At 67.6% G+C, this 108861-nt stretch carries 121 protein-coding genes, 1 tRNA gene and 1 pseudogene (2 of these 123 running past the window's edge); 53 read left to right on the top strand and 70 right to left on the bottom strand.

What is annotated here, in order from left to right:
* Positions 1–754, bottom strand: partial view of a phosphoribosylformylglycinamidine cyclo-ligase gene (purM, locus tag DBV35_RS14800; RefSeq protein WP_108661090.1) — the 5' portion only. It extends 290 nt beyond the left edge of the window; 754 of the gene's 1044 nt are visible here — the first part of the coding sequence; the start codon lies at positions 752–754; its stop codon lies off the left edge, out of view.
* Between the two features lie 213 nt (positions 755–967).
* Between purM and DBV35_RS14795 the strand changes: the two genes are divergently transcribed.
* Genes DBV35_RS14795 through DBV35_RS14785 form a run of 3 tightly spaced genes read left to right on the top strand, consistent with a single transcriptional unit; the run spans position 968 to position 5406 of the window.
* Positions 968–1630 (top strand): P-loop NTPase family protein, encoded by a 663-nt coding sequence (locus DBV35_RS14795; RefSeq protein WP_108661089.1) that lies wholly within the window; start codon positions 968–970, stop codon positions 1628–1630.
* 30 nt (positions 1631–1660) lie between these two features.
* Positions 1661–3853, top strand: a complete 2193-nt coding sequence (locus DBV35_RS14790) for an RNA degradosome polyphosphate kinase (RefSeq protein ID WP_108661088.1) — start codon at positions 1661–1663, stop codon at positions 3851–3853.
* A 5-nt stretch (positions 3854–3858) separates the two neighbouring features.
* Positions 3859–5406 (top strand): Ppx/GppA family phosphatase, encoded by a 1548-nt coding sequence (locus tag DBV35_RS14785; protein ID WP_205648689.1) that lies wholly within the window; start codon positions 3859–3861, stop codon positions 5404–5406.
* Positions 5407–5478: 72 nt separating this feature from the next.
* Here the strand turns inward: DBV35_RS14785 and DBV35_RS14780 are convergent, their stop codons facing one another.
* Entirely contained in the window at positions 5479–6462 is a 984-nt protein-coding gene (locus DBV35_RS14780; RefSeq protein ID WP_170134944.1) for a LysR family transcriptional regulator, read from the bottom strand.
* Between the two features lie 115 nt (positions 6463–6577).
* On the opposite strand from DBV35_RS14780, the gene DBV35_RS14775 reads away from it, so the two are divergent.
* Complete coding sequence (locus tag DBV35_RS14775) at positions 6578–7441, top strand: sugar phosphate isomerase/epimerase family protein (RefSeq protein WP_170134943.1); 864 nt, start codon at positions 6578–6580, stop codon at positions 7439–7441.
* Here the strand turns inward: DBV35_RS14775 and DBV35_RS14770 are convergent.
* The 3 genes from DBV35_RS14770 to DBV35_RS30250 form a co-directional block, all read right to left on the bottom strand.
* Positions 7407–8678, bottom strand: a complete 1272-nt coding sequence (locus tag DBV35_RS14770; protein WP_108661085.1) for a TRAP transporter large permease — start codon at positions 8676–8678, stop codon at positions 7407–7409. The genes DBV35_RS14775 and DBV35_RS14770 overlap by 35 nt on opposite strands.
* 25 nt (positions 8679–8703) lie before the next feature.
* On the bottom strand, positions 8704–9216 hold the full coding sequence (locus tag DBV35_RS14765) for a TRAP transporter small permease (protein ID WP_157961766.1): 513 nt from the start codon (positions 9214–9216) through the stop codon (positions 8704–8706).
* A 165-nt stretch (positions 9217–9381) separates the two neighbouring features.
* Complete coding sequence (locus DBV35_RS30250; protein ID WP_157961765.1) at positions 9382–10347, bottom strand: TRAP transporter substrate-binding protein; 966 nt, start codon at positions 10345–10347, stop codon at positions 9382–9384.
* 289 nt (positions 10348–10636) lie between these two features.
* Between DBV35_RS30250 and DBV35_RS14755 the strand changes: the two genes are divergently transcribed.
* Together DBV35_RS14755 and DBV35_RS14750 are read left to right on the top strand one after the other, a co-directional pair.
* Entirely contained in the window at positions 10637–11419 is a 783-nt protein-coding gene (locus tag DBV35_RS14755) for a short-chain dehydrogenase/reductase (RefSeq protein WP_108661953.1), read from the top strand.
* Between the two features lie 68 nt (positions 11420–11487).
* The gene (locus DBV35_RS14750; RefSeq protein WP_108661082.1) at positions 11488–12369 is read left to right on the top strand and encodes an alpha/beta fold hydrolase; all 882 of its coding nucleotides are present in this window, start codon (positions 11488–11490) and stop codon (positions 12367–12369) included.
* A gap of 94 nt (positions 12370–12463) precedes the next feature.
* Here the strand turns inward: DBV35_RS14750 and DBV35_RS14745 are convergent, their stop codons facing one another.
* The 4 genes from DBV35_RS14745 to DBV35_RS14730 all read right to left on the bottom strand — a co-directional run bounded on the left by DBV35_RS14745 (position 12464) and on the right by DBV35_RS14730 (position 16240).
* Positions 12464–13768, bottom strand: coding sequence for a TRAP transporter large permease (locus DBV35_RS14745; protein WP_108661081.1), 1305 nt, complete (start codon positions 13766–13768; stop codon positions 12464–12466).
* Positions 13769–13783: 15 nt separating this feature from the next.
* The gene (locus DBV35_RS14740) at positions 13784–14323 is read right to left on the bottom strand and encodes a TRAP transporter small permease (protein ID WP_108661080.1); all 540 of its coding nucleotides are present in this window, start codon (positions 14321–14323) and stop codon (positions 13784–13786) included.
* Between the two features lie 93 nt (positions 14324–14416).
* Positions 14417–15385 (bottom strand): TRAP transporter substrate-binding protein, encoded by a 969-nt coding sequence (locus DBV35_RS14735; protein ID WP_108661952.1) that lies wholly within the window; start codon positions 15383–15385, stop codon positions 14417–14419.
* Between the two features lie 84 nt (positions 15386–15469).
* The gene (locus tag DBV35_RS14730; protein ID WP_108661079.1) at positions 15470–16240 is read right to left on the bottom strand and encodes an enoyl-CoA hydratase-related protein; all 771 of its coding nucleotides are present in this window, start codon (positions 16238–16240) and stop codon (positions 15470–15472) included.
* 223 nt (positions 16241–16463) lie between these two features.
* Between DBV35_RS14730 and DBV35_RS14725 the strand changes: the two genes are divergently transcribed.
* Positions 16464–17639, top strand: a complete 1176-nt coding sequence (locus DBV35_RS14725) for a CaiB/BaiF CoA transferase family protein (protein WP_108661078.1) — start codon at positions 16464–16466, stop codon at positions 17637–17639.
* A gap of 39 nt (positions 17640–17678) precedes the next feature.
* On the opposite strand, the gene DBV35_RS14720 is transcribed toward DBV35_RS14725, so the two are convergent.
* The 13 genes from DBV35_RS14720 to DBV35_RS14660 all read right to left on the bottom strand — a co-directional run bounded on the left by DBV35_RS14720 (position 17679) and on the right by DBV35_RS14660 (position 25068).
* Positions 17679–19019, bottom strand: coding sequence for an amidase (locus tag DBV35_RS14720; protein ID WP_157961764.1), 1341 nt, complete (start codon positions 19017–19019; stop codon positions 17679–17681).
* 82 nt (positions 19020–19101) lie between these two features.
* A tRNA-Leu gene (locus DBV35_RS14715) sits at positions 19102–19185 on the bottom strand.
* 43 nt (positions 19186–19228) lie between these two features.
* Positions 19229–20272: a site-specific integrase gene (locus DBV35_RS14710; RefSeq protein ID WP_157961763.1), complete on the bottom strand. Its 1044-nt coding sequence runs from the start codon at positions 20270–20272 to the stop codon at positions 19229–19231.
* Positions 20269–20529 (bottom strand): helix-turn-helix transcriptional regulator, encoded by a 261-nt coding sequence (locus tag DBV35_RS14705; RefSeq protein ID WP_108661075.1) that lies wholly within the window; start codon positions 20527–20529, stop codon positions 20269–20271. Before DBV35_RS14705 ends, DBV35_RS14710 begins: the two co-directional genes overlap by 4 nt.
* Positions 20530–20703: 174 nt before the next feature.
* Entirely contained in the window at positions 20704–21132 is a 429-nt protein-coding gene (locus DBV35_RS14695) for a thermonuclease family protein (RefSeq protein WP_108661073.1), read from the bottom strand.
* A gap of 183 nt (positions 21133–21315) precedes the next feature.
* Positions 21316–22014: a hypothetical protein gene (locus tag DBV35_RS14690; RefSeq protein WP_108661072.1), complete on the bottom strand. Its 699-nt coding sequence runs from the start codon at positions 22012–22014 to the stop codon at positions 21316–21318.
* A complete protein-coding gene (locus tag DBV35_RS30245) occupies positions 22011–22184 on the bottom strand; it encodes a hypothetical protein (RefSeq protein ID WP_157961762.1) in 174 nt (57 codons plus the stop codon). Before DBV35_RS30245 ends, DBV35_RS14690 begins: the two co-directional genes overlap by 4 nt.
* A 57-nt stretch (positions 22185–22241) precedes the next feature.
* Positions 22242–22439: a hypothetical protein gene (locus DBV35_RS14685; RefSeq protein WP_108661071.1), complete on the bottom strand. Its 198-nt coding sequence runs from the start codon at positions 22437–22439 to the stop codon at positions 22242–22244.
* 29 nt (positions 22440–22468) lie between these two features.
* The gene (locus tag DBV35_RS14680; protein WP_157961761.1) at positions 22469–22858 is read right to left on the bottom strand and encodes a hypothetical protein; all 390 of its coding nucleotides are present in this window, start codon (positions 22856–22858) and stop codon (positions 22469–22471) included.
* Positions 22824–23078 carry a hypothetical protein gene (locus DBV35_RS14675; RefSeq protein WP_108661069.1) on the bottom strand — a complete coding sequence of 85 codons (255 nt, stop codon included), beginning with the start codon at positions 23076–23078 and terminating at the stop codon, positions 22824–22826. Before DBV35_RS14675 ends, DBV35_RS14680 begins: the two co-directional genes overlap by 35 nt.
* Positions 23075–24046, bottom strand: coding sequence for a PD-(D/E)XK nuclease-like domain-containing protein (locus DBV35_RS14670; protein WP_157961760.1), 972 nt, complete (start codon positions 24044–24046; stop codon positions 23075–23077). Before DBV35_RS14670 ends, DBV35_RS14675 begins: the two co-directional genes overlap by 4 nt.
* 426 nt (positions 24047–24472) lie before the next feature.
* Complete coding sequence (locus DBV35_RS14665) at positions 24473–24847, bottom strand: hypothetical protein (RefSeq protein WP_108661067.1); 375 nt, start codon at positions 24845–24847, stop codon at positions 24473–24475.
* Positions 24847–25068 (bottom strand): hypothetical protein, encoded by a 222-nt coding sequence (locus DBV35_RS14660; RefSeq protein WP_108661066.1) that lies wholly within the window; start codon positions 25066–25068, stop codon positions 24847–24849. Before DBV35_RS14660 ends, DBV35_RS14665 begins: the two co-directional genes overlap by 1 nt.
* Before the next feature lie 158 nt (positions 25069–25226).
* On the opposite strand from DBV35_RS14660, the gene DBV35_RS30240 reads away from it, so the two are divergent.
* Positions 25227–25952, top strand: coding sequence for a hypothetical protein (locus DBV35_RS30240; protein ID WP_157961759.1), 726 nt, complete (start codon positions 25227–25229; stop codon positions 25950–25952).
* Between the two features lie 29 nt (positions 25953–25981).
* Here DBV35_RS30240 and DBV35_RS14655 read toward each other — a convergent pair whose 3' ends face one another.
* Positions 25982–26362 carry a hypothetical protein gene (locus tag DBV35_RS14655; RefSeq protein WP_108661065.1) on the bottom strand — a complete coding sequence of 127 codons (381 nt, stop codon included), beginning with the start codon at positions 26360–26362 and terminating at the stop codon, positions 25982–25984.
* 282 nt (positions 26363–26644) lie between these two features.
* Here DBV35_RS14655 and DBV35_RS14650 point away from each other — a divergent pair, with 282 nt between their 5' ends.
* On the top strand, positions 26645–27268 hold the full coding sequence (locus DBV35_RS14650; RefSeq protein WP_157961758.1) for a helix-turn-helix domain-containing protein: 624 nt from the start codon (positions 26645–26647) through the stop codon (positions 27266–27268).
* Here the strand turns inward: DBV35_RS14650 and DBV35_RS14645 are convergent.
* The 3 genes from DBV35_RS14645 to DBV35_RS14635 form a co-directional block, all read right to left on the bottom strand.
* On the bottom strand, positions 27246–27734 hold the full coding sequence (locus DBV35_RS14645; RefSeq protein ID WP_108661063.1) for a hypothetical protein: 489 nt from the start codon (positions 27732–27734) through the stop codon (positions 27246–27248). The two genes, DBV35_RS14650 and DBV35_RS14645, sit on opposite strands and share 23 nt — an antisense overlap.
* Positions 27735–27780: 46 nt before the next feature.
* On the bottom strand, positions 27781–28410 hold the full coding sequence (locus DBV35_RS14640; RefSeq protein WP_108661062.1) for a BRCT domain-containing protein: 630 nt from the start codon (positions 28408–28410) through the stop codon (positions 27781–27783).
* A gap of 70 nt (positions 28411–28480) precedes the next feature.
* Positions 28481–29179, bottom strand: a complete 699-nt coding sequence (locus DBV35_RS14635) for a LexA family transcriptional regulator (protein WP_108661951.1) — start codon at positions 29177–29179, stop codon at positions 28481–28483.
* A gap of 28 nt (positions 29180–29207) precedes the next feature.
* Here DBV35_RS14635 and DBV35_RS30235 point away from each other — a divergent pair, with 28 nt between their 5' ends.
* From DBV35_RS30235 to DBV35_RS14570, 14 genes are all read left to right on the top strand, one after another.
* Entirely contained in the window at positions 29208–29411 is a 204-nt protein-coding gene (locus DBV35_RS30235; protein ID WP_157961757.1) for a helix-turn-helix transcriptional regulator, read from the top strand.
* Positions 29408–29674 (top strand): hypothetical protein, encoded by a 267-nt coding sequence (locus DBV35_RS14625; protein WP_108661060.1) that lies wholly within the window; start codon positions 29408–29410, stop codon positions 29672–29674. Before DBV35_RS30235 ends, DBV35_RS14625 begins: the two co-directional genes overlap by 4 nt.
* A gap of 295 nt (positions 29675–29969) precedes the next feature.
* Positions 29970–30479, top strand: a complete 510-nt coding sequence (locus tag DBV35_RS14620) for a phage regulatory CII family protein (protein ID WP_108661059.1) — start codon at positions 29970–29972, stop codon at positions 30477–30479.
* A 50-nt stretch (positions 30480–30529) separates the two neighbouring features.
* Complete coding sequence (locus tag DBV35_RS14615; protein ID WP_108661058.1) at positions 30530–31003, top strand: hypothetical protein; 474 nt, start codon at positions 30530–30532, stop codon at positions 31001–31003.
* Between the two features lie 5 nt (positions 31004–31008).
* Entirely contained in the window at positions 31009–31551 is a 543-nt protein-coding gene (locus DBV35_RS14610) for a hypothetical protein (RefSeq protein WP_108661057.1), read from the top strand.
* A complete protein-coding gene (locus DBV35_RS14605; RefSeq protein ID WP_108661056.1) occupies positions 31548–31754 on the top strand; it encodes a hypothetical protein in 207 nt (68 codons plus the stop codon). The genes DBV35_RS14610 and DBV35_RS14605 overlap by 4 nt, the downstream gene beginning before the upstream one ends.
* Entirely contained in the window at positions 31751–31891 is a 141-nt protein-coding gene (locus DBV35_RS30230) for a hypothetical protein (RefSeq protein ID WP_157961756.1), read from the top strand. The genes DBV35_RS14605 and DBV35_RS30230 overlap by 4 nt, the downstream gene beginning before the upstream one ends.
* Positions 31888–32184, top strand: coding sequence for a hypothetical protein (locus DBV35_RS14600; protein ID WP_108661055.1), 297 nt, complete (start codon positions 31888–31890; stop codon positions 32182–32184). The genes DBV35_RS30230 and DBV35_RS14600 overlap by 4 nt, the downstream gene beginning before the upstream one ends.
* A complete protein-coding gene (locus DBV35_RS14595) occupies positions 32181–32465 on the top strand; it encodes a hypothetical protein (RefSeq protein WP_108661054.1) in 285 nt (94 codons plus the stop codon). The genes DBV35_RS14600 and DBV35_RS14595 overlap by 4 nt, the downstream gene beginning before the upstream one ends.
* A gap of 313 nt (positions 32466–32778) precedes the next feature.
* Positions 32779–32982 (top strand): hypothetical protein, encoded by a 204-nt coding sequence (locus DBV35_RS14590; protein ID WP_108661053.1) that lies wholly within the window; start codon positions 32779–32781, stop codon positions 32980–32982.
* Between the two features lie 189 nt (positions 32983–33171).
* On the top strand, positions 33172–33705 hold the full coding sequence (locus tag DBV35_RS14585; RefSeq protein ID WP_157961755.1) for a helix-turn-helix domain-containing protein: 534 nt from the start codon (positions 33172–33174) through the stop codon (positions 33703–33705).
* 21 nt (positions 33706–33726) lie between these two features.
* Entirely contained in the window at positions 33727–34200 is a 474-nt protein-coding gene (locus DBV35_RS14580; RefSeq protein WP_108661051.1) for a hypothetical protein, read from the top strand.
* Complete coding sequence (locus DBV35_RS14575) at positions 34197–35297, top strand: DUF7146 domain-containing protein (RefSeq protein ID WP_108661050.1); 1101 nt, start codon at positions 34197–34199, stop codon at positions 35295–35297. Before DBV35_RS14580 ends, DBV35_RS14575 begins: the two co-directional genes overlap by 4 nt.
* Complete coding sequence (locus DBV35_RS14570; RefSeq protein WP_108661049.1) at positions 35294–36688, top strand: replicative DNA helicase; 1395 nt, start codon at positions 35294–35296, stop codon at positions 36686–36688. The genes DBV35_RS14575 and DBV35_RS14570 overlap by 4 nt, the downstream gene beginning before the upstream one ends.
* A 1091-nt stretch (positions 36689–37779) precedes the next feature.
* Here DBV35_RS14570 and DBV35_RS14565 read toward each other — a convergent pair.
* Entirely contained in the window at positions 37780–39327 is a 1548-nt protein-coding gene (locus DBV35_RS14565; RefSeq protein WP_108661048.1) for a winged helix-turn-helix domain-containing tetratricopeptide repeat protein, read from the bottom strand.
* Between the two features lie 108 nt (positions 39328–39435).
* On the opposite strand from DBV35_RS14565, the gene DBV35_RS14560 reads away from it, so the two are divergent.
* From DBV35_RS14560 to DBV35_RS14540, 5 genes are all read left to right on the top strand, one after another.
* Positions 39436–39897 (top strand): cupin domain-containing protein, encoded by a 462-nt coding sequence (locus DBV35_RS14560; protein ID WP_108661047.1) that lies wholly within the window; start codon positions 39436–39438, stop codon positions 39895–39897.
* A 300-nt stretch (positions 39898–40197) separates the two neighbouring features.
* Positions 40198–40866: a hypothetical protein gene (locus tag DBV35_RS14555; RefSeq protein WP_157961754.1), complete on the top strand. Its 669-nt coding sequence runs from the start codon at positions 40198–40200 to the stop codon at positions 40864–40866.
* A 1014-nt stretch (positions 40867–41880) separates the two neighbouring features.
* The gene (locus DBV35_RS14550; RefSeq protein ID WP_108661045.1) at positions 41881–42501 is read left to right on the top strand and encodes a hypothetical protein; all 621 of its coding nucleotides are present in this window, start codon (positions 41881–41883) and stop codon (positions 42499–42501) included.
* Positions 42502–42716: 215 nt separating this feature from the next.
* Positions 42717–43205, top strand: coding sequence for a hypothetical protein (locus DBV35_RS31080; protein ID WP_245943959.1), 489 nt, complete (start codon positions 42717–42719; stop codon positions 43203–43205).
* On the top strand, positions 43147–44133 hold the full coding sequence (locus DBV35_RS14540; protein WP_245943987.1) for a phage terminase large subunit family protein: 987 nt from the start codon (positions 43147–43149) through the stop codon (positions 44131–44133). The genes DBV35_RS31080 and DBV35_RS14540 overlap by 59 nt, the downstream gene beginning before the upstream one ends.
* On the opposite strand, the gene DBV35_RS14535 is transcribed toward DBV35_RS14540, so the two are convergent.
* The 3 genes and pseudogenes from DBV35_RS14535 to DBV35_RS31385 form a co-directional block, all read right to left on the bottom strand.
* Positions 44115–45137: an IS110 family RNA-guided transposase gene (locus DBV35_RS14535; RefSeq protein WP_108661042.1), complete on the bottom strand. Its 1023-nt coding sequence runs from the start codon at positions 45135–45137 to the stop codon at positions 44115–44117. The two genes, DBV35_RS14540 and DBV35_RS14535, sit on opposite strands and share 19 nt — an antisense overlap.
* Positions 45138–45189: 52 nt before the next feature.
* Positions 45190–45417, bottom strand: a pseudogene (locus tag DBV35_RS31470) (IS3 family transposase); the annotation flags it as partial.
* A 70-nt stretch (positions 45418–45487) separates the two neighbouring features.
* On the bottom strand, positions 45488–45898 hold the full coding sequence (locus DBV35_RS31385; protein WP_108661040.1) for a transposase: 411 nt from the start codon (positions 45896–45898) through the stop codon (positions 45488–45490).
* A 26-nt stretch (positions 45899–45924) separates the two neighbouring features.
* Here DBV35_RS31385 and DBV35_RS14520 point away from each other — a divergent pair, with 26 nt between their 5' ends.
* The 4 genes from DBV35_RS14520 to DBV35_RS14505 all read left to right on the top strand — a co-directional run bounded on the left by DBV35_RS14520 (position 45925) and on the right by DBV35_RS14505 (position 47501).
* A complete protein-coding gene (locus DBV35_RS14520) occupies positions 45925–46281 on the top strand; it encodes a hypothetical protein (protein WP_108661039.1) in 357 nt (118 codons plus the stop codon).
* Positions 46278–46565, top strand: a complete 288-nt coding sequence (locus DBV35_RS14515; RefSeq protein ID WP_108661038.1) for a hypothetical protein — start codon at positions 46278–46280, stop codon at positions 46563–46565. The genes DBV35_RS14520 and DBV35_RS14515 overlap by 4 nt, the downstream gene beginning before the upstream one ends.
* A 144-nt stretch (positions 46566–46709) precedes the next feature.
* Positions 46710–47153: a hypothetical protein gene (locus DBV35_RS14510; protein WP_108661037.1), complete on the top strand. Its 444-nt coding sequence runs from the start codon at positions 46710–46712 to the stop codon at positions 47151–47153.
* Between the two features lie 99 nt (positions 47154–47252).
* A complete protein-coding gene (locus DBV35_RS14505; RefSeq protein WP_108661036.1) occupies positions 47253–47501 on the top strand; it encodes a hypothetical protein in 249 nt (82 codons plus the stop codon).
* 211 nt (positions 47502–47712) lie between these two features.
* Here the strand turns inward: DBV35_RS14505 and DBV35_RS30225 are convergent, their stop codons facing one another.
* The 4 genes from DBV35_RS30225 to DBV35_RS14490 all read right to left on the bottom strand — a co-directional run bounded on the left by DBV35_RS30225 (position 47713) and on the right by DBV35_RS14490 (position 51223).
* Positions 47713–48213, bottom strand: coding sequence for a hypothetical protein (locus DBV35_RS30225; RefSeq protein WP_157961752.1), 501 nt, complete (start codon positions 48211–48213; stop codon positions 47713–47715).
* 449 nt (positions 48214–48662) lie between these two features.
* Positions 48663–49310 carry an MAE_28990/MAE_18760 family HEPN-like nuclease gene (locus DBV35_RS14500; protein WP_108661035.1) on the bottom strand — a complete coding sequence of 216 codons (648 nt, stop codon included), beginning with the start codon at positions 49308–49310 and terminating at the stop codon, positions 48663–48665.
* Positions 49307–49852, bottom strand: a complete 546-nt coding sequence (locus tag DBV35_RS14495; protein ID WP_205648688.1) for a hypothetical protein — start codon at positions 49850–49852, stop codon at positions 49307–49309. Before DBV35_RS14495 ends, DBV35_RS14500 begins: the two co-directional genes overlap by 4 nt.
* Positions 49853–49942: 90 nt before the next feature.
* Positions 49943–51223: an NAD(P)/FAD-dependent oxidoreductase gene (locus tag DBV35_RS14490; RefSeq protein WP_108661950.1), complete on the bottom strand. Its 1281-nt coding sequence runs from the start codon at positions 51221–51223 to the stop codon at positions 49943–49945.
* 240 nt (positions 51224–51463) lie between these two features.
* Between DBV35_RS14490 and DBV35_RS14485 the strand changes: the two genes are divergently transcribed.
* Positions 51464–51910, top strand: a complete 447-nt coding sequence (locus DBV35_RS14485; protein ID WP_245943958.1) for a hypothetical protein — start codon at positions 51464–51466, stop codon at positions 51908–51910.
* Between the two features lie 75 nt (positions 51911–51985).
* Entirely contained in the window at positions 51986–52942 is a 957-nt protein-coding gene (locus DBV35_RS14480) for a LysR family transcriptional regulator (RefSeq protein ID WP_170134942.1), read from the top strand.
* On the opposite strand, the gene DBV35_RS14475 is transcribed toward DBV35_RS14480, so the two are convergent.
* The gene (locus DBV35_RS14475) at positions 52858–53613 is read right to left on the bottom strand and encodes a peroxiredoxin-like family protein (protein WP_108661032.1); all 756 of its coding nucleotides are present in this window, start codon (positions 53611–53613) and stop codon (positions 52858–52860) included. The genes DBV35_RS14480 and DBV35_RS14475 overlap by 85 nt on opposite strands.
* A 211-nt stretch (positions 53614–53824) precedes the next feature.
* Between DBV35_RS14475 and DBV35_RS14470 the strand changes: the two genes are divergently transcribed.
* A complete protein-coding gene (locus DBV35_RS14470) occupies positions 53825–54313 on the top strand; it encodes a cupin domain-containing protein (protein WP_205648686.1) in 489 nt (162 codons plus the stop codon).
* 53 nt (positions 54314–54366) lie between these two features.
* Positions 54367–55560 (top strand): MFS transporter, encoded by a 1194-nt coding sequence (locus DBV35_RS14465; protein WP_108661030.1) that lies wholly within the window; start codon positions 54367–54369, stop codon positions 55558–55560.
* 34 nt (positions 55561–55594) lie between these two features.
* Here DBV35_RS14465 and DBV35_RS14460 read toward each other — a convergent pair whose 3' ends face one another.
* Both DBV35_RS14460 and DBV35_RS14455 read right to left on the bottom strand, forming a co-directional pair.
* Positions 55595–56071 carry a Cif family virulence factor gene (locus DBV35_RS14460; RefSeq protein WP_108661029.1) on the bottom strand — a complete coding sequence of 159 codons (477 nt, stop codon included), beginning with the start codon at positions 56069–56071 and terminating at the stop codon, positions 55595–55597.
* Positions 56068–57258 carry a patatin-like phospholipase family protein gene (locus tag DBV35_RS14455; protein ID WP_108661028.1) on the bottom strand — a complete coding sequence of 397 codons (1191 nt, stop codon included), beginning with the start codon at positions 57256–57258 and terminating at the stop codon, positions 56068–56070. Before DBV35_RS14455 ends, DBV35_RS14460 begins: the two co-directional genes overlap by 4 nt.
* Before the next feature lie 222 nt (positions 57259–57480).
* Between DBV35_RS14455 and DBV35_RS14450 the strand changes: the two genes are divergently transcribed.
* Positions 57481–58257, top strand: a complete 777-nt coding sequence (locus tag DBV35_RS14450; RefSeq protein WP_108661027.1) for a 3-hydroxybutyrate dehydrogenase — start codon at positions 57481–57483, stop codon at positions 58255–58257.
* A 32-nt stretch (positions 58258–58289) separates the two neighbouring features.
* Here the strand turns inward: DBV35_RS14450 and DBV35_RS14445 are convergent, their stop codons facing one another.
* From DBV35_RS14445 to DBV35_RS14420, 6 genes are read right to left on the bottom strand one after another with little or no spacing between them, the layout of a single operon-like run.
* Complete coding sequence (locus tag DBV35_RS14445) at positions 58290–59336, bottom strand: threonine aldolase family protein (protein ID WP_108661026.1); 1047 nt, start codon at positions 59334–59336, stop codon at positions 58290–58292.
* A gap of 36 nt (positions 59337–59372) precedes the next feature.
* Positions 59373–61040, bottom strand: coding sequence for a hydantoinase B/oxoprolinase family protein (locus tag DBV35_RS14440; RefSeq protein ID WP_108661025.1), 1668 nt, complete (start codon positions 61038–61040; stop codon positions 59373–59375).
* Positions 61037–63166, bottom strand: coding sequence for a hydantoinase/oxoprolinase family protein (locus tag DBV35_RS14435; protein WP_108661024.1), 2130 nt, complete (start codon positions 63164–63166; stop codon positions 61037–61039). Before DBV35_RS14435 ends, DBV35_RS14440 begins: the two co-directional genes overlap by 4 nt.
* A gap of 43 nt (positions 63167–63209) precedes the next feature.
* Positions 63210–64511: a TRAP transporter large permease gene (locus DBV35_RS14430; protein ID WP_108661023.1), complete on the bottom strand. Its 1302-nt coding sequence runs from the start codon at positions 64509–64511 to the stop codon at positions 63210–63212.
* The gene (locus tag DBV35_RS14425; protein ID WP_157961751.1) at positions 64508–65002 is read right to left on the bottom strand and encodes a TRAP transporter small permease; all 495 of its coding nucleotides are present in this window, start codon (positions 65000–65002) and stop codon (positions 64508–64510) included. The genes DBV35_RS14430 and DBV35_RS14425 overlap by 4 nt, the downstream gene beginning before the upstream one ends.
* A 42-nt stretch (positions 65003–65044) precedes the next feature.
* Positions 65045–66037: a TRAP transporter substrate-binding protein gene (locus DBV35_RS14420; protein WP_157961750.1), complete on the bottom strand. Its 993-nt coding sequence runs from the start codon at positions 66035–66037 to the stop codon at positions 65045–65047.
* A gap of 200 nt (positions 66038–66237) precedes the next feature.
* Between DBV35_RS14420 and DBV35_RS14415 the strand changes: the two genes are divergently transcribed.
* The 10 genes from DBV35_RS14415 to DBV35_RS14370 all read left to right on the top strand — a co-directional run bounded on the left by DBV35_RS14415 (position 66238) and on the right by DBV35_RS14370 (position 76147).
* On the top strand, positions 66238–66951 hold the full coding sequence (locus DBV35_RS14415) for a GntR family transcriptional regulator (RefSeq protein ID WP_108661020.1): 714 nt from the start codon (positions 66238–66240) through the stop codon (positions 66949–66951).
* Between the two features lie 232 nt (positions 66952–67183).
* The gene (locus tag DBV35_RS14410; RefSeq protein ID WP_108661019.1) at positions 67184–67564 is read left to right on the top strand and encodes a cupin domain-containing protein; all 381 of its coding nucleotides are present in this window, start codon (positions 67184–67186) and stop codon (positions 67562–67564) included.
* 446 nt (positions 67565–68010) lie between these two features.
* Positions 68011–69105, top strand: a complete 1095-nt coding sequence (locus tag DBV35_RS14405; RefSeq protein WP_170134941.1) for a mandelate racemase/muconate lactonizing enzyme family protein — start codon at positions 68011–68013, stop codon at positions 69103–69105.
* A gap of 195 nt (positions 69106–69300) precedes the next feature.
* On the top strand, positions 69301–70284 hold the full coding sequence (locus tag DBV35_RS14400; protein WP_170134940.1) for a TRAP transporter substrate-binding protein: 984 nt from the start codon (positions 69301–69303) through the stop codon (positions 70282–70284).
* Positions 70266–70841: a TRAP transporter small permease gene (locus DBV35_RS14395; RefSeq protein ID WP_108661016.1), complete on the top strand. Its 576-nt coding sequence runs from the start codon at positions 70266–70268 to the stop codon at positions 70839–70841. The genes DBV35_RS14400 and DBV35_RS14395 overlap by 19 nt, the downstream gene beginning before the upstream one ends.
* 3 nt (positions 70842–70844) lie before the next feature.
* On the top strand, positions 70845–72125 hold the full coding sequence (locus DBV35_RS14390; protein ID WP_108661015.1) for a TRAP transporter large permease: 1281 nt from the start codon (positions 70845–70847) through the stop codon (positions 72123–72125).
* A 70-nt stretch (positions 72126–72195) separates the two neighbouring features.
* Entirely contained in the window at positions 72196–72786 is a 591-nt protein-coding gene (locus DBV35_RS14385) for a GAF domain-containing protein (RefSeq protein ID WP_108661014.1), read from the top strand.
* Positions 72787–72819: 33 nt separating this feature from the next.
* Complete coding sequence (locus tag DBV35_RS14380) at positions 72820–74037, top strand: ROK family transcriptional regulator (protein ID WP_108661013.1); 1218 nt, start codon at positions 72820–72822, stop codon at positions 74035–74037.
* Between the two features lie 27 nt (positions 74038–74064).
* Complete coding sequence (locus DBV35_RS14375; RefSeq protein WP_108661012.1) at positions 74065–74757, top strand: cyclase family protein; 693 nt, start codon at positions 74065–74067, stop codon at positions 74755–74757.
* A gap of 7 nt (positions 74758–74764) precedes the next feature.
* Positions 74765–76147 (top strand): amidase, encoded by a 1383-nt coding sequence (locus DBV35_RS14370; protein WP_108661011.1) that lies wholly within the window; start codon positions 74765–74767, stop codon positions 76145–76147.
* 88 nt (positions 76148–76235) lie between these two features.
* On the opposite strand, the gene DBV35_RS14365 is transcribed toward DBV35_RS14370, so the two are convergent.
* From DBV35_RS14365 to DBV35_RS14345, 5 genes are all read right to left on the bottom strand, one after another.
* Entirely contained in the window at positions 76236–77261 is a 1026-nt protein-coding gene (locus DBV35_RS14365) for an ABC transporter ATP-binding protein (protein WP_108661010.1), read from the bottom strand.
* Positions 77258–78070: an ABC transporter permease gene (locus tag DBV35_RS14360; protein WP_205648685.1), complete on the bottom strand. Its 813-nt coding sequence runs from the start codon at positions 78068–78070 to the stop codon at positions 77258–77260. Before DBV35_RS14360 ends, DBV35_RS14365 begins: the two co-directional genes overlap by 4 nt.
* Positions 78071–78097: 27 nt before the next feature.
* Complete coding sequence (locus DBV35_RS14355; RefSeq protein ID WP_205648684.1) at positions 78098–79165, bottom strand: extracellular solute-binding protein; 1068 nt, start codon at positions 79163–79165, stop codon at positions 78098–78100.
* Entirely contained in the window at positions 79165–79938 is a 774-nt protein-coding gene (locus DBV35_RS14350; protein ID WP_108661007.1) for an ABC transporter permease, read from the bottom strand. Before DBV35_RS14350 ends, DBV35_RS14355 begins: the two co-directional genes overlap by 1 nt.
* Positions 79939–80000: 62 nt before the next feature.
* Complete coding sequence (locus tag DBV35_RS14345; RefSeq protein WP_108661006.1) at positions 80001–80630, bottom strand: TIGR00725 family protein; 630 nt, start codon at positions 80628–80630, stop codon at positions 80001–80003.
* 30 nt (positions 80631–80660) lie between these two features.
* On the opposite strand from DBV35_RS14345, the gene DBV35_RS14340 reads away from it, so the two are divergent.
* On the top strand, positions 80661–81458 hold the full coding sequence (locus DBV35_RS14340) for a DeoR/GlpR family DNA-binding transcription regulator (protein WP_108661005.1): 798 nt from the start codon (positions 80661–80663) through the stop codon (positions 81456–81458).
* A gap of 18 nt (positions 81459–81476) precedes the next feature.
* Here DBV35_RS14340 and DBV35_RS14335 read toward each other — a convergent pair whose 3' ends face one another.
* The 8 genes from DBV35_RS14335 to DBV35_RS30220 all read right to left on the bottom strand — a co-directional run bounded on the left by DBV35_RS14335 (position 81477) and on the right by DBV35_RS30220 (position 91215).
* Positions 81477–81917 carry a PepSY domain-containing protein gene (locus DBV35_RS14335; RefSeq protein WP_108661004.1) on the bottom strand — a complete coding sequence of 147 codons (441 nt, stop codon included), beginning with the start codon at positions 81915–81917 and terminating at the stop codon, positions 81477–81479.
* Positions 81918–81962: 45 nt separating this feature from the next.
* Positions 81963–82877, bottom strand: a complete 915-nt coding sequence (locus DBV35_RS14330; RefSeq protein ID WP_108661003.1) for a hypothetical protein — start codon at positions 82875–82877, stop codon at positions 81963–81965.
* 333 nt (positions 82878–83210) lie between these two features.
* Positions 83211–83921 (bottom strand): response regulator, encoded by a 711-nt coding sequence (locus DBV35_RS14325; protein ID WP_108661002.1) that lies wholly within the window; start codon positions 83919–83921, stop codon positions 83211–83213.
* Complete coding sequence (locus tag DBV35_RS14320; protein ID WP_108661001.1) at positions 83914–86577, bottom strand: sensor histidine kinase; 2664 nt, start codon at positions 86575–86577, stop codon at positions 83914–83916. The genes DBV35_RS14325 and DBV35_RS14320 overlap by 8 nt, the downstream gene beginning before the upstream one ends.
* Positions 86570–87184 (bottom strand): potassium-transporting ATPase subunit KdpC, encoded by a 615-nt coding sequence (kdpC, locus tag DBV35_RS14315; protein ID WP_108661000.1) that lies wholly within the window; start codon positions 87182–87184, stop codon positions 86570–86572. Before kdpC ends, DBV35_RS14320 begins: the two co-directional genes overlap by 8 nt.
* Before the next feature lie 11 nt (positions 87185–87195).
* Positions 87196–89232, bottom strand: a complete 2037-nt coding sequence (gene kdpB / locus DBV35_RS14310) for a potassium-transporting ATPase subunit KdpB (RefSeq protein WP_108660999.1) — start codon at positions 89230–89232, stop codon at positions 87196–87198.
* Positions 89233–89243: 11 nt separating this feature from the next.
* Positions 89244–90953, bottom strand: coding sequence for a potassium-transporting ATPase subunit KdpA (gene kdpA, locus DBV35_RS14305; RefSeq protein WP_108660998.1), 1710 nt, complete (start codon positions 90951–90953; stop codon positions 89244–89246).
* 106 nt (positions 90954–91059) lie between these two features.
* The gene (locus DBV35_RS30220) at positions 91060–91215 is read right to left on the bottom strand and encodes a hypothetical protein (protein ID WP_157961748.1); all 156 of its coding nucleotides are present in this window, start codon (positions 91213–91215) and stop codon (positions 91060–91062) included.
* A 304-nt stretch (positions 91216–91519) separates the two neighbouring features.
* Between DBV35_RS30220 and DBV35_RS14295 the strand changes: the two genes are divergently transcribed.
* Positions 91520–93007, top strand: coding sequence for a TRIC cation channel family protein (locus DBV35_RS14295; RefSeq protein ID WP_157961747.1), 1488 nt, complete (start codon positions 91520–91522; stop codon positions 93005–93007).
* Between the two features lie 30 nt (positions 93008–93037).
* Here DBV35_RS14295 and DBV35_RS14290 read toward each other — a convergent pair whose 3' ends face one another.
* Both DBV35_RS14290 and DBV35_RS14285 read right to left on the bottom strand, forming a co-directional pair.
* Complete coding sequence (locus DBV35_RS14290; RefSeq protein WP_108660995.1) at positions 93038–93421, bottom strand: nuclear transport factor 2 family protein; 384 nt, start codon at positions 93419–93421, stop codon at positions 93038–93040.
* A gap of 23 nt (positions 93422–93444) precedes the next feature.
* Positions 93445–94119, bottom strand: coding sequence for a L,D-transpeptidase (locus DBV35_RS14285; protein WP_108660994.1), 675 nt, complete (start codon positions 94117–94119; stop codon positions 93445–93447).
* A 96-nt stretch (positions 94120–94215) separates the two neighbouring features.
* Here DBV35_RS14285 and DBV35_RS14280 point away from each other — a divergent pair, with 96 nt between their 5' ends.
* Positions 94216–95136, top strand: coding sequence for a LysR family transcriptional regulator (locus DBV35_RS14280; RefSeq protein WP_108660993.1), 921 nt, complete (start codon positions 94216–94218; stop codon positions 95134–95136).
* A gap of 58 nt (positions 95137–95194) precedes the next feature.
* Here DBV35_RS14280 and DBV35_RS14275 read toward each other — a convergent pair whose 3' ends face one another.
* The 4 genes from DBV35_RS14275 to DBV35_RS14260 all read right to left on the bottom strand — a co-directional run bounded on the left by DBV35_RS14275 (position 95195) and on the right by DBV35_RS14260 (position 98910).
* On the bottom strand, positions 95195–95974 hold the full coding sequence (locus DBV35_RS14275) for a carboxymuconolactone decarboxylase family protein (protein WP_108660992.1): 780 nt from the start codon (positions 95972–95974) through the stop codon (positions 95195–95197).
* 79 nt (positions 95975–96053) lie between these two features.
* Positions 96054–97040 carry an aldo/keto reductase gene (locus tag DBV35_RS14270; protein ID WP_108660991.1) on the bottom strand — a complete coding sequence of 329 codons (987 nt, stop codon included), beginning with the start codon at positions 97038–97040 and terminating at the stop codon, positions 96054–96056.
* Between the two features lie 49 nt (positions 97041–97089).
* Complete coding sequence (locus DBV35_RS14265; protein ID WP_211099985.1) at positions 97090–98505, bottom strand: MFS transporter; 1416 nt, start codon at positions 98503–98505, stop codon at positions 97090–97092.
* A 9-nt stretch (positions 98506–98514) separates the two neighbouring features.
* Entirely contained in the window at positions 98515–98910 is a 396-nt protein-coding gene (locus DBV35_RS14260) for a (R)-mandelonitrile lyase (RefSeq protein ID WP_108660990.1), read from the bottom strand.
* Positions 98911–99023: 113 nt separating this feature from the next.
* Between DBV35_RS14260 and DBV35_RS14255 the strand changes: the two genes are divergently transcribed.
* On the top strand, positions 99024–99920 hold the full coding sequence (locus DBV35_RS14255) for a LysR family transcriptional regulator (RefSeq protein WP_108660989.1): 897 nt from the start codon (positions 99024–99026) through the stop codon (positions 99918–99920).
* A 27-nt stretch (positions 99921–99947) separates the two neighbouring features.
* Here the strand turns inward: DBV35_RS14255 and DBV35_RS14250 are convergent, their stop codons facing one another.
* Positions 99948–100352, bottom strand: a complete 405-nt coding sequence (locus tag DBV35_RS14250) for a hypothetical protein (protein WP_205648683.1) — start codon at positions 100350–100352, stop codon at positions 99948–99950.
* 39 nt (positions 100353–100391) lie between these two features.
* On the bottom strand, positions 100392–101276 hold the full coding sequence (locus tag DBV35_RS14245) for an FAD:protein FMN transferase (protein ID WP_108660988.1): 885 nt from the start codon (positions 101274–101276) through the stop codon (positions 100392–100394).
* 306 nt (positions 101277–101582) lie between these two features.
* On the opposite strand from DBV35_RS14245, the gene DBV35_RS14240 reads away from it, so the two are divergent.
* A complete protein-coding gene (locus DBV35_RS14240) occupies positions 101583–101915 on the top strand; it encodes a low molecular weight protein tyrosine phosphatase family protein (protein ID WP_108660987.1) in 333 nt (110 codons plus the stop codon).
* A 7-nt stretch (positions 101916–101922) separates the two neighbouring features.
* On the opposite strand, the gene DBV35_RS14235 is transcribed toward DBV35_RS14240, so the two are convergent.
* The 6 genes from DBV35_RS14235 to DBV35_RS14210 all read right to left on the bottom strand — a co-directional run bounded on the left by DBV35_RS14235 (position 101923) and on the right by DBV35_RS14210 (position 108257).
* Positions 101923–102639, bottom strand: coding sequence for a GntR family transcriptional regulator (locus tag DBV35_RS14235; protein ID WP_157961746.1), 717 nt, complete (start codon positions 102637–102639; stop codon positions 101923–101925).
* Between the two features lie 97 nt (positions 102640–102736).
* Entirely contained in the window at positions 102737–104119 is a 1383-nt protein-coding gene (locus tag DBV35_RS14230; RefSeq protein WP_108660985.1) for a four-carbon acid sugar kinase family protein, read from the bottom strand.
* A complete protein-coding gene (locus tag DBV35_RS14225) occupies positions 104116–105360 on the bottom strand; it encodes a ribulose-bisphosphate carboxylase large subunit family protein (RefSeq protein ID WP_108660984.1) in 1245 nt (414 codons plus the stop codon). Before DBV35_RS14225 ends, DBV35_RS14230 begins: the two co-directional genes overlap by 4 nt.
* A gap of 18 nt (positions 105361–105378) precedes the next feature.
* Positions 105379–106665, bottom strand: a complete 1287-nt coding sequence (locus DBV35_RS14220) for a TRAP transporter large permease (protein WP_108660983.1) — start codon at positions 106663–106665, stop codon at positions 105379–105381.
* A gap of 29 nt (positions 106666–106694) precedes the next feature.
* The gene (locus DBV35_RS14215) at positions 106695–107201 is read right to left on the bottom strand and encodes a TRAP transporter small permease (protein WP_108660982.1); all 507 of its coding nucleotides are present in this window, start codon (positions 107199–107201) and stop codon (positions 106695–106697) included.
* Positions 107202–107276: 75 nt separating this feature from the next.
* On the bottom strand, positions 107277–108257 hold the full coding sequence (locus DBV35_RS14210) for a TRAP transporter substrate-binding protein (RefSeq protein ID WP_157961745.1): 981 nt from the start codon (positions 108255–108257) through the stop codon (positions 107277–107279).
* Positions 108258–108402: 145 nt separating this feature from the next.
* Between DBV35_RS14210 and DBV35_RS14205 the strand changes: the two genes are divergently transcribed.
* Positions 108403–108861, top strand: the 5' portion of a protein-coding gene (locus tag DBV35_RS14205; protein WP_205648682.1) for an SDR family NAD(P)-dependent oxidoreductase. The gene runs 336 nt beyond the window's last position; 459 of the gene's 795 nt are visible here — the first part of the coding sequence; the start codon lies at positions 108403–108405; its stop codon lies off the right edge, out of view.

Below are 108861 nucleotides of genomic sequence, written 5' to 3'. Positions count from 1 at the left end.
CGGTGATGTGGGCGATCCCCTTGATCGCCGTGCCATGGCGTGAGAGCGCGGCGAGCACGGGGCGCACATAGATGCGCGTCGGCGCGAGGAGCGCCTCGCCAAGCGTCATCCCGTTGAAGGGGCGGGCGAAGTCCCAGCCCCGCTCGCGCCCGATCTTGCGGATCAGCGAATAGCCGTTGGAGTGCGCGCCGGAGGAGGCGAGGCCGATGAGCACGTCCCCCGGCGCGATCGTCGGCCGGGGCAGCACCCCGTCGCGCTTCACCGCGCCGACGACGAAGCCCGCGAGGTCGTAGTCGCCGCCCTCATAGTGGCCGGGCATCTCGGCCGTCTCGCCGCCGATCAGGGCGCAGCCGGCCTGCCGGCACCCCTCCGCGATCCCGGCGACGACGGCGGCGGCGACCGGAACGTCGAGCTTGCCCGTCGCGTAGTAGTCGAGGAAGAGGAGCGGCTCGGCGCCCTGGGCGATGACGTCGTTCACGCACATCGCGACGAGGTCGATGCCGACGCCGCCATGGATGCCGAGATCGATCGCGAGGCGCAGCTTGGTGCCGACACCGTCGGTGGAGGCGACGAGGAGCGAATCGGAGTGCCCGGCCGCCGCGAGGTCGAAGAGGCCGCCGAAACCGCCGAGCGACGGGTTCGACCCGGCGCGGGCCGTCGTGGCGGCCAGCGGCTTGATGCGCTCGACGAGCGCCTCGCCGGCATCGACATCGACACCAGCGGCGGCGTACTGGGCGCGGGGGCTCTCGCTCATGGCGGTGCGACCTCGTGAATCATGGGGCTGACGGGGCGCAAGTGCCACGGTTCGCCGCCAATGGAAAGTGACGCTTATCAACAGCTCATGGGCAACAGCGTTGTTGAAAGCGGGTAGCGCGGCGCACGGGTGGGGTGCGCCTCGCCGCCCCACGCTAATTTATCGGTGTTCCGCCGGCCATCTGTGGGCGGACGCTTGGGTGATGGACCGGTGATGGAACAGCTTGCCCTCGACCTCGGACGCCCCTCCGCGCCGCCCGAAACGGTGATCGCGCGCTCGAACGAGGCCGCCTACGCGATGCTGGAGGACTGGCCGCGCTGGCCGCACCCGGTGGTGATGGTGCGCGGCCCCTCGGGCTCCGGCAAGACCCATCTCGCCCGCGTGTTCGTGGAGCGCACCGGCGGCATCCTCGTCCCCGGCGCGGACCTTGCCGACGAGGACGCGATCTCGCTCGCCGAGGGCCCTGTCGCGGTCGACGACATCGAGGCTGTGGACGAGCGATCCCTCTTCCACCTCGTGAACGCGGTGAAGGCGGCGGGGACGACGCTCCTCCTCACCGGCGGCACGCGCGCGACGCTGACGCTCGCCGACCTCGCCTCGCGCCTGCGCGCCGTGCCGGAGGTCGCGCTCGACGCGCCGGACGACTGGCTCCTGCGCCGCGTCCTTGTGGACGCTTTCCTGGAGCGGCAGCTACCGGCCGAGCCCGCGGTCGTCAACTTTCTCCTCACGCGGATGGAGCGTACGCTGCACGCCGCACGCGAGATCGTCGAGGACATGGATCGCAGGGGACTGGCCGAGGGGAAGGGGCCCACGCGGCCACTCGCCGCGCGAGTGTTGCGCCTGAGTGGTTCACCCTCCGGCGACATTGTGCCATAGCCCGGCCAGACGCCAACTGAGGGGGCAGTCATGTCTGCGGATTCGGCCACTGCGGAGACGCTCGAGGCGCCCGCCAACGCGTCGCCGCACCACGCGCTCGACGAGGCGTTGCGGGCGAGCCCGTCGCGCTTCATCAACCGCGAATTGTCGTGGCTCTCCTTCAACGAGCGCGTGCTCGAGGAGGCGGACAACCGCAACCACCCGGTGCTGGAGCGGCTGCGCTTCCTGTCGATCTCGGCGAACAATCTCGACGAGTTCCTGATGGTGCGCGTCGCCGGCATCATCGCGCAGGTGCGCGCCGGGGTCGACGCGGTCAGCGATGACGGCCTCAGCCCGTCCGAGCAGCTCGCCAAGATCAACGAGGCCGTCGCACGCCTCCAGATCCAGCAGCAGCGCCAGTTCCAGGAGCTGCGCGAGGACCTTGCGAATGCCGGGATCGAGATCGCGACGCTCGACAATCTGACCGAGCGGGAGAAGGAGGGTCTCGAGCAGACCTTCCTGTCGCTGGTCTTCCCCGTCCTCACCCCGCTTGCGATCGATCCGGCCCACCCGTTCCCCTTCATCCCCAATCTCGGCTTCTCGCTCGCCCTCACGCTGAAGGCGCCGGAGGGAGAGAAGCGCACCGCGCTCGTGCGCATCCCGGCCCAGATCGAGCGCTTCCTGCGCCTCGACAGCGAGGGCACGGCGCAGCGCTACATGACCCTCGGCAACGCGATCCGCCTCCACCTCCACCGCCTCTTCCCGGCGCACGAGATCCTCGCCACCGGCTCCTTCCGCGTCATCCGCGACAGCGACCTCGAAATCGAGGAAGAGGCCGAAGACCTCGTGCGCACCTTCGAGAGCGCGCTGAAGCGGCGCCGGCGTGGCAGCGTGATCCGGCTGGAGACCGAAGGGTCGATGCCGGACGAATTGCGCGCCTTCGTCGCCTCCGCGCTCGGCGTCGACGAGAGCGGCATGGTCGTCGTCGACGGGCTGCTGGCGCTGAAAGACCTCTCCCAGCTCGTCTCGCTCGACCGGCCGGACCTCAAATTCCAGCCCTACACGCCCCGCTTCCCCGAGCGCGTGCGCGACCAGGGCGGGGACTGCTTCGCCGCGATCCGCACCAAGGACATGGTGATCCACCACCCCTACGAATCGTTCGACGTGGTGGTCCAGTTCATCGCCCAGGCCGCGCGCGACCCCGATGTCGTCGCGATCAAGCAGACCCTCTACCGCACCTCCAATGACAGCCCGATCGTCGCCGCCCTCATCGCGGCGGCGGAGGCGGGCAAGTCCGTCACCGCGCTCATCGAGATCAAGGCGCGGTTCGACGAGGAGGCGAACATCCGCTGGGCGCGCGACCTCGAACGGGCGGGCGTCCAGGTCGTCTTCGGCTTTCTGGAGCTGAAGACCCACGCCAAGCTCTCCATGGTCGTGCGGCGCGAAGGCGGACGCCTCGCGAGCTACGTCCATATCGGGACGGGCAACTATCACCCGATCACGGCGAAGATTTACACCGACCTCTCCTTCTTCACCGCCGACCCGGTGATCGCGCAGGACGTTGCCCGCGTCTTCAACTTCGTGACGGGCTATGCCGAGCCGGCGGAGATCTCGCGCCTCGCCGTCTCGCCGATCACGCTGCGCAAGCGCATCCTCGACCATATCGCCGCCGAGATCAGCCACGCGAAGGCGGGCCGCGACGGCGCGATCTGGATGAAGATGAACTCCCTCGTCGATGCCCGCATCATCGACGCGCTCTACGACGCGTCTGCGGCCGGCGTGCAGGTCGACCTCGTGGTGCGCGGCATCTGCTGCCTGCGCCCCGGCGTCCCCGGCCTTTCGGAGAATATCCGCGTCAAGTCGATCATCGGCCGCTTCCTGGAGCACAGCCGGATCTTCTGTTTCGGCAACGGCTCGGCGCTGCCCTCGCGCGACGCGGTCGTCTATATCGGCTCGGCCGACCTGATGCCGCGCAATCTCGACCGGCGGGTGGAAACGCTCGTCCCGATCGACAACGATACGGTGCATGCGCAGATCCTCGACCAAATCATGGTCGCAAATCTGCGTGACAACGAGCAGAGCTGGATGCTGCTTCCCGATGGCGGGCACCAGCGGATCCACCGTGAGGAGGACGAAGAGCCCGTGAACGCGCACAATTATTTCATGACGAACCCGTCCTTGTCAGGCCGAGGGAAGGCGCTCGAACTGTCGTCCCCGAAAGCCTTCGCGTTGCATCCGCTTTGAGCATCGTGGGCGAACTCTCCCATGCCACCGGCATGCCGCGTGGCCGGCGCATGGGCAACGGCATCGTCGGTGTCGTCGATGTCGGCTCCAACTCGGTGCGCCTCGTGCTCTACGAGCACGCCTGCCGCGCGCCGACCGTCCTGTTCAACGAGAAGGTGCTCGCCGCGCTCGGCGAAGGGCTCGCCGAGACGGGCCGCATCTCCGACGAGGCGATGGGCCGGGCCCTCTCCGCGATCCGCCGCTTCATGGCGATCGCGCGGGCGGCTGACGTCGCGAACCTGACCATCGTCGCGACGGCGGCGGCGCGCGACGCCTCCAACGGGCCGGACTTCATCCGTGAGATCGAATCGATCGCCGGCATCCCCGTGCGCGTGCTCCAGGGACCGGAAGAGGCGACGATGGCCGCCAACGGCGTCCTGTGCGGCTTCTGGCGTGCGGACGGGCTCGTCGGCGACCTTGGCGGCGGCTCGCTGGAGCTGATCGATATCGGCGAGGCCTCGGTCGGGGCCGGGGAGAGCTTCCCCCTCGGCACGCTCCGCCTCAAGGGCGACGCCAAGGGCTCGCTCCCGCGTGGCATCGGCATCCTCGACGAGACACTCGGCGCTTCGGCCCAGCTTCCCCTCCTCGAAGGCCGCCCCTTCTACGCGGTCGGCGGCACCTGGCGTTCGCTGGTGCGCCTCCACATGGCCGAGACGGACTATCCGATCTCGATCATGCACCACTACACCGTGGACGCGCAGGAACTCTCCACCTTCTGCGCCAAGATCCTGCGCGAGGGGATCGACGACATGGCCCACAACGAGGTCGTGTCGAAGGGCCGGCGCGGGCTCCTGCCGTGGGGCGCGGCCGCGCTCCAGGCGATCATCACGCACGGCAAGCCGAGCGCCATCATCGCCTCCGCGCTCGGCGTGCGCGAGGGCCTCCTCTACTCGACGCTCGGCGAGGCGGAGAAGCGGCGCGACCCGCTGATTCTGGCGACCGAGGAGCTGGCGCTTCTCAGAAGCCGCTCGCCGCAGCATTCGGCCGAGCTCGTCGAATGGTCGGGCGCGGCCTTCGCTGCGCTCGGCATCAGCGAGAGCGAGGACGAGCAGCGCCTGCGCGTCGCGGCCTGTCTCCTCTCCGATATCGGCTGGCGCGCCCATCCGGACTATCGCGGCGACCAGGCGCTCGCGATCGTCTCCAACGCGGCGCTCTACGGGATCGACCATCCGGGCCGCGGCTTCCTCGCGCTGGTGCTCCACGACCGCTATGGGGGCCTTGCGAATCCGGCGAGCCAGCATGCGGCGGACGTGCTCTGCACCGCCGCGCTCCAGGAGCGGGCGGCGCTGCTCGCCGGCATCTTCCGCATCGCCTATGTGCTGGCGCCGGGCGTGCCGGGGATCCTGCCGCGCACGCGCCTCCTGAAAGAAGGGGACGATCTGGTCATCTCCCTCCCGGCCGATCTTGCCGAGATCGACGGGGAGCGCCCGCTGCGCCGCGTGCGTCAGCTCGCCAAGCTCGTCGGCGCGAGCGGCTCGATCCGCACGGAGCGCGCCCAGACCCTCGACGCGTAGGTTCCGAAAGGGCGGGTCGGCCGTTGGTCGCGCCCGTCCGCCTCGCATACCGGCGGCGAACGCCAGCGCGCCTCAGCGCTCGTCTTCGGCCTCGGCCTCCGCCTCGGCACCGGCCCCTGTCGGGACCGGCGTCGGCATCACCGGCTGCCAGTGGCCGGCATTGATGAGGCTGCGGACCTCCTCGCGCACGACCCGGCAGATCTGGCGCGTCGGCACCGAGTCGGGCCGGTGGCCGTAGGTCGACATCGTCACGATGCGCACGAGATCCGGGTCCACGATCCGCCAGAAGCGGAACTGGTCGCTCGCCCCCTCATTCAGCAGCGAGACGTGGGGGAGCACCGTGTAGCCCATCCCCTCGCGCACCGCGTGGAGGGTGGAGAAGAGCGCGTCCACCTCCAGTTCGATCCGGAAATTCCCCTTCATCCGCATCGCCACGCTGTCGAGATAGAGGCGCAGCCCGTGCGATCGGGTCGGCATGATGAGGGGCAGCGAGAAGAGCCGGTCGCACGGCACGGTGTCGTCGTCGAGATTGTCGGGGTTCGAGGCGGGGCCGATGAGGTAGAGCCATTCGCGCGCGAGCGGCTCCAGCACGAAGCGGTGCGTCATCGGGTCGTCATAGAAGATGCCGACATCGATCCGCCCGTTGAGCAGCCATTCCAGGATGTGGCCGGAGAAGCCCTCCATGATCTTCACCGAGACCATCGGAAAGCGCTCCTTGAGGCGCTGGACGAGGGGGAGGGTGAGGACGCGTCCGATGCTCGGCGGCACGCCGACGATCGCCGAGCCCGTCGGCTGGCCGCGCAGCGCCATCACCTCCGACGTCGCCGCAGAGACCGAGCCGAGAATATCCGTCGCATGGGCGAAGAGCAGCTCGCCGGCCGAGGTCAGGCTCACGCCGCGCCCGTTTCGGTAGAAGAGCGGCACCGTCAGCTCGTTCTCCAGCTGCTGCACCTGGCGCGACAGGGCCGGCTGCGCAATTCCGAGCGCGATCGCCGCGCGGGAGAAGCTTTTGCTCCGCGCGACTTCCACAAAATATTGCAGCTGGCGAATTTCCATCGGATCCCTTCGGGGCGCACACTGGAACCGGGCGAGCCGACCGTATAGCGCAATCGGTGCGGCAACGCTCGCCGCGCTGCAACCCTTCCCGAAACGAACCCGAGAGCCGCCGCCCGTGACGGACCTGCGATCGATCCTCGCCATCAGCCAATATGCATCGAGCCCGGAGATGTCGATGCTCGCCTTCATGGACCTCGCGGTCGAGGAAGGATACGGCGCCGTCGCGATCGTGGAGCGCGCGCTCGACGAGATGGACGCCGGCCGCCTCGCCGACGAGGTCGCGGCGCGCGGCCTCGCGGTGTCCTCGCTGAACAGCGCCGGCTATTTCCTCCAGGCGAGCGACGAGGCGGAGCGGCGGCAGGACGCGCGCAACCAGCGTCTCCTGGAGGCCGCACCCGTGCTCGGCGCGCCGCTCAATGTCATTCCGGGCGGGCCCGGTCCGGGCCAGATCACGATCGAGGCGGCGCGCGCGCGGATCGACGGCGCGCTCGACGATCTCGCCGCGCGGGCGGCCGCGCTCGGCGCGCGCCTCACGCTGGAACCGATCCATCCGTTCGACCTCGGCTACAAGGGCTGCGTGTGCCAGCTTTCGCATGCGCGAACGCTGTGCGAGCGCGTCCCCGGCCTCGCGATCACGCTCGACCTCTTCCACTCCTGGTGGGACGCGGATCTCGACCAGATCCTCGCCGTGGCGCCCGAGGCGCTCGCCGTCCTCCAGCTTTGCGACGTCTCCTGCCTGGAGGGGGTGCCCCCCGCGCGCCGTCCGCTCGGCGAGGGGATCGTCGATGTCGCGCGGGTCGTCCGCCTCGCGCACGAGGCGGGCTGGGCCGGATTTTACGAGGTGGAGCTTTTCCACCACCAGCTGGACGGCCGGCCGTTGCGCGATGTCCTCGTCGCGAGCCGGGAGGCCGTCGCGCGTTGCGTGGAGGCCGCGGCGGGCCCGGTCAGATCGGCGCCCACCGCACGAGCAGCAGGCTGACGTCGGAGACGTAGGTCACGATGATCAGCCCGATGAAGATCACGAGATAGAACGGCACCACGCCGACGAAGAGATCCTTCACCTGTCGCCGCGCGATCGCGGCGATGGCGAAGAGGTTGAGGCCGATCGGCGGCGTGATCACCGCGAGCTCCATGTTCACGATCATGATGATCGCGAAGTGGATCGGGTCGACGCCGAACACCGCGAGGAGCGGGAAGATGATCGGCAGCGTGATCAGGATGATGGAGATGATCTCCAGGAACATCCCGAGGACGATGAACACCGCGTTGATGAGGAGGAGGAAGGTCGTCCGGTCGAGGCCGAGCGAGGCGATCCAGTCCACCACGAGCTGGGGGATGCCCGACAGCGTCACCGCGTAGCCGAAGAGGGCAGCGGCCGACAGGATCATCAGGATCGCGGCGGTGGTGGCGCAGGCGCTGATCATCACCGCGAGGAGCTGGCTCAGCCCCATCCGCATGTAGGTCCGCGCCGTGATCGCGAGCGCGTACATGACCGCGAGCGCGCTCGATTCGCTCGGCGTGAAAATGCCGCCATAGATCGAGCCGAGAATCACGACCGGGAAGGAGAAGATCGCCCGCGCGTCCCACAGCGCCTTGCGCCGCGTCGCCCAGCTGTCCGGCTCACGGCTCTCGAGGCCGAGCCGATGGGCCTGGATGATCGAGAAGATGCACAGGAGGATCGCGATCATGATGCCCGGCAGGATGCCGGCCTGGAACAGCTTGCCGACCGATTCGCCCGTGACCGTGCCGTAGATGATGAGCGGCACGGAGGGCGGGATCAGGATGCCGAGCCCGCCCGCCGAGGCGATGAGGCCGAGCACGAAGCGCTCCGGATAGCCGCGTGCCAGCATCTGCGGGATGAGGACGATGCCGACCGCCGCCGCCGTCGCGATCGAGGAGCCGCTGACGGCCGAGAAGATCATCGTCGCGATGACGGCGACCACGGCGAGGCCGCCCCGCACATGGCCGATGAGGCTGTCGATCGCCGTCACGAGGCGCGCGACCGCACCGCCACGACTCAGGATCTCCGCCGACAGGATGAAGAACGGGATCGCCATGATCGGCGCCTTGTCGAGCCCGGCGAACCAGGTGGCGGGGCCGATCAGGAGCAGATTGCCGCTCAGATAGAGGTAGACGAGGGCGCCCGCCGACATCGCGAGCGCGATCGGGACGCCGAGGACGAACAGAGCGCCGGACGAGACGATCAGTGGACCCATGATGGTATTATCTTACTCGTTCCGGTCAGGGATGGTGGATGACGGCTTCGATGTCCGCCTCGTCGACCTCGATCCGGATCGGGCCGAAGACGATGACGAGCGCGTAGGCGATCACCCCGAGGATCATCCCGACGAGGATGCTCGCGTGGGGGATCCAGAGCGGCATCGCGAAGCCGGTCGGCATGATCTCGCCGAACAGCATGCTGTCGTCGACGAAGAGGTAGGCGGCATAGGCGAAGACGGCGCAGATCAGCATCGAGAGCACCGAGCCGACGGTCTGGAAGATCCGCTTCGCGCTCCCCTTCAGCGTGTAGTCGATGAGGTCGAAGCGCACGTGGAGTGCCTGCATCACCGCGACGGGGAAGCCGAGGAAGGTGCCGAGGATGACGAAATAGCGCGAGAGATATTCGGCGGTCGGGTCGGAGAAGGCGAGGAGATAGCGGCTCACCGTCATGCCGAACGTGAGCAGGACCGCCGTCATGAAGCACATCGCCATCGCGACGGCGATGATCCAGTAGAGGACGCGCATCGCCTTCATGAGCGGGCCTTCCATTCGATCGAGGGGCGCGGCCGCGTGCGGCCGGGATGACGGGTCATGGTCGGCTCCGATGAACGAACGGATCCGGCCCTGAGGCCGGATCCGCGACAATGGGGACGGGGAGGGGCCGTGCGGCGTCCTCCCGCGTGAGCGAAGAGGCAGGCCTCAGAGGCCGCGCACCTGCTCGATCATCGCCTGGATCTGCGGGTCCAGCGTACCGTAGAGCGGGGCGAGCGCATCACGGAATTCGGCGAGCGCCTCCGGCGTCAGCTCGATGACCTGCTGGCCGACCGCGCGCAGGTCGTCATCGACCTTGGCGAGGTCCTTCTGCACGTTCTCCTCGTTGAAGGCGCGCGACGCCGCGACGGCGTCCATCAGCTGCTGCTGACGGTCCTCGGGGAGCGCGTCGTACCAGCGCTTGTTGAAGAGGACGAGATAGCCGCCGAGGAAGAGGTCGAGCTTCGTGACCGCTTCCGTGACCTCATAATATTTCATCGTGAGGCCGTAGTTCGGCGCGGTGAAGGCGCCGTCCGCGACACCCTGCTGGAGCGCGAGATAAAGCTCGGTGCCGGGAATGGCGGTCGGCTGCGCGCCCATCGCCTCGACGGCCTTCTGCAGGATCTCGGAGGGCACGGTGCGGATCTTCTTGCCCTGGACGTCGGCGAGCGTGCGCAGCGGCTCCTTGCCCCACAGGCGGGTCGGGTTCTCGAACCAGTAGCCGGTCGGCATCAGGTTGCGCGATTCGAGACGCGCAGCGAGCGCCTTCGCCTCATCGGTCTCGAGGAACTTCCAGAGCTGCTCGTAGCTGTCGAACACCAGGGGTGCCTGGTAGATGTTCATCAGCGGCTCGACCGGCGCGATGTAGCTGAAATAGGGCGCCGACATCTCGATCTGGCCGCGCGCCGTCGCGGCGACCTCCTCGGACGGGCCGAGAAGCTGGGCCGAGGGATAGAGCTCGACCTTGAAATAGCCGTCCGATGTCTTCTCCAGCTCTTCCTTGAAGAACTCGATCGTGCGGCTCTTGATGTGCGCGGGCGGCGTCTCGTAGCTCACCCGGATGGTCTTTTCCTGGGCATCGGCCGCGCCAGCGAGCATCACGGAGCCGACGAGCAAGGCCAGAGCGGTTTTCACGGAGCGACCACGTCGCGGGATTGTCATCGTCATCAACGTCTCCTGGGGACGGCGTTTCTGTTTCAAAGCCGGACTCGGCACCCGTCGGGCACGCGAGTGCGTTGCCCGGCGGATTGCAGAGTTCGCGCCAGAATGACGATGGAATCCAGACCCTTGTCCCGTACCAGATATAGCGGCCCGGCATAGCCCGACAGTTGGCTCAGCTGCTACGAATCCGGGTCGCAACCATTGCATTTGCCCGATCGCGCCGCCGCCTCGCCGCGCGGCCCGGTGAGGAGGCGGAACACTCATGGACCTCGGACTGGCAGGAAAGAAGGCGCTCGTGACGGGCGCGTCGAAGGGCATCGGACGGGCGACCGCGCGCGTGCTCGCGGAGGAAGGATGCAACGTGGCCATCGTGTCGCGTTCGCCCGACGCGCTCGCCGAGGCGGCTGAGGCGGTCGGCGCCGGGCTGTCGGTCGAGGTGCGGGCGATCGCGGCGGATCTCTCCACCGAGGAGGAGCGCCAGCGCGTCGTCGCCGAGGTCGGCGATGTCGACATCCTCATCAACAATGCCGGCGCCATCCCCGGCGGCAACCTCCTGGAGTTCGACCACGCGCGCTGGAGCGCGGCGTGGGACCTCAAGGTGTTCGGTTACGTCTCGATGTGCCGCCAATATTATGAGCGCATGAAGGCGCAGGGCGGCGGCGTCATCGTCAACGTCATCGGCAACGCGGCCGAGGCGCTCGACTTCGACTATATCTGCGGCTCCACCGCGAATGCGGGCCTGTGCGCCTTCACGAAGGCGCTCGGCAGCTACTCCTTCCGCGACAATATCCGCGTCGTGGCGATCAATCCCGGCCCCGTCGAGACCGAGCGCCTCGTCACGCTGATGCGCAAAAAAGCGGCGGCGCGGACCGGCTCGGCGGAGAACTGGGAGAGCATCAAGGACCCGCTCCCGTTCAAGCGCGCCGCGACGTCGGAGGAGATCGGCTGGATGGCCGCGATGCTCGCCTCCGACAAGTCCGCCTACACGAGCGGCACTGTTGTCACCATCGACGGCGGGATCGCGAGCCAGAGCCGCACCTTCTGACGCCAACCATTTTCAGGGCGGCCTTCCCCGACGCCGCCCTCCGCGCAGACGAGGAGAACCGAACGACCATGCCTCACGTCACGACCGACGACGGCGTCAAGCTCTATTATGAGGAGGCCGGGAAGGGCCTTCCCATCGTCTTCGTCCACGAGTTCGCCGGCGACTGGCGCTCGTGGGAGCCGCAGATGCGCCACTTCGCGCGCTTCTATCGCTGCATCACCTTCTCCGCGCGCGGCTTCCTCCCGTCCGACGTCCCGCCCGATCCGTCGAGCTACTCGCAGGACCGCGCCCGCGACGATATCAGGTCGATCCTGGACGGGCTGGGCATCGAGAAAGCGCACATCGTCGGCCTGTCGATGGGCGGTTTTGCGACGCTCCATTTCGGCTTCACCTATCCGGAGCGCTGCCTGTCGCTGGTGATCGGCGGCTGCGGCTACGGCGCGGAGCCCGGCAAGCGCGAGCAGTTCGCGAAGGAGGCGAGCGCCGCCGCCGACGGGTTCGAGCAGCTCGGCATGGAGAAGGCGGGCGCGAGCTACGCGCTCGGCCCGACGCGCGTGCAGTTCCAGAACAACGACCCGCGCGGCTGGACCGAGTTCCGCGACCAGCTCATGGAGCATTCCGCGCTCGGCTCGGCGAACACGATGCGCGGCGTCCAGCGGATGCGCCCGTCCCTCTACGAGCTCGTGGAGAAGATGCGCACCATCACGGCGCCGACCCTCATCATCACCGGCGATGAGGACTGGCCCTGCATCGAGCCGTCCGTCCTGATGAAGCGCGAGATCCCGACCTCGGCCCTCTCGATCATCCCGAACGCCGGCCACACGATCAACATCGAGACCCCGGCCGAGTTCAACCGCCAGATCGAGATGTTCCTGCACCTCGTCGATGTCGGAAGCTGGCCGGCCCGCGACCCGCGCGCCGTCTCCGGGGACATTCTCGGCACGAAGTGACCCGGCCGCCGGCCCGCCCGGCGCCGACGCGAGACGACAAAAAAAGCCGCCCCTCGGGGCGGCTTTCTTCGTTTCCGGCGATGGAAGTGCGGGTCTATCCGCGCGTCATCATCGAAGGCAGGAAGGTCGCGATCTCGGGGACGGCGATGAGGAGCAGCGTCGCCACCACGAGGAGGATGAAGAACGGGAACGCCGCCTTCGCGACGAAGATGAGATCCCTGTCCGTCATCGATTGGAGGATGAAAAGGTTGATCCCGACCGGTGGCGTGATCTGCGACATCTCGATGACGATCACGAGATAGATGCCGAACCAGATGAGATCGATCCCCGCCGCCTGCACCATCGGCATGATCACCGAGGCGGTGAGCACCACGATCGAGATGCCGTCGAGGAAACAGCCCATCACGATGAAGAGGAAGGTGAGGGCGAGGAGCAGCTCGACCTTGCTGAGCTCGAACGAGCCGACCCAGCTCGCGAGCTGACGCGGGATGCCGGTGAAGCCCATCGCGACCGACAGGAACGCCGCGCCTGCGAGGATGAGCGTCACCATGCAGCTCGTGCGCGTCGCGCCGGCGACGCTGTCACGGAAGGATTCCCAGGTAAGCGAGCCCGACAGCAGCGAGAGGACGAGCGCGCCGAGCACGCCGACGGCCGCCGCCTCCGTCGCCGTCGCGATGCCGGCATAGATGGAGCCGATGACGCAGATGATGAGGCCGATGATGGGGATGAGCCCCGCCGTCGCCTTCACCCGGTCCCAGAAGGGGATGGTGGGCTCGGCCGGCGGGATCTTCTCCTTGTTGAAGCTCGCCCACACCGCGACATAGCCCATGAAGAGGAGGACGAGCATCAGCCCCGGCAGGACGCCCGCGATGAAGAGGCGCGAGATCGAGACGTCGGCCGCGACGCCATAGACGATCAGGATGATCGAGGGCGGGATGAGGAAGCCGAGCGTCGCCGAGCCCGCCAGTGTGCCGATGACGGCGCGCGGGTCGTAGTCGCGCTTCATGAGCTCGGGGATGGTGATCCGGCCGATGGTGGCCGTCGTCGCCGCGGACGAGCCGGAGACGGCCGCGAAGAGGCCGCAGCTCGCGATGTTCACGTGGAGGAGGCGGCCGGGGAGCGGCGCCAGCCACGGCGCGAGGCCGCGGAACATCTCGGAGGCGAGCTTGGAGCGGTAGAGGATCTCGCCCATCCAGATGAAGAGGGGCAGCGAGGTCAGCGCCCAGGACCAGGACTGGCCCCAGATGGTGGCGGCCATGATGCCGCCGGCGGGCGCGCCGGAGAAGAAGGTGATCCCGAGATAGCCGACGATCATCAGCGTCAGCGCGACCCAGACGCCGAGTGCGAGCAGCACCAGCATCATGACGATCAGGAAGACGGATACGAGCATGGGGTCCATTGGTGTCCGTCCGTTCTAGTGCAGGTCCGCGGCGGGATTGTCGCTGCCGCGGGGGTCGCTCTCGCCGCTGGTGAAGACCGGCTTCTGGCCGAGAATGGCGCGCACGAGGTCCTCGACGATGGCGACCGCGAAGAGGAGGACGCCGAGCGCCATGCCGAACTGCGGCAGCCAGAGCGGGATCGGGATCAGGCCGGAGGTCACCTCGTTGTCCACGAAATTGTCGAAGACCATCTTCAGCGTGTGCCAGGCGAAGACCGTCGCCATCGCGGATGCGATCGCGAGGGCGAGGATGAGGAGGCCCTGGCGGAGCCACCCTTTCGCGGCATGGACGAACAGCGTCACGCGGATATGGCTGCCGTTGCGGAAGGCGTAGGCGAGACCCAGGAAGGACGTCGCTGCGAGGCAGAAGCCCGCGAATTCGTCGGCGGAGGGGATGATCATGCCGAGAAGGCGGGCGATGATCTGCGCCGTCACCAGGCAAGCGATGGCGACTAGAAAGACGCCGGCGAGAACGCCGGCGATTTTGTAGAGTGTGTCGAGTGTGCGCGTCAGCATGCTGCGTCCGAAAGAGAACAAGGATCCCCCGCACCTTCAGGCGCGGGGGTCGGATGGCAAGTCGCGTGCACGACGCGGGCCAGCCTCGTCGCGCTAGTTCAGCGCGTCGAGAACCGTCTTGCCGTCGGCGCCGGCCGCCTCGGCCCACTCGGCCGCCATCTGCTCACCGATCGCCTGGAGGCCCGTCAGCAGCTCCTCGGTCGGCTCGACGACGGTCATGCCCTCGGCGAGCGTCTTCGTCGCGGACTCGCTCTCGGCCTGGCTCATCTCCCAACCGCGCGTCTCGGCCGTCTTCGCCGCCTCGAGAACGGCCGCCTGCTCTTCCTCGGAGAGCGAGGAGAAGGCGTCCTCGTTGACGATGATGATGTTCTTCGGGAGCCACGCGTTGATGTCGTAGAAATAGTCCGTGAAGTCCCAGGCCTTGGTGCGCACGCCGGTGGCGGCGGAGGTGACCATGCCGTCGACGATGCCGGTGGAGAAGGCCTGCGGGATTTCGACGGCCTCGACGGTCGTCGGCACCATGCCGAGAAGCTCGGCCATGCGCGAGGTGGTGGCGTTGTAGGTGCGGAAGCGGACGCCCTTCAGGTCGTCGGCGCTCGCGATCTCGTTCGAGAGATAGAAGCCCTGGCCCGGCCACGGCACGGCGAAGAGGAGGCGGATGCCGTCATCGGCGAGCGCCTTCTCGACGAACGGGCGCTGCGCGTCCCACATCTTCTTGGCGTCGTCATAGCCGGTGGTGACGAAGGGCAGGTTGTCGGCGCCGAAGATCGGGTTCTCGTTGTAGAGATTGCCCATCAGCACTTCGCCGAGCGGGACGAGCTGGTTCTCGACCGAACGCTTGATCTCCGGGTGCTTGAAGAGCGACTGGCCGGAGTGAACGGTGATCTCGACTCCGCCGTTCGTCGCGGCGGCGACGTCGTCAGCGAACTGGCGGATGTTCTTGGTGTGGAACTCGGCGTCCGGGTAGGGGGTCGCCATGTCCCAGCGGGTCTGCGCCGAGACGGGCGCCACCGCCATCGCGGAGACCACCAGCGCCGAGCCGATCACTGCCGTCAGTTTCATCATACTCTCGTCCCTTCTTGTCCTGCCTCGATCGCCGTCCGGCGAAGGGTCAGTTGCTTTCGATGGATGTCGTGCGGCCCGCAATCAGCGGCCGGTGAAGACCGGCTTGCGCTTCTCGACGAAGGCGCGCCGTCCTTCACGATAGTCTTCGCTCGTCATCGCGCGCTCGACCACCTTTTCGACGGCCGCGACGCGCTCGGCTGTCTCGCCCTCGGCGAGCGCCTCCAGCACGATCTTCGCCCCCGCGATGGAGAGCGGGGCGCAGCCGGCGAGCGCCTCGGCCTCCTCGATGGCGGCGGCGAGCGCGTCGGTCTCGCTGACACGGTTGACGAGGCCGATGCGTGCGGCCGTCTCGATGTCATAGGGCCGACCGGAGAACAGCATCTCCTTGGCGTGGACGTAGCCGACCGTGTGATAGAGCGCCCGCGTCTCCTCAACACCATACACGATGCTGAGCTTGGAGGCGGGGATAGCAAATCGCGCGGTCTTGTCGGCGACGCGGAAATCGCAGGAGACCGCGAGCCCGCACCCGCCGCCATAGGCCGGGCCCGAGACGGCGGCGTAGGTCGCCTTCGGGCAGCGCACGATCGCGAGCGTCGCCCGGTCCACCATCTCCGCATAGTGCAGGATGTCGGCGGGGGTGGAGCGGACCTTGTCGAATTCCTTGATGTTCGCGCCGGCGCAGAATGCGCCGCCCGCGCCGGTCAGGATCACCGCGCGCAGCGCGTCGTCCTCGGCGAGGGCTTCGAAGATCTCGGCGAGGCGGATCCACATGGCCAGCGTCATCGCGTTGCGCTCGGCCGGCCGGTTGATCGTCACGACCGCGGTGGCCGCAGACACGCGCTCGACGCGCAACGCATCCTCCGCGGCTGCGGATGCTGCCGTTGCGGGGAGCTCAAAGGCTTGTAAGGTCAATCGGTTACCGCAGAGTCCATTCAGGGCCAAACCTTATCCTATCCAACGCTTCGGTGAAACGACAACCGAATAGCTGCGATGCCGATAAGGTATGAAGTTCTGCGTTGGATCCGCCGCACGATCGCCCCCACTGAACGACCTGACCGATAACAGAGGAATCCCTATGGCCGCGCTGTCGCATATCCGAGTTCTCGACCTCACGAGAGTGCGCGCCGGTCCCGCCTGCTGCCGTATCCTCGCCGACCACGGCGCCGACATCATCAAGATCGAGGCGCCCGAGGGCGTCGACCCCAACGCGACCATCAACGGTGCGCGCGACGGGTACGATATGCAGAACCTCCACCGCTCGAAGCGCTCGCTGTCGCTGAACCTCAAGATGCCCGAGGCCCGCGCGATCTTCGAGGCGCTCGTGAAGACGGCCGACGTCGTGGTCGAGAATTACCGTCCGGACGTGAAATACCGCCTCGGCGTCGACTACGAGACGCTCGCCGCGATCAACCCGCGGATCATCCTCGCCTCGATCTCCGGATTCGGCCAGGACGGGCCGTACGAGAAGCGGCCGGGCTTCGACCAGATCGCGCAGGGGATGGGCGGCCTCATGGCCGTGACGGGGCTGCCGGGCCAGGGGCCGGTGCGCGCCGGCACCGCGATCGCGGACCTGTCGGCCGGCGTCTATGCCGCGACCGGCATCCTCATGGCGATCATCGAGCGGGGCGAGTCCGGCAAGGGCCAGTGGATCCACACCTCGCTCCTCGAGGCGATGATCTCGATGATGGACTTCCAGGCCGCGCGCTATCTCGTCGACGGCGTCGTGCCCGAGCAGGCCGGCAACGACCACCCGGTCTCCACCCCGACGGGCGTCGTCCCCACCAAGGACGGCTACCTCAATCTCGGCGTCGCCGGGGACGGCCAGTGGCGGCATCTGTGCGAGGAGATCGGCCGGCCCGAGCTCGGCACCGATCCCCGCTTCGCGACCGTCGACGCGCGGCTCGAGAACCGCCCGGCGGTGCGTGACCTCCTTGAGCCGATCTTCCGCGAGGACACGACGCAGAGCTGGCTCGTGCGCCTCGAGGCCGCTCACGTCCCGGCCGGTCCCATCTATCGGATGGACGAGGTCTTCGCGGACGCGCAGGTCGCCCATCTCGGGATCGCCGCGCCCGTCGACCACCCGACGCGCGGCCCCATCAAGCTCGTCGGCCTCCCGGTCCACCTGACGCGCACCCCGGCGAAGATCTCGCGCCCCGCCCCCGATCTCGGCGAGGACACCGACGCGATCCTCACCGAACTCGGCTACGCGGCCGAAAAGATCGCCGCACTGCGCGCCGCGAAGGTCGTCTGAGGCGAGGGCGCCCGACGCGGGCGCCTTCCCCGGTGCCGGTCAGGGCGCGCCGACGGCCGCGCCCAGCGCCCCGGCGAGTTCGATGAGCCGGTAGTCGCTCCACATCGGCCCGACGAGCTGGACGCTCGCCGGAAGCCCGCCATCCTCGGCCGGAACGGGGAGGGCGACGGCCGGCAGCCCCGCGACATTCGCGATCGCGGTGAGGTCGGCCTGGTTCACCGGCACCTCGCTCCCGTGAGGGAAGGCGCGCTGGGGCGTCGTCGGCATCAGGAGGGCGTCGACCTCGCCGAGCGCCCGCACGGCCGCGGCGGCGGTGACGCGCAGGCCATCATAGGCGCGGGCGAGGCGCGCCGCCTTCATCCGCTCCGCGTATCGCACCATCGCGACGAAATCGTCCCCGAAGCGGGCCGGTGTCGCGCCGATCGCGCCCTCCAGGAGCATCCAGGCCTCCGCCTCCAGCACGAGAAGCCCCTCGCGCCGCAGCTTCGACAGCGGCAATCCGCCGAGCGCCACGTCGCGGACCTCCGCCCCCATCGCCTCCAGCGCCGCAGTGGCGCGCGCGAGGCCGGCCGCGATGGCGGGCTCCAGCGCGACATCCGCCGGCGAAAGGAGGCCGATCACGGGCCGCGCCCCGCGCCCCTCGGGCGGCATGAGACGGGCGGCGGGCGGCACCCAGTCCCCGTCGGCGGCATCCGGCCCCTCGAGCGCGGCGAGCGTCGTCGCGAGGTCGCGGGCGCTCGCGGCGATCGGGCCGATCACGTCGAGCGTCGGCGACAGGTGGAGGACGCCGCTGCGCCCGATTCGCCCCCGGCTCGGCTTGATGCCGTAGAGGCCGCAATAGGCGGCGGGGATGCGCACCGAGCCCATCGTGTCGGACCCGAGCGCGATCGGCACGATGCCCGCCGCGACCGCCGCCGCCGACCCGCCGCTCGATCCGCCGGGCGTATATCCCGCCGCGAGCGGGTTCTGGCACTGGCCGTGATGGATGTTGTCGGTCGTCGCCCCGAGCGCGCCCTCATGGAGGTTCGTCTTGCCGACGATCACCGCCCCCGCCGCCTTGAGGCGCGCGACCACATGGGCGTCCGCCTCGTCCGGCACGAGACCGTCCCGTCCGTGGCCGCCGGTCGTGACGGTGCCGGCCATCGCGAGATTGTCCTTGATGGCGACCGGCACCCCGTCGAGGGGGCCGAGCGGCCGGCCCGCCGCGCGCCGGCGATCGGCCGCCTCGGCAGCGCGCCGCGCCCCGTCCGCGTCGACATGGATGAAGGCCTTGAGATCGCCGTCCCGCGCCGCGATCGCCGAAAGGGCGGCGTCTGCGAGCGTGGCGGCGGACGTCTCACCCCGCGCGAGAAGGCGTGCGAGTGTCGCGGCGTCGTTCATCCGATGGGTCTCCATGGGGGCGGACGGCGGTCTAGTCCCGCCGCGCGGGGCGCGGGCGGCGCGTCTCTGGCAGGGATGAAGCTGGTACGGGCGGCGGGACTCGAACCCGCACGGCTTGCGCCTCCGGATTTTAAGTCCGGTATGTCTACCATTCCATCACGCCCGCATCGTTGAAATCGTTGGGCTTTTGGGTCTCTGGGCGGGCGATGTTAGCCACTATCCGAGGGTGTTAGCCACTTCTTCGTTCTGACGATGTTCGGTAGCAGGGCGACGGAGGACTTCGCAAGCCGTCGCTGCTCGGCATTTCGAGTGTAGTGCTCCGCCATCAACGACGTCTTGTGGCCGCTCATCGCCATGAGCTGCTTGGTGCTCGCACCGGCTTCGGCGAGGACCGTCGAGCTCGTCGTCCTCAGCCCGTGAATGGTGCAGCCGGAGAGGCCCAACCTCGCCTGCGTGTGACGCCAACGCGAGGACAGGTCGGTTCGCTTCAGCGGCGAGCCATCGGCCTTCGCGAGGATCGTCCCATCCGTGCGCCGCATGGCCGCCAGCGTCTCGCGCACGACCGGATGCGCATCGATCTCCAGCGCGACCTTGGTCTTCCCCTGGAGAATGCGGAACCGCTCACCGTCGAATTCAAACCACGTCAGCTTGACGAGGTCGCCGGGCCTCTGGCCCGTGTAGAGACCAAGCACGAAAACCAGCCACTCGAAGTCATTGCAGCCGGTGACGAACGTCGCGATCTCGGCCGCGGTCCATGCCCTGTATCCAGCGCCTCCCTTGTTGATCTTCTCGATTCCGCTGCAGGGATTCTCCGAGACCATCCCGCGCTTCTTCGCCCAGCCGAAAACGGCAGAGAGGGCGGCAATCGCATAGTCGGCTCGGCGCGGGGTCTCGTCCAGCTTGTCTTGCACGTGACGGATGATCCGGGCGCTCGTGAAGCCGGCATAGCTCTTGTCGCCGACGAAGCCTGAGACGGTCGACAGGAGGCTGGAATAGTCCTGCTGCGTCCGCGGAGCGAGGCGCTTGAAGTGCGCGCTGTCCTTATAGGCGCGGGTCAGCCAGTTGAGGGACGTCTCCGCCGGAAACTTCGGCCCGGCCGCGCGCTTCGCTACCGTCTCGCAGAGCCTGCGATAGACCACCCCGAAATCGTCGTCCGCAGGGTCGGGGAGAGGCCAGCGTTTCCCGCGATAGCGAAAATATGTCCGCATCCGCCCGCGCACGTCGCGGTACTGGTGGACATATCGCAGCGTCACTCGCCCCATTCCTCCGCGTAGCTCCTCACATCCACCGACTGTTCACCCTCAGTCGACAGGGATGCCGCCCATGCGTGAAGGTCCGAGCGTCGATAGAGGCGCTTTCCTCCGATCTCGACGCGATCAGGGAACCGGTTCGTTTCCCGCAGAGTCCGGAGCGTGGTCACGCTCATCGAGACGTACGCGGCCGCGGCGCGCTCATCGAAGAGCGCCGGCGGATAGGCCGTCGAGGCCGTCAGCTCAGCGCGACTTGCCATCCTTCTCCCCCTCCCCAAGCGCGTCAGCGAGAACCTCCTGTGCCCTCGGGAACGACCCGTCGAACGAGGCCCATCCTCCAGGTCCGCACGCGCTCCATCTCCCGTCGGCCCACTGGTAAAGCGTGACTCTGCGGATCGTGGCCCCGTGACGGTCGCCGTTCAGCGTGATGTCGGTCATCGGCACCAGGGCTCCCTTCTCCCCGTCCAGACTCGCGCAATGCCGAGCGTCACGAGCGCGCGGTCAGCATCCTGTCCGTCTACGAGCACGTCGGCGATGAGCCGGTCGTAGCGGTCGCGGCCGTGCTCCACGATGCGGATCGTACTCGGGCTCGAGGCGAGGGCGGCAGTGAGTGCGGTGCGCGCGGTGAGGGCGAGTCGCTCCTCCTCAGCGCAGTGCGCTCGGAGCTCTGCCGTGTCGATGCCGGCGATGCGGATCTGCTCGGCGCGGCCGTCGGCCGGGCGCACGACGAGGGTGTCTCCGTCGACGACCCGCGCGAGCTTCACGAGCATCGGCTTTGCTGGCGGCCGAGGTGTCGCGCCATCCGCGAGGGCCGGGACGGCGAGGGCGGCTGAGAGGGCGAGGGCGAGGCAGGCTCTCTTCATCGCTCCACCGTCCTTCCATCAATCGTGCGCTTCCATCGTGAATCTCGTCCGCCAGCCATCGGCCGTTTGGCCTTGGTGATGCCGAGATCCTTCTTCCGCTTGCGCGCCACCAGCTTCTTCTCGGCGACGTCCTCAGCGTTTTTCCCCGGCAGGCACCAGGAGCATGTCACGCCGAGGTTACCCTCAGCGTTCTGCCCGCCATTGATGATCGCGACCAGGTGCTCCAGGAACCATTTGTCGCCGGCTCGGATTTTGCGATTGCAGCGGTGGCACCGGCCGTCCGAGCGCTCGAAAACACGCAGGCGGACGCGGGGCGGTGCCGCAGTGTCCGGGGTGGCGCCAATCCATTGCTTCACGTGGCGAGGGCTCACGCCGCCCTCCGCACTTCCTGGAGCTTTGGTGCCCGAACAGTTCGAGCACCGCGTCGAGCCCGGTGCGAGCTTCTCCGAGGAGCGCTTCGGTCGCCTCCGCCAGCGAGGGGAGGCGGTCCTCTAGACCCATGGCGGTCGCTGCGTCCTTGGCGGTGTCGATGAGGTGCTGGGGTGGCCTCAGCCAGCTTCCACGACCGCCGAGCGAATAGCGTGCCACGTCGATGCCATGGGCGTTGTGATCGAGGTCGTGAGCCAGCACATATCGGGCGCAGTCGTTCAGCGCCTTGAAGTGGGCGAGGGCGATCTTGACCGGTATGCCGGCTGTGCTCGACCGCGGATCGGCGCGGCTCTCGTTCTCGTATCGGATGATCGAATGCTGGCGGCCGAGCTCGCGCATGTCGAGCCCGTAGAGCTGAGCCTCGATGCTCCGGAGGAGCGGCTGATGACCTGCCTTCAGGTCGCACCGCTGGTCCACCGGGCCGGAGAGGTCTGCGAAGACGGCGAGCATCATTCGGAGCCTAGCTCCTTCGCCCGCGCGGCCTTTGCCTTACGCGCCTTCCCCATTACGCCCGCGCGGTTGATCTCGTCGGCCCAGTCGGTGCTGACCTTCTCGACCGCTGCTTCGGAATCGGCCTCAGCGAGGTCCGCCTCGAAGCTCTGGAGCACCTCGTCGGCGCTCATGGGCGCGAACGCCGCGGTGGCGGTGTCTGCGGGGTCGCCAGCCGCGGGCTCGGCATCTTATAGATCTTCGTCGGCAAGACGCGCGGTGGCGTCCTCGGCGGCTTTCCCGCCGATGGCCTGCATAGTCTCCTCCTGAGGTAGGGCGCCGGAATTAGCGTCTTGTTGAACCTCGGTGATCTCGCCGGTGTCGGCGTCGATCGATTCCTGGCGTTCGGCCGCTTGGCGCGCGCGGTCGCTGATCGACTCGTGCTGCACGACGGTCGCCTTCGCTTTGTACCGGTCGATCAGGGATGGCTGATCAGAGCGCGGGTCACGTCGCGTGGCCCGCCGGAGTCCTTCATGTCGTCGACGCAGTCGACGCCGAGCATCACCTCGGGCGTGTGGACCCGAGCCCAGGCCCGCGCCGTCCAGTATGCGAGCTGCCGCTTCGGATCGACCTTCCAAAGAGGGGAGTTCTTCGGCGTGATCGCGCCCATCGGCGGTGACTCGTAGGCGCAAACCTCCCCGTCCAGCAGGGTTCCGGTCACGACGCACCGGAGGTCATTGCCGTCTCCAGTCCACTCGTAGTCGAGGCGCTTACGGAGACCGGCGCGCGTGTTGATCAGCGCCATGATGAGCTGCGCCTCATAAGCGATGCGGTCATTGACGACGTAGGATTTGTTGGCTACGGTCAAGGCGCCAGCGGAGCGCCTGATCGACGATCGCGAGGCACACGCCCGGCTGGCCACGCAGATGCTGCGGTACAGCCTGCTGGCTCACCGACATCAGCTTCGCGTACTCCATGGCCTCCGCCATCGACTGGAGCGATACGCCGACATCGGTGACCGAGATCTCACCGGCTCGGTTCTTGTCGAGGCGATCCTCGACCGCATGAACGCGCGCGACCTGGTTCACAGGATGCCTCCTTCGATTTTCGGAAGTTCGCCGGCCTCCTCGCGCGCCTGCAGGCGGCGTTCGAGCCAGTCGGGATATTGGATGGTCCGTCCGTCTCCGGAGTAGCCTGGCCAATCGCCGGCGGCCCAGCAGCGAGCGAAGGTTGAGAGAGCACCGCAGCACTGCTGCGCGGCGCGATAGAGGGTCTGGTCTCGCACGGGGACCGTGGTCACTACGTGTGGTGGCTCCGACTCCACCGAGATGAGGACGGCGTCCTTGATCGATTCCCCGGTCAAGGCCTTCCAGCCCATGCAGGCAAAGGCGAGCTGCATGGCGTATCCGAGGCTGACGAGCTTGCGCTCGACCTCGTCGGGATTGGCGCCGACGGCTCCGTTGGGAACCTTCAGATCCGCGATCGTCGCGTCGAACATCGGCAGTGAGTCTGGGCGGGCCTTGAGAAATACCCGTAACGTCTCGCCGCCGCCGATCGGAACGTCGACCGGCCAGAACATCGAATGCTCGATCTGCCCGCGCAGGAAGTCACCGGCGACCGGATGGCGATCGAGCGCGAGGGCCATGCCCTCGATTCTCCGGAACGCCTCCGGGGTGAGGACGAGCTTCCCAGCCGCCTCCATCTCTGCGCGCCATTGCTTCGACGCGTCGGTGGTCCACTTCGTCCAGACATCCGGACTGACGCCGAAGCGCTCGTGGAAGCCTTCCTCGCCGAGCAGAAGGTGATGCGCGGCCGAGCCAAGAATCATCGCGGCCGACGGCCTGAACGGCTCCCGATCCGGATTGAGGTAGCTCCCTGCCCAGTAATGGGCTGGGCTCTTGGCCTCGATCATGCGCAGGCCAGACGACGAGATCGAGGGCCCGTCGCAGCAGTCGCTGTGATACGCCTCCAGGCTCATGTTGGCGTAAAGGCCGGGCTCCTCGATTGTCCCTCCGTCCCATCGGATGGCCCGAACGGAGGAGGCGAGGGCGCTCATCCGAAGTCCTCGACACGCTGTCGACCACATCCCCTCCGCACTCGAGGCCCGGGCCCCGCGCCTCGGAGAAGGCAGGGGAGGGCTCGGGGTGGTCGGCGATGAGCAGCTCTGCGAGGCGCTGGCCCACCGCTTCATGCGCGCGCTTCAGACGAGCCTCGCCACAACGACGATCCGTCAGCGGCGCGGCCATCTTCTCGGCAAGCTCGGAACGGCATCGCTCCAGCTCGTCCTTGGTGCCGATGCGGATGACGTGCCCGGGGACGATTTCATCGGCGCGAACCAACGCAGCACCATCATCCGACGCGTGGAACATACAGAACAGCGCGGGGCTCGAGGCGCAACGAATGACCCACTTGCCAGGGTCTTTGCCGGATCCGACGAGGTAGTACTCGCCCGCCCGCGGCATCCCCTCACTCGGCCGGCGCATCAGGCCACCTCGCGCACAGCACGGGGCTGCGCATCCGGGATAGAGCGAAGCTCCTCCACCTTCGCGCGGGTGGCAGCGCGGGCGTAGGCTTGGCGCTTCTGCGCCCTCGTCAGTTCTTCGGCGGCGAGTGCCTCCTCCGAAATCAGCTCGGCCACCGCCTGTCGGTACATGCGCCGGTCCGCGCAGCATTCCTCGAGGGTGCCTCGCGTCACGAACTGGTCCGGCCACGCCACGAACTGAATCCAGGGCCGGGCGGACTCGGCGACGATCACCTGCGGCTCGCGGTAGACCCCGACGATCGTCACGACCAGCCACTCGTCGGGGAAGCTGAGCCGGTCCTCAGCGTAGAGGGCGTGCGTTTGAATCTCACGCATCACGCCGCCCTCCGGCTCGAACCAAGCTCGGCGGCCTTTTTCCCGGCCTCGAAATTCCGGTAGGCGGCAATCCCCGAGCGGAAAGACTGGGCGAGGGCGAACGCGTTCGCGCGGCTCCCAGGCTTCTCGTCATAGCTCCAGGAGTGGAGCACTTCGCCGTCGGCGGTGACGACGAGCTCGCGCGCGTCGTCGTGTCCGGTGAGGAGGACGCGGGTCGACATCAAGCCGCCGTCGGTGAGTCAATTGGTAGGTTGCAACGAATAGTGGCTGGTGCTCGCAGAGCGTGCGAGGATAGGTGCCGGTCCGGTAGGACGGACCGGCCGACGCCAACCCCATGCTGCGCGGGAGCACAAAGATTGACGCCAAACGGAGAACGCGAATGGCTGAGAGCGAACAGCCGACCGGAAAGACCGAAGCCGAATCCGCCGGATCCGAGTCCATCGGAGCCAACACCTCCGGCATCGGATCCGTCGAACGACCCCCCATCCCGAACGATTTGGGACGACCGCCCATCTCCGGGCACGAGATGGGACGACAGCCAAATAATGCCGGTGGACCCTTTGCCTCCCCGGCCGTGACTCCGCTCGAAAACCTTCAGTTCCGGGCAATAATGAATGCGTCCTACCATCAGGACATGGAGCGCTTTTATGACCAGGTGCACCGTGTATTGATGTTCGTGGTTGTTCTCGCCGGATCTAGTGCTGTCGTCTCGATCTTGCCCACGACTTGGGCTGCGGGAATTGCCACTGTTGCGGGTCTCATCGACCTCGTTTTCGATCTCTTCGGGAAAGCCGCGCTGCATAAACAACTTCGATGGCGCGCTCTCAACATTTTTGCAGAAAGCTACGAACCCGCCGCCAACCACGAGATTCTCGGTGTCAAGTTGGCTCGGATGTATCCGGATGAGCCACCCGAGAATGGTCCAACTCTCAACCTCGCTTACAACCGTGCGAATCAAGCGCTTGGTTGGTCGGAAGGGGCACGCTTGTGGGTTCCGTGGTGGGCTAGGATATTTAGGCACGTTGTGCCTTGGATTCTCTATCGCCGTGAGACACTCGCCGAGCGGAAGAAAAGACTGGAGGGGAAGCAGCATCTCGCTGCCTGAGGCGACTGCGCTAGAGACAGCGGTCGACATCACGCCGCCTCCAGCTCAAGGCAGAGGATGCGGCCCTCAGGGTCATTCGCTCCGCGGCCCGTGCTGACGAAGCCGTTCTCCTCCATCAGCTCGGCGAGCAGCTTCGCGTCCTGCTGCGCACGGACCGCGATCCGGCGCCCGTGGCTCAGCCAGGCAGGGTCTTCCGACGACATCAGGTCGAAGGTGCGCTCGACGGTCGTCCCGTCCGGGAGAACGCGATGGCGCGGCGCCCAGACATGATGGACCTGGAGGCTCCAGTCGCCGCCGGAGCCCTCAACAAGCTCGCCCTGGACCTCGCATTCGAAGTCGGAAACGACCGTCCAGCCTGCCGAGTCGGTCAGCGGAGCGCAGTAGTAGGTGCGGATCTCGATGGCTCGCATGAGGTGCCTCCGGGTGGTGTGTGGAGACAATCCATGCACATGCACATGCACATGCACATGCTCATGCTCATGCGCATTCGCAATGTAATAGACAAAATGTGCAAACGCATAAATTTCTTGAACGGATTATGCGAATGAGCCTATGGTGCCGCCCGCTGCGCCCGGAATGTACGCGTTTCTGAGGTGGCGAATATGCGAACAGGTCAAAGAAAAACCCCCGCAGCCGGTGCAACGGCGACGGGGGCAGCAAAGGACGTCATAAGTAGGAATTTCCGCAAAAGAATGCGCCCGAAATCGCAAGGTTCCAGGCGCTCCGATGGCTGGAACCACCCGCGCACGGCTGATGCGAAAGCTGGCGCCGCGGCCCACGCGAAGAAGGTCCGGCGCACCCTGATCGGATTGGAAGATGGCAAAGGGCTGACGCCGGGGCAGAGGCGCGTCTGGGAGGCGCTCGTCGGTCTCTTCAGTCGCCATAAGGGCGAGATCCACCCATCGAACCGGATGATCGCGAAGCGGCTTGAGATGAGCGAGCGCTTCGTCTCGCGAGCGCGGGCGAAGCTCGTGAAGCTCGGCCTGATCGTCGTCGTCAGCCACGCAAAGGGTGGCCGGGGGATGGCTCCGGTGCTGCGATTGGGGCGCACCGCGATGGATGCGATCGGCCAGGCATTCCGCCGGCTTGTCCCTTCATTTGTCCGGCCGAAAACCTGGAACGAAAGTCCACCCGATAGAGGCGTAGCCTCTAACGCATCAGCGGAACGAGACTCCCTCTCGGTGGATCGGCCGGTCGAGGTGATGAAGCTTCCGGAGCTCCTGCATCAAGCCTTCTGGGCCGAGCTGCGCCGACATGCCTCGCGACAGGCATGCGAGCTGTTGGGCTGGCCTCTCACTTCGTCGAGCTTGCGATGAACCAGAGCCCGGCGAAGCTGGAGAACGAGGGGGTGTAGCGGACGCCACCGCGGGTGACGGCTGCCATCTCCTCCCCGTCCACGAGGACCCTTGAGACGGTGCTCATGATGATCTCCCCGCGGGCGGTGGGGGATAACTCCGGCGACACGAGAGCTATTAGCGCGCCGAAAGCGACCAGCGCGTCGAGGCCTTCGCCTGAGTCGGAGTCGAGGATCATGGTGACGTCGGCAGCATTCTTGCCGGGCAGCGATGAGGCCATGCCTTGAACGGCCGGAGCGCTGAAGCGGCAAACCTGTCTCTGCTCTTGCGCGCAGACCAGGGGTCGAAAACGAAGCGGCGCTCCAATCTTCGTAGCCGCGCCGGTTAGCTTCTTGGCCGCCTGATCCGGCTTGAAGGGGAATTCTGCGCGCGCGGGGATCGCCGCGAGCACGGCCGCGAAAACCGCGGCAATACCGATAAGACGCATTGTCGAAAGCCTTTTGTTGATGGGGCAGGGCAGATCGTCCGCGCGCCTAGGGGGTGGCCGCGTTCCCTGCCTCCAGAGCCTTGGTCCAATGGCTTTCGGAGATGATGGCGATCGGCACGCCCTGGGCCCGCCATCCACATGCCTTCTCGATCTTCCGGCCGTAGGTCGAATGAACCCACGCGTCCGAAACGTACATGCCGATAACGAGATAGTTGGTGGACTTCAGCAGGCTGCCGGCGTCTCCGCCGTGGAGCTTCGCCACGCTCTCACAAGCGCCCCGACTCCCGAATGCGAAGGTCCCGGTGAAGCAGAACCGCTGGCCGCTGAACCGGACGGCTGGCGCTGGAGCGCAGAGGGGCAGGGCGGTCGATTTCAGCTCTTCGCCCAACTCGCATGGGCCTCCGGTGAGCGCTCTCAGGGTCGCGAGTAGTTCGCCTCTCTCGTCTTCATCGAGGAGCCCGTCCGCAAGCATCTCACGGACGCGGGTGTAGAGGCTCGCGATGACGGGGTTGTCGCTGGCGCTGGTGTTGACGGCGAGCCAGGTCTCGAGGGTCTCCGCCTCTGCCTGATTGATGACGCCGTCGGCGGTGATGCCGCGGGCCAAGCCGATCAGCTCGTCGATCTGGCGCTTTTCAATTCGATCCGCGTGGACGCGGCGCAGTAATTCATGATCCATAGGAATGGCCTATCCATTTTTATAGAATTCTCGACTCGGCCTACTACGCGAACAACAATACAGGTGGAGATCACCGCCCGGCAGATCCGGATGGGATGATGAGGTAAACCTCGCTGATCCACTCAGGCGAGGCATCGTACATTGGGGGTGCGTTCCAGCTCTCGAGTGTGAAGACGCCCTTGCGCGAACCCTCGCGGATGACTTTGAGGTAGCATTTCCCATCGGGCAGGCCCACGATGGCCTCGGTTCCGATGACATCGTCGTCGATCGATTTCCGACGTTCTTGGCGGGTCAGTATGACGTCGCCGTCCCGGTAGCGCGGAAACATCGAATTCCCTCGCACAGTGAACGCGATAACGTCCGGCGGGACCGGGAATCTCAACTCGACATACGACAGCTCTTCCTCATCTATACTGGCAGGATCCGACATTGTTATTTCACCAGATTCAACGACCCCTCTGATAGGGACACGTGCACTCTGGATTGTTTGTATGCTCGGCACTACCCCGAGTTTAACAGCATAGGTAATTAGCTTCTCGCGATTGGACCCTCTCGGGTCGGCGCCCTTCAGCCAACGATTCACCTGCGACTGAGACACGCCGACCAATTCGGCGACCTCAGTCTGGTTCAGGCCAGTGGCCATGATGGCCCGGAGAATTTCCTTCGGCGTCATGCGCATGCGTATACGCGTCGCAGGCAAGAGCGTCGAATGCGCAAACGCATTTTCTGACTTTGAATGCGAATGCGCATACGTATTATCTTCGCTCATGAACACTTTGCTTCACATCCGGAAGACGGTGCTGCAGGCCACGCAGGGCGACCTCGCGGAGATCGCTGGCACCAACCAGGCGACGGTGTCGCGATGGGAGAAGGGTGTGCTGCACCCGGATCTCCCCCAGTTGGCCCGCATCCGAGATGCCGTTCGGGAGCGCGGGCTTGAGTGGGACGACCGGTGGTTCTTTGAGCTGCCCGCCGCCCCCGCAGAAGAGGCAGCAGCGTGAACCGCCGCGCCTTCCTCGCCGGTGCCGCCGCCGTGCCTGTGGCGGCATCCGTTCCCTTCGTGGGGGCGATCGCTGAGCCGGCCGCGCCGATCGCCTCGGTCGACTGCATCGGCAAGGTGACCTTCGGTCATGTCGGCATCCTGACGGACGACGGGCTCAAGATCATCCCGTTCGATTGCGACGGGGACGGTCAGCTCTGCCTGAAACGTGCGTTCCACGTCGCTCATACCGAGCTCGACACGCGCTTGGCGTCGGCCGCCTGATGCCCGCGCCCCGTCCTCACCCACGACAGCTTTCCCGTTCGTCCATGTCGGATTCCCTCCGGTTTCGACGTGGTCGTTCGGTGGCCGGCGTATGCCCCGCCGGCCACCACCCCAGCTCCTCCCCCCTGGCTTCAGAGCCATGCCAGGGAACCTTGCCAGGGGCCGCCACGCCCCTGGCCTTTCCCTTTCCTCCGCGCTCTTCACGTTCCGATGCAGTCAATCTGGCATCGCCGAAGCGTCTTCGCGACGCATTCTTCGGACGGAACGTTGCGCGAACCAGTTCAGAGGTTGCGTGATGCTTGGAGCACGTGAGCTTCCCGAGGCCGATTACCTGAAGCTCAAGGCGGCGAGCCGCGATCTTGTCCGCGCGGTTGGCGGCGTGACGAAGGCAGCGCAGGTCACCCGGCTCGACGCCGGGCGGATCTCGCGAGCGGCATCGAACAACGACTCCTCGTTCCTGCCGCTCGACGTGGTCGCTGACCTCGAGGCGCATGCCGAAGATCCGATCGTCACCCGCGTCCTCGCCGGCATGTCCGGCTTCACGGTGGTGCCGGACGAGGTGACGCCCTCGAGAAGCTCGCCGCTGCAGCTCCTGACCGCGGTCGTGAAGGAGGGTGCCGACGTCGTCGCGACGCTCACCGAGGCCTACGCCGACGGCGAGTTGGACCTCGACGAGATCGCGATGGCCCAGGAGCAGATCCGCCAGGACATGGAAGCGCTCGCGAACCTCAACAAGCGGCTCGCCGACCTGGCCCGCGAGAAGGCAGGCGTCGTCTCCATCAAGCGCGATCGCAAGCCGGCCTGACCTCAACCCGCCGGCGGTTCGGGGCCCGGCACATCCGAAGGAGAGCGACGATGACCGTCCCAGGTCACAACGGCTACGACCGCGAGGTCGTCCAGAGCTACATCCGCCGCCACGAAAACATCGAAGCCCAGATCCTCAGCGAGAAGGGCGCGATGATGAAGAAGTGCCGGGATCTGAAGGCGGACCAGAACGCCATCCTCGAGGAGGCGAAGGACAGCCACGGGATCCCGAAGAAGATCCTTCGGCTGATCCTGAAGCAGCGGGACCTCGAGCGGAAGATCGAGGACCTGGCCGATGGGCTCGATGACGACGAGGCCGACTCCTACGACCAGATGCTCGCCGCGATCGAGGGCATGGAGGACACGCCGCTCGGCCAGGCCGCGCTCGCCGCCGCGAAGCCGAAGCAGGACGACGGTCAGACCGACCTTCAGGACTTCACCAAGGCCGAGGAGGAGAGCGACCCCGAGGTGGACGCCTTCATGGACAAGACGCACGCCGAGCGCGTCGCCGAGGCCGCGGAGTAGGGCGGGTGCACCTCCTCGCGATCGACCCCGCGACGCACATGGGCCTGGCCCGCTGGATGGCACCGGACACCTTCTGGTCCGGCGTCGAGGTGCTTGAGGGGGCGACACCCGCCGCCAGGTTGCACCACGCCCGCGACATGCTCCGCCGGAAGCTGATCGCCTTCCAGGCCCGAGGCGAGGCGGTCGATGCCGTCTATTGCGAGGACTTCCGAGCCCAGGGCTGGGGCGCCGGCGCGTCGAACGCTGGCACCGTGGAATTCCTTACGATGCTCAAGGGGATCATCCTCGAGGTCGGTGAGGCGACCAAGACGCCTGTCGTGCTGGTGGTAGCCTCGACCTGGCGCAAGAGCTACCTCGGCACCGGGAAGATGAGCGGCGGCCGCGCGGCCTGGAAGAAGGCGGTGAAGGAGCAGTGTGCCCGGCTCGGCATCCAGGTGAGCGGAGACGATGAAGCCGAGGCGGTCGGACTCTTGTGCCACGCCCGCTCGGTGAACGACCCGCGCTTCGCGGTCCGGGTCACGCCGCTCTTCGCCAGGAGCGCCGCATGACCGTCTCCGGCCGCTCCGACATCCTCGACCTTGAGGTTCAGGTCCACCCGCAATCCGAGCGCGCGGTGAAGGTCTCCGCCGACGGCGATGAATCAAACGCCGCCTGGCTCCCGCTCTCGACCATCGAAATCGCGATGAAGCGCAACGGGCTCGCCGAGGTGTCGATGCCCGCCTGGCTTGCCGTGGAGAAAGGACTCGCATGACCGGCCTTCTCGTTCTCGCAGCGTTCGCCGTCATTCTCTCCGGCGTCGACGCCATCCCCACTCCGAGGCCGAAACCGGCCCGCTTGGTCGTCACGATCGAGCCGATGCCGGACCTGACCTGTGAGGTGCGGCCATGATCCGCGTGCTCCTCGCCGCCGGTATCGCCTCCGCGGTGCTGATGGGTCCCGCCACCGGTGGTCAGGTCGTCTGCAAGGACCGCAACGAGATCATCGAGATCCTCGCGCGGAAGTTCGGCGAGACGCAGCGTTCGTTCGGTCTCCAGAACAACAAGTGCATCCTCGAGCTGTACACCTCGCCGAGCGGCACCTGGACCGCGCTCGTCACGCTGCCAAACGGCCGCTCGTGCGTAGTCGGTGCGGGCGAGGCATTGACCGTCCTTCCGCCGCCGCCTGTCGGGGATCCGGCATGAGCACCATAAAAACGAGCGACGATGCCTTCACCGCTATCGGCACCATGTGTTCGCATGGCGTTGAGGCAGCGATAGAGGACGCGAACTTCCGCGAGGCGATGCGGTGGGCTCGGAAGCTGGCTCGAGCCGAGTTCGAGCGGGATCTCAAGATGGACCAGGTGCCGTCGGCCAAGGACGAAGGTGCTGACGAACATAAACCGGGCGCGAGACCATGGAAGACGATGGAGCATGTTGTGGCTTCTGGGTCGATGAATCCCTGGGCCTCAGCATTGAGTACGTAGAGACACACACATGGGAGCGCCTGCAGGACGGTTCCGTCTTGCGCGATGGGGCCTGGTATCCCGACGAGCGCGACTGGGTCGAGTGCGACGGCAAGACGATGCCGAAGGAGATTGAGGGATGCGGACCGAGAGAGTTCGCGGTGCTCACGCGCGAGGATCGTCAAAAGCGTCGTCCGGGACGAAAGCCGCATAGGGTCCCCGCCACCTCACTGTGCTGGATACATAGCGAGAGTCTGAACGATGCCGTCGCTGTGCTCGGCCTTCGCGTTTCCGGGGGCGAGCGAGCGCAGGAATTGAGTGGGGCGCGCCGCTGATGGCCAGCCGCAACGACCCCACCACCTGGAAGCCCAACCACTGCCAGTGGTCCGGCTGCACGGGATGGGCCACCCATCACGGTCCGGTCGGCGGCTGGCTCTGCCGCGCCCACTGGCTCGCGCAGCAATCCGCGGCGGCACCGCGCGCCGAGCCGGTTGCCGGGAAGCCGCAGCCGAGCCTGTTCGATGAGGCCGCGGCGTGACCTTCACCTCCGAGCGCCACCTGCGGCAGGGCCCGCACCGCAGAACCAAGAGGGTCGTCGTGGTGTGGATCCGCCGCCGCTTCCTACCCGGCCACGTCGAGCACCGCCGCGCCGCCCGCCGGCCGACGCGGCACCGCCTGATCTTGGCCGCCTGAGGTCATGACCACCACGAGACCGAGGAGGCACGTCATGTTCGCGCCCTATCAGAACCCCGTCGCGCTGCACTTCCACGAGCGCCGCATCGCCGCGCTGATCCGCCTGAACCGCGCCCGAGTAACCGCGTTTGTCCTGATGCAGCTGCCCGCCCGCCAGGAGCCTGAGCCCATGGAAGCGTCCAGTGAGGAGATGGAGAGCGTCGAGGAGTCCGCGTCGCCGATGAAGACGAGCTTCCAGAGCGACGACGAGGTGCTTTCCCCGCACATCCGGGTCGAATTCCGCCATCCGATCGCCAGGATCAAGAAGGCGGTCGCGGAGCACTATGGTGTCACGCTCGCCGAGACGGACAGTCCGAGACGCCCGAGGCAGCTCGTCAAGGCGCGCCAAGTCGCGATGTGCCTGTGCCGCCGCCTCACGCGGCACTCCCTTCCCGAGATCGGATCGCGGATCGGACGGCGCGATCACACGACCGTCCTCCACGCGATCTGCAAGGTCGAAGACATGATGGAGCGGGACGAAGCCTTCCGTGCCGAGGTGGAAGACCTGGCCCGGCGCGTCGAGTTCTGATCCTCAGCCGGGGGAACCCCGATGGCGCTGGCACGGAAGGGCGATCGAGAGCTTGAGCCGGTGTCCGCGCTTCAGCGCGTGCTCGACGAGTTCGGGGTCGAAATCGTGCCGCCCAACGTCGCCCGCACCGAACTGCGGACCCACGCATCCGCGACACTCAAGAAGATCCTCGCCGAGCATGGTGAGGGTCACCTCCGACTGGTGCTCTTCAGCATCACCGAGACCACCAACAACAAGCGAGCGCTGATCGAGCCGGTCATCACGGCGGTGTCGGCACTGATCCTCAATCACCCGCGCTGGGTCGAGAACACCTTGAGTTGGCTGGACGAAATGGACAAGATCAACCTGCTGGATCTCTTCGACCAGGCGAACCGGGCCCGCGGCGATAACGTTGTCGGCGTCGGCTCGCGGAACAACGCCGTCTACGACCGTCTGCACGATCGGCTGATCGTCTCTCTCGGTGAGGGCTCGGCGCAGGGGAGGTTGGACCTGTGACGCGGCGGGACGATTCCGACGAGATCGCGAACGGCCTCGCCGCGCGCATCGAAGACGTCCTCGACTGGCTCGCACCTGGCTACGTCATCCACCGCGGAAAGGCCTTCCTCACCGCAAAGGGGCCGAAGCAACTCGGCTCGTTCCAGGTGAACCTCGAGGGCCCGCACCGCGGCACCTTCTACCGCTTCTCCCAGAGCGTCGGGGGCGGCCCTATCAAGTTGGCCGCGTACTTATTGAACGGCCAGGCCGGCGAGCCCTCCACCGCGGACTATCGCCTGGCCTTCCACGAGGCGCGCCGCTTCCTGGGCATGGACGACCGCGCCGTGGACGACGAGACCGCTCGCCGCGCGCGGGAGAAGGCGAGGGCGGACTCGGAGCGCCGCCGCGGCGAAGCCGAGGCTGAAGCGCAGGCCGAGCGTGAGCGCAAACAGGAACGCGCCGACTGGCTCTGGGAGCACGCCGAGCCTCTCCCCGGCACGCCGGCCGAGCGCTACCTTCACAAGCGCGGAATCCACCTGGAGGTCTGGCCGACCTGTCTCCGCTTCGCCCAGTCCATCCGGCATCCGTCCGGCGCTTGGTCGCCGGCGATGCTGTGCCGTGTCGACGGGCCCGCCGGCGAGTTCCGGGGCGTCTGGCGCATCTTCATCACCATCGACGGCGAGAAGGGCTTTGGTGGGCAATCCAAGCAGGGACTCGGCCCCACCGGCGGCGGTGCCGTCCGGCTGTTCGGACCTGACCGCGGCCGTGTCGCCGTGTGCGAGGGCGTGGAGGCGGCCTTCGGCGTGCACCTCCTCACCGGCCTCCCGGTTTGGTCGCTCCTCTCGACGAGCGGCATGACGGGCTTCGAGGTGCCGATGCAAATCGGGCACGTGGACATCTTCGAGGACGGCGACACCTGGGCGGAGAAGGTGGACAAGCGCACCGGCCGGGAGAGGATCTCGCCGCCGCCCGGACCGTCGGCCGCCGAGCAGCTCTTCCGTCGCCTTCGAGAGGAGGGGGTCGAAGTCACTCGCCAAGCAGGCCCCGAGGACGGCTCCGACTACCTCGACATCTGGCGCTTCATGCAGAAGGTTTCCGGCGAGATGGCCCTCGCATGATCTCTGTCGAGGCACCGTCTGCCGAGAAAGATCTCGTCGGCCATCTGCTCCTCAATCCCGATGCCCACGACGACATCGCCGAACGTCTGAAGCCGAAGCACTTCGCCAGCGAGCTGATGGGCGGCATCTACGAGGCGATCGGCGCCGTCCGCGCCAAGGGCAACTCCTGGGGCCTCTCGCTTGTCGAGGCGAGTTGCCGCGCGGAGCTGAAGGGCGACATCACCCTGCGCGCCTACCTGCCGGTCCTGATGGCCCGCAACACGATGGGCATGACGGCCAAGGACCTCGCCGACAAGATCCTCGACCCGTTCCTCCGGAACCAGTGGCTCGACATCGCCGCCAAGCTCCCCGCGCTCGCCAACGACCGCGACATCCCCGGAGACGATCTGCCGGAGAGGGGCATGGCGCTCCTGCATGGCGTCTACAACGCCGAACCGGTGAAGGAGATCGCCACCGTCGGCGAGCTGTCCGCGCGCCTCATGGAACGGATCGACGCCGCCCAGTCCGGCACCGTGAAGGTCCAGGGCCTCTATTCGGGCTTCCGCTCCCTCGACGAGCTGATCGCGCCGCTGATGCCTGGCCGGCTCATCGTTGTCGGTGGTGCAACAAGCATGGGAAAAAGCGCTCTCGCCCAGCGTCTCGTCTGGGGCGTCGCGTCCTCAGGCCATCCAGTGCACCTGGTCACCAACGAGATGACCAACGACGAGGCGATGGAGCGCTTCGCGGCGCAGTTGGCACGCGTCGATTCCCGCCGGATCCTCACCGGCTCGCTCAACGCCGCCGAGCGCGACCGGCTCTTCGACGCGCTCGCGCGGGTTCGGTCCTGGCCGATCACGGTCGACGACAGCGAAGGCCAATCCGCGGCCAACGTCCGCCTCCGCACCCAGCGCCTCATCCGCCAGCGCGGCCTCAAGCTCCTGGTGATCGACCATCTCCAGTTCCTCGAGCCGATGAACAAGAAGGCGAAGGAATACGAGGCGATCGCCGAGACGACCCGCGAGCTGAAGAAGATTGCGAAGGCCCTCAACATCCCGGTGGTCTTAGTCTCGCACGTCAACCGCGGCTTCGACGCCGACGTGAAGACCGCCAAGGACATCCGCCTGCCGCAGCTGCGCGACCTCCACGGCTCCTCTTCCATTGAGAAGGACGCCGACACCGTCCTCTTCGTGCACCGGCCGATCTACTACCTGAGCCGCGCCGAGCCGAGCGTGAGCGCGAAGCACTACCCGGAATGGGCCGTCGACCGCGAGAACTGGGAAGGCCGCGCCGAGCTGATCAAGGCGAAGATGCGCGGCGGTGTCGGGTTCGCGCGGCGGCGGGTGCTTTACCGCGACGCGTTCACGCTTTGCGAAGACGAAGAGGTCGAGAGGACTCAGAGCATGATGCTTTGAGAAACTCTTGATCAGGAGAGAAGTTAGGATCGCGAATAGACGGAAATCAGGGTTCGGCCAAGATTTTTGGGCACTCAAAGTTTACAGAAAAGTTGAACTGTTTGATCGAGAAAGGTAATATCTGAACGATTGGCGAGGTTGAATCCTAATATGCACGGCAATTTATGGAGGATTGGCCCTTCAGATTTTTGCGCTTGTGTGATCGGGAGACTCGTGAGTCATCCGGAATGAAGTTTGAATAAACATAAAAACATCTAATCAGAAAGCATTGTCGATGCAAACCGTGGATTGGTTGTCTGGAGTTTTTTATAGTGCTATCATAGTAATGGCGATTTGGATTATCATCTTTACTATATCTGTTGTAATGTACATATATTTCTTATCTAGAACGGATGCAAAAGAATTAGAAGATTTGACTAAAAAATTATTAAAAATTGCGTAAAATATGATGGTCACAAGGAGTGCTATAAATATCTTAGGGACGAAATTAAAAGAGAAGATGAAATTATCCTTCATAGACTAACATAGACACTTACCTTCCAAGGGTTTCTTATAAGTGCGATGGCCGTGTTGATCGTTTTCGCCTGGGAAGGATCGATTGGTGTATTCATTCTGAGGAAGTTAGCTATACTAGCCGTTGGTATGATTGGGTGGTCAATCGGTATCCTCTCTTTCGTTGGGATATTGGCATCAAGAAATTCGATTAGATCCATTAAAGCGGAATGGGAGAAGCGCGATGAGCAGTGGGGAATTTACCGAATAACGGTTCCTCAAGCCTATGGATCTGGCGGAGCCTTTGTGGGTGGCTCACTATTCGTTGAGTTGATGCCGTTAATGTTTGTTTTGATGTGGTCAATGTATATTATCGGAGTCGTTTATTAGGCATCGTGGGAAATGCAAAATTGCCAAAGCAAAGGCGCTAAGATTGAATGTGTTTTCAACAATCAATCATCAAAATAGAAATAATAAATTCAAATATTATTTTCCTATTGTAAAATATTACTAATTTGGATAGCCATCATGTATTGGCCTAAGAATGAAGATCTCGGTCCGCCTAGGCTCCTGTAAAAGCCAATGCATCGAGCGCGTATTTATTCGGGGAGGCCGGCCGTTCGAAGTGCCTCTCCGAGCGTCTCCGCCAGCGCTGGCGCGCAATTGACGCCCTCGAATTGGCGTTTGAAGCGGAATGTTGGGTGCAGTTCGAGTACCCTCGCCGCGGCAGTTTTCGCCTCATCCAGCCGCCCGAGTTTAACGAGCGCGGCCGTCAACTGCACATAGGTGATGCTGTGTGCCGGATTGGCCTGAACCGACTTGTAGGCTGCGTGACAGGCCTCTGCGTAGCGGCCGCGGAGCAGGTGACTCATTGCTTGCGCGTCGAAAGCGGCAAAGGCCCATGAATCGAAGGGGCTGAGGCGCATGCCCCGCTCGCTCCATTCGATCGCCCGTTCGGCCTCTCCGCTCCATCCGAAAATGACGCTTCCAAGGATGTAGGTCAGCGCTGATGACGGACTGATGGCGAGCGCGGCCTCAAGCGCGGTGAAGGCGGCGCCGCGGTCGTGTCCGTCCATACCGATGGAAAAACCGGCCAGCGTCAGCGCGGTCGCATCGTCTTGTCCATGGAGGATCGCGCTGCGGGCATGATGGATTGAAGCGGACCGGTTCACTTCCTGCAGCCCTGCGCGCAGGAACAGGCAGTGATGGCACATCGCCGCGTTGCCGTGGGCCAATGCGTAGGTGGGGTCGATGGCAATTGCGCCTTCCAGCAAGACAAGGGCTCGCGCGACCTGTTCGGGCATGCCGGAATCGACGTCGTGCTGGGCCCGCAGCAAGAGATCGTAAGCATCGAGACTGTCGGGGCGTCTCCGTTTCACCCTGTCAATCTCGGCGCGCCTAAGGCTGGCCGATATCGCACCGACCACCGATAATCCGATCTCGTCCTGAAGGGCGAAAATATCGTCGAACATTCGATCGTAGCGTTCGGCCCAAATATGGGACCCCGTCGATGCATCGATCAATTGGCTGGTCACACGTATGTTGCGGCCGGATCTTCGCACGCTGCCTTCGAGGACATAGCGAACGCCCAGCTCGCGACCGATTTGCGTGATATCGACGGCGCGGCCCTTGTAGGTAAAGGTCGAGTTCCGCGCGACGACGAATAGCCATTTGATCCGCGCCAGCCCGGTAATGATGTCATCGACCATTCCGTCCGCGAAGTAATCCTGCTCCGGATCGCCGCCGAGATTGGAGAACGGGAGCACCGCGATGGATGGCCGGTCGGGCAGTGTCAGCGCGGAGCCGGAGACGACCGGGTCACCCGCAGTGACGGCCGGCCCGACGTAACGATAGCCGCGGCGCGGCAAGGTTTCGATCCAGCTCGGTGCGTCCGGCGCCTCGGCCAGCACCCGACGCAAGGCCGCAACCTGAACCGCCAGATTGTTGTCTGCGACAGCGAGGCCGCCCCAGGCTGCCTCGATCAGCGCATCTTTTGACACCGGCGCGCCCGCGTCCTCAAGCAGCCGGCGCAACAACGCAACCGCACGCCGACCCAGCATCGTGGGCTCAGCGCCCCGATAGAGGAGGCCCGCGGTCGGGTCGAGACGAAACTGGCCGAAACGGTAGGTGCCGCCCCTGACTGTCATTCAACGATTTTAGCAGATTTTTCAGAGCGGCTTCACGACTCGCCGCCGACCAAGGCCGACGGTGAGGCCGTGCAACGAGAACCAACCCCACAGCCAAAGGAGGGGAGCATGAGCGCCGATGCCGTCATTCGCATGCCCAACGAAACCAGTGGGGTCATGCTGCGTGGACACCCGATGGTCTTCCTCGTCACCGGCGAGGACACACGGCACACGAGCATGTTCGACTGGATCATTCCATCGGGATTCGCGACCGGATTTCATGTTCACCGCGTTCAAGAAGAGACATTCTTCATGCTTGAGGGTGAATGCGAATGGTGGATAGGGGAAAGGGTGGTGCGGGCGGTGCCGGGGACCTTTCTGTTCATCCCGCCGGGTGTGAAACACAACATCACCAACATCAGTGATGCGCCGGCCCGCGTCTTGATGACTGTCTCACCACCGGGGCACGAAAATTACTTCGAAGAGCTTGCAAAGTTGGCGGCAAATGGGACCCCGGACCCAGCAGAACTTGTTTCACTCCGAAGCCGATACGACACCGATCAACTTTCCACCCTGACGACGAGTTCGTGAGAGTTGATCGGATGCCGCCGCCAGATGCGAAATCCGCGGAGTGTAACGCGTCGAGAATTCATCGTTCGCAATTGATGATCGCACCGCGCGCGTCGAAGACTTGAATCTTCCCGCGCGGCGCTTCGCATGTATCCCCGGCGGTCATGCTCTGCTCGCGCCGGCCTCGGCTCGGTTTAGGCTGGGCGTTCTTCTCTTCAAGCTCTACGCGAAACTCCTCCTCCGCTGTATGTTCGAATTATCCCGCGAATGGAGAGGTTTCATGCTGCCAGACGCCACCGTCAAGAGCTCATCCGCGCCTGCTTGGTCGAGGTCGCCCGGACCGAGCGGAAGCTCCCAGCGTCCCGCCTGACACCTGCCGGAGCATCGGGCTTCTGGCGATCCATCCTCCGCACCCAGGAAGACATTAACGGCTGGTCGCCTGAGGAGAAGGCCGCCTACGCCGCGGGCCGCTTCGCACGCACGGCGACGGCCGCCGAGGTCTCGCGGTGGGAAGAAGTGCTCCACTGGATCATGCACACCGTCACCGAGGAGCGGAACCGGCGCGCTGTGTCCGCATGGGCTCAGATGAAGGCCGGTGGCCGGCACATGAAGGCCAGGTGCAAAGGCGAAGGCATCGAGGAGCACGCCGGGAAAAGGCGCGCCGATCGGGCCGTCCGGGAGATCGCGGCGGCGTTTGGCAATAATCCCAGCCTCTTGATCTCTGTAGGCTCGGAAGGGGTGTTCATCGAAGAGCCGGTTTCGGGTACTGAAAACGGAACGCTGGACGAGCTCGCGTTGCAGGCCGCGCAACGCTCGCCGAGAGCCTGGATGGCCTCCGACGCCAAGCCCCTAGCCCACGACGAAGACGATCCCGACGCGGTCCAGGCGAGCGCCAAAGCCATCGAACAGCACAACAAGGCCATGCGCCGGCGCGCTGCGTCGATCGAGGCTAGGAAACGCGAGAAGTTAAACGTATTCGAAACCTCGTAGGCATCCGGGGGCTGAAGTGAACCTTGCGGATTTAGGCCCTATCGAACTTATTGAATGACGATATTGTTGGATATTCTTAGATCGAAACTCTACGAACCGCGTGTTGTCACTAGTCGTTATGGAGAGCAATCTGAGATTGATCTAGCGTGCTCAGAAATTATAGCTCCAGTTGTATCGCGATACGTGTGAACGGAAGAAAATCCAGCCTCAAGTAATTTGACAAGTTCTTGGTGTGTGCACCATCTTGATTGAAGATTCGACCAAATTTCATTGGAATATTGTTCTTATTTTTGTGGTAGCAACTCATTTGAAATTTCGTATTTATAGTAAGACATAAGTAATTCTTTGTTGATGTCGTAATCAACCAAATTCGTGTACGAATCTAATTGATATGGTAATTTTGATTGAGCCTTGGAGATAGGCTGTTCTATATTTGTAGGTGTTCTTGACGGCGGTGCTTTGAATTCCAAGCCAACGATCTCTCGGCCGAACGCTCCAGCTATACTAAGCGCACCCGCGCCAAGCATTATCCTGCCGAGGTCTCTAGACTTATTTGGGGTATCAGTCCCATCGGCAACATTATTCACACCACTTGACGGAGGTGATGGCGGTACCGACTGCTGAGGCATATCTGGCCACTGAATCTCAATTTCGATACGGTATAACGTTGGGCTGATTGTACACGTGTCCGAAAGAAATTTGGCTCGGCATCACGCTTCTCAACCTTGTAATTGCACATCCGAGCCCTCGCCGGATGGTTACTAGGGGTCGTTTGATAAAACGAAAAGCCGCGACCGCCAAACGGCGGCGAGATCGATAGGCCCCTCGACCTCCGCTACGTCGCCGCCGCAACCGCCGCAACAGCGGGAAATGGGCGCGCACGGCAGGGGGATGGAAAATCGCGCCTTCAAGGCAATCATCTCCTTCCCTGGCTCGAGCCCTTAGATGTGCTCGAGGGGCGGCGGATCAAGGCGCGGATGTCCAGGTTCGACAAGAGGCGCGAACGGAGGCCTCATGGCCACCATCACGATCACTCTCAAGGGCGACGGCCACAAGCGGCTCCTGAAGGCTGCGGAGGCTCTCGGCGCCCGGGGCCGGGCCGAGATGAAGCGCTCGCTCATCAGCGGCGGCAGGAAGACCACCACCGAGGTCAAGAAGGCCCTGGTGAAGCAGACCTCGATCAAGAAGCGTGCCATCGACAACCGCGTCTCGGCCTACTTCGATGACGGCACGGGCATGGCCTGGGTCATCAAGGGCACGGGCACCGGTGTCCAACCCACAGAGTTGCAGAGCCTCAGCGCCAAGTCCTCCAAGGACCGCGGTGAGCAGCCTCGCGATGCCCTCGGCCGCTTCGCCGACTGGCCCAACCCTGGCCTCGCCAAGGGCAGGATCACCGCGTCCGTCTGGGGGAAGAAGCGCACCTTCGCCTACTCCGAACTCCGCTTCGGAAAGAAGGGCGGGAGGGGCTACAAGACTTTCTGGCCCGGCAAGCCTGCCCACCACATCTTCGGCCCTGCACCTGCCGAGGAGATCGTGAAGGACCAGGCCGTCGCAGCCTTCCACCATGGGCCACCTCGGGTCGCTGCGGACCTGGAGAGGCGGATCATCAAGCTCTCTGGTGGGGCGTTCTCCTGAACCTGATGCACCATCGTGCAACTTGAGTTTGAATGTTCCACGGGGCGGACACCTACCTCGCACCACCCTGCGGTTGAATAGAGGGTCATTTGGCGCGCTCTGTGCGCCTCTGGCACCCCTCGGGGAAGGGACCGTGTGCCGAAAAGGGCCAGGCCGCGGGGACGCCCCACCGCAGGATTCGAGCATTTTTGGCGATTCCACTTTTTTGGGGTGACGTGACGATCATTCTCTCAACCGCCGAGATGTGCGAGCTGCTCGGCTGCACCCGGCCACTGCTGCACAAGCGCGCGAAAGCCCTGAAATGCATGCCGATCGGGCGGGGGAAGTGGAACGCGTCTGAGTTCGTCCAGAAGGTGATGGAGAGCCAGGCCGCTGCGAAGGTGAAGCCGGCCGAGCCGAGCGAGCTGGAGCAGATGCGAGCGGTGCGCCGGCAGCGTGAGCAGATGGAGTTCGAGAGGGAGAAGCGGTCGCTGATCCCGATCGAGGAGGCGCTCGACACGACCGCCGAGATCTGCGGCGTGTTCCTGGAATCGATGTCGACCATCCCAGCGCGCCTGACGAGGAACAAACGTGAGCGCCAACGGATCGAGGAGATCATCGAAGACGAGCGGCAGCGGGTCTCAACGCGTTTCGGCAAGCTCCGAACTGTGCTTCGCACTGGCGGAGCGCCTGATCCAGCCGAGCCGGAAGCTCACGCCGAGTGAGTGGGGCGCGGAGAATGTCGTCTACGGGCCGCACACCGGCCGGCCAGGTCGTCGCGATCCGGGCCTGACGCCCTACGTCATCGAGCCGGGCATCGCGGTCCACGGCCGAACGCACAAGCGGGTGGTGTTCGTCTGCGGCGCGCAGATGAGCAAGTCGGCGCTGGCGCTCGATGTGCTGGGGTCTCGCCTCGACTGCGCGCCGGTGCCCGTCGCGTACGTGGCGCCGACCAAGCAGGCGCTCGTGCGGCAGATCGAGCCGAAGATCGCGGAGCTGCTCCTCGACACACCGCTTCGCGAGAAGGTCTCGCTGGGCAAGAAGTGGACGCAGTCGAAGAAGATCGTCTCCGGCGTCGCGCTCCGCATCCTCTATGGGGGTAGCTCGCAGGAACTGAAGACGGAGTCGTTCGGCCTGATCATCACCGACGAGGCGGACGAGCTCCTCGCGAACGTCAAGCACCAGGGCAGCCCGATCCCGCTGATCGACCGGCGCGGTGAGACCTACGACGACTTCGTGCATTTCGTGATCAGCACGCCAAGCGTGGGGCCCAGCGACGTGGAAATCGACGCGGACACGGGGCTCGAATTCTGGGCGGAGATCGATCCGGTCGAGGTCCAGTCGACGATCTGGGCGCTGTGGCAGTCCGGCACGCGCTATCACTGGTCCTGGCCGTGCCCACACTGCGGCGAGTACTTCATCCCGCGGTTCAAGCTGCTGCAGTGGGAGAAGCCGGTCGACGAGCGCGGACGGGTGGTCAAGTCGAACGCGATGCTCGCGATGCGCACGGCGCACATCGACTGCCCGAACTGCGGCGCCGAGATCGTCGACGACGACAAGGAGGCGATGAACGCCAGGGGCGTCTACGTCGCGCCTGGGCAGTCCGTCTGGAGTTGCCCCGTTTATGCGGACAGTTACGGACTTACAGATTGAAGCCGCTCTTTGGCGGCGCGTTCGTAGTTGATGGGTGACAGGTAGCCGAGCGCCGAATGGCGCCCCTTCTTGTGACTGGTTCGTCGCTTCAAGGCCATTGCCCAGTCCTTGAGCTCTTGTCCGCGTCCCGGCCTCACGCGGCAGAGCAGACTATTGGCGGCTTCATAGAGCATTGTGCGCAGCATCTGATCGCCGCGCTTTGAGATCCGGCCGCCGTAGTCGATCGCGCCCGACTGATGGCGCCTCGACGTGAGGCCGGCGTACGCGCCGACCGATCGGGACTTCGCGAACCGCTCGGGCGCATCGATCGTCGCCACAAAGGTTGCCGCGGTGACGGTGCCGACACCGGGGATCGTCATGAGGCGGACGCAGGCATCGCAGCCCTTTGTCTGCCGAACGAGTTCTTTGGTCAGCGTCGCAGCCTGGCGAAGGGCCTCGGTGCGAACCGCCAAGAGCGGCAGCACGATGCGGGCAAGAACCTCTTGTCCTTCCAGAGCCGTCCGAACCCGTGCCTCATAAATCCGCGGCTGCAACGGCAGGCGAATGCCAAAGCTGGCGAACAAGCCGCGGATCGTGTTCTCGGCGTTGCGCCGCGCGTCGATCGCGGCTGTTCGCGCGGTCAAAAGTGCCCGTCGTTCCTGCGAGCGGCGGCTCTTCACCGCGACCTTCCGGTAGAAGCCGGTACGCGCAAGCTCGGCCAGCATCGCCGCATCGTTGGCATCGGTCTTGTTGTGCATCTGGCCAAGAACGGCGTGAGCCTGACGGGCATCAACGCAGATCGCTGGAAGCCCACGCTCTTCAAGCTCGCCGTGTAGCCAGTTCGACATGCGCCCGGTCTCCAACACGACGCGGACCAGTCCGTTCTCAAGCCCCTTGAGCGCCGCACAGATCTCCTCGGGCTCCGTCGAGACCTTTGTGGAGCGGACGACGAAGCCATCCTCGCGCCGCACACAAATCGCCGTCTCGTTCTTCGAGACGTCAAGACCGACAAAATACCGTTCCATCTTCGCCCTCCTATTTGCATCGGCCACGATGACCGACGGAGAGCGCGGGTGATCAATTACCCCGAGTGATGTCGGCGACCCACAGCCGGTCCCGCGCTTCGGCGCGGAAGTTGCGGTCGACGAGGTCCGAGGCCGGCCGCACTCGTTCGTCGCGGAACGTGGTTCGCGTTCCTCTTCGGCGGCTGATGCCGGCAAGGCCTTCCGCTTTCATCAGCCGTGCGATGCGTTTGCGACCGACACCGACCTCCTTGAGCTCGGCGTGGATGCGCGGGGCGCCGTAGCTCTCCCGCGACGCCTAGTGAATGACGCGGATCCGGGTGCTGAGGGCGGCATCGTTCCTGGCACGCTGGCTAGGCTCTCGGTGTCGCCACGCATAGAAGCCGGCACGCGATACGCCGAACGCACGGCACATCGTTTGGATCGGGAAAACGGCTCGGGTATCGAAGTAATGAATCGGAAGACCGAGAGCGCGTCGCGCCGCTCTCCTGTGCGAACCAGGCTGCGGCCTTTGAGAGGATATCTCTCTCCTGACGCAGCTGGCGGTTCTCCCGGCGAAGGCGCCGCAACTCCTCGCGCTCCTCGCTCGTCAGCCCATCGCAGCGGCCGCCGCCGTCACGCTCAGCCTGGCGGATCCAGCCATGGATCGTATGTGCGCACGGCTCGAACTCGGGCGCCAGTTCCTCGACGCTGCGACCCGCGCGCGCCAAGGCGACGATCTGTTCGCGGAACTTCGGCGGATAGGGACTTCTCGTTCTCGGCATCGGGGCGCTCTCCTCTCAGGGCAAGTGTGTCCACGAAACCGGGGGAACTCCAACTCCAACTCCACGGTGAAGCGGGGCCGATCACCTTCGGTGAGATCGAGAAGGCGCTCGCCGAGCACGAGGTGAAGGCCACCAAGGAGCGCGCCAGCGTCAAGACAGCGGTCACGATGGCCGCCCCGGTCGCCGCCGGCGGTGGTGCCGTGGTGCAGGTCGTGAACGAGGCCAAGGGCACGCTCGACCAGTTCGGGGCGATGGCGAGCATCGGCGACATGGTGGCGCCCGTGGTGGCCTCGCTGATCGTCGCCGCCGGCATCGGCGTGGTCGCCTACCTCGTTTGGACCCGGATGCGCGGTCGCCGGATCACCGAGGCCGCGGTCGAATGATCGTCGCCGCAATTCAGGCCCTCGTCACCCTCGTCGGTGTGCGCGGGCTTGTCGGCTTCGGTGTCGGCATCGCGGTCGGTTTCGGGCCCGGCTACCTCGCGGGCAAGTGGGGCGAGAGCCACGCCACGGACGCCAAGATCACTGCGGCGCTGGCGGCCGCGCAGCGCGAGCAGGAGAGGGCGGACGATGAGGCACTGGATGCGGCCAATTGGGCTCGCCGCTCTTCTGAGCGGGATGCTGATACTGGGGGCTTGCTCGACGATGACGGGTGGCGCCGGCCCTGACCGCGCCTGCATCGCCTTCGGGCCGATTTCGTGGAGCCAGAAGGACACCCCGCCCACCATCCGCCAGGTGAAAAGCCACAACGCCACCTATGGAGCCATCTGCCCGTGACCGATCTCAGCCACCAAGCAGACGAGAGGCAGGCCATGCTTATCGTTCGCCGGATCTCAGACGGGGTGCGGAGCCACTTTGGCATCCGCGTCTCCGAATGGGTGATGGTCTACCGGGCGCTCGGGATGGGCCTCGCGCTGATGCTCCAGCCGGACATGTTCTCGACGTCGCCGTCCTTCGAGGCGATCACGCGCTGGGCGGACGAGTCGCTCTGGTCCTGCTTCGCGATTACTTGCGCCTTCCTGCGGTTCGCCGCGCTGGTGATCAACGGCACGTTCGAGCGCTTCCAGTACTCGCCGCACATCCGTGCCTTCGCCTCGCTCGCTGGCGTCCTCTTCTGGTCGCCGTTCACGCTCGGCTTCCTTCAGGCCGCGCTGTTCGGCGAGGGGGCATGGTCTCCCGTCGTCGCCTATTCCACCCTGCTGACCCTGGAGTTCGCGAACGTCTACCGATCCTTCTTCGACGCCCGCGCCCGATGAAGTAGGGCGTGATGGATTGGTCGTCCGTGGATTTCGAGAAGGTCTTCAACGGCCTTCTTTTTGTCGTCGCGCTGGTGCTCGGGTTGGGTCGGTCAGAAAATGGGGGCGAAGCGGAAGGGGCAGGCGCCGGAGTCCGAGACGCTGGAGCTCGCCGGCGCGGTCATCGACGGGCACAAGGCCGATCGGCTGGAGGCCGCGTTCACACACAATGTCGAGGCCATGACGCGCCTACACGAAGCCCTGGCGGCCAACACGGACGCGCTCGGCGAGAACCGGCGTCAGGTGTTGGAACTGGGTCGGGATCTGAGAGAGCTGATCAAGCTCCGCAGCAATGGGGGAGGGGCTTAGGTCAGCCCTTTTTCTCCTTCTCGACCTTCGTGTCCATCAGTCGAGCGAGCCGTTCCTCCGCTCGCTCGACTTCGCGTTCCACCGTCGCCATCGGGCTCAAAGGTGGGTATTTGAAACAGATTTGATAATTCTGTTTCACACGCGAGGCTCGTCTGGAGGGGCGGCCCGCGACTGGGCCCCCCCCCCATACAGGCGCATTGCCGCGCGGGGGCTATTGCTCAGTTGGTAACTTTAGAAGCTCTATAGCCTCATCAAGGGGCAGTTCGGAGCTTAAAGATCCATAAATTGGCACCTTACGTCCAGACGAAGTTCTCAACAAGGCGCTATCGATCCCAAGTTGGTCGGCCTCTTCTTTTGTTAGGTCGCCGACCAGGAACCATTTCACATCCTGCCGAAGGATTGTCCAACATTTTTCTATGCCAGCTACGCCAATGCAGCCCTCAAGAACTAGACTCACGCCGTCCTTGATAGGGTTAACACAGATTTTGAAGCGAGCAATTCCAACTTCATAGAATACATGACATGCACTGGTTAAATTATATCGCCAGCTTTGTCCAAACGCACTCACCTCTAAGTAAAAATTACCACTCTCATTGACTATTCTGATGCAGGCATGTATTTCAATGCAATATTTTTTCCCAAAAACTCTTATGCATTCTTTCCAGTCAACGCATTCTTCCCAAACAACAGATAAAACGGTAATAGGAGCCATTTATTAAACCTTTCATAAAAATAGTGGGTGAGTGCCACCCGTAGGCATCAGAGGTGAGTTTCAAGTCGATGTCAATATGATGAGACGTTATCTTTCGGTCTCGTCGCTGCCACATAGTCATCGCTAAGGATGACATCCAGCATGGCTCTCTGTTCACAGCCAGGCAAACCTGGTTCTCGAACAGACGCGATAGTGGCGCGTATGCCTTATGCGACGTGAAACACTTCTGATGTAAACTGTTTCAGGTTGGTAGGCCAAGCCATGCAGAAATTACACGAGTTGCCCTATAATCCGGGCGGCATAGCCCGCCTCTCAAAATTCTCCGAGAACAGCCGTTTCGAGAGGCTTGGTTTCGCGAGGAGTATCCTCACACGGAGCTAGGCAGCCTCGACGGGGCGCTGACGTGTCGCGAAATGTTCGTTTTTAAGAGGAGCTATTGCGGGAATCGATCAAGCCAACTTGTAGGTCTTTAGAATCACGCTGTTCTCTAAAGCGTCGCCAAAAGCACGCATTAGTCCAATTGTTTCGTCTGCGATCTGATCTAAGTCCGATTTGGAAACCAAAGTATCTTCACCATGCGCAATTTCATTTCTTCTTTTAAGTAATACAATATTAATAAATGAAGACTTTCTTTCGAAGTGAGTTCCGTCAATCCCGCATATTAAGCAAATATCTGAAAATACATCGAAAGTTAAATTTGACTTGGTGTTTATGAGGTCATAATTAACATGAATAAAACGAAGGTCCGGTGAATTAAGTATTTCGTCCAAAATGCGACAACGTTCCAAAATACTCTTTTGGGAGACTGCTAATGCGGACAGGCGTGGAAGGCAATAATTTTTTAGAAACTGCCTGTCTAATTCTCCATAGCGCATTCGCCGTAGAGCCACATGCTCCAAGTATTTTCTTGCGGAGTACCTTATATAGCCTTCCCAATGGGCGTAACTGATCGTCACTAGGGCTCGAAGCAAAACTCGTTGTAGGTTTTCGTCTCCCCGTCTAATTGCGAGCTTCAGGTCAGAGATTTCTCTGATTCTCCAATTTCTACCTTCTGTAATCTGTACAGAAAAATCTGTCTCCGTGTAGGGCTTGCTCACGGATTAAACCATGTTGCGCCAAAGGGGACCGTGCGCTTGATGCGGATCGTCCCTCGGAGGCCAGGTGACGTGAAATTTTCAGCGTCAGGCTGTAACCAGAATAGTTCCAAGCGATTTTTTACGAAAGCGATAGCCTCTTCGGTGCCCAACGCGGTGATCGCGCCAAGATTTTTGGCAACTCCTACCGCAATCACTTCTAAGCCGACGAAGCCCACCTTTCCAATGTGAACTCCGTTCTGGTGCCGACGTAGGGCGCCGTTGCCCGCCGCAATATTAAGAAGCTCGAATGTTCGGTCAATCTGGTTCACTGCGGTTGAGTGGTCTCCAGATTTCGCTAACGTTACAATACCTTCGTCAATATACTCTTCGACATCGAGGCGTACGTCGTAATCTATATTTGTATGAACTAGAAAACGGACGGCCATTTCCATATGACGCTGCTTTTCGGCCTGCTCTTCTGAGACCGAGGTGACGGTTCGGAAGGATTGTTGCTCGGCGGCTTGCTTTACAGCGATGAAGTAATCACGATTTACCATGAGCATGATACAGTTCCGCAGCTCCTGAGCATTTGCTTGCGTTCCCCCCCCCCCCCCCCCCCCCCCCCCCCCCCCCCCCCCCCCCCCCCCCCGTCCTCAGCGCGCCGTGTCGATGTGGTCCGTCTGGTCGACGATCAGGCGGGCGTGCCGCGTGTCGGTGACGTACGTCCAGAACCAGTTCAGCGCCACGATCAGCCGGTTGCGCGTTCCGATCAGGAAGTAGACGTGGACGACGGCCCACAGCAGCCATGCCGGGAAGCCGGCGAAGCGGAGGCTGCCGAACTCGGCCACCGCGGCCCCGCGGCCGATCGTGGCGAGGTTGCCCTGGTCGCGGTAGCGGAACGGCTTCGGCGCCGGCTCGCCCGCGACACGGGCGGCGATGACGCGCGCGGCGTAGGCCCCCATCTGCTTGGCCGCCGGCGCGACGCCCGGCACCGGGCGACCGTCCTCCATTGCGGCGTGCGCCGTATCGCCGAGCACGAAGATCGACCCGTCGCCCGGCACCGACAGGTCCGGCGCGACGATGACGCGGCCCGCGCGGTCGGACGGGACGCCGAGCCAGCCCGCCGCGGCGGAGGCCATCACGCCGGCGCCCCAGATCACGGTGGCCGCGTCGATCGCTTCATCGCCAACGACGACCCCGTCGGCCGTGCAGTCGGTCACCGGCGCGCCGAGGCGCACCTCGATGCCGAGCCGCTTCAGCGCGCCGAGCGCCGCCGCCGACAGGTTCGGGCGGAAGGCCGGCAGGATGCGGTCCCCCGCCTCGACGAGGATGACCCGCGACGCGCCGACATCGAGGACGCGGAACTCGCCGCGCAGCCCGCGCACAAGCTCGGCGACGGCGCCTGCCATCTCGACCCCGGTGGGCCCGCCGCCGACGACGACGAACGTCGACAGCCGCCTCTGTCGTGCGGGATCGGTCGTGCGCTCCGCCTCTTCGAGTGCAGACAGGATGCGGTGGCGCAGGTGCGTCGCGTCGTCGATCTTCTTGAGGCCGGGCGCGAATTCGTCCCACTCGGGATGGCCGAAATAGCTGTGGCGCGCGCCGGTCGCGAGGATGAGGACGTCGTAACCGATGCGCTCGCCGTCCTCGAGCTGGACCGTGTGGGATGCGCGATCGACGCCGACGACGCGCGCCAGAATGACCCGCGCGTTCGCCTGCTTCGCGACGAGATTGCGGATCGGCCAGGCGATTTCCGCCGGCGACAGGGCGGCGGTGGCCACCTGGTAGAGGAGCGGCTGGAAGAGGTGATAGTTGCGCCGGTCGATGATCGTCACGTCGACCGCCGCGCGGCGCAGGCCCCGCGCCGCCTCGATCCCGGCGAAGCCAGCGCCGACGATCACCACCTTCGGCCGGACGTGTTCTGCACCCTTCATCATCGCGCAAGCCTCCGTCGCGCCACGCGACGGCCGATGAATGGGGACCCGCGCGGCGCGGCGGGAGATCCCGGCGGGCTATTCGTTCGATAGCGCACGAGTATTGGCGCAGGAGCGCGCGAGGGCCGACCTTCGTTGCATGGAAGACGACAGGAAGGATGCTCGTCAATGTGCTCCGATATGGTTCACCCCGACGCCTCGTCGCCGCCGCTCTTGCCGGCGCCGTCCGCGACGACCCTCATGAATGCGCTCGTGGCCGGCGCCGCGGCGGACCTTGCCTGGGAGGTCTGGGCGCGGTTCATCACGCCCATCCTCGTCGGCGGCCCGCTGCAACCGGCCGCCCTCGTCCAGACGGTGTTCGGCCTGTCGAGCTGGACGCTGGCGGAGGCGATCCACATCATCGTGGGCGTCGTCTTCTACCCGATCGGCTATCTCTACGTCGCCCGGCCGATCGCGCGGGTCGTGACGCCGTTCCTGCCCTGGTGGGCGGTGGGCGCCGGGTTCGGCGTCGGCCTCTGGGTGTTCGCGCTCTACGTGATGGCCCACCTCATCGGCGGACTGCCGGCCTTCCTCGGGTTCATCCCGCTCGCGTGGGCTTCCCTTGCCGGCCACATCGTCTTCGGCCTCATCACCGCCGCGGTGGTGCGGGCGCTCGAGGCGCGCCAAATGGGCGTCGCCAACGGATAAATCCGCCGCGCGGCGGGCGTTGCGCCCTGCGCCGGCTGGTCGATAATGGGGCGGTGCAGGGGTGGAGCGCATCGGATGGAGATGCATCAGGTCCGCTACTTTCTCGCAGTGGCCCGACTGTTGAACTTCACGCGCGCCGCGGAGGACTGCAACGTCTCGCAGCCCTCCCTCACGCGCGCGGTGAAGCTCCTCGAATATGAGCTCGGCGGCGATCTCCTGCGCCGCGAGCGCGGCCTCACGCACCTCACCGAGCTCGGCGAGCGCATGCTGCCGCTTCTCACCCAGTGCTATGAGAGCGCCACCAGCGCCAAGGCCGTCGCCGCCGCGATGAAGTCGCACAAGGCGGCGGCGCTGCGTTTCGGCATCCCGCACGCGGTGGACGTCGCCCCGTTCGTGCCGCCGCTCGTCGAGATCGTGGAGGCCTTCCAGGGGCTCGCGCTCAAGATCGTGCGGGCGAGCGCCGACGACACCGCGGAGATCCTGCGCAACGGTCAGACCGACATCGCGATCACGAGCGCCGCGCTCGCGTGGGACCGGTTCGAGTCGTGGCCGCTCTTCCGTGAGCCGCTGCGGCTCGCCTTCCGGGACGGGCACCGCTTCTCGAACAAGGAGGTCGTGGCGCCGGGCGAAATTGCCGGGGAGACGCTGGTCCTGCGCCGCCACTGCCAGACCTGCGACGCGGTCACGACGGCGCTCGACCGGCACGGGGTCGAAATCTCATCGAGCCTCGAGGCGAGCGCGGATCCGGACGTGATCGAGCTCATCGGGCGCGGCATCGGCCTCGCCTTCATGCCGGCGAGCACGACGCTTCCCTCGACGATCCGCACCGTGCGCGTCGACGGGCTCGACCTCTCGCGCGAGATCCGGGTGGCCACCGTGCAGGGCCGCCAGCGCAGCCCCGTCACCGCGATGCTTCTGACGCTGCTGCGCGCGGCGGACTGGTCGCGCTACGATCTCGGCGCCATGGAAAGGGCGCCGCTGTCGTCGGAGGTGACGCCCGCCGGGCCCGCGCCGATCCGCCCGAGCGCCTGAAGGATCGCCTCCGGCTCCATCCGCGTGCGGGGGTCGGGCTCGACGTGGCGTGCGAGGACGACGCCGTTCCGATCCACCACGAACGTCGCGGGGATGGGCAGGAACGCGCCCCCGTTGCCGTTCATGCCCGCAAGGTCGATCGCAAGCTCGTCATAGTGTTGGGCGAGCTCTTCGCCGATGGGCACCGCGAGGCCGATCGTCATTGCATAGCCGAGATCGAGGTCGGTGAGCATCGGGAAGGGGGCCTTCGCGTCCGCGCGGTGCGCCCGCGCGTGCGCGGCCCGTTGCGGCGACAGCGCGACGAACGAGGCGCCCGCCTTCCCGATCGCCGGTTCGATCTCGGCGAGCGCCGCGAGGGACGTGCGGCACAGCGGACACCACACACCGCGATTGATGGCGACCACGACCGGACCCCTTGCGCGCAGCGCCTGGAGCGACACGAGACGGCCTTCGCTGTCGGGGAGCACGAAGTCGGGCAAGACGTCGCCCATCTGCGGCGCGGTCGAGCCGGCGCCGGCCTCCGTGATCCGCGCCACGAAGCGGTCCATGGCCGCGTCGTAGCCGGGGAGGAAGCGGTGCATCGCGGCGCGCACGATCGCCAGGCGCGCCGAAAGCGGTCCGCCGAAATGCCGCGCACGCTCGAGCTCCGCGCGATAGCCCTCGTCAACCACGATCCAGTCCCTTTCCGCTCCCGTCGCGCCAGGCCACGCCTTGGTTTTCGCTCCGCAGTGTAGCGCGGGTCCGGGCGGCTGCGCATAGCGGGCGGGTATCGATTCCAGACACGGCCGGCATTTCCGCAAAGGCCGTCGGGCGGGGAAACTTCCCTCACTCAGCGCGCCGGATCCACGTCGGATCGGCCTGGGACAGTGAAAGGAACCGATGATGACGAAGATCAGCAAGACCCGCGCCGCCAGCCTCGCTCTCGGCGCAACCCTCCTCACGGCCGTGGCCCTTCCGGCCGCAGCCCTCGCGGGCGAATGCCCGGCCGGCGATGTCCTCGCGAGCCCGCAGACGCTCGACATGAAGGACGGCGCGAAGGTCGAGGAGACGGTGCTCGACACCATCCCGCTCACCGGCTGGCGCGGGGTCGATGGGCTCATGCTGCGCACGCGGCGCCTGGTGATCGCGCCCGGCGGCATGGTGCCGACCCACAGCCACGCCGACCGCCCGGCGATCATCACGATCGTCTCCGGCGAGATCGTCGAGCACAGCTCGGTGTGCCGCACGCCGATCGTCCACAAGGCGGGCGACACCACCGCCGAGTTCGGCGCGGATCTCAGCCACTGGTGGGAGAACACGTCGGATGCCCCGGTGACGGTGCTGTCGAGCGATGTCGTGCCGGCGCAGAACCCGGACAAGTCGATGATGTGAGCGGCGCGCGGGCCGGCGATCCCGGCTCGCGCCGAGCCCGGAGACTTGCCCCGATGACCCTCACCGCAACAACAACCACCACCACCGCGGCGGTCCGGCCGGCGCCTCGTGCACCGGTGGTCGCCGCCATCGCCTTCTTCACCCTCGTCGACCTCTTCGCGACGCAGGCGATCATCTCCATGCTCACCGCGAAATATGGCGTCTCGCGGGCCGAGATGGGCGTCGCCGTCAATGCCGCCACGATCGGCATGGCGGTCGCCAGCCTCGCCGTCGCGCTCTTCGGCGACCGCCTCCCGCGGCGCGCGGCGATCGTCGCGAGCCTCGGCCTCCTGTCGATCCCGACGGCGCTGCTCGCTTTCGCGCCGGACCTTGCGTCCTTCACGGCGCTGCGCGTCTGCCAGGGCCTCGCCATGGCGGTGGCGTTCACGCTGACGCTCGCCTGGCTCGGGGAGCGGGCCGCAGGGCCCGCCGGCGCCGGAGCCTTCGCGGCCTATATCACCGGCAATGTCGGCTCGAACCTCTTCGGCCGCCTGCTCGCCGCCGGCGTCGCCGATCACGCCGGCGTCGCCTCCGTCTTCTTCGTCTTCGCCGGCCTCAACCTCGTCGGCATGTTGATCGCGGCGCTGGCGATCGAGCCGACGTCCGCCGGCCCGCCCGGCCGCCGCGCGCCCGCGCCGTGGGCGGCGGTGCGGCGGCACCTTGCGAACCCGCCGCTCCTCGCCGCGTTCGCGCTCGGCTTCTGCATCCTCTTCGCCTTCATCGGCGTGTTCACCTACGTGAACTTCGTCCTCGTCGCCCCGCCCCTGGGGCTCGGCATGATGGCGGTCGGCTTCGTCTATCTGGTCTTCGCTCCGTCGATGCTCACGACGCCCCTCGCGGGAAGCGCCGCGGCGCGGATCGGGGCGCGGCCGGCGGTGTGGCTCGGCCTCGCGGTCGCGCTCGCCGGGGCGGGGCTCCTCGTCGTCCCGAACCTTGCGGTCGTCCTCGCGGGGATGACCCTCGTCGGCCTCGGCACATTCTTCGCGCAAGGGGCCGCGACGGGGTTCGTCGGCCGGGCCGCGCGCACCGACAAGTCCGCGGCGAGCGGGCTCTATCTCGCGTCCTACTTCGCGGGCGGGCTCGCGGGAGCGTCGGTGCTGGGGATGGTGTTCGACCGCTTCGGCTGGGGGGCGACGGTCGCGGGCATCGCGATCGCGCTCGTCATCGGCGCCCTCGTGGCGGTGCGCCTCGACGTCGAGCAGGCGTGAAAGAGAACCGGGCCGGCGCGATGCCGGCCCGGTGTCACGCCGTCTTGTCGGTGGTGGTGAAGAGGGCGGCGATGCGCCACCCGGTCTCGCCTTCGCGGCACACGACCCCCACGAGCCACGGGAGCCGGCTCGGCGCGTCCTCCGGGCCGATCTCGAGAAGCAGCGAGAGGAAGAGGTAGGCGGCGCCCGGCGCGAGGGCGACGACGCGGCTCCCCGCAAGGTCGGGCGTCACGCGCCAGACGGGCGCGCGCTGGAACTGCCCCATCCGCTCGATCATGGCGTCGGGTCCGAAGTAGGGCCGTCCGTCGCTGACCCAGAGGAAGTCTGGCGAATCCCACAGGAACGCGCGCACGCCGGCGAGGTCCCGCGCATTCTGGGCCGCGGCGAAGCGCCGGTAGAGATCGCGGATCGTCGCCTCCGCCTCCGCTGGCGCAGCCTGCGCCGGGGCAGGGGGGAGCGCGGCGAGGGCAAGGGCCGACAGGCCGAAGGTCGCCTCTCGCCGCGTCGTCATCGCGCCGCCTCCGTCGTGCGCGCGGGGCGCGGCGCGGCCGGCTCGGGACCGGCGGGGGACGGCGCCATCGGGGTGCCGATCTCGTGCAGGATCAGCCCCTCGAGGGGATCGGGGTCCTCGAGCCAGGGCTTGCGGGCGAGCGCGTCGGACATGTCCATCAGCCCCGCAGTCCAGCGTCGCTCGATGCCGCTCGCGGTGAAGTCGATGTCCTTGAGGTGATCCTCGTTCGGCAGCCGCGGCGCGAGAAGGCGAACGACGTGCATCCGCGTCGTGCAACCCCAGGCGCTCAGCGCCTTGACCTTCGGGTCGTCCCGAATGTCCTGCGGCAGGTGCGCGGTCAGCTCGGCGATCACGTGGCGCAGCCGGTGGATCTGCCGCTGCCGTTCGGCGGTGTTGGTCACCCGGCTCGTGTAGCGCAGGTCCTTCTCGCGGTTGGTGACCTCCCAGATCGAGCGCGGTTCGTCCCCCTCCGGCCGCCACATGTGGATGGCGAACACGATGGAGTCGCGCCGCGGCCGGTCGTCGAACACCGCTTCGACCGGCGTGTTGGAGAGGACGCCGCCGTCCCAATAGAGCGCGCCGTCGATGCGCACGGCCGGGAAGGCCGGCGGCAGCGAGCCGGACGCCACGACATGCTCCAGCGTCAGGCGCTCGTTGCGGCTGTCGAAGTAGCGCATCTGCGCCGTCGCGACGTTCGCCGCACCGACGGTGAGGCGCGGAGACCCGGCGTTGAGCTGCTCATGGTCGATCAGCGCCCCGAGCGTGCGCCGCAGCGGCCGCGTGGAATAATATCCGGCGTTCTCCGGCGACATCGGCAGCGTCATCGCGCTGAACGCCATGGGATTGGGCTGGAAGAACCCGCCGAGCCCGCTCGCGATGACGCTCCACGCGGTCGCGAGACGCCCGAACGTCGCGGTGCCCATGAAGTCGGTGCCGAAGGCCGGCTGCCGCAGGCCGTCCCAGAAGGTGCGGAGCGCGGCGAGGCGCTTCTCCGGCGCGTTTCCGGCGATGAGCGCGGCGTTGATGGCACCGATCGAGGTGCCGATGACCCAGTCCGGCTCGATGCCGGCCTTGTGAAGCGCCTCGTAGCAGCCTGCCTGGTAGGCGCCCAGCGCGCCGCCACCCTGGAGGACGAGGACGACCTGTCCCAGTCCCCGGAGCGACACGTCGATACCGATGTCGTTCATCTTGTCTCCCTCCTCTGGAATGCAGCGGATGGTGGCTGGCCGTCGGCGGCGAATGAAATGCCGCCGCGCTCTCGTTTCCATGTGGGGTCGCTATGGGCCGCTCACCCGCCTCGGGCGCTATGGACTGCATAGCGAGCGTGGCGGGGACGGGCGTCCGGCGCGGCGCTACCTCTTGCCACCGAGCCGGACGCATCCGCGTTCCGGCCGCAGGGAGGGCGCCACATGCGCAAGACTGCCATCGTGACCGGATCGACGAGCGGCATCGGCCTCGGGATCGCCGAGGCCCTCGCCGGCGCCGGAATGAACGTCATGCTGAACGGCTTCGGCGAGGCCTGCGAGATCGAGGCCCACCGCCGGCGGATTGCCGGACGGAGCGGCTCCGAGGTCGGCTACAACGCCGCCGACATGTCGAAGCCCGACGCGATCGCCTCGCTCGTCGAGGAGACGCGCGAGCGGTTCGGCCGCATCGACATCGTCGTCAACAATGCGGGCGTCCAGACGGTCGCCCCGATCGAGGATTTTCCGCGGGAGCGCTGGGACCTCATTATCGCGGTCAACCTCTCGGCCGCGTTTCACCTGGTGCGCCTCACCTTCGCCGAGATGAAGGATCGCGGCTGGGGGCGGGTGATCAACGTCGCCTCGGCGCATGCCTTGGTCGCCTCGCCCTTCAAGTCGGCCTACGTCGCGGCGAAGCACGGTATCCTCGGCCTCACCAAGACGGTCGCGCTCGAGGGGGCGGAGCACGGCGTGACCTGCAACGCCATCTGCCCCGGCTACGTGCTGACGCCGCTCGTCGAGAAGCAGATCCCGGAGACCGCGAAGGCGCGGGGGATCAGCGAGGAGGCGGTCGTGCGCGACGTCCTCCTGGCCGCCCAGCCGACGCGCGCCTTCGTCGAGGTCGGCCAGCTCGGCGCCCTCGCGGCGTTCCTGTGCAGCGATGCGGCGGCCCAGATCACCGGCACCGCCCTCCCGGTCGACGGCGGCTGGACGGCGCATTGAGGGTGGGCGCATCGGGATCTCGGATGTGATCCCTAGATTTGGGTTTCCGCGAAGTATTCGGTGATCTTCGCCGCAAGATCGGAAACGGTCTTGTGCTCGAAATCATAGCCGAAGACGAGCCGCACTGACCCGTCCGGCCAGATTGTGTGACGAATATTCAATTCGCGGATCGCGCTCAGGATCTCGTCGGTGGGCTCCAGAAAGAGCTGATTTGTCGGGTGGGGATATCGGAACCGCACGGGCGGCTGGCCCTGCAATCCATCGGCGAATGTCGCGCAGAGGGCGTTCTGCTGGCGGGCGATCTCCAGCCACAGGTCGTCCTCGATGAGGCGCAGGAGCTGGACCTCCACCATCCGTCGCTTGGCCTGGCGCTGGCCGAAGGCGCGCTGGTGGGTCTGGCCTCGCTTGCGCACCGCGTCGGACGGGGCGCGGAAGAGGGCGGCTTCGGCGGCGAGCGCGCCCACCTTGGTGCCGCCGAAGCTGATCGCGTCGAACGGGGCCGCGGCGATGAGCTCGGCCGCGGAGAGGCCCAGCGCGCACAGGCTGTTGCCGAGCCGCGCGCCGTCGAGATGGACGCGGAGGCCCGCCTCGTGCGCGATCCGTGTCAGCGCGGCGAGGTCTTCGAGAGTGTAGAGCGTCCCGCATTCGGTCGGGTTCGTGAGACTGAGGACACCGCCCGCGGAGCGGGGGCCGAGGCGCGCCAGCGTCTCGCGGAGCGCGTCGGGTGTCATGGTGCCGTCGGGACCGTCCACGGTGACGAGCTCGCCGGCTCCCGTGTAGCGACGGACCGCGTCGTGCTCCCAGCAGCGGACGTGCGCCGCGGGGTGGCAGAGGATCGCGCCGGCCACGGACTCGTCCCGCAACGAGGCGATGGAGACGACGTTGGCCCCCGTGCCGGTCGCGGTGGTGACGGCCACCATCTCGCATCCGAAAACGGCGGAGAAGGCGGCGTTCAGCCGATCCTCGAAGACGCGGTCATAGCTGTCGCCATCGTCGGCGGCCTGAAGAAGATCCGCGAGGAGCGCCTCGCGGATCTTCGGGTGGACCGCCGAACAATTGTCGCTGCGCAGGTTGATCATCGCACTGTCCTTCCGACGCCTCGGCCCGCGATCAGTTCAGCCTGCGACCGGCGCCTCGGCGGCGTGCCGACGATAGGCCGGGTATGTCGCCTCGGCGAAGCGGGGGGTGACGTAGCCGCGGTCGATGTCCGACAGGATCGCCTCGATCGGGCGCTTCTCGGCCGGGCCGTAACCGCCGCCGCCGGCTTCGATGATGGTCAGGACCTGGCCGGGCTTCAGCACGTGCCGGCCCTTGCCGTCGACGGGTGCCCCGTCGATCTCGAACCGGCGGAGCGCGCCTGTGCCGCCGTCGAACATCCCCGCCGCCGCAAACCGTGTGCGCAGCCCCAGGAACGCCACGATGAGGTCGTGACCCGTCGTGTTCGCCATCTCGACGGTGAGGCCGGGGCCGCCGGTGAACTCGCCGACACCGCCCGAATCCGGCCGGATCCGGCGTGATACGATCGTGGTGCTGGAGAGGTCTTCCCAGACCTCGGTCGAGATCGCGACCATGTTGCCGGGGCCCGGAATGGCGGCCCGCCCGTCCCAGCCCTTCAGCGCGCCGAAGCCGCCGGTGAGGAAGAAGAGCGTCGCGAGGGACGTCCCGTCGCGATGGGTGCCGAACACGTTGAAGACGTTCATCATGCCCATCTCGGTCACGACGCGGTCGGGCAGCGCCTTCTGCAACGCGCCCATGATGAGCGCGAAGACGAAGTGGCCGATCGTGTGGCGCGCGCCGGTCGCCGCGGGCCAGACCGGGTTGAGCACGGACTTCTCCGGCGCGCGGACATGGACGCGCGAGAAGGTCCCCGCATTGTTGGGCAGATCCGGCGCGAGCAGGCACTTCAGCGCGTAGTAGGCGACGGCGCGCGTGTAGCAGAGCGGACAGTTGAGCCCGTAGGCGAGCTGGGCCGAGCAATTCTCGAAGTCGACGAAGACCTCGTCGTTCGACTTCGTGACGCGGATCTCGAGATGGACGTCGCCGTCGACGCCCTCGATGTCGATCGCGTGGGCGTAGGTGCCGGACGGGAGCGCGTCGAGCCCGGCCTTCATCGCGCGATCGGTGCGCTCGATCACGAGCTCGCTGAACTCCGAGAGGGTGGAGAGACCGTATTCCGCGCAGAATTCGATCGTGGAGCGGGCGCCGACATCGGTGCAAATGATGTTGGCGTTGACGTCGCCGATGACCTGGTCGGCGACGCGGACATTGGCGCGGATCATCTCGAAGAGGCCGTCATTGGGGACGCCCGCGGAGACGATCTTCTGGATCGGGATGATGAGGCCTTCCTCGTGAATCTCGCGGGCGAGGGAGGACATGCCCATGCCGCCGGTGTCCGGCAGGTGGGTGATGCTCATCACGAAGCCGATGAGACGCTCCCCGACGAAGATCGGGCGGCAGATGTTGATGTCGTAGAGGTGGCCGGTGCCGATCCAGGGGTCGTTGGTGACGATGACGTCGCCCGGCTGCAGCGTGGCGGCGGGGAAGCGCTCCAGCATCCGCTCCAAGGTCTGCGGCGCCGTCCCGGTGAAGGTCGGCAGGCTGAAGGTGCCCTGGGCGACGGAGCGGCCGAACTCGTCGAAGATCACGCAGGACAGGTCGTAGCTGTCGCGCACGTTCATGGAGAAGGAGGTGCGGACCAGGGAATTGACCGTCTCGTCGGCGATCGTGATCAGCCGGTCCCACATGATCCGTTCGAGGAAGGGATCGATCTTTGCGTGTTTCATAGAGCTTCGCTCGCCATGTCGGGAGTTGCGGCTTCGCCGGCCGGCAGGGTTTCGACGCGGATGAGGATGTCGCCGCGCTGGGTCACGGTGCCCACGTCGCCGGCGAGGAGGACGCAGGTGGTCTCGGCGTCCTGGATGAGGGCGGGCCCGTCGATCCGGTCGCCGGGACGGCAATTGTAGCGGTTGACGACCTGGCACTTCAGGCGGCTGCCGTTCAGCCACATGGTGCTCTCACCGGCGCGCGGGGCATGGTTGTTCTTGGTGGGGCGCACGCTCTGCTCGCGCAGCGGCGGCAGGTCCTCCGTCGCCGCGACGCGCCAGTCGGTGATCTCGACCTCTGCCGCGGGCGTGGAGATGCCGAAGGTCGCCGTATAGCTCGCCTCGAAGGCCTTGCGGATCGCGTCGGCCCAGTTTCCGTCGGCGGGGCGCGCCGGGACCTCGATCTGGACCTGATGCCCCTGGCCGACATAGCGCAGGTCCAGCATCTCCTCGGTCACGATGTCGGCCTCGCGCACGCCCATCGAGACGAGGGCGGCGGTCGCGTCCGCCCGAAGGTCCGCCAGCACGTCGGCGATCGCATCGTCGTCGAGCCGGGCGAGGGAGACGCGGTAGGCGCGCGAGGTCTCGTAGGAGGCCGCGCTCGTGAGGAGGCCGATCGCCGACAGGACGCCCGACCCGGAGGGGAGGAGGATGTCCGCGATGCGAAGACGCCGCGCGACGGAGGTCGCGACGAGCGGGCCGGAGCCGCCGAACGCGATGAGGGTGGAGTTGCGCACGTCGAGCCCCAGCTCCGCGGCGTGCGTGCGGAAGGCCGCCGCAACGTCCTCGCAGGCGATCTCGCGGATGCCGTTGGCGGCGAAATCCACGTCCTCGATGCCGAGCGCGGCGCCGATCGTCTCGCGCACCACATTCGTCGACAGCTCGGGACGCAGCTCCATCTCGCCGCCCAGGAAGTAGGAGGGGTCGAGGAAGCCGACCTGCAGGTGAGCGTCGGTGAGGGTCGGCGACTGGCCGCCGAGGCCGTAGCAGGCCGGGCCCGGCTTGGAGGACGCGCTGCGGGGGCCGACGCGCACGAGGCCGGTGTGGTCCACCTGCGCGATGCTGCCGCCGCCCGAGCCGATCTCGATCATGTCGACGACGGGGACGCGGACGGGGAGGCCGCTGCCGGGGCGGAAATGATGCTCGCGGGCGACTTCGAGCTCATACTTCTTGATCGGCTTGCCGTTGCGGATGAAGGCGCCCTTGGCGGTGGTGCCGCCCATGTCGAAGGCGAGCGCCTGCGGCAGGCCGTTCGTCTCGGCGAGCTTGGCGGCCATCAGGATGCCGGCGGCGGGGCCGGATTCGATGAGGCGGACGGGCATCGCGCGCGCGAGCGCTCCATTGAAGGAGCCCCCGCTCGAGGTCATGATCCGCAGCGTTCCCTTGAAGCCGCCATCGCCCAGCGTCTGTTCGAGCCGGCCGATATAGGCGTCGATCATCGGCTGCGTGTAGGCGTTGACGAGCGTCGTGGTCCAACGCTCATACTCCTTGATGGAGTTGGAGATTTCGGTCGAAACCGAGATGTAGAGACTCGGGAAATTCCGCTCGATCATCTCCTTGATCGCGCTCTCGTTGCGCGGATTGGCGAACGAGTTCAGCAGGCAGATGGCGATCGCGGTGATGTTCTCGCGTGCGACGAGGTCGCGGACGGCCGCGACGATGGCGGCCTCCTCGGGCGCGGCGACGATCTCGCCCGTGCTCGTCGTGCGCTCCTTCACCTCGACCCGGTTGCGCCTCGCGACGAGCGGTTCGGCATATTTCAGGCGCAGATTGAAGAGGTCGTAGCGGGTCTCGCGGGCCATATCGATGACGTCGGCGAAGCCGTCGGTCACGATCATGCCGATCTTGGCGCCACGGCGCTCGATCACCGCGTTGGTGACGAGCGTCGTGCCGTGAGAGATGAGGTCGACGTCTGAGAGGCTGAGGCCGGCTTCCGCGATGATCTCGGAGATCCCGCGCGCCACCGCCTCTGACGGGTCGTCGGCGCTCGTCAGGATCTTGTGCACGCGCGTGACTTCGGCGGCGTCGTCGATCAACGCGAAGTCGGTGAAGGTGCCGCCGATATCGACACCGATTTTGACGCTCATTCGATCTCCTTCCGCTGCACTGCGGCCTTTGCGCGAGGGCGCGTCAGAGGCTGTTCGGGAGTGTCAGCGAGAGTTGTGGGAAGAGGGCGATGATGAATGCCGCCAGCACGAGCAGCAGCATGAAGGGCAGGGACGCCCGAGCCGCCCAGGCGAGCGATCGCCCGGACATGCTTTGCAAGACGAAGAGGTGCACGCCGACCGGCGGGGTGAGGAGGCCGATCTCGATGAGGAGCACCAGGAAGATGCCGAACCACACCGGATCCCCGCCGGCGGCGACGACGACGGGCAGCACGATCGGGATCGTGATGATCATGATCGAAAGCCCCTCGATGAACATGCCGAGGAAGAGGAAGAAGACCGCGAGCGCGAGGATCAGCCCGGCATAGGAGAGGTTCATCTCCGTGATCGCGCCGACGAGATATTGCGGCACGCCGAGATTGCTGACGGCGGCCGAGAGGCAGGCCGCGGACGCGACGATGATGAGGACGTTGGCCGAGGTGCCGATGGTCGCGTTCATCACCTGGCGCAGCACCGCGAAGGACAGCGTCCGCTTGAGCGCGCACATGATGATGGTGGCCGTGCAGCCGAGGACGCCGGCTTCGGTCGCGGTGACGACGCCGGAATAGATCCCGCCGAAGACGATTGCGATGACGACGAGCGTCGGGAGGACGGATCCCTTCGACCCGCTCTCCTCGGCCTCGACGACGCTCTCGTCGGGTGTCGCTCCGGCTTTGAACCAGAGGGCGGCGGCGACGATGTAGGCCGTGTAGAGGAGGGCGACGAGGAGGCCCGGCACGACGCCGGCCATGAACATCTTGGTGATCGATTGCTCGGCGAGGATCCCGTAGACGATCAGCGGGATCGACGGCGGCAGCAGGATGCCGAGCGTGCCCGCACCCGCGAGCGAGCCGAAGGCGATGGGGGCGCCGAAGCCGAGGCGGCGCAGCTCGGGAACGGTGACGCGGCCGATCGTCATCATCGTAGCGGTCGAGGAGCCGCTGATCGCGGCGAAGAGGCTCGACCCCCACACATTGACGTGGAGCACCCCGCCGGGGAGGCGGCGCACCTTGCGGCGCAGGGCGTGGAACAATTCTTCGGACAGGCGGCCCGCGAAATAGAGCTCGCCCATGAAGATGAAGACGGGCACCGCCGTCATCTCCCAGGCGGTGAGGCTGCGCCACATCGCGGCCCGCAGCAGCGCGCCCACCTGGACCGCCGACATGTCGAGCGCGAACATCAGCGTGAGCGCGCTCGCGGCGATGAGGGCGGCGAAGATCCACAGCCCCGACAAGAGCGTGACGAGGACGACGATGCCGAGCAGGACCGTCGTGTCGAGCGAACTCATTCGGCGGCTCCGGAGGCGAGATCGGCCGGGGGCGGCGGGGGCGTGAGGATCTGGAGAAGCGCGATGGCGGTGGCGAGGGCGAAGCCGGTCGCGAGGATCGCCTCGGGGATCCACATCGGCACGTTGAGAATCGTGCCGCTGGTCGTCCCGCGGCCATAGTCGCGCAGGCTGACCTTGAGGAACTGGTAGCCCATGAAGCCGATCACGATAGCGCCGAAGAGGGAGGTGGCGCCTCGCAAAAGGGGCGACACGGGCGCGAGGACGCGCAGGTTGGTGACGAGCCGGATCGAGAGGGCCCGGCCCGTTCCGACACAGACGCCCGCGCCGTACACCGTGAAGATCGCGATGAGATATTGCGACAGCTCGATCGCGGCGTAGGTCGAGCTGTCGAACACGTTGCGGACGATGATCTCGACCGCGACGAGGGCGAACAGCACCGTCAGCGCGACCGCGCACACGCTTCGGCAGACGACGACAAGACAGGTCAACACGTCCATCTCCCTCGGTGCGCGCGGCACGCGTTCGCTCTGGGTCTATTTCTCGTAGGCGCCGAGGATGCGGTCGGCGGTGTCGGCCCCGACCTTCTCGACCCAGGCGTCCCGGATCGGCGCGGCGGCCGTCTGGAGGTGGGTCATCACGTCGGGCGCCATCGTCTCGACCACCTCGACGTTGTTGTCGCGCATGGTCGCGAAATTGTTCTGCTGGCGGTTGATGCCCTGCTGCCAGGCCCATTCCTCGACCTCGGCGGCGATCTCGCGGACCTTCGCCTGATCCTCGGCCGAGAGCTGCTCGAACTGGTCCTTGTTGATGTGGACGAGGTTGACGCCGATCGTGAACCCGGCCGCGTTGAAGACGGGCGTGTGCTCCCAGATCTTCGTGCTGACGCCCGTCTCGTCGGAGGTGAGGACCGAGTTGATCATGCCGGTCGACAGCGCAGGGAAGACGTCACCCCAGGTGAGCTGGACGGCGGACACGCCGGCATTGCGCATCGTGAGGGCGCTGCTCTCGTCGAAGGCGCGGGTCTTGAGGTCCTGCAGCGAGGCGACGTCGGTGATCGGGGTCTTTGCCCAGATGCCGCTCGGCGTCCAGGGCGAGGTGAAGAGGAGCACCTGGCCCGCGTTGTCGAAGACCTTCGCCATGTCGTCCCGCGCGAGCGCGACGAGGCGCTTGGAGTCCGGCACCGTCGGAGTGAGGAAGGGGATGCTGAAGAGGCCGAAGATCGGGTCGATGCCGAGGAGCTTGTCCGTCGGCGTCGAGGCGATCGCGATCGCGCCGTCCTCGACCGCCGCGAAATGGTCGGTCGAGCGCATGCCCGATGCCCCGCCGAACTGGTTGAGAATGGTGACGCGCCCGTCCGTTGCCTCGGCGACGCGCTTGGCGAACTCGAGGTCGCCCTGCGCCGCGAGAGAAGATTGCGCGTACTCGTTGCTCATCGTCCAGCGGACCGATTGCGCCGCCGCCGGCTGCAGCGGGGCGAGGGTCAACGCAACAAGCGCGGCCCCTGCGAGGAAGGTGCAAGCTCTCATCTTCGTCATCCTTTCGGGAGGAAATAGACGCGCCTTGATGGCTGTATACAAATTATATACACGAGAGCGAGAGCGCCGCAATATCGTTTGCTCGGGTGCAAAAACACCGCCAAATCGGGCGCTCGGATTGACTTTCGGCGCGGATCCGAACTTGGAAGCCCCTAGAGTGTGCCACTGGTCCGGGAGGTTGTTGGCCAACGATGCGCGGATCGACGCCCAAACGAGGCGCTGAGGAGACCGGAAGCCGCCGCGTCTATGACGTGCTGCGCAACCGCATCCTGAACCTGGAGCTGCAGCCGGGGGCGGAGATCGATGAGGCGGGGCTCATCGCCGAGCTCGGAGTCTCGCGCACGCCGATCCGCGAGGCGCTGATCCGCCTGTCGGCCGAGGAGCTCGTCACCTTGACGCCGAACCGCGGGGCGAAGGTCCCGGTCCTCGATTTCGCGGAAGTCGGGGAATTGTTCGATGCGCTCGAGGTCGTGCAGCGCGTCGCGACGCGCTGGGCGGCGCTGCAGCGCACGCCCGATCATGTGAGCCGTCTGCGCGAAGCCGCCACGCGCTACGAGCAGGCGACCCACGACCGCGACCTCGACGGGATGCGCGAGTGGAACTTCCAGTACCACAAGATCATCGGAGAGGCCTCGGGCAACCGCTACTTCCAGCGGACCAACGACATCCTCCTCTTCCGCTCCCTGCGGCTGGCCCAGCTCACCCTGTCCGAGGCGCCGACGGCCCAGTTCGCGCGCGACGCCTATTTCGACAAGGTGAACCGCGAGCACGAGAAGATCGCGTCCTACATCGACGCGCAGAACGAGGATGCGGCGGAGAACATGATCCGCGACCACATCCGCCAGTTCCGCGTGCGGTCGCTGGACGTGCTCGGCCGGAACTACGCCGAGCACGTGAAGTTTTGAGCGCGCGCAAACGAGGCCGCGCATCCGCTGACGGGCTCCGGCCATCGGGCTGAACGTCCGGCCGCTGGCGGGCGGGTCATCGCGGGTGAGATGCCGGAGGCGACCCTGCCGCCTTGGTGCGGTTTCCGATCGCGCCGCGGACCGTTCCTCGTTGTAGATCCGATGCCGGTTCTTCTTGTAGGAGGTGGCTCCAGATCGCAGGCTGCAGGTGTCGTGCGGATAGGGGAACGGTATGAATATCTTGGAACATGAAACCCAGCCGTTGGAGAAGTGGCGCGACGGGGTGATGACGCTGATGCGCGTCTCGGCGCTGACGCGCTCCGCCCAGCTCTGCATCTTCGAGCAGTTCTGCGATCCGGGCCTTGGCGCCCCGATCCACCTCCACGCCGTGGAAGAGGTCCTCGAGGTCATGGAGGGGGAAGCCGACATCCACCTCAACGGCGAGGTCCGGACCGTGCGCGCGAACCAGTCCGTCCTCATCCCGGCGGGCGCGAAGCATGGCTTTCGCAATATCGGGACCGGGATTTTGAAGGTGCGCGCCACCCTCGCGGCACCGATCTTCGAGGCGAGCTACGAAGACCGGGCGGAGCTCTCCCGCCGCTACGTCCCCTGATTCTGACCCGCCGGCGGGATCCACGCGCGTCTCGAATCGTCGAGCGCGTGCGGGTCCTGCCCGGCGATCGTGACGGAGGTGGCTGCCGGTGCGCCGGGGGCCGATGAGAGCCGGACGTCTCATCTCTTTTGCGGCGGAATGTCGGCCGCACGCCGTGCATGAATGGTGGTCCGGCGCAGGACAGTCCGGGCACTGTCAGCGCGGACGTCTCCCCAAACGGCCCAAGCCTCGGCCCGCTCGGCGCGGGCGCGCCGCGCCTCCATGGCACCGCGGTGCTCGTGGACACGCCATGCGGGGCGACAGCGAGAGGGCGTCGCTGGTCTCCGAGAGGCGAGCGCCGGCGCTGTCGCCTGGGCGCGGTTCAACGCCGTGCGGCCTGCGTGGTGGACACCGGACGGAAATTGGTTCCAAGCTGTAACTAGATCGCTGGTTGCAGGAGGATGACCATGGCCGCCATTCGCGAGATAGAGCCGATCGGCGTCAGCATCCCCCTGCGCAAGCCGGTGAAGCTCGCCAGCGAGGTGGTCGCCGCGGCGGACAATCTCGTCGTGCGCGTCATGGACTCGGACGGCTTGGTGGGGTGGGGCGAGTCCGCCTCGGCGCCGACGATGACGGGCGAGCGGCTCGGCGGGATGGTGGCGGCGGTGCGCGAGCGGATCGCGCCGAGTCTCCTCGGGCGCGACGTCGAGGCGCGGCCAGACTGGGTTTCGACGCTCGCGGGCATGGCCGGGGATCCTGGTGCACGCTCGGCCGTGGAGGTGGCGCTGCACGACCTCCTGGCGCGGCGGCGCGGCGTCTCGGTCGCCGCGCTCCTGGGGACGGAGCCGCGGGCCGTTGCGGTGATCCGAACCGTGGAGGCGGAGATCGGCGCGGAGGCCGTGGCGGCGCTCCTCGCGGACGGCGTCACGCACATCAAGGTGAAGGTCGGCATGGCGGCGCCGGCGGAGGATGCGCGGGCGCTCTGCGCCTTGCGGGCGGCGATCGGGCCGGACCGCCACCTCTCGGCCGACGCCAACATGGCCTGGAGCCTCGACGAGGCCACCGCGTTCGTGGACGCCGCCGCCGAGGCCGCGCTCGACTATCTGGAGCAGCCCCTCGCGGCCGACGATGTCGCCGGTATGGCGACCCTTGCGAGCCGCACCGCAATCCCCCTCTGCCTCGACGAGGCGCTCCACGGCGTTTCCGACATGGCCCGCTATGCCGAGGCGCGGGCGGCACGCGGCGTCGGGCTGAAGCTCCTGAAACTCGGCGGCTTTTTGGGGGCGGCGGCGGCGGAGGAAGAAGCCCGGCGGCTCGGTTGGCGCACGACCTGGGCCTCAAAGATCGCCGAGTCCTCGCTCGGCGCCGCCGCCACCCTGCACGCCACGGGGTTCGCCGCCGATCTCTCCTGGGGCGTCAGCCTCACCCACGACCGGCTCGTGGGTGACCTCGTCGGCGACCCGCTGCGGGCCGAAGGCGGGCTGGCGCGGGCGCCGCAGGGGCCGGGACTGGGCGTGATCCCGGACCCGGATCTCCTCGCCCGCTACCGGGTTGATCAGTAAACGCACCAGCCGCTGAAATTTTGAGCATTCAGGCGATCTGACCATCTTCTGAGCGGAGTCGCGTTGACAGGGTCTCGGTTCCGTCATTTAAATACCGATGGTAGGTAATTCTCCGGCGGACCGCCGGATGAGTGCCGCACACCCCGACCCGTCGCATTGGAGGCAGACCCCATGTGGAGCCAGACGTTTAGGTCTTTGTTGCTTGCGGCCGCCGCCGGCCTGACAAGCGTTGCCCTGTCGACCACCGCCAACGCCCAGGACGTGACGTTGCGCTTCGCCGGCACGCTGCCGACGACGCACCACAACGCCGAGGGCCAGTACATGTTCGCCGAGAAGGTCAAGGAGAAGACCGGCGGCGCGGTCGAGGTCGAAGTCTATCCCGCCGGCCAGCTCTACAAGGCGCGCGAGATCCCCACCGCCATCGGCTCCGGCTCGATCGACATGGGGTTCAACCTCACGAGCGTCTGGTCGACCGATCCGGTCTCCGAGATCACCGACATCCCGTTCCTCTTCCGCGACGCCGCGCACGCCGCCAAGGCCTGGGCGCCGGACGGCAAGCTTTATCAGGCCTTCGCCGCCGAGATGGACAAGCGCGGCATGAAGACCGTCTACGTGATGTTCTTCGGCTCGCTGTTCGACTTCGGCAACAATGTGCGCCTCCTGAAGAACGGCGAGGATTTTGACGGCATCAAGATCCGCGGCTACGGCAAGCTCGCCGCCGAGGGGCTGCGCGCGCTCGGCGCCTCGCCGGTCGTCATGTCGCCGGGCGAGATGTACCTCGCCATCCAGCGCGGCACGATCGACGGGGCGATCACCGGCGTGACCTCGCTGGAGAGCCGCAAGATCTGGGAAGTGACCGACTACGCCACCATCACCGGCGCCGCGTTCGGCGTGATGGCGGTCAACATCTCGAAGGCGAGCTGGGGCAAATTGAGCCCGGAGCAGCAGGCCGCCCTCACCGAGGCCGGCACCGAGGTGTTCGAATGGTCGGTCGAGGAAAGCGAGCGGCGCGACGCCTCGTCCACCCAGTTCCTCAAGGACCACGGCATCGAGACCTACGTCCTCACGCCCGAGGACAAGGAGAAGTGGAAGGAACTCTTCGCCCCCGCCTATGAGGCGTGGAAGGAGCGGGCCAACGACGAGCAGGAAGCGCTCGTGGAGTGGGTCGGCTCGCTCTGAGCCCGCCCGGCGGCATCCCGGACATGGTCACGTTCTGCACGATCCTCGACCGGCTGGTTCGCGCGATCAGTCTGGCCGCGGCGGTCCTGGCCGCCGCCATCCTCCTGATGATCTTCGTCATCGTCCAGTACGAGGTGGTCATGCGCTACATCTTCAACGCGCCGACCTACTGGACCAACGAGGTCAGCATGTTCGCCATCGCCTGGGTCGGGTTCCTGGGCGCCGGCTACATCCTGCGCATCGGGCGCCAGCTCGAGATCGACATCGTCACGATGCGCATCGGCCCGCGCGCACGGCGCTGGCTCGGCACCGCGACGGACCTCCTGGGCGCCGCCTCCTGCGCGCTCATCGCCAAGCTCAGCGTCGACTTTGTGGGCATTTCCCGGATGATGCAGGCGACCAGCGCCTCCGAACTCGACACGCCGCTGTGGATCCCGTACCTCGCGCTTCCCATCGGCTTCACCATTCTGGGGCTCGAGCTCCTCGTGCGCGCTCTCGTGCGCTGGGACCTCGTGCGCGGTCGCGACGCCGACCACGCCCCCGTGCACGTGGACTGACCGATGCCCGGCGCACTCCTCGCAGGGCTTCTCGCCCTTCTCGCCACCGGCATCCCCGTCGGCCTCGGCATCGCCATCGTCGGCGTCACGGTCGGCTACTTCGTCATCGGCGATTCCAGCCTTCTCGGCGTCCCGTCCTCCGCGTTCGCCGGTGTCTCCTCCTTCCTCCTCGTCGCGATCCCGCTCTTCATCCTGATGAGCGAGATCCTGCGCCGCGCCGGCATCACCGAACTCCTGTTCGAGACGGTGACGCGCTGGGTCGGGCACCTGCCGGGCGGGCTCGCGGTCGCCGCCGTCATCACCAGCGCGCTCGGCGCGGCGATCTCGGGCAGCTCCGTCGCCAATGCCGCGGCGATGGCGATCGTCGCCGTCCCGCCGATGCTGGAGCGCGGCTACGACCGGCGCTTCACCTACGGCCTGATCGCCGCCAGCGGCACGCTCGGCATCATGATCCCGCCCTCGATCCCGCTGCTCCTCTATGGCGAGATCACCGAGGAATCGATCGGCACGCTCTTCATCGCCGGGATCATTCCGGGGATCCTGCTGGCGCTGATGCTGATCTGCTACGCGGTGTTCGTGTCGGTCCGCGGCGGGGTCTATCAGCCGATGCCGAAGGCGCCGTGGTCGGAGCGGATCAGCTACACCGTGCGCGCGACGCCGGCGCTCATCCTGCCGGTGGTGATCGTCGGCGGCATCTATTCCGGCATGGTCACGCCCACCGAGGCGGCGGCCGTCGGCTGCACCTACGCGCTGTTCGTGGCGACCGTGATCTACCGCTCCCTCTCGCTGCGCGACCTGTGGCAGGCCTTCTTCGACGCCTTCACCACCTCGGCGATGATCCTCTTCATCATCTCCGGCTCGCACGTCCTCGGCACGGTCGTCACCAAGCTGCAGATCAGCCAGGACCTCCTCGAGATGGTGCAGGCGATGAACCTCGCGCCGTGGGCCTTCGTGGTGGCGACGATGGTGCTCCTCTTCGCGCTGGGCATGATCCTGGAGGTGATCTCGATCATCTTCATCGTGCTGCCGCTGCTGCACCCGATCATCCTGAGCCTCGGGCTCGACCCGATCTGGTTCGCCATCGTCTTCACGCTGAACATGGAGATCGCCCTGATCACCCCGCCGGTCGGCATGGTGCTCTACGTGATGGCGGGGGTGTTGAAGCGGCCCATCACCGAGATCATCCGCGGCATCGTCCCCTTTGTCGGGGTGCTGGCGGTGTGCCTCGCGGTCCTTCTCCTCGTGCCGGGGTTCAGCCTCTGGCTGCCCTCGGTGCTGCAATGACACGGCTCCGGCGCGCCCCATTTTGGCGCGCCCGGCCCACCCGACCCTCGACCTGCGACTGGAGTGAACGATGAGTGGAACCGATCCGGTGGACGCCCTCCTGGCGATCCGCCGCGTGACGCGCGAGGCGAGCATGGCCGCGTCCGCCGAGGACGCGCTGTGGGAGTTCACCCGCGCTCTGCCCTCGCTCGTCGGCCGTCCGCACGCCGAGCGCCAGTCGGCCTGCACGACCTTCATGCTGACGCCAGACGCGCGGCACCATCTCATCGTCGCGCCGATGAACTTCCTGCCCGAGCAATATCACGAGCGGGTGGACGTCAATCTCGGCCACCCCGCCCATGTGCGCGAGACGTGCATGCCGCTGCTGCTGCGCGAGACGGGCAACTACCCGACCTTCGTGAAGATCCTCCAGACCTTCCGCGCCGGCTCGGCGATGTTCGCGCCCTTGATGTGGCAGGGCCGCTATCTCGGCACCCTCATCTGCGCGAGCTCGATCCCCGCGACCTTCTCCGAGAACGACCTCGCGGTGCACGAGACGGTGGCGGCGGTGATGTCCTCGGTCTGGACCGCGCACAACGGGGCGGACTGGATGGCGGGGCTCGATCTCGACAGCCTGCCTGAGCGCGTCGCCGGTCCGGACGGCTCGTCGCTCGTGCGTTAGGCTCTTTGAGCCGAGGGAGGGGCCGGCAAACGCATGCAGAAAAGAAACGTCCAGAGCGTGCGCGACCACAACCGCTCGCTGATCCTGCGCTTGTTGCACCGGCGGCCGGGGCTGTCCCGCTCGGAGCTCGTCACGCTGGTGGGGCTGACGGACGCCGCGGTCTCGCGCATCACCCGTGAGATGATCGACGCGGGGCTGATCGTCGAAGGCGTCGCGACGGCGGTGGGGTCTGGGCCGGGGCGGCGGCATGTGGGCCTCGCGCTCGCGCCGGGCGGGGCGACGGTGCTCGCCGCATGCCTCACCCTTTTCGAGACCTGCCTCAGCCTCGTCGACCTCTCCGGCAACGTGATCGCCGAACGGTCGCTCTCGGACCACATGGCGCTTCCCGCCGACCAGATCGCGGAGGCGATCGCGAACGAGGCGCTGGAGCTCGTCTCCTCCGATTCCAAGGTTCTCGGCCTCGGCGTGGTGGTGGCCGGTGCGCTCGACCATGAGCGCGGGCTCCTGCGCGCGGCCTCCATGCCGGCCCTCGTCGGCACGCCCTTCCGCCCCCTCCTGGAGGCGCGGCTGAAGATCCCGGTGCAGGTCGACAATCTCGGCAACGCGCTGAATATGGCCGACCTCGGCGACCGGACCGGCGTCCCCCACAAGGGGACCACCATGCTGGTGCATGTCGCGGTGGGCCTCGGCGCGAGCCTCGTCATCGACGGGCGGCCGCATCGCCATGGCGGCGACGAGCGGCTGCTCGGCCACATTCCGGTCGTCGGCGCGACGGGGCTCTGCCATTGCGGGCAGACGGGGTGCCTCAACACGCTCGTCTCCGGCTACGGAATCCTCACTCGCCTTTCGGGCGGGCACCGGCCGAAATCGACCGCGAGCCGCGCGGAGGACGCGGACCGCCTGTCGGCGATCATCCGCGCCGCGCGCGAGGGCGATGCCGCGCTGAACGCCCTCTTCCTCGAAGCGGGCGAGGTGCTCGGCCGCCATCTCTTCCCCGTCAGCGTCGCCGCCGCGCCGGACCGGCTGACCCTCGCGGGCCCGATGGCCCAGATTCCTGCCTACGCGGAGGGCGTGCGCCACGGGCTCGACGCCGCGTTCGGGCGGGCCGGTGTCGTGCCGCCGCCGGTGCGGATCTCGCGCATCGGCTACGCCGACGCGAGCCGCATCTTCGCGCTGGAGGAGTTCCTGCTGAACTCCCCGATCGAAATGAAACGCGTCGCCGCGTCATCGGCCGAGATGGCGACGCACTAGAATCCACAGCAAGACAGAGAGCCTGCCATGCAGCTGATCGACCTGAGCCGCGAGATCTACCACAAGATGCCCCGGCTCCTGAATCACCCCTCCATCGTGATCACGCCGTACAGCACTCACGAAGAAATCCGCGAGATGGACGGGGTGAAATTCTCCTCCGCCACCATGTCGCTGGCGATCGGCGACCATGCCGGCACGCACGTCGACGCGCCGCACCATTTCGATGCCGATCCGAACGCGATGACGATCGACGAGATGCCGCTGGAGAAGTTCTTTCTCGAAGCGGTTTGCCTCGACCTCTCGCACAAGCCGCTGAAGTCGGACATCTCGATCGAGGACCTGGAGAAGGCGATCGAGGTCGCGGGGGTCGATATCCGCCCCAACGACATGGTCCTCCTGCACATGAACTTCTTCAACCGCTGCTACGACACGCCCGGCTATCTCACCGACTTTCCGGGCCTCACGAAGGAGTCGGCGACCTGGCTCGGCAACAAGGGCATCGCGATGTTCGGCGTCGAGGCGGTGAGCCCGGGCCGGCCGGGCGGCAACAATTTCGAGGTCCACATGGTCTGCCGCGACATGGGGTTCACCCACGTCGAGGGTCTGGTGAACATGGAGGCGCTGATCGGCAAGGGCCGCTTCCGCTTCATCGGCTTCCCGCTGAAGATCCGCGGCGGGACGGGCAGCCCGATCCGCGCGGTGGCCCTCCTCGAGGACTGAGCGCACCGTGACCGCGCTTCACGCGCTGACGGCGGGCGAACTCGCCGCGCTCTATAGCGACGGCACGACCCGCCCGAGCGAGGCGCTCGCCGCGATCCTCGCCCGCTATGAGCGGGTGAACCCCGTCTTGAACGCGGTGGTGACCCTCGATGTCGAGGGCGCCACCGCGGCGGCGCGTGAGGCGGACGGGCGCTGGGCGGACGGGCAGCCGCTCTCGCCGCTCGACGGTGTGCCGGTCACCATCAAGGACAATCTCAAGGTCGGCGGGCTGCGGGCGACCTGGGGAAGCCGCGCCTATGCCGACCACGTGGCGCCGCGCGATGAGCTGGCCGTTGCGCGTCTGCGGGCGGCCGGCGCGGTGATTCTCGGCAAGACCAACACGCCTGAGCTGGCGCTCGCCGGCTTCACGTCGAACGAACTCTTCGGGGTGACGGGCAACCCGTGGGATCCGGCGCTGACGCCCGGCGGGTCGAGCGGCGGGGCGGTCGCCGCCGTGATGGGCGGGATCGCGCCGCTGGCGCTCGCGACGGATGCGGGCGGCTCGGTCCGCCGCCCGGCGGGCCACGCGGGCGCGGTGGGGCTCCGCACGACGCCGGGCCTCATCCCCCGCAGGGACGGCTTCCCGGCGCTCGCGACGGACCTCCAGACCATCGGCCCCATCGCCCGCACCACGACCGACCTCGCCGCCATGCTGGCGATCCTTTCCGCCACGACGCCGCCAGCGCCGAGCGCCGCCCTCGCGGGGCTGCGCGTGGGTCTCGTCGGACGGATCGGCGCGCACCCGCTTGACCCCGAGATCCTCTCCCGCCTCGGCGACGTCGCGGCCCTCCTGACGGACGCGGGCGCGAGCGTGGCGCCGCTGGAGGAGCCATGGGACCCGGAGGAGGCGGGCGCGCTCTTCATGGGCCTTGCCGCAGTCGGCGTCGCCGCGACGCTGGAGGATGCGCTCGCGGGAGGCTTCACGCCGAGCCCGGCCATCGCGCGCCTCGCCGAAACGGGCGCGGCGATCGACGGCAAAACCTACGCCCGCACCCTGGCGGCGATCGCCGACTATCGGTGGCGGGCGGCCGACCTCTTCGAAGCGTTCGATATCATCCTGTCGCCAAGCTCCGCCGCCCTTCCGTGGCCGAAGGCGACGCCTTTCCCCGAGACGATCGACGGCATCACGGCCGCCCCGCGCGCCTCCGCGATCTACACGACCTTCGCCAACGTCGCGGGCCTGCCGGCGCTCGCCTTCCCGGCCGCGCCTGCGGCGAACGGAATGCCCATCGGCATGCAGCTCATCGGCGCGGCGGGGGCGGACTGGCGGCTCCTGGAGATCGGCGCCGCGCTCGAGGCGATGATCGCCTGGCCGCGTCTCGCGCCGGACGTGCGGGTGCTCGGAGGGTAGCGCCGGGTCACGCGGACCGCCCGGCCGGGATCGACGCCGCGCGTTCGGCAATCATGCCGCCAGCACCGCGAGCCCGGCCAGCCCGCCGTTACAGCCCCTTCAAATCGAGCAGCGACGTCGTATCCACCGCGAACCGTACCTGCCCCCGCCCGACGGCAAGGGCACCCGGCGCGTGGGCGATCAGAATCTCGTCCCCGGCGGCGAGCGTCAGGCGCTGGCGTGTGCCCTCGAAGACCGAGGCGACCACCTCGAAGGCGAGCGGGCCGTCGGGCGCCGGCGTCAGGGATTCGGGGCGGAAGGTGATCGTGGCGGGGCCATCCGGGTGGGCGAGGGGGATCGTGCCCCATTGGGTCTCGAAGCTGCCGGCGGTGACGCGGCCTTGGAGGCGGTTGACCGGGCCGAAGAAGCGCGCGACCTCGTCCGAAGCCGGGGCGAAATAGACCTCGCGCGGCGTGCCGACCTGCACGATCCGCCCCTCGCGCATCACCACGATGCGGTCGGCGAGCGCCAGCGCCTCGGCCTGGTCGTGCGTCACGTGCAGCGCCGTCGCGCCCTGTCCGCGCACCATCGCCTCGATGTCCGCGCGCAGCCCTTCCCGCAGCCCCGCGTCGAGCGCGGTGAGCGGCTCGTCGAGGAGGATGATGCCGGATTTCGGGGCGAGCGCGCGGGCGAGCGCGACGCGCTGGCGCTGGCCGCCGGAGAGCTTGTCGACCCGCCGCGCGGCGAGGTCGGAGAGGCGCGCGGTGGCGAGCATCTCCGCCACCCGCTCGCGCCGCGCCGCACGCTTCCAGCGCTGGACTCGCAGCCCGTAGCCGACATTCCCGGCGACGCTCATGTGCGGAAAGAGGGCGTAGGACTGGAACACCATGCCGACGCCGCGCTTCTCGACCGGGAGCGCCGTCACGTCGACCTCGTCGAAGAGGATGCGGCCGCCGCCGTCGGGCTGTTCGAGGCCCGCGAGGAGGCGCAGCAGGGTGGTCTTGCCGCAGCCGGACGGGCCGAGCACGACCACGATCTCGCCGCGTCCGATCGAAAGATCGACCGGCTGGAGGCCCCGCGTGCCGTCGGTGAAGGTCTTGCCGACGCCATCGAGGCGGATCGCGCGGCCGCTCATCGGGCGCGCCCCGGACGGACGAGCTCGGCGAGCGCCATCACGGTCGCCGCGAGCGCGAGGAGGACGAGCGACATCGCGGCCGCGGCCGGCAGGTCGGACCCGGTGTCGGAGATCTTGGAATAGAGAACCATCGGCAGGATCGGGAGCTGCGTTCCGGAAAGGGCGAGGGCGGTGCCATAGGCGCCGAGCGCCACGGCCGCGGTGAGGGCGAAGGCGGTGAGCATCGCCGGCGCGACCTGCGGCAAGACGATGGTGAGGAAGGCGAGACGCGGCCCGGCGCCGAGCGCGCGCGCCGCCTGGATCTGCGCCGTCTCGAAATTCACCACCACCGGCAGGATGACGAGCACCGCGCGCGGGATGAGATAGTAGCAATAGGCGAAGGCGAGGCCGGCGGGCGTGTAGATGATGCCGCCGACCACCGCCGGGTCGAACCCGACCTCGGCAAGGAGCAGCGTCACGAAGCCGGAGCGGCCGAACACCAGGATGAAGCCGTAGGCGACGACGAGCCCGGAGAAGGAGAGCGGCACGGCGATCACCGTGAGAAGCGCCGCCCGGCGGCCGGGCGACAGGCGCGCGAGGTGGAGGGCGACGGCGAGGCCGACGATGGTCGAGACCGCCGGCGCGACCGTGCCGAGGACGAGGCTGCCGGAGATGCCGCGCCAGAAGACCGGGTCGGCGGCAAGGCGCGCGAACGCGGTCCCGCCGTCCGTCGCCGCCTCGCCGACGATGCCGGAGAGCGGCCAGACGAGGAAGAGGAGGAGAAAGGCGCCGGCGGGAACCGCCAGCGCCAGCCGCATGCGGCGTGTCATCGGGCGCGAAGTTCCGGTGCGCTCGGTCTACTGGCCGCCGAGCACCGCCTTCGACCAGGCGCTGTCCACCGCGGCCTTCATCTCCTTGGCCTTGGCGACGTCCAACGGCTGAAGCTGCGGGGCGGCCGGCATCTTCTCCACGACCTCGGCCGGCAGCGCGACGCCCGGAACGGAGGGGCGCACGAAGCCGTCCGCGAAGCGGGCCTGGCCTTCGTCGGTCATGATGAAGTTCAGCCACAATTTCGCGGCGTTCGGGTTAGGCGCGCCCTCGACCATGGAGATCGCGTAGGGCGCGGCGGCCGACGCCTCCTCGGGGATCACGACCTGGACGGCGTCGCCCATCCCGTCCGTGTACTTGGCCTTCAGCCCGTCATTCTCGTAGCCGATATAGATCGGGATCTCACCCTTCACGAACTGCGCGTAGGGGGTGGTGCCGACGGTGCGCATCACGTTGCCGGCCTGGTGCAGCTTGGTGAGATAGTCGATGCCGGGCGCGATGTCGTCCATCGAGCCGCCATTGCCGAGGGCGGCGGCGAACACCAGCACCTGGCCCTGGCCGGTCGAGCGCGGGTCGAGATAGACGATCGTGTTCGCGTACTTCTCGTCGAGAAGGTCGGCCCAGGAGGTCGGGACGTCCTTGACGAGGTTGGTGTTCACGAGGAAGGCGATGTTGAGGGTGTGGATCGTGAACCAGCGGCCCTCGGCCTCCTTGAAGGGCGCGGGGAGCTTCTCGAAATTCACCGGCTGGAAGGGGGCGACGACGCCCTTGTCCGCCGCGTCGAGGGCGGAGCCGGCGAAGTAGTAGGCCGTGTCGGCCTGCGGGCGGTTCTTCGTCTTTTCGAGGGCGACGACGGTCGCGGCCGAGCCGAGGTCGTTGTAGACGATCTCGACGCCCGGATAGCGCTCCTTGAATGCCTTGAACTGCGCGGCCCAGTTGGCCCAGGTCGGTCCCGTGTCGAACGAGACGACGATGCCTTCCTGTTGCGCGGCCTCGTAGAGGGCGGCTTCGCCCTCATAGAGCTCGGCGCCGTCGAAGGCGTGCGCGGCTGAGGCGAAAGACACTGCCGCGGCGGCGGCGAGAAGCCAGCTCTTCATCATCGGGATTCCCTTATTGCGGCCGCGGTGAAAAGCGCCGAGGCCGTTCCGGTGAGGAGTGAGAGGACGAGCAGGACCACCGTGGCGGCGCAGGCGAAGCCCGTGGCGCCGTAGAAGGCCTGCAGGAGGACGATCGGGTAGGTGCGGTCGAGGAAGCCGGCGATGAGGTTCGACAGCTGGAACTCGCCGATGGAGATGGCGGCGACGGTGACGAGCCCGGTGAAGAGGCTCGTGACGCACACCGGCACCACGATGTCGAAGAGCCGGCGCCAGAAGCCGGCGCCGAGCGTGGCCGCCGCCGCTTCGAGGTCGGCGAGCCCCAGCGCCTCCATGTCGTTCATCAACGCGGCGACGAGGTAGGGCAGGGTCAGGAGCGTGTGGCCGGCGACGAGGAGCCAGAACGAGCCGAGCCAGGGTGTCGCGGCGGTGGAGAAGGCGATCAGGAAGCCGAAGCCGAGCGTGATCTCGGGCGCCGCGACCGGCACCATCATGACGAAGCGCACGAGTCGGCCGAAGCCGCGCGCCGCGCCGGTCGCCGCGTAGGCGAGCGGCAGGCCGATGAGCGTCGCGAGCGCGCAGGTGGCGAGGGTGACCTTGAGGCTCGTCCAGAAGGCGCGCGAGAAGCTCGGGTCAGCCGCGACCTCGGCGAACCAGCGGGTGGTGGCGCCGCTCGGCAGGAGCGTGTTCGTCCACGTCTCGCCGAACGCGCCGATCACGAGCAGCGCGATGGGCAGCGCGAGGTAGACGAGATAGGCCGTGGTCACAACCGCCATGGTCGGCTCCGTGGTGAGCGATACCTTCCATAACGACGCCGATTGTAAGTTTTATGACGCCGTTATGCCAGGGGCAGGTTCAACAGATGTCGGGCGACATGACCCATCGCCTCCTCGACCGTGGCGCAGACGATGGCGCCGTTGACCTCGGGCGCGCCCGCGAGCGTCAGCACCAGGCGGTCGAAGTGCAGGCCGTAGGCGATCTCCGACAGGGTGCCGTAGCCGCCGCCGACCGCGATCAGCACCGTCGCGGCGCGGGCGATGATCGCGTTGCGGGCGGGGCCGAGGCCGGTCGCGATCGGGATGGCCACATAAGGGTTCGCCGCTGTCCACTCGTCGTCCGGAAGGATGCCGATGGGGAGGCCGCCGGCCGCGAGATGGCCTTCGCACGCGGCCTCCATGACGCCGCCCTTGCCGCCGCAGATCATCTGCACGCCGTATTGGCCGAGCGCCTCGCCGAGCGCGCGGGCGATGTCGGCCTGCCCCGCCTCCGGCACGCGCGGGCCGATGACGGCGACGGGCAGGCGCCGCGCGCGTCCGGCGTTCACCGCCTTCAGCGCGGCGCCGGGGTCGACCGGCCGCGCGTCGGCCGGCGCAGGGCCGTCGGTGACCCATTCACGCCGCCAGGGGTCGAACCGGGACGTGTCGCGCCAAACCGTCCCGTCGGCTGCGAGGCGCAAATCTGGCAGCATTGGCTGTCCCCATGTTAAATCACACATGCTATGATCGAAAACTTACACGAGACGGAGATCCTGGGGGAGCGGCGTGAGCGAATTTTGACAACGCTCACGGCGGACGGGTTCGTCACGATCGACGAACTCGCCAAATCCTTCGGATGCTCGGCCCAAACCGTGCGGCGCGACCTCATCGCGCTCGAGGCGGCGGGGCTCGTGAAGCGTTTCCATGGCGGAGCCGGGCTGCCGGGCCTCGCGGCGCGGCCCTCCTATGGCGAAAAGCGAGAGGCCCACCCGTCCGACAAGCGCGCGATCGCCGCCGCCGCGGTGCGGCTCATGGCGCGGGGCGATGTCGTCTATCTCGACACCGGCACCACCCTCGAGGCGGTGGCGCAGGAGCTTGCCGAGGCGGCGGAGGCCGGTCGGCTCGCCGATGTGCGCGTGGTGTGCGGCTCGATCAACGCGGCCTCTGTGCTCGCCGGAAAGCCGGGCCTGCGGGTCGAGATCCTGCCCGGCGAGATCCACACGCCCGACGGCGCGATCACGGGAGAGGCAGCGGCTGCGCTCGGCGGCCTCCGGCTCGACCATGCCTTCATCGGCGTCTCGGCGTTCGACGCAACGGGCGCGCCGTGGGATTTCGACCCGGCGAAGATCGCGGTGAAGCAGGCGGCGCTCGCCGCCGCGCACAATGGTTGGGTGCTGGCGGACGCCTCGAAATTCACCCGCACCGCCCGGCGGCGGATCTGCCGCGCGGCGGACCTCACCGGCCTCATCACGAACCAGCGCCCGCCGGCCGCCCTTACGGACGCGCTGGACGCGGCCGGGTGCAGCATCGTGCTGGGCTGAGGCGGGTTTCGCGGCGCGTCAGTCGTGCTTGAAATCGACGAGGCGGCCCGCCCTGTCGAACGCGGCCTTGATCTCACGCCCGTCCGCGGCGACGCCCTCGATCTCGACCCCGCCATCATCGTCGATCTCGATCTCCCTGAGCCGCGCGAGGTCGAGGAGCGCGGGGAAGGCCGTCCGCTCCTTGCCGACGATCGCGTCGACGAGGTCGATCGGCAGGCCGGCGCCGCGCCCCTTGGCCTCGACATCCTCGAGCCCCGCGCGGTTGAAGTGGGCCTCGACGTGCGTCCCGTCGGGCAGCGTTCCCCATATCTCGACGCGGCCATGGTCCCAATGACGGCGGCCCTCCTCGGAGAAGCCGACGCTCGCGAGGGCATCGGGAAGCGGGCTCACCGTCTCGGCAAGCACCGGCGCGGCCAGCGAGACGCCGAGGGCGGCGAGGAGGATCGTTTTGTTTCGCATGGAATCTCCATTCCGGTGCGCGCGGCACGACGTTCTATTAGCCGACTAAATGTCGAGGCGGAGGCGCTTCCACAGGGCGCCGATCGTGTCGATGTCGGGGACGAGGGCGTCGACCAGTGCACGCGCCTCCGCGTCCCTGTCGCATTGCGGATCGACGTTGGCGGGCCCGCTCTGCTGGTTGTGGCGTGCGAGGCCGAGCGCCGCCATGCGCGCCGCGGCCGCCGCGTCCACATCGATGCCGAAGAGGCGCAGCCGCTCGGCGAGATAGTCCGGAACCGGGAGGCGGTCGGCGTCGATGCCGACGACGCGCGCGCCATTCCCGGCCGCGATCAACCCATAGATCGCCTGCCGCTCCTCCACCTCCAGCGCGTGCCAGAGGCAGAGCTGATAGTCCGAGTGGCGCTCCCAGTCGGGCAGCCGCAGGAGGTTCGACCCGCCCGGATCGAGGAAGAAGTTCACGCCGAACCGGCTGCGGCCGGGGATCCAGCCCAGCCTATGGAGCGAATGCGCGACGGATCGGGCCGGACGGTGGAGGAGCACAAGGTCGAACTTGAGCCGCAGCGCGAAGGCGGCCTCGAAGAAGCCCTTCCCGAACGCGTTGTGCGTTTCGAGGTAGGTCGCGCCTCTGGGGACGGACGCCTCGATGGCGGGGATCTTGTCGTGGATCAGGAAATCCTCGGCGAGGCGGATGTTCCGCTGCGCGTGGCGCGCGAGCCAGGCGAATTTCGGCTCCGGCTCGTGCACCGCATGGAGGCCGGGGACGGCCGCCGCCATCGCCGCAAGCGCGCCGCTCCCCGAGCGCCCGTTCGTGATGGTGAACACGAGCCGCCGTTCGGCGCAGACCTTCTGCGCCTTGGCCACGACGTGCTTGCGGCCGGCGGCGACCGAGATCAGCCGGTGCCGCGCCTGGAGCTGCCGGGTGCGCCACTCGCGGTGCGAGGAGACGATCGACGTGCTCATCCGGGTCACCGCGAACGGGCGGCGTTGGGGAGGTTTGCGGCGGGACCTGCCATGCGACTTCTTCCGGAGGACTGAGCGACGGGCCGACCCTACGGCCGGCATGTGTGCGCTGATGGTCCGGATCGTTTGCAGATGTTGCAGCCGGGGGTTCGATTGCATCGCTTCGTGTCGGCGCGCGGTCGCCATTGCAGTTCGATACAAATCCGGACGCCAACGCGCGCCACGGCGATCGGAGGCGAGGAGATCTTCCGTGCATTCGACACCGACGACCCGCAGCTCGGCTGCATCCGGCTTGCTCCGCTCGGGCGAACCTCTGGGCGCGGGCAACGGGCGTCAAACAGACGGCGGCATGTCGCTGGCGCCCACGAGGAGGCGGTAGCCGATGCCCGGCTCGGTGCGGATGAAGCGCGGGTTGGCGGGATCGTCGCCGAGCTTGGCCCGGATCTGGCCGACATAGACGCGCAGATATTGCGTGTCGTGCACGTGCGCCTCGCCCCACAGGTCGGCAAGGAGCTGGCGCTGCGTGACCACCTTTCCGGCGCTCCTGACGAGGAGGGCGAGGAGGTCGAACTCCTTGCGCGTCAGCCCGATCTCGCGCCCGTTGACCGTCACGGTCCGCGCGGCGAGGTCCACCTTCAGCGCGCCAAGATCGAGGGTCGGCGCCTCCGGGACGCCGGGCCGGGCGCGCAGGAGCGCCCGCACGCGCGCCAGAAGCTCCTGCACGCCGAAGGGCTTTACGACGAAATCGTCCGCGCCCGCGTCGAGCACGGCCACCTTCTCCTCCTCGGTCGAGCGGACCGAGAGGATGAGGATCGGGCCGGTGAACCAGTCGCGCAGGCGGCTCACCACCTCCCGCCCGTCTAGATCGGGCAGGCCGAGATCGAGGACGACGAGGGCGGGGCTCTCCGTCGCCGCCTTGCCGAGCGCGCCCTCCCCGTCGCGCGCCTCGATGACGCGGTAGCCGGACGCGGTGAGGCTGATCCGGAGAAATTTGCGGATCGCGTCATCGTCGTCGACGACGAGGATCTTCGCGTCGTCAGGCATCGGGCGGCTCCGGCGCGAACTGCGGGGCGGCCGGCTGGGGCAGGCCGATCTCGAACCGCGCGCCGCCGCCGACGCGCTCGCCGACCGTGACGCGCCCGCCCATCGCCTCGACGAACCCGCGCACGATGGCGAGGCCGAGCCCGGTGCCCGCGCCCTGGCGGTCGCTGTTCTCGGCCCGCCAGAAGAGGTCGAACACACGGTCGCGCTTGTCGGGCGGGATGCCCGGCCCGTGATCGGCAATGGCGAGGACGAGGCGGCCCTCGCGCCGCTCGGCCGTCACCTCGACCGGCGCGCCGGAGGGGCAGTAGCGGGCGGCATTGTCGAGGAGGTTCACGATCACCTGCTCGAGGAGGGTCGGATCCGCCTCCACGATGGTCGCATTCGGCGCGATCCTCACCCGAACCTCCGTCCCCTCCAGGCGCTCCTTCAAGCGCTCCCGCGCCGCTGTTACCACATCGGCGAGGTCGAGCCATTCGCGCCGCACGGCGAGCGCACCATAGCCGAGGCGCGTCATGTCCAGGAGGTTCTGGATGAAGCGGTTGAGCCGGTTCGCCTCCGACCCGATCGTCTTCAGAAGCTCCGCCCTGTCGCGCGCGCCAATGCTCGGGCCGAGCGCGTCGAGCGTGGAGACCGCGCCGATGATCGACACCAGCGGCGTGCGCAGATCGTGGCTGACGGAGGAGAGGAGCGCGGTGCGCAGCTTCTCGGTCTGGCTGTAGCGCTGGGCCTCGGCGGTCTCGGCGATCATGTGCGCGCGTTCGAGGACGAGCGCGGCCTGGTCGACGAGCGTCTCGAGGAGGCGGCGGTCGGCGGCGCGCAGCGGCTCCCCGCCCGCCTCGCGCCGGACGCCGAGGACGCCCTCGGTCCGCTCGCGCGTGATAAGCGGGACGAAGAGCCAGGCGCTCGACGGGAGCGTGTTCGTCGACCATCCCGCGCGCTGGCCCTGCCGCCACGCCCAGTTGGCCGCGGCCTCCGACGCGGCGTCGATCTCGTCGATCGGCGGGGAGGCGGCGAGGACGGCGAGGCGGCCCGTCGCGTCGGGCGTGAGGAGGACGGTCTCGACCGGCACCGACGAGCGCACCTGGCTGACCACGGTCCAGGCCATGTCGTAGTCGCTCGTCGCGGTGAGCGCCTTGCGGGTGAACTCGTAGAGGGCGCGGGTGTGCCGCTCGGCGAGGCGCATGGCCGCCACCTGCGCGTTGAGCCGCGCGCCGAGGATGCCGACGACGAGGCTGAAGAGGAGGAAGAAGCCGAGCGTCAGCACCTGCCACGCGTGGATCATCGTGAGCGTCAGGCGCGGCTCGGTGAAGAAATAGTTGTAGGCGACGAAGGCGAGGATGGAGGTGAGGACGGCGGCCGGCACGCGCCCCGTCGCCCCGCTCGCGAGGACGGGGGCGAGGAAGACGAGGGAGAGGTTCGCGAGCGGCAGCGTCTCGTCGACGAGGAAGCCGAACGGGACCGCGAGGGCGACGAAGAGGATGCCGAGGAGATAGGGGCGGATCGAGAAATCGTCCGGCAGGCGTTGCGGCGGCGGCGCTTCGGTCCCGCCGCCGCCGAGCACGGCGATCTCGAACGCCTCGCCGCCGGCGATGAGGTGCTCGTGGAGCGGGCGGCGGAAGAGGCGGCGGACCCGGCTTCCGGCGCCGACGACGATCCGGGAGACGTTGCGGCGCCGCGCGAAGTCGAGGATCGCCTCGGAGCGGGAGCCGGCGGCGGACATGCTCTCGGTCTCCGCGCCGAGCTGCTCGGCGAGGGCGAGCGCCTTCTCGACGCCGGTGTCCGAGCCGCCGGTCTCGCTGACGGCGAGCGCGATCCACGGCGCCCGGCTGCGGTCGGCCATGCGCCTGCCGGTGCGCACCAGCCGCTCGGCATCGGCGCCGGAGGTGAGGCAGACGAGGATCCGCTCGCGCGCCGGCCAGGCCGAGGCGACGGCGTGGCCGCGCATGAAGTCGAGCATGTCGCGGTCGACGCGCTCGGCGGCGACGCGCAGCGCCATCTCGCGCAGCGCGGTGAGGTTGCCGCGCGAGAAGAAGCGGGTGATCGCGCGCGCCGCCTGCTCGGGGACATAGACCTTCCCTTCGCGCAGGCGCTTCTGGAGCACCTCGGGCGTGACGTCGATCAGCTCGATCTCCGTCGCCTTCTCGAGCACCGAGTCGGGCAGCGTCTCGCGCACCTTGATGCCGGCGATCCGCTCCACGACGTCGTTGAGGCTCTCGAGATGCTGGATGTTCAGCGTCGTGTGGACGTCGATGCCGGCGGCGAGGAGCTCCTCCACGTCCTGCCACCGCTTGGCGTGGCGGCTGCCGGGGATGTTGGTGTGGGCGAGCTCGTCGATGAGGATGAGCGCCGGCTGGCGGGCGAGGATCGCGTCGAGATCCATCTCCGGGAAGGAGCGGCCGCGATAGGTGACGACGCGGCTCGGGATCGTCTCGAGGCCGACGAGGAGCGCCTCGGTCTCGCGCCGGCCGTGCGTCTCGACGATGCCGATGACGACGTCGATGCCCTCGGCCTTCGCGTCCTGCGCGGCCTTCAGCATCTCATAGGTCTTGCCGACCCCCGGCGCCGCCCCGAGGAAGATCTTGAGGCGGCCGCTGCCCTCCCGGCCGATCTCGGCGAGGAGGGCGTCCGGATCGGGGCGCTCGTCGGCCTCAGTCATCGGGGTTGGTCGCGGCGGTCCTCGCGGGCGCGGCCTCTGCCGGCGGGGCGGCCATCGGGAAGGCCTCGTCGAGGGCGAGGTTGGCGAGGAGCACGTTCACCACGGGCTCACCGACGAAGCCGAGCGCCCGGCCCTCGACATGGGCGCGGAGGAAGGCGCGGATCTCGGCGGGCGCCACCCCGCGCGCCGTGGCGATCCGGGCCGCCTGGGCGAAGGCGCCCTCCGGCGAGATATGCGGGTCGAGGCCCGAGGCCGAAGCGGTGACGAGGTCGACGGGCGGCTTCACCTCGTTCGCCGCCTCCAGCGCCGCGGCGCGCGCCGCGATCCCGGCGACCAGCGCCGCGTTGGTCGGCCCGAGATTGGAGCCGGCGGAGTTCGCGGCGTCATAGTCGACCGCGGAGGGGCGCGGCCAGAGATAGCGCGGCGCCGCGAAGGGCTGGCCGATCAGCGCGGAGCCGATCACCACGCCGTCGCGCTCGAGGAGCGAGCCGTTCGCCTGGTGCGGGAGGATCGCCTGGGACAGCGCCGTCATGCCGAGCGGATAGGCGAGGCCGAGGAGCGCCGTCATGAGGATGGTCAAGGTGAGCGCGGGTCTGACGAGAGACATGGGCGAAACCTTCAAGCGAGGCCGAGGGCGACGACGGCCATGTCGATGAGCTTAATGCCCACGAACGGCACGACGAGCCCGCCGAGACCATAGATGAGGAGATTGCGGCGCAGGAGGGCGGCGGCGGACATCGGCCGGTAGGTGACGCCCCTCAGCGCGAGCGGGATCAGGAAGACGATGACGATGGCGTTGAAGATCACCGCCGAGAGGATCGCCGAACCCGGCGAGGAGAGCCCCATCACGTTGAGTGCCTGGAGCTGCGGGTAGGCGCCGACGAAGAGCGCCGGGATGATCGCGAAATATTTCGCGACATCGTTGGCGAGCGAGAAGGTCGTCAGCGCGCCGCGGCTGATGAGGAGCCCCTTGCCGACTTCCACGACGCGCATGAGCTTCGTCGGGTCCGAATCGAGGTCGATGAGGTTGGCGGCCTCCTTCGCGGCGGCCGTCCCGTCATTCATCGCGACACCGATATCGGCCTGCGCGAGCGCCGGCGCGTCGTTGGAGCCGTCGCCGCACATCGCCACCATCCGCCCCTCCGCCTGCGCGGCGCGGATATATTCGAGCTTCTTCACCGGCGTCGCCTCGGCGACATATTCGTCGACACCGGCTTCCGCCGCGATGGCGGCCGCCGTCAGCGGGTTGTCACCGGTGATCATTACGGTGCGCACGCCCGCCGCGCGCAGCTCGGCGAAGCGGGCCTTGATGCCGGGCTTCACGACGTCCTTGAGGTGGATCACGCCGAGCGCGCGTCCGTCCTGCGCGACGATGAGGGGCGTCCCGCCCGCGCGGGCGACGCGCTCGGCGTGCTGGCGGACCGCGTCGGGCAGGCTCCCGCCTTGCGCCGCGAGCCACTTCGCCACCGCGTCGACGGCGCCCTTGCGCAGGATCGTGTGCGGATAGTCGATGCCGGAGAGGCGCGTCTCGGCGGTGAAGGGGACGAGCGTGCCGCCGCTCTCCTCGCCGCCGCGCACCCCCATCCGCTCCGCGAGCGCGACGATGGACTTCCCCTCCGCCGTCTCGTCGCCGAGCGAGGCGAGCCGCGCGGCGCGGATGAAGGGGTCGGGCCCCTCCGGATTGGCGGAGATGAACTCCTCCGCCTGGCGGGCGCCGAAGGTGATCGTCCCGGTCTTGTCGATGAGGAGCGTGTCGACGTCGCCCGCCGCCTCCACCGCGCGGCCCGACTTCGCGATGACATTCTCCTTCACGAGGCGGTCCATCCCGGCGATGCCGATCGCCGAGAGGAGCCCGCCGATGGTGGTCGGGATCAGCGTCACGAAGAGGGCGAGGAGGAAGGCGACGGGGATGGCCGCGCCGGAGAAGATCGCGAAGGGCTGCAGGCTCACCACGACCATCACGAAGATGATGGTGAGCCCGGTGAGGAGGATCGACAGTGCGATCTCGTTGGGCGTCTTGCGCCGGTCGGCCCCCTCCACGAGGGCGATCATCCGGTCGAGGAAGCCCTCGCCCGGCGCCTGCGTGATGCGCACGACGAGATGGTCGGACACGACGCGCGTGCCGCCGGTCACGGCCGAGCGGTCGCCGCCCTCCTCGCGGATGACGGGGGCCGACTCGCCGGTGATCGCGCTCTCGTCGACCGAGGCGACGCCCTCGATCACGTCGCCGTCGGCGGGGATCATGTCGCCCGCCTCGACGAGGACGAGGTCGCCCTGGCGCAGCTTGCGCGAGGAGACCGGGACGGGGTTCGCGCCGGGCGCCGCGACGCGCTTCGCGGTGGTTTCGGCCTGCGTCGCCCGCAGCGAATCGGCGCGCGCCTTGCCGCGCCCCTCCGCCATCGCCTCGGCGAAGTTCGCGAAGAGGACGGTTGCCCAGAGCCACAGCGCGATCTGGACGAGGAGGGCGGAGGACGTCCCGCCGACGCCCGCCACCGCATAGAAGGTGGCGAGAATGGCGACGACGGCGGTCACGAAGATGACGGGGTTCCGCGCGAGCCGCCGCGGGTTGAGCTTCAGGACGGCGTCGCGCGCGGCGCGGGAGAGGAGGCCGGGGTCGAGGAGATCGGGGCTTGCGGCCGGTGCGTGCTTGCTCATGGACTGGACCTTTAGTGGGCGCCGAAGACCGTGCCGGCCGTCATCGCGAACTGTTCCGCGATCGGCCCGAGCGCGAGCGCCGGGAAGAAGGTGAGACCGCCGAGAACGAGGATCACGGCGATGAGGAGGAGGACGAAGAGGGGCCCGTGCGTCGGGAAGGTGCCGGCGGATGCGGCGACGGTCCGCTTCTCGGCGAGCGCGCCGGCGACGGCGAGCATCGGCACGATGAAGGCGAAGCGGCCGAGGAGCATGGCGAGCCCCTGCGCCGTCGTGTGCCAGGGCGAGCCCGCCCCGTAGCCCGCGAACGCGGAGCCGTTGTTCCCCGTCGCCGAGGCGTAGGCGTAGAGGATCTCGGTGAGCCCGTGCGGCCCCGGATCCTGCACCGCCGCGACCGCCTGCGGCACGACCGCCGCGAGCGCGCCGCCGCCGAGGATGCCGATCGGCATCGCGAAGAAGGCGAGGAGCGCGAGCTTGACCTCCTTCGCCTCGATCTTCTTGCCGAGATATTCGGGCGTCCGCCCGACCATCAGCCCGGCGATGAAGACGGCGAGAACGACATAGGAGAGCATTCCGTAGAAGCCCGCCCCAACGCCGCCGAAGACCACTTCGCCCGTCAGGATGTTGAAGAGCGCGGCCATCCCGCCCAGCGGCGTGAAGCTGTCGTGCATCGCGTTGACGGAGCCGTTGGAGGCGGCCGTGGTGGAGACGGCCCAGAGCGCGGAGTTCGCGATGCCGAACCGTGTCTCCTTGCCCTCCATGTTGGCGGGCGCGCCGGCGACGGCGTCGGCGATCAGCGGGTTGCCGACCGTCTCGGCGGTGTAGGCGATGCCGAGGCCGACGGCCCAGAGGATGCCCATCGCGGCGAAGATGGCGCGGCCCTGGCGCGCGTCGCGCACCATGCGCCCGTAGAGGAAGCAGAAGCCGGCCGGAATCGCGAGGATCGCCAGCATCTCGATGAGGTTGGTGATGGCGCTCGGGTTCTCGAACGGGTGCGCGGAATTGGCGTTCCAGAACCCGCCGCCATTGGTGCCGAGCTGCTTGATCGCGATCTGCGAGGCGGCCGGACCCTGGCCGAGAAGCTGGTGCCCGCCGCTGATGGTCTCCACCGGCGTGTAGGGCAGGAGATTCTGCGGCACGCCGAGCGCGACGAGGGCGAGGCCGAGGACGATCGCGAGCGGGAGGAGGAGCCAGAAGGTCGAGCGGACGAGGTCGACCCAGAAGTTGCCGAGATGCTTCGTCTCACGCCGCGCGAAGCCGCGGATCACGGCGACGCCGACGGCGATGCCGGTCGCGGCCGAGATGAAATTCTGCAACGTCAGCCCGGCCATCTGGCTGAAATAAGAGAGGGTCGTCTCGCCCCCGTAGGCCTGCCAGTTGGTGTTCGTGACGAAGCTGATGGCCGTGTTGAAGGCGAGCCACGGGGTGAGCCCCGGCAGCCCTTCGGGGTTCCACGGATGCCATCCCTGCGTGAGGAGGATGGCGTAGAGGAGGACGGCGCCAGCGAGGTTGAAGGCGAGCACGGCCGCCGCGTACTGGACCCAGCTCTGCTCGGCGTCCGGGTCGACGCCGGCGGCACGGCACACCGCGCCGTCGACGCGCGCAAGGACGCCGCGCCTCGTGTGGGGACGGTCGAGCACGGCGGCCATCCATTTTCCCAGGATGATCGCCGCCCCGGTGACGAGCGCCGCGTAGAGCGCGAATTGTGCGAAGTCGATCAACATGGGAGCCTCAGTATTTCTCCGGGCTCGCGAACACGAAGCCGAGATAGACGAGAAGTCCGAGCGCCACGACGCCGCCGAGGATGTATTCGAATGTCATGTCGGGGCCTCAGAGCCGCTCGCAGAGCCGGATCAGGCCGAAGCATCCGGCGAATCCGGCGAGCAGGATGGCGAGATAGACGATTGTCAGCATGATGATTCCTGGCCGCGGCACCTCTATGAGGCGCCGGTTCTTTGCGCGGGCGTCGGTGGGCGGCGGGCCCAAGGGCGCTGTCGCGCGTGGATGAACGCGGACAGAGATCGGCGACGGCGGTGCGGCGGGCCATTCCGAAGTGGGGATGCCGGCGTAGAGTTTGCGTAAAGCCCTTATGCGCACTTTACGCCGTCGGCCCGTGGACCGGGGCCGCCCGGCGCGGCAAACCGGTCGCGCTCCGATTGAACACGGTCGGAACACACGTCATTGTCGCAATGCGCGCCTTGTCCGTTCCGAATCGGAAAGCGGGAGATGTCGCTGCGGCGATCGCTCCGGACGCGGGTTCGGGCCCGACCGCGATGGAAAGGGGCGCGGCGTGCTACGATTTCGGGTCTTTGGGGTTGCGGGGCTCCTGGTGCTCGCCCTCGCGATGCTCGCGAGCGGTGCGGCCCGTGCGCAGAGCGACGATGTCTCGATGCTGCGCGCGGCGTGGGTCCCGACGGGGACCGGCCTCGTCAGCGCCACGCCGAGCCGCAGGGCCGTCGAGACGCCGCTCGACCTGCGCCTCGTCTCCGCGATAGCCGCCGAGGCCGGGATCCCGATCGTCATCACGCCGATGAGCCGGGCGGCGGCCGAGGCCGCCCTCGCGCGCGGCGATGTCGAACTTCTCTTCCCCGCCGCCGCGCCGTCCGAGCCGGGCGCGGCGCCCTACCGGGAGGAGCGGCACGTCCTCCTGTGCGCCCGCAGCCTTCCCGCGCTCGAGGCGACCGGTGCCGAGGCGATCGAGGCGGCCTACGCCAACGGATGGCGGATCATGGTCTTGCGCGACGCGCCCTATGCCCCCGCCATCGCGCAGGCCATCGACGCACGGCCGGAGCAGCGGCGCGTGGTCGGCAGCGCCGGCGAGGGCTTTGGCGCGATGATGGAAGGCGAGGCGGAGTGCATCGCCGCGCCGCGCCTCTCCCTTCTCGCCGGCCTCGCCGCGACGCCGCGGGCCGAGCGCGCCGTCGCGCAGATCGCGCGCGATCTCGGCGCGACCTCGCTCTATCTCGACCACGCGGCGACGCTCGATCCGGCGACCGTCGCCGCGCTCGACGCCGCCAACACCGCGATGCGCGCGGATGGCCGCGCCGAGGCGCAGGAGATGAAGACGAGCCGGCCGATCCTCCTGCGCTTCGCCGTCGCCGCGCCCTGGTTCGGCTGGCTCGACATCATCGGCACGGTCGCGTTCGCGCTCTCCGGCGTCATGATCGCGCGGGCGGAGCGCTTCTCGCTGCTCGGCGCGTTCGTCCTCGCCGGGCTCCCGGCGGTGGGCGGCGGCGTGATCCGCGATCTTCTCATCGACCGCGACCCGATCGGCATCCTCGGTGATCCCCTGCCGCTGACGCTCGTCATCGCGACGGTCGCCGCGTCCTATGTGGCGATGGCCCTCGCTGGGCGCCTCGCGGGGACGGTGCGCTCGCTCGAGGCGCGGCTGCCGCGCGCGCTGTCGCCGCTCGCGGTGCTGGAGGTCACGGACGCGCTGGGGCTCGCGGCCTTCACGGTGATCGGCGTGTCGATCGCGGTGCGCTACGACGCGGAGCCCTTGTGGCTTTGGGGGCCGGTCCTCGCGGGGCTGACGGGCGCGGGCGGCGGCATCCTGCGGGACCTCCTGCGGACGGGCTACGAGAACCCGGCCCTGCGCACCTCCTTCTATGCCGAGGTGTGCGTGATCTGGGGAACGGCGCTCACCTTCGCGATCCTCTACCTCCTGCCGAGCGACCACCCGATGTTCATCCGGCTCGCGATCGGCTTCACCGTCCTCGGCGCGTTCGTGACGCGGATGCTCGTGGTGATCACCGGCCTGCGAAGCCCCCGCTTCTGACCCCGGCGCCTCGCGCAGCGGGGCCGCCGGTCAGAACATCCCGTTGGGATTGGCCGAATGGTCGGGGACGACCTGCAAGACGTCCCAATGCTCGACGATCTTGCCGTTCCCGTCGAGGCGGAAGATGTCGATGCCGGCATAGTCGTCGCTGCCCGGCCAGTGCTGGAAGCAGTGAAGGACGACGAGATCGCCCTCGGCGATCGCGCGCTTCACCTCCACGCGCTTGCCCGGCCACTCGCGCGCCATCCGCTCGAAATAGGCGACGAAGCCGTCCTTGCCGGTCGCGACGTGCGGGTTGTGCTGGATGTAGTCGTCGCCGGCATAGAGGGCGATGGCCTCGCGCGGCCGGCAGTCGTTGAACATCATCTCGTAGAAGGCGATCACGTTCGCCTTGTTCTGCGCGAGGTCGGTCATGGTGCCCTCTCCGAGCGGGAACCTCAGATCATCGTCGGGTTCGCGTGCGGCAGCACCACCACGCGCGTCCCGGCCGGGATGCGGTTGTAGAGGTCGATGATGTCCTGATTGAAGAAGCGCACGCACCCGGACGAGACCATCGTCCCGATCGATTTCGGCTCGGTGGTGCCGTGGAGGCGATAGAGCGTGTCGACCCCGTCGCGATAGAGGTAGAGGGCGCGCGGGCCGAGCGGGTTGGTCGGACCGCCGGGGAGGCCCTCTGCGAACGGGCCGTAGCGCTCCGGCTCGCGGGCGATCATGGCCGGCGTCGGCGTCCACTTGGGCCACTCGGCCTTGCGGGCGATCGTCGCCTCACCCTGGAAGTCGAACGCCTGCTCCTTGCCGACGCCGATGCCGTAGCGCATCGCGCGTCCGTTGCCGAGGACGAGGAAGGCATGGCGCGCGCCGAGGTCGACGACGATGGTGCCCGGCGGCTCCATCGTCGGATCGTTCACCTCCTGCCGGAGGAACTGCGGATCGACGCGGCGGATGTCGATCGCGGGGATCGGGTAGGGCTCGGTGTCGATCGCGGCGTACATCGCGGCATAGTGGCGGTTCAGCCGAATGGCCTCCGTCGCGGCAATATCTTCCTCGCGCGTCACGCAGGCCGCCAAAGCGAACGGGGTGGTGAGCACGAAGGCCCGTCGACTGATCGTCATTCTCTATACGCTCCACATGTGCCACAGCACGTAACGGCGCGACAGTGCAAAGTCCATCAGCTATGGGTTTATAGAACCCATAACCAGGAGCTCTGCATGGATCTCGCTCTCGCCCTGCGCGCCTTCGTCCGGACGGTGGAACGTGGCTCGATTGGCGCGGCGGCGCGAGACCTCTCGGTGTCGCAGCCTGCTGTGAGCAAGCACATCCGCAACCTGGAGGGGCATGTCGGCGCGCGTCTCCTGGAGCGCTCGGCCCGCCTCGTGCGGCCGACGCCCCTCGGCCAGACGCTCTACGAGGCGAGTCGGCAGGGCCTTGCGACCATCGACGCCGCCTTGGAGGGCGTGCGCCGCGACATGGGGGCGATCGAGGGGCTGCTGCGCGTCCACGCGCCGACCTGCATCGGCGCAGCGCAGCTCCACCCGCTGGTCCTCGCCTTCCAGGAGCGCCATCCGGGGGTGACGGTGGACCTCGCGCTGGAGAATCGAACGGTCGATCTCGTCTACGAGAATTTCGACCTTGCCCTCCGCCTCGGACGGCCCGAAAATCCGGGGCTGATCGTGCGGCCGATCGGCCTCGTGCGCCGCATCCTCGTCGCGACGCCGGCGCTTCTGGCGCGGATCGGGCCGGTGGAGACGCTCGACCGGCTCGGCGAGGCGCCCGTCGTCACCACGATGTCGATGGCCCCGCTCGACACCATGACCCTTTATCGCGACGGCGCGGCGTGCGAGGCGACGGTCCGCCCCGTGCTGCGCACCAACAGCCCGGATGTCCTGGTGCGGACCCTCCTCGAGGGGCGCGCGCTCGGCCCGGTGCAGTGCCTCCTCGTCCCCGACGCGCTGCGCGAGGGCCGCCTCGTGCGCATTCTGCCGGACTATGAGCTGCGCGCCTCCGACGCCTTCTTCGCCTATCCGTCGGTCCGCTTCATGCGCCCGGTGGTGCGCGCCTTCACCGAGTTCGCGATCGCGCACCTGCGCCGGATCGACGGCATCGAACCCGCCGACGCGGCGCAACTCTAGGGACCGCGCGTCGCCCGGTGGGAAGGTGGCGCGCTTTGTTGGGTCCGCGATGCGCGGATCAGGTCCGGTTGTCGACGATCTCGCGCAGGACCGGCACGGCGGAGAAGGCCTTCGGCCAACCCACATAATAGGCGAGGTGGTTCAGCGCGGCGCCGGCCTCCTCCGGGGTGAGCCCGGCGTCGAGGGCGCGGCCGAGATGGTAGGGCAGCTGGTCCGCCTGGCCCATCGCGATGAGGGCCGCCACCGTCACGAAGCTCCGGTCGCGCGGGGAGAGCTGCGGCCGGCGCCATAGATCGCCGAAGAGGACCCGGTTGGTGTGCTCGGCGAGGCCGGGCGCGTGGGGGCCGACGGAGGTGTCGACGCTCGCGGCGCGGGCCGCCTCGGCCGCGGGTTCCAGCGCGATGGGCTCGCCCGCGTTCGCCTCCTCCGGCGTGAGGGGCGCGATCCCCTCCGCGGCGAACACCTCGTCCACCACCTGCGCGGCCAGCACCGCGTTCGGCCAGCCGGAATAGAAGGCGAGGTGGGTGAGGATCTCGCCGATCTCCACCGGCGTCAGCCCGTTCGCGAGGCCGCGGCGCGCGTGGCCGCGCACCTGCGGCGCCTTGCCGGAGGCGACGAGGGCCGAGATCACGATGAGCGAGCGGTCGCGCGGGGCGAGCCCTTCGCCCGGCCACACCTCGCCGAACAGGACCTCGTCCGTGTACTGGGCGAGGGCCGGGGCGACGCGCTGCATCGCTTCGGGCGCCACGCTGCGCGCCGTCTCCTGCGCGGCCGCGCCGGCGGCGAGGCCGGATGCGAGCAGGGTCCCGGTGAAGGTCTTCATCATCGTCTTCGTCATCGTGATGTCTCCGCATGAAGGGGGACCGGTGCCCCGGATGGGGCGCCGGATCGGGGCGATGGCGGACGGGGCGGTCGGCTCAGCGGCCGACCGTCGCCATGAGGTGCTCGGGATAGCGCTCGCCCTCGATGGCGATGGCGCGGGCGGCGCGCTCGATCCCGGCAAGGTCGTCCTCGGTGAGGGCCACGTCGGCGGCGCCGAGATTCTCCTCAAGCCGGTGGAGCTTGGTCGTGCCGGGGATCGGCACGATGAAGGGGCGCCTCGCGAGGAGCCATGCGAGCGCGATCTGCGCCGGGGTCGCGCCTTTCTCTGCGCCGATCGACCTCAGGAGATCGACGAGCGCCTGGTTCGCTGCCATCGCCTCGGGCGTGAAGCGGGGCAGGGAGGCGCGGAAGTCGCCCTTGGGGATCGCCGTGTCCTTGCCCATCGCGCCGGTGAGGAAGCCCTTGCCCAGCGGGGAGTAGGGCACGAGGCCGATGCCGAGCTCGTCGCAGGCCTCGAGGATGCCGTTGGTCTCCACCCCGCGCGTCCAGAGCGAATATTCGTTCTGCAGCGCGGTGATCGGCTGGACCGCGTGGGCGCGTCGCGCGGTGGCGGCGCCGGGCTCGGAGAGGCCGAAATGCTTCACCTTGCCGGCCGCGATAAGGTCCTTCACCGCCCCGGCGACGTCCTCGATGGGGACGTTCGGGTCGACGCGGTGCTGGTAGAAGAGGTCGATCCGGTCGGTGCGGAGCCGCTTCAGCGAGGCGTCGGCCACCGCCTTGATCTGCTCGGGCCGGCTGTTCATGCCGACGCTCTTTCCGTCAACGATGTCGAAGCCGAACTTGGTGGCGATCACCACGTCGTCGCGGAACGGTTCGAGCGCCTCGCCGACGACCTCCTCGTTGACGTAGGGGCCGTAGATTTCGGCGGTGTCGAAGAAGGTGACGCCGCGCTCGACGGCGGCGCGGATGAGGGCGACGCCGTCGTCCTTGGAGACGGTGTTGGCGTAGCCGAAGGAGAGGCCCATGCAGCCATAGCCGATGGCCGACACGGTGAGACCTTGTCCAAGCGTGCGGGTTTTCATGCGATATCAGTCCTTGATGTGATGGTGCGCCGGGGGCGCGATGTCGCCGTCATCTGGCCGCGCGCCGCATCTCGGCGGGGCGGATGAAGGCGAGGGTGAGTACGAGGCCGACCGCCATCAGGAGCGCCTCGCCGAAGGTCGCGGCGCCGAGGCTCGCGATGAGGCTCCCGCCCTCGCGGTCGGCGAAGGCGGCGAAGACGGTGACGAGCACCGCAAGCCCGAGCGATCCGCCGAGCTGGTGCGCGACGTTGACGAGGCCGGAGGCGGCGCCCTGGTCTTCGTTGTCGACCCCGGCGACACCCGCGACCGTCAGCGGGCCAAGCGCGGCGCCGTTGCCGAGGCCGATGAGGAGCATCGGCGCGCCGAGATCGGCCCAGTAGGTGGCGTCCGCGCCGGCGAACGAGAGCCAGACGAGCCCGGCCGAGAGGAGCGCGAGCGCGAGGGTCAGGAGCCCGGCATTGCCGAGGCTGCGCGTGAGGCGCGGCACGGCGAGGGCGGCGAGGAAGGTCGCCACCGTCATCGGCAGGAAGCCGAGGCCGGCCTCGATCGGGGTATAGTGGAGGACCGACTGCATCAGCTGTGCGGTGAAGAAGAAAAAGCTCACCATCGCGCCGATGAAGCAGCCCCGCGCGACGAGCGCCGCCGACCGGCTGGCGCTCCCGAAGAGGCGCAGCGGCAGGATCGGCTCCGCCGCGCGCCGCTCGATCGCGATGAACGCCGCGAGGAGAACGAGCGCGGCGAGGGCCGGGACGCACGTCGTCCAGTCGCCCCAGCCATGGTCCGCCGAGCGGACGATCGCGAAGACGAGGAGGAGCATTCCGGCCGTCGACGTCAGCGCGCCGGGAATGTCGACATGGCCGCTCCGCCGCGGTGTCTCCGCGAGCACCTGACGCGCGGCGAACCACAGGGCGATGCCGAGCGGCACGTTGACGAGGAAGCCGACCCGCCAGGACAGCGCCCCCGCGAAGACCCCGCCGAGCACCATGCCGAGGCTGGACCCGGCGCCCGCGACCATCGCGTAGATGGCGAGCGCGCGGGAGCGGGGCGCGCCTTCCGGGAAGGAGATCGAGATCAGCGACAGGACGGCCGGCGCGAGGATCGCCGCGCCGAGGCCCTGCAGCCCGCGCGCCCCTATGAGTGCGGCCGGCGTCTCGGCGATGCCGATGACGAGCGAGGCGAAGGTGAAGACCGCGACCCCGATCATCAGCATGCGCTTGCGGCCGATAATGTCGCCGGCGCGCGCGCCGAGGAGGAGGAATCCGCCGAAGCAGAGGAGATAGGCGTTCTGCACCCAGCTCAGCCCGACCGGGTCGAGCGACATGCTCTCGGCGATCTGCGGCAGGCCGGTGTAGACGATGGAAAGGTCGAGGACGATCATCAGATAGCCCGTCAGCACCACCGCGAGGACCGCGTTGGGGTGCGGCTCGGCGGGCGCGTCGGACATCGTTGCGGCGGCGATGGTCATGATGTCGGGTCAGGCCTCGTAGTCGGCGTCGGACACGTGCTCCATCCAGTCGGTGGAGCGGCCGTCGACCTTCTCGGCGATGGCGACATGGCTCATCGCCTTGCCGGCGCTGGCGCCGTGCCAATGCTTCTCGCCGGGCGCGAACCACACGGTGTCGCCGGCGACGACGCGCGCCTTCTCACCGCCGTCGCGCTGCACCCAGCCGAGGCCGGACAGGATGAAGAGAAGCTGACCGGCCGGATGGCTGTGCCAGGCGGTGCGCGCGCCGGGCTCGAAGGTCACGATGGCGGCGCCGGCGCGGGCCGGATCGGGGGCGGAGAAGAGGCCGTCGACGCGGACCCGGCCGGTGAAGGTCTCGGCGGGGCCGGCAGCGGACGGCTGGTCCGCGTTTTTGATGATGTTCATGGGGGAACTCCACGTTTCGCCGGCGAGGCCGACGACATGTCGCGGAGTTAGTCCCTGTGGGTTGTGCGGATTAGGCACTAAATGATGCTTGGGTCTATGCGTGAGGGCGATAAATGGATCGGGAACAGCTCGGCGATCTCGTCGCGCTCCTGGCGGTGATCGAGGAGGCGAGCTTCACGCGCGCGGCGGCGCGGCTCGGCACGTCCCAGTCCTCGGTCAGCCACACGGTGCGGCGCCTGGAAAAGCGGCTCGGCGTGCGCCTCCTCACCCGGACGACGCGCAGCGTCTCGGCGACCGAGGCGGGGACGCGCCTCGCGGCGACGGTCGGCCCCGCCTTCGCCCAGATCGCGGCGGAGTTCGACGGGCTCGACGCCTTCCGCCAGCGGCCGGCCGGCACCATCCGCATCACCGCGTCGAAATATTCGGCCGAGACGATCGTCCTGCCGGTGGCGCTGCGGCTGATGGCCGAGCACCCGGACATCAACATCGAGATCTCCGTCGATCAGCGCTTCGTCGACCTCGCGGCGGAGCGGTTCGACGCGGGCGTGCGGCTCGGCGAGCAGGTGGAGAAGGACATGATCGCGCTGCGCATCGGTCCCGACCTCACCATGATGGCGGCGGTCTCGCCGGACTATCTGGCGCGGCGCGGGGCGCCGGAGACGCCGCACGATCTCACCGGGCACAACTGCATCAATCTGCGCCTGCCGACCTTCGGCGGGCTCTATGCCTGGGAGTTCGAGAAGGACGGCCGGGCGCTTCAGGTGCGCGTCGATGGCCAGCTCATTTCCAACGACCCCGACCTGATGATCAAGGCCGCGATCGAGGGGGCGGGTATCATTTGCCTGCCCGACGACCATCTCGCCGCGCACGTGCGGGCGGGGCGGCTTGTGCCGATCCTCGCCCCCTGGTGCCCGCCCTTTCCGGGCTACCACCTCTATTATCCGAGCCGGCACCAGAAGTCGGCCGCCTTCGAGCTGCTCCTCGACGCCCTGCGCTACCGCCCGGCCTGACGCACCGAAACGCGGCCTCCGCACCGCTCAGCCGCGCGGGGCGGCGGCGTCGCGCCGGGCCTGCTCGCGGATCTGGCGGATGGCGTCGTTGAAGCCTTTCGGCGTGCCGCTCGAACCGGCGAGCTTGTCGATCTTCACCGCGTCGATCGGCTTGCCGACGACGACGCGCGGCACCGCCCGCGCAAAGGCGCGCTGCAGCGCCAGCGAGCGCGGCACATAGGCGTGCGGCTCGACATCGACCGCGCGCACGATCCCGCCCTGCAGCGTGACGTTGACGGTGATGTGGGAGGGCTGGTTGCCGTATTCGCCGGTCGCCGAGTAGACGCCGTCGGCATAGCGGCGGTCTCCGACGGTGGCGGGGCCCGCCGCCGCGCTGGCGGTCGACAAGGCGGCGATGAGGGCCGCGGCGGGAACGGTGATCCGTCGTGTCATGCTGTCATCCCTCGGATGCGACGCGGCCGGTGGGACGCGTCAGAAGTAGATCTCGCCCGGAAAGCCGGGGGAGTGTTCGGCGCTCCCGTCGTCGAAGAGGCGCACGAATTCGAAGCGGAAGCGTTCGGTGAGGCGATCGGGTGCGGCGAGGAAGAGCGCGGTCGCGACACCGTCGGCCACCGCCGCGCTGTCGGCGACGACCCAGCTTGCCGCGACCCCGCGCGCGGGCGCGCCGCTTCGCCCGTCGAGAATGTGGTGGAGGCCGGGTCCCCAGGCGCGCCGGTTGGGCGCCGACGCGCACAGCGCGGCGTTCGCGAGGCTTGCGACCCCGATCACGCGGCCGGCATCGCGCGGGTCTTCCAGGCCGACGCGGATGGCGCGGCCGCCGGCATGGCGCATGTCGCCGCCCGCATCGACGAGGATCTCGGAGCGCCCGGAAGCCGCGAGCGCCTCGGTGACACGGTCGACGAGCGCGCCCTTGCCGGCGGCGCCGAAATCGAGCGTCAGCGGACGCCGCGTCGTCACCCGCGCGCCCTCACGCGTGACGTCGACGGGCCAGGACGGCCGCGCCTCCCCGACCGGGGCGGGCTTTGCGGCGAAGCCGTAGGCCCGGTCGTAGCCGAGGCGTTCGAGCGTCGCGCCGATCAGCGGGTCGAGCCGTCCGCCGGTGGCGGCGTGGAGCGCGTCGTAGAGGGCGAAGAGCCCCGCCGCCTCGGCCGGAAAGTCGAACCGGCCGCCGTCCGGCGCCGCCGCGAGCTTGGCAACCAGAGAGTCGGCGCGGAAACGCGAGAAGGTGGCCTCGAACCGCTCGATATCGGCGCGGATCGTCCGGGCGAGGGGCGCGTCGATGGCGGGCGTGGCCCGGATCTTCCACTGCGTGCCGGTCGCCTCGAAACGGAGCGCCGTCTCCGCGATGGCTAGCATGCGGGTGTGGCCTTGGACCCGGCGGTGGGGGCGTGCGGGCAGACGGGCTCCATCCGGGTGACGCGGGTGCCGTCGCGCGCCTCGGTGGGGGCGGGGCGGTTGTCGTACGGCATGGAAGCGCACTCCTTGTCCAACGCGTCGGCCCCGCGCGCCGGCGGCCGGGAGAGGCGCGGCGGGCGGGGGGCAGGCGTGGAGCTAGGGTGCCGGGGCGGCGGGATTGATCGCCGGGTGTCGATAGGGCCTATTCGCGGGGCTGATGAATGCGGCGCGGCCTCGCCGGTCGCCCTCGGACCGGAGGCCGTCGCGATGCCGAACATCCTCTTCGTCTGCGGCAAGGCGCGGAAGCGGAGCCCGACCGCCGCCGACGTCGCCGCGCGGGAATTCGGGGTTCAGACCGACTTCGCCGGCCTCAGCAACGATGCCGACGAGCGCCTCGGCCTCGACCAGATCGAATGGGCCGACCTCATCCTGGTGATGGAGAAGCGGCAGGTCGCGCGCCTCAATCGGCAGTTCGGCGGGCACCTCAAGGGAAAGAAGGTTAGCTGCCTCAATATCCCCGACAACTACGAGTTCATGCAGCCCGAGCTCGTGGCGCTGATCGCCGAAAAGCTGTCCCGCGTGCTGACGCGCGACGGGTAGGCGCGGGTCAGCGGTCCTCTGGCGCGGTGTGGGTGACCTCGATGCGGCCCCACGGGTCGAGCGTCTGGTCGCGGCCCCAGGAGAGGTGCGTCCACATCGCCATCTCCGCGTCGCGCGGGCGGCCGTTGCAGACCGCCTCCACCACCGCGTGATGCTGGTCGACGTTCCGCTTCAGCCGCTCGGGGTGGGTGCGGTGGATACGGCGCGACAGGCGGAACATCTTGTCTCGCATCTGGCCGAGCGCCCGGATCATCTCGCGATTGCCGTGCATGTCGGCGAGCGTCTCGTGCAGCTCCAGGTCGAACTTGTGGTAGGCGATGGTGTCCCGCTCGACCACCGCCTTGCGCTGGTCCGCGATCAGCGCCTCCAGCACGTCGCACTGGCTGGGGTTGAGACGTCCCGCGATCTCGCGCGAGATGTAGGGCTCGATCACGAGGCGCATCTCGAAGAACTCGATGATCTCGTTGTGCGAGATCTGCGGCAGGCGGATGCCCGCCTTCGGGATGGTCTCGACGATGCGCTCGGCGCGCATCCGCTCCAGCGCCGCCCGCACCGAGGCGAGCCCCATCTCCAGCTTGGCCGCGAGGAAGCGCTCCGAGAAGATGGACTGGTTGTCCTCCTCCTCGAACAGGAAGCGCTTGATCGTGAGGTACGCCTGCTCCTTCTGGAGGAGCATCGACCCGCCCGTCTCGCGTTTCTGGGGTATTTTCAGCGGCTCGCTCAAGGTGCCCCCTTCAGGGTCCTGGTCGACGGTTCGGGTGGTGAAATCGCGCCGGTCACCGTGTTCTACGGGATCGGCCCGGCGTCAAGTTCCGCGCCGCCTATGAACCGGCGGCCGACAGGGCCGCGGCCGGAGCCGCCGCCCCGCCGAGCGCTTTGACGAACACGTCGGCGCTGCCCATCTGCCCGCCCTTCAGCGCGACCTGGAGCCCGTCATAGGCCTCCGAGGCGGAGTGGCAGCGGCAGAGCGGTGCGCCGCGCACGAGCGGGTGAGCGACCTCCAGCGCGTCGATCGGCAGGCTCTCCACGATGCGGCCCGACGTGTCGCCACCGGCGACGACGAGCCGTTCGAGCCCGAAGCGGGGCACCGCCTCGCGGGCGAGCGCGCCGAGGAAGCGCCCGAGCGCGTCCTGCGCCTCGGCGAAGGGGAGGCCCGTCTCGGCGCACATCGCCTGGAGGGCGGCGTAGGCGGGGTCGTCGACGCTGCGTGCGGCGTAGACGATCACGCCGCGCGCGGTCTGGAACGCCGCCGCCACCGCCTCGCCGATGCGGGCGCGCTCGGCCTCAGCGCGCGCCGGTGTCGCCGCGGCGCGGACATCGAGACGGATCGCGGCGAAGCCCGCATCCTCGGCGTGGGCGATCTGGTCGGCCGTGATCGGGGAGCAGCTTCCGGAGAGCACGAGGAGCCGCGCGACGGGCGCGGCCTCGGGCAGCACGGGCGGGGTCGCCGGCAGCCGCCCCGTCTGCCGCCAGTGCGCGACGAGGGCATATTGCAGGCCGGAGGAGGAGGCGGAGAAGAGGCGCGCGTCCGGCGCCTCCCACACGATCTCGCCGGCGCGCGCCTGCGAGGCCGGGTCGAGCACGTCGAGGAACACCACCGGGGCGGGGCCCTCGATGCGGGCGGGGTCGAACCCGTCGAGCGCGACGAAATCGACGCCGTCGATCGGCCGGTCGGTCTGCCCGGCGAGGTGACGGCGAAGGTCCCCCTCGTTCATGGGCGTCACCGGGTGGCGCGACATCGTGGGGTGCCGGTCGATCCGGTAATTCTTCGGCCCGGCGGCGGCGAAGAGGTTACCGAACGCCTGCCAGCGGCCAAGCTGCGGCGCGCCGACGATCGAGGGCGACCACGCCCCGCCGACCACGCCGACGCCGAGATCGATCGCGCGGCCGATCGAGCCGGTGGTGGGGGAGGAATCGAAGGTCGAGCAGACCTTGTACTGCACGAGGCGCGGATCGAGCCGCACCAGCGCCTCGAACGCTGCCGGGAGGTGGGCGTCCATCCATTCCGGGCTCTGCGCGCGGGAGGTCCCGGCGATGCCGTAGACATCGTAGCCGGAGAAACGCGCGAGGGTGGCGGCGTCCGGCACGCGGGTGAAGAGCACCGTGCGCAGCCCCGCGAGCGCGGTGACTTCCATCGCGTCGGTCGACCCGGTGAAGTCGTCGCCATAATAGGCGAGGAGAACGCGGCGTCCGGTCTCGCTCATGAGAAGGTCTCGATGGCTTGCTGGAGGACGGGCGAGCCCTTCGCCGCCTCGGCGAGCGGAACGCCCGCGACCGCCGCCTCCCACGCCTCGCGCAGCGAAGCGACCCCCGCCGCGACGCCCGCCGAATGGGCGACCACGCCGCCGCCGGCGCAGTAGATGAGGTCGGTCGATCCGAGCGCGCGGTAGGTCGGCTCGGCCTGGAACACCGTTTGGCCGGACGAGAAGACCGGCATCACGCGATAGGCGTGGTCGGGATGGAGCGGGGTCAGGAGCGCGCGGGCCGAGGCGATCACGCTGTCGTCCGGCTCCCAGAACTTGTTGGCGATGCCGTTGACGTGCATGTGGTCGACACCGGCGAGGCGCCACAGCGTCGCCCACGCGGGATAGGCCCAGCCGCTGTCCGGCGTGCGTCCGAGGATGCCCCAGCCGTTGCGGTGGGCGTGGATCGGGAGCGATGAGACGCGGCGCAGCGCGGTCAGCCCGGTGAGGCCGACCGAGTTGAGGCTCACCATGATCGAGGTGCCGCCGCCGGCCGCCACGATGTCGTGCCGGCGCTTCATCTCGTCGATCTCGCCGGTGATGTTGACGGCGTACATGACCTTTCGGCCAGTGCGGTCGGCATGGCGCTCGATCACCGCCATGACGGCGGCGAAGCGCGCCTCGAACGGGCAGCGCGGGCCGTCGGCCTGCAGCTCGTCGTCCTTGATGAAGTCGATCCCGCCGGCGCACAGCTCGTCGACGAGGTCGGCCGTGCCCTCCGGCGTCAGCCCGACCGAGGGCTTCACGATCGTGCCGATCACCGGCCCGTCCGCGACGCCCGTCAGCCGACGCGTGCCCTCGATGCCGAAGGCGGGGCCCGGGTAGGCCTCGAAGAAGGGGGTCGGAAGCTCGAGCTTGGTGAGCTTCAGCCCCGCCACCTGTTTCAATTCGCTGAGATTGCCGGCCACCGTCGCGACGAGATTGGGGAGCGAAGGCCCGATATTCTCGAGCGGCCAGGTGATCCGCAGCCGCCAGGAGGTGGTGGGCCCCTCGCCCGCGCTTCCGGGCAGGACCGGCGTGCCGGGGTCGGCGATCTCCTCCAGCGCCTCGACGCGCGCGGCGGAGCGCTCCTTCAGCGCCGCGTCCTCGTTCGGCACGGCGATGAAGGTGCCGGAGGACTGCTCGCCCGCGACGGTTTCGGCCGCGCGGCGGGGATCGCCTCGGGTTCGCAGGATATATTCGGCGGCGAAACGCTCGGTCATGCGCGGGTCTCTTCGGATTTATCGCAGAAGCGCTTGCGGGACGACGAGCGAGATCCACGGCACGAAGGCCACGATCAGGGTCGACACCAGAAGCACGATGAAGAACGGCCACGTCGCGCGCAAATACTGGCCGAGCGAGACCTTCGCGATCGCCATGACGATGAACATGTTCATCCCGACCGGCGGCGTGATGAGGCCGAGCATGAGGACGAGCACCATCACCGTGCCGAGATGGACCGGGTCGAAGCCCGCCGCGATGCCGATCGGCACGAGGAGCGGGGCGACGAGGATCAGCGCGGCGTTGCTTTCGAGGAAGCAGCCGACGATCAGGAGGAAGCCGATGATGGCGAGCATCAGGAGCGTCGGCGTCTCGGCGAGGGATGAGAGGCTCTGGGCGAGCGCCTGCGGCACGCCGAGCCAGGTGAGGAGCCAGGAGAGGGCCGCCGCGCCGGCAATGACGAAGAAGATGGCGCCGACCGTGATCGCGCTCTGGAAGAGGACGTGATAGAGCGCCTTCAGCGACAGCTCGCGATACCAGAACATCGCGATAATGATGGCGTAGACGGCGGCGACGGCGGACGCCTCGGTCGGCGTGAAGACGCCGAGGAGGATGCCGCCGACGAGAAGCACTGGCGCGAAGAGCGCCGGCGCCGAGCGGCCGAAGGTGGCGAGCAGGTGCCGGAACGAGGCGCGCTCGGACGTCGGCAGATTGTCCCGCCGGCCGATATAGGCGACGAGCAGGCACATCGCGACCGTCATCAGGATGCCCGGCAGGAGCCCCGCGACGAGGAGTTGCGAGATCGACGTGTTGGTGATCGCGCCGACGATGACGAGCGGGATGCTCGGCGGCACGATCGGCCCGATGGTGGCCGAGGAGGCGGTGACGGCGGCGGCGAAGGCGGGGTCGTAGCCCTGCTTGCGCATCGCCTCGATCTCCACCTGACCGAGGCCGGACGCGTCCGCCACGGCCGAGCCGGACATGCCCGACATCAGGAGGCTCGCGATGATGTTCACCTGCGCGAGGCCGCCGCGCATGTGCCCGACCAGCGCGTTGGCGAAGTCGAAGATGCGGTTGGTGATGCCGCCCGTGTTCATCACCTGGCCGACGAGCACGAAGAAGGGCACGGCCATCAGCGGGAAGCTGTCCATGGCGCCGAACATCTTCTGCGGGATCACCAGCATCGGCATGGTGAGCGCCGGATCGGCGAACATGTAGACCATCGGGATCGCGATCAGGACGAGCCCGACCGGGATGCCGATGATGAGGAGGAGGGCACCGGCGAGAGAGGAAAGCGCGATGGGCATGATGATTTTCTCGGTCGCGGGCGAAGTGTTTAGCCGGCTTCGTGAAGCGTCGTCTCGTGGTCGCCGCCCTGCTGGGATCGGGCGGTCGCGAGCCCCAGGAACTGGCCGAGCAGCATCAGCGCGAAGCCGGCGGGGAGCGAGGCGTAGATCCAGCTCATCGACAGGCCGAGACCGGGAGTCGTCTGCCGGAAGGCCCGGCTCGCGAGGTCATAGGAGTGCCACAGGAGGATGGCGAGGAGCACGGTGACGACGAGCGTGCCGATCACGCGCACCGGCGTTCCGATCCGGGCGGGCAGGGCGTCGGCCGAGAGGAGGGCGAGATGCTGTCCCTTGCGCAGGCACAGCGCCGAGGCGAGCATCGCGAGCCACACCATCGCGTAGCGGGCGAGCTCCTCCGACCAGGAGAGCGGGCTCGAAAATCCGTACCGCATCACGACCTGCCCGAAGATCGACACGAGCATCACGAGGAAGAGCGCCACGCAGACGGCGCCAAGGATGTGCGTGAACAGGCGATCGAGAAATTCGATGACGCGCATGGATGTCCGCTCCGAGCGAAGGCTGCCGATCGCGTGAGACGGGGCGGAGCCACGTGGCCCCGCCCCGGTCGGTGATCAGTATTTCTGGCCGGCTTCGACGATGCGGTTGTAGAGGTCCGAGAAGCCTTCGACGGTCTCGAACTGCTTGTAGACGTCGGCCGTCGCGGCGCGCCAGGCTTCGAGGTCAGGCTGGGTCACCGTCATCTTGGCGGCGGCCTTCTCCATGCCCTTCTCGTTCGACTGCTCGACCAGCTCGTCATTGTAGGCGGCGGCTTCGGCGGCAGCCTCCTTGAACATCGCCTGGTCCTCGGCCGGGATCCGGTCCCACGCGCTCTCGGAGGAGAGGAGGAGCATGAAGCCGTAGAGGTGCTTGGTGTCGGCGAGATAGTCGACCGCCTCGTCGATGCCGGTCGACGTGATGAGGCCGATCGGGTTCTCCTGGCCGTCGATCGTGCCGAGCTGGAGCGCGGGCACCACTTCGGGGAAGGCCATCGGCGTCGGCTGAGCGCCGAGCGCGCGCCACAGCGCGATGCGGGCGGGCATCTCCGGCACGCGGATCTTCATGCCCTTGATGTCGTCGAGATCGTCGACCTCGGCATTGGTGGTGAGGAGGCGCGGCGAGCGCATGAAGGTCGCCACCTTGATGGCGCCGAGATTCTTCTGCAGCCGCTCGGAGATCTCGTCACCGATCGGGCCGTTCATGACGTCGCGTACGTGGTCGTTGTTCTTGAAGAGCAGGTCCCACTCGACGATCATCAGCGCCGGGTCGAAGTTCTGCACGATGCCGCCGAGAATGGCGAAGTCGGTGGTGCCGAACTGCATGCCCTCGGCGATCTCGCGCTCGCCGCCGGCCTGGCCGGAATGCAGCACGTCGATGCGATATTCGCCGTTGCTCTTCTCACCGATCAGCTCGGCGAACTTCATGGCGGCGTCGATCTCGGGCGTGCCGGGCGAGCCCACGGCGCTCAGCTTGAACGACGTCTCAGCGGCGGCGGGACCCGCGAGAATGGCGGCCAGCGCCGCAGCCGCCAGGAGCGAAATTTTGGATGACTTCACCGTCTTCTCCCCATTGACCGAGCGCATCTCTTTTGTGCGCTATTGACATGTCACTGACATTGCAGGCTAACGATTGTCAATGGCCGATGCGGCCCGACGTGAAGATCCAGCCGCTTCAATCGACCGAATGACTGGGGAGAAATGCATGCTGACCGACAAGATCGCGACGGTGACCGGCGCCGGCCGAGGGATGGGTGAGGCGATCGCGCGCAAGCTCGTCGCGAAGGGCGCCGCCGTCGTGGTGTCCGACATCGACGGCGCCGCGGCCGAGAAGGTGGCGGCCGACATCCGCGCCGCCGGTGGCCGGGCGTTCGGGATCCGGATCGACGTGTCGGACGAGGCGGACGCCGCGCGCCTCGCGCAGACCGCTGAGGACGAGTTCGGCGGCCTCGACATCCTCGTCAACAACGCGGGCATCTCCACCACGAAGCTCTTCACCGAGACGACCAAGGCCGACATGGAGCGGATCCTCGGCGTCAATCTGATCGGCGCGTTCCTGTGCGCGCAGGCGGCGGTCCGTAAGATGCTGCCGCGCGGGAGCGGGCGCATCATCAACATCGCCTCCCTGTCGGGTCAGCGCGGCGGCGTCGGCCGGTCGGCCTAC

This window comes from Acuticoccus kandeliae (genome assembly GCF_003073115.1).
The sequence above is the reverse complement of the archived record's forward strand: the minus strand, read 5'-3'. Positions and strand labels throughout refer to the sequence as shown.

What these genes read in the sequence shown, in the direction of transcription:
- DBV35_RS14595 (WP_108661054.1), top strand. Translation starts at nt 32,181, where the DNA reads ATGAGCACCATAAAAACGAGCGACGATGCCTTCACCGCTATCGGCACC.
- DBV35_RS14705 (WP_108661075.1), bottom strand. Translation starts at nt 20,529, where the DNA reads ATGGCAAGTCGCGCTGAGCTGACGGCCTCGACGGCCTATCCGCCGGCG.
- DBV35_RS14260 (WP_108660990.1), bottom strand. Translation starts at nt 98,910, where the DNA reads ATGAACATCATCAAAAACGCGGACCAGCCGTCCGCTGCCGGCCCCGCC.
- DBV35_RS14265 (WP_211099985.1), bottom strand. Translation starts at nt 98,505, where the DNA reads ATGACCATCGCCGCCGCAACGATGTCCGACGCGCCCGCCGAGCCGCAC.
- DBV35_RS14560 (WP_108661047.1), top strand. Translation starts at nt 39,436, where the DNA reads ATGAGCGCCGATGCCGTCATTCGCATGCCCAACGAAACCAGTGGGGTC.
- DBV35_RS14345 (WP_108661006.1), bottom strand. Translation starts at nt 80,630, where the DNA reads ATGCTGCCAGATTTGCGCCTCGCAGCCGACGGGACGGTTTGGCGCGAC.
- DBV35_RS14755 (WP_108661953.1), top strand. Translation starts at nt 10,637, where the DNA reads ATGGACCTCGGACTGGCAGGAAAGAAGGCGCTCGTGACGGGCGCGTCG.
- DBV35_RS14550 (WP_108661045.1), top strand. Translation starts at nt 41,881, where the DNA reads ATGGCCACCATCACGATCACTCTCAAGGGCGACGGCCACAAGCGGCTC.
- DBV35_RS14335 (WP_108661004.1), bottom strand. Translation starts at nt 81,917, where the DNA reads ATGCGAAACAAAACGATCCTCCTCGCCGCCCTCGGCGTCTCGCTGGCC.
- DBV35_RS14460 (WP_108661029.1), bottom strand. Translation starts at nt 56,071, where the DNA reads ATGACGACGCGGCGAGAGGCGACCTTCGGCCTGTCGGCCCTTGCCCTC.
- DBV35_RS14340 (WP_108661005.1), top strand. Translation starts at nt 80,661, where the DNA reads ATGATCGAAAACTTACACGAGACGGAGATCCTGGGGGAGCGGCGTGAG.
- DBV35_RS14765 (WP_157961766.1), bottom strand. Translation starts at nt 9,216, where the DNA reads ATGAAGGCGATGCGCGTCCTCTACTGGATCATCGCCGTCGCGATGGCG.
- DBV35_RS14495 (WP_205648688.1), bottom strand. Translation starts at nt 49,852, where the DNA reads ATGCTCATGGTAAATCGTGATTACTTCATCGCTGTAAAGCAAGCCGCC.
- DBV35_RS14330 (WP_108661003.1), bottom strand. Translation starts at nt 82,877, where the DNA reads ATGAGCACGTCGATCGTCTCCTCGCACCGCGAGTGGCGCACCCGGCAG.
- DBV35_RS14695 (WP_108661073.1), bottom strand. Translation starts at nt 21,132, where the DNA reads ATGAAGAGAGCCTGCCTCGCCCTCGCCCTCTCAGCCGCCCTCGCCGTC.
- DBV35_RS14750 (WP_108661082.1), top strand. Translation starts at nt 11,488, where the DNA reads ATGCCTCACGTCACGACCGACGACGGCGTCAAGCTCTATTATGAGGAG.
- DBV35_RS14280 (WP_108660993.1), top strand. Translation starts at nt 94,216, where the DNA reads ATGGATCTCGCTCTCGCCCTGCGCGCCTTCGTCCGGACGGTGGAACGT.
- DBV35_RS14420 (WP_157961750.1), bottom strand. Translation starts at nt 66,037, where the DNA reads ATGAGAGCTTGCACCTTCCTCGCAGGGGCCGCGCTTGTTGCGTTGACC.
- DBV35_RS14515 (WP_108661038.1), top strand. Translation starts at nt 46,278, where the DNA reads ATGATCGTCGCCGCAATTCAGGCCCTCGTCACCCTCGTCGGTGTGCGC.
- DBV35_RS14510 (WP_108661037.1), top strand. Translation starts at nt 46,710, where the DNA reads ATGCTTATCGTTCGCCGGATCTCAGACGGGGTGCGGAGCCACTTTGGC.
- DBV35_RS14780 (WP_170134944.1), bottom strand. Translation starts at nt 6,462, where the DNA reads ATGGAAATTCGCCAGCTGCAATATTTTGTGGAAGTCGCGCGGAGCAAA.
- DBV35_RS14325 (WP_108661002.1), bottom strand. Translation starts at nt 83,921, where the DNA reads ATGCCTGACGACGCGAAGATCCTCGTCGTCGACGACGATGACGCGATC.
- DBV35_RS14405 (WP_170134941.1), top strand. Translation starts at nt 68,011, where the DNA reads ATGGCCGCCATTCGCGAGATAGAGCCGATCGGCGTCAGCATCCCCCTG.
- DBV35_RS14435 (WP_108661024.1), bottom strand. Translation starts at nt 63,166, where the DNA reads ATGAGCGTCAAAATCGGTGTCGATATCGGCGGCACCTTCACCGACTTC.
- DBV35_RS14225 (WP_108660984.1), bottom strand. Translation starts at nt 105,360, where the DNA reads ATGACCGAGCGTTTCGCCGCCGAATATATCCTGCGAACCCGAGGCGAT.
- DBV35_RS14220 (WP_108660983.1), bottom strand. Translation starts at nt 106,665, where the DNA reads ATGCCCATCGCGCTTTCCTCTCTCGCCGGTGCCCTCCTCCTCATCATC.
- DBV35_RS14720 (WP_157961764.1), bottom strand. Translation starts at nt 19,019, where the DNA reads ATGAACGACGCCGCGACACTCGCACGCCTTCTCGCGCGGGGTGAGACG.
- DBV35_RS14290 (WP_108660995.1), bottom strand. Translation starts at nt 93,421, where the DNA reads ATGACCGACCTCGCGCAGAACAAGGCGAACGTGATCGCCTTCTACGAG.
- DBV35_RS14240 (WP_108660987.1), top strand. Translation starts at nt 101,583, where the DNA reads ATGCCGAACATCCTCTTCGTCTGCGGCAAGGCGCGGAAGCGGAGCCCG.
- DBV35_RS14795 (WP_108661089.1), top strand. Translation starts at nt 968, where the DNA reads ATGGAACAGCTTGCCCTCGACCTCGGACGCCCCTCCGCGCCGCCCGAA.
- DBV35_RS14640 (WP_108661062.1), bottom strand. Translation starts at nt 28,410, where the DNA reads ATGGATCATGAATTACTGCGCCGCGTCCACGCGGATCGAATTGAAAAG.
- DBV35_RS14505 (WP_108661036.1), top strand. Translation starts at nt 47,253, where the DNA reads ATGGGGGCGAAGCGGAAGGGGCAGGCGCCGGAGTCCGAGACGCTGGAG.
- DBV35_RS14670 (WP_157961760.1), bottom strand. Translation starts at nt 24,046, where the DNA reads ATGAGCGCCCTCGCCTCCTCCGTTCGGGCCATCCGATGGGACGGAGGG.
- DBV35_RS14600 (WP_108661055.1), top strand. Translation starts at nt 31,888, where the DNA reads ATGATCCGCGTGCTCCTCGCCGCCGGTATCGCCTCCGCGGTGCTGATG.
- DBV35_RS14470 (WP_205648686.1), top strand. Translation starts at nt 53,825, where the DNA reads ATGACGAAGATCAGCAAGACCCGCGCCGCCAGCCTCGCTCTCGGCGCA.
- DBV35_RS14655 (WP_108661065.1), bottom strand. Translation starts at nt 26,362, where the DNA reads ATGCGAGCCATCGAGATCCGCACCTACTACTGCGCTCCGCTGACCGAC.
- DBV35_RS14650 (WP_157961758.1), top strand. Translation starts at nt 26,645, where the DNA reads ATGCGCCCGAAATCGCAAGGTTCCAGGCGCTCCGATGGCTGGAACCAC.
- DBV35_RS14230 (WP_108660985.1), bottom strand. Translation starts at nt 104,119, where the DNA reads ATGAGCGAGACCGGACGCCGCGTTCTCCTCGCCTATTATGGCGACGAC.
- DBV35_RS14645 (WP_108661063.1), bottom strand. Translation starts at nt 27,734, where the DNA reads ATGCGTCTTATCGGTATTGCCGCGGTTTTCGCGGCCGTGCTCGCGGCG.
- DBV35_RS30240 (WP_157961759.1), top strand. Translation starts at nt 25,227, where the DNA reads ATGGCTGAGAGCGAACAGCCGACCGGAAAGACCGAAGCCGAATCCGCC.
- DBV35_RS14660 (WP_108661066.1), bottom strand. Translation starts at nt 25,068, where the DNA reads ATGTCGACCCGCGTCCTCCTCACCGGACACGACGACGCGCGCGAGCTC.
- DBV35_RS14390 (WP_108661015.1), top strand. Translation starts at nt 70,845, where the DNA reads ATGCCCGGCGCACTCCTCGCAGGGCTTCTCGCCCTTCTCGCCACCGGC.
- DBV35_RS14430 (WP_108661023.1), bottom strand. Translation starts at nt 64,511, where the DNA reads ATGAGTTCGCTCGACACGACGGTCCTGCTCGGCATCGTCGTCCTCGTC.
- DBV35_RS31385 (WP_108661040.1), bottom strand. Translation starts at nt 45,898, where the DNA reads ATGCCGAGAACGAGAAGTCCCTATCCGCCGAAGTTCCGCGAACAGATC.
- DBV35_RS14580 (WP_108661051.1), top strand. Translation starts at nt 33,727, where the DNA reads ATGGCGCTGGCACGGAAGGGCGATCGAGAGCTTGAGCCGGTGTCCGCG.
- kdpA (WP_108660998.1), bottom strand. Translation starts at nt 90,953, where the DNA reads ATGTTGATCGACTTCGCACAATTCGCGCTCTACGCGGCGCTCGTCACC.
- DBV35_RS14410 (WP_108661019.1), top strand. Translation starts at nt 67,184, where the DNA reads ATGAATATCTTGGAACATGAAACCCAGCCGTTGGAGAAGTGGCGCGAC.
- DBV35_RS14535 (WP_108661042.1), bottom strand. Translation starts at nt 45,137, where the DNA reads ATGGAACGGTATTTTGTCGGTCTTGACGTCTCGAAGAACGAGACGGCG.
- DBV35_RS14770 (WP_108661085.1), bottom strand. Translation starts at nt 8,678, where the DNA reads ATGGGTCCACTGATCGTCTCGTCCGGCGCTCTGTTCGTCCTCGGCGTC.
- DBV35_RS14250 (WP_205648683.1), bottom strand. Translation starts at nt 100,352, where the DNA reads ATGACACGACGGATCACCGTTCCCGCCGCGGCCCTCATCGCCGCCTTG.
- DBV35_RS14485 (WP_245943958.1), top strand. Translation starts at nt 51,464, where the DNA reads ATGAATGCGCTCGTGGCCGGCGCCGCGGCGGACCTTGCCTGGGAGGTC.
- DBV35_RS14565 (WP_108661048.1), bottom strand. Translation starts at nt 39,327, where the DNA reads ATGACAGTCAGGGGCGGCACCTACCGTTTCGGCCAGTTTCGTCTCGAC.
- DBV35_RS14665 (WP_108661067.1), bottom strand. Translation starts at nt 24,847, where the DNA reads ATGCGTGAGATTCAAACGCACGCCCTCTACGCTGAGGACCGGCTCAGC.
- kdpB (WP_108660999.1), bottom strand. Translation starts at nt 89,232, where the DNA reads ATGAGCAAGCACGCACCGGCCGCAAGCCCCGATCTCCTCGACCCCGGC.
- DBV35_RS14245 (WP_108660988.1), bottom strand. Translation starts at nt 101,276, where the DNA reads ATGCTAGCCATCGCGGAGACGGCGCTCCGTTTCGAGGCGACCGGCACG.
- DBV35_RS14215 (WP_108660982.1), bottom strand. Translation starts at nt 107,201, where the DNA reads ATGCGCGTCATCGAATTTCTCGATCGCCTGTTCACGCACATCCTTGGC.
- DBV35_RS14480 (WP_170134942.1), top strand. Translation starts at nt 51,986, where the DNA reads ATGGAGATGCATCAGGTCCGCTACTTTCTCGCAGTGGCCCGACTGTTG.
- DBV35_RS14360 (WP_205648685.1), bottom strand. Translation starts at nt 78,070, where the DNA reads ATGACACGCCGCATGCGGCTGGCGCTGGCGGTTCCCGCCGGCGCCTTT.
- kdpC (WP_108661000.1), bottom strand. Translation starts at nt 87,184, where the DNA reads ATGTCTCTCGTCAGACCCGCGCTCACCTTGACCATCCTCATGACGGCG.
- DBV35_RS14605 (WP_108661056.1), top strand. Translation starts at nt 31,548, where the DNA reads ATGACCGTCTCCGGCCGCTCCGACATCCTCGACCTTGAGGTTCAGGTC.
- DBV35_RS14270 (WP_108660991.1), bottom strand. Translation starts at nt 97,040, where the DNA reads ATGAAAACCCGCACGCTTGGACAAGGTCTCACCGTGTCGGCCATCGGC.
- DBV35_RS14455 (WP_108661028.1), bottom strand. Translation starts at nt 57,258, where the DNA reads ATGAACGACATCGGTATCGACGTGTCGCTCCGGGGACTGGGACAGGTC.
- DBV35_RS14745 (WP_108661081.1), bottom strand. Translation starts at nt 13,768, where the DNA reads ATGGACCCCATGCTCGTATCCGTCTTCCTGATCGTCATGATGCTGGTG.
- DBV35_RS30230 (WP_157961756.1), top strand. Translation starts at nt 31,751, where the DNA reads ATGACCGGCCTTCTCGTTCTCGCAGCGTTCGCCGTCATTCTCTCCGGC.
- DBV35_RS30245 (WP_157961762.1), bottom strand. Translation starts at nt 22,184, where the DNA reads ATGAGCGCCGACGAGGTGCTCCAGAGCTTCGAGGCGGACCTCGCTGAG.
- DBV35_RS14350 (WP_108661007.1), bottom strand. Translation starts at nt 79,938, where the DNA reads ATGGCGGTTGTGACCACGGCCTATCTCGTCTACCTCGCGCTGCCCATC.
- DBV35_RS14585 (WP_157961755.1), top strand. Translation starts at nt 33,172, where the DNA reads ATGTTCGCGCCCTATCAGAACCCCGTCGCGCTGCACTTCCACGAGCGC.
- DBV35_RS14735 (WP_108661952.1), bottom strand. Translation starts at nt 15,385, where the DNA reads ATGAAACTGACGGCAGTGATCGGCTCGGCGCTGGTGGTCTCCGCGATG.
- DBV35_RS14725 (WP_108661078.1), top strand. Translation starts at nt 16,464, where the DNA reads ATGGCCGCGCTGTCGCATATCCGAGTTCTCGACCTCACGAGAGTGCGC.
- DBV35_RS30225 (WP_157961752.1), bottom strand. Translation starts at nt 48,213, where the DNA reads ATGGCTCCTATTACCGTTTTATCTGTTGTTTGGGAAGAATGCGTTGAC.
- DBV35_RS14490 (WP_108661950.1), bottom strand. Translation starts at nt 51,223, where the DNA reads ATGAAGGGTGCAGAACACGTCCGGCCGAAGGTGGTGATCGTCGGCGCT.
- DBV35_RS14570 (WP_108661049.1), top strand. Translation starts at nt 35,294, where the DNA reads ATGATCTCTGTCGAGGCACCGTCTGCCGAGAAAGATCTCGTCGGCCAT.
- DBV35_RS14790 (WP_108661088.1), top strand. Translation starts at nt 1,661, where the DNA reads ATGTCTGCGGATTCGGCCACTGCGGAGACGCTCGAGGCGCCCGCCAAC.
- DBV35_RS14320 (WP_108661001.1), bottom strand. Translation starts at nt 86,577, where the DNA reads ATGACTGAGGCCGACGAGCGCCCCGATCCGGACGCCCTCCTCGCCGAG.
- DBV35_RS14415 (WP_108661020.1), top strand. Translation starts at nt 66,238, where the DNA reads ATGCGCGGATCGACGCCCAAACGAGGCGCTGAGGAGACCGGAAGCCGC.
- DBV35_RS14285 (WP_108660994.1), bottom strand. Translation starts at nt 94,119, where the DNA reads ATGACGATCAGTCGACGGGCCTTCGTGCTCACCACCCCGTTCGCTTTG.
- DBV35_RS14380 (WP_108661013.1), top strand. Translation starts at nt 72,820, where the DNA reads ATGCAGAAAAGAAACGTCCAGAGCGTGCGCGACCACAACCGCTCGCTG.
- DBV35_RS14690 (WP_108661072.1), bottom strand. Translation starts at nt 22,014, where the DNA reads ATGATGCTCGCCGTCTTCGCAGACCTCTCCGGCCCGGTGGACCAGCGG.
- DBV35_RS14275 (WP_108660992.1), bottom strand. Translation starts at nt 95,974, where the DNA reads ATGACGAAGACGATGATGAAGACCTTCACCGGGACCCTGCTCGCATCC.
- DBV35_RS14365 (WP_108661010.1), bottom strand. Translation starts at nt 77,261, where the DNA reads ATGAGCGGCCGCGCGATCCGCCTCGATGGCGTCGGCAAGACCTTCACC.
- DBV35_RS14635 (WP_108661951.1), bottom strand. Translation starts at nt 29,179, where the DNA reads ATGAGCGAAGATAATACGTATGCGCATTCGCATTCAAAGTCAGAAAAT.
- DBV35_RS14375 (WP_108661012.1), top strand. Translation starts at nt 74,065, where the DNA reads ATGCAGCTGATCGACCTGAGCCGCGAGATCTACCACAAGATGCCCCGG.
- DBV35_RS14740 (WP_108661080.1), bottom strand. Translation starts at nt 14,323, where the DNA reads ATGCTGACGCGCACACTCGACACACTCTACAAAATCGCCGGCGTTCTC.
- DBV35_RS14385 (WP_108661014.1), top strand. Translation starts at nt 72,196, where the DNA reads ATGAGTGGAACCGATCCGGTGGACGCCCTCCTGGCGATCCGCCGCGTG.
- DBV35_RS14450 (WP_108661027.1), top strand. Translation starts at nt 57,481, where the DNA reads ATGCGCAAGACTGCCATCGTGACCGGATCGACGAGCGGCATCGGCCTC.
- DBV35_RS14590 (WP_108661053.1), top strand. Translation starts at nt 32,779, where the DNA reads ATGGCCAGCCGCAACGACCCCACCACCTGGAAGCCCAACCACTGCCAG.
- DBV35_RS14355 (WP_205648684.1), bottom strand. Translation starts at nt 79,165, where the DNA reads ATGAAGAGCTGGCTTCTCGCCGCCGCCGCGGCAGTGTCTTTCGCCTCA.
- DBV35_RS14255 (WP_108660989.1), top strand. Translation starts at nt 99,024, where the DNA reads ATGGATCGGGAACAGCTCGGCGATCTCGTCGCGCTCCTGGCGGTGATC.
- DBV35_RS14615 (WP_108661058.1), top strand. Translation starts at nt 30,530, where the DNA reads ATGACCGTCCCAGGTCACAACGGCTACGACCGCGAGGTCGTCCAGAGC.
- DBV35_RS14465 (WP_108661030.1), top strand. Translation starts at nt 54,367, where the DNA reads ATGACCCTCACCGCAACAACAACCACCACCACCGCGGCGGTCCGGCCG.
- DBV35_RS14440 (WP_108661025.1), bottom strand. Translation starts at nt 61,040, where the DNA reads ATGAAACACGCAAAGATCGATCCCTTCCTCGAACGGATCATGTGGGAC.
- DBV35_RS14445 (WP_108661026.1), bottom strand. Translation starts at nt 59,336, where the DNA reads ATGATCAACCTGCGCAGCGACAATTGTTCGGCGGTCCACCCGAAGATC.
- DBV35_RS14620 (WP_108661059.1), top strand. Translation starts at nt 29,970, where the DNA reads ATGCTTGGAGCACGTGAGCTTCCCGAGGCCGATTACCTGAAGCTCAAG.